At 49.4% G+C, this 112,311-nt stretch carries 127 protein-coding genes (1 of these 127 only partly in view); 26 read left to right on the top strand and 101 right to left on the bottom strand.

The genetic code is table 11. The features are described 5' to 3' along the window. The 7 genes from OKC42_RS13750 to OKC42_RS13720 form a co-directional block, all read left to right on the top strand. Positions 1-684, top strand: partial view of a DNA polymerase III subunit beta gene (locus tag OKC42_RS13750; RefSeq protein WP_270820068.1) — the 3' portion only. 474 nt of this gene lie to the left of the window's left edge; the window shows 684 of its 1,158 coding nt (coding positions 475-1,158); its start codon lies off the left edge, out of view; its stop codon occupies positions 682-684. A 71-nt stretch (positions 685-755) separates the two neighbouring features. Further along, positions 756-1,235 (top strand): hypothetical protein, encoded by a 480-nt coding sequence (locus OKC42_RS13745; protein WP_270820067.1) that lies wholly within the window; start codon positions 756-758, stop codon positions 1,233-1,235. Between the two features lie 14 nt (positions 1,236-1,249). Beyond that, on the top strand, positions 1,250-1,465 hold the full coding sequence (locus tag OKC42_RS13740; RefSeq protein WP_270820066.1) for a hypothetical protein: 216 nt from the start codon (positions 1,250-1,252) through the stop codon (positions 1,463-1,465). A 331-nt stretch (positions 1,466-1,796) separates the two neighbouring features. After that, a complete protein-coding gene (locus OKC42_RS13735; RefSeq protein WP_270820065.1) occupies positions 1,797-2,003 on the top strand; it encodes a hypothetical protein in 207 nt (68 codons plus the stop codon). A gap of 182 nt (positions 2,004-2,185) precedes the next feature. Further along, the gene (locus OKC42_RS13730; RefSeq protein WP_270820063.1) at positions 2,186-3,334 is read left to right on the top strand and encodes a hypothetical protein; all 1,149 of its coding nucleotides are present in this window, start codon (positions 2,186-2,188) and stop codon (positions 3,332-3,334) included. Next, on the top strand, positions 3,325-4,074 hold the full coding sequence (locus OKC42_RS13725; RefSeq protein WP_270820062.1) for a hypothetical protein: 750 nt from the start codon (positions 3,325-3,327) through the stop codon (positions 4,072-4,074). Before OKC42_RS13730 ends, OKC42_RS13725 begins: the two co-directional genes overlap by 10 nt. Positions 4,075-4,116: 42 nt before the next feature. After that, a complete protein-coding gene (locus OKC42_RS13720) occupies positions 4,117-4,863 on the top strand; it encodes a PRTRC system ThiF family protein (protein WP_270820061.1) in 747 nt (248 codons plus the stop codon). 436 nt (positions 4,864-5,299) lie between these two features. Here OKC42_RS13720 and OKC42_RS13715 read toward each other — a convergent pair whose 3' ends face one another. After that, positions 5,300-6,298 (bottom strand): ParB N-terminal domain-containing protein, encoded by a 999-nt coding sequence (locus OKC42_RS13715; protein ID WP_270820059.1) that lies wholly within the window; start codon positions 6,296-6,298, stop codon positions 5,300-5,302. Continuing rightward, positions 6,298-7,530: a ParA family protein gene (locus OKC42_RS13710; protein ID WP_270820093.1), complete on the bottom strand. Its 1,233-nt coding sequence runs from the start codon at positions 7,528-7,530 to the stop codon at positions 6,298-6,300. The genes OKC42_RS13715 and OKC42_RS13710 overlap by 1 nt, the downstream gene beginning before the upstream one ends. Before the next feature lie 441 nt (positions 7,531-7,971). Between OKC42_RS13710 and OKC42_RS13705 the strand changes: the two genes are divergently transcribed. Further along, complete coding sequence (locus OKC42_RS13705) at positions 7,972-8,328, top strand: hypothetical protein (protein ID WP_270820057.1); 357 nt, start codon at positions 7,972-7,974, stop codon at positions 8,326-8,328. A gap of 20 nt (positions 8,329-8,348) precedes the next feature. Further along, the gene (gene stbB / locus OKC42_RS13700; protein WP_270820056.1) at positions 8,349-9,101 is read left to right on the top strand and encodes a StbB family protein; all 753 of its coding nucleotides are present in this window, start codon (positions 8,349-8,351) and stop codon (positions 9,099-9,101) included. Positions 9,102-9,591: 490 nt separating this feature from the next. On the opposite strand, the gene OKC42_RS13695 is transcribed toward stbB, so the two are convergent. Both OKC42_RS13695 and OKC42_RS13690 read right to left on the bottom strand, forming a co-directional pair. Next, a complete protein-coding gene (locus tag OKC42_RS13695) occupies positions 9,592-9,978 on the bottom strand; it encodes a TraR/DksA family transcriptional regulator (protein WP_270820055.1) in 387 nt (128 codons plus the stop codon). A 519-nt stretch (positions 9,979-10,497) separates the two neighbouring features. Next, positions 10,498-10,863, bottom strand: coding sequence for a hypothetical protein (locus OKC42_RS13690; protein WP_270820053.1), 366 nt, complete (start codon positions 10,861-10,863; stop codon positions 10,498-10,500). 258 nt (positions 10,864-11,121) lie between these two features. Here OKC42_RS13690 and OKC42_RS13685 point away from each other — a divergent pair, with 258 nt between their 5' ends. Both OKC42_RS13685 and OKC42_RS13680 read left to right on the top strand, forming a co-directional pair. Further along, positions 11,122-11,355, top strand: a complete 234-nt coding sequence (locus tag OKC42_RS13685; protein WP_270820052.1) for a helix-turn-helix domain-containing protein — start codon at positions 11,122-11,124, stop codon at positions 11,353-11,355. A 143-nt stretch (positions 11,356-11,498) separates the two neighbouring features. Further along, positions 11,499-11,738 (top strand): hypothetical protein, encoded by a 240-nt coding sequence (locus OKC42_RS13680; RefSeq protein ID WP_270820051.1) that lies wholly within the window; start codon positions 11,499-11,501, stop codon positions 11,736-11,738. A 539-nt stretch (positions 11,739-12,277) separates the two neighbouring features. Here OKC42_RS13680 and OKC42_RS13675 read toward each other — a convergent pair. The 4 genes from OKC42_RS13675 to OKC42_RS13660 all read right to left on the bottom strand — a co-directional run bounded on the left by OKC42_RS13675 (position 12,278) and on the right by OKC42_RS13660 (position 14,035). After that, positions 12,278-12,532, bottom strand: a complete 255-nt coding sequence (locus OKC42_RS13675) for a hypothetical protein (protein ID WP_270820050.1) — start codon at positions 12,530-12,532, stop codon at positions 12,278-12,280. 176 nt (positions 12,533-12,708) lie between these two features. Then, positions 12,709-13,113, bottom strand: coding sequence for a hypothetical protein (locus tag OKC42_RS13670; protein WP_270820049.1), 405 nt, complete (start codon positions 13,111-13,113; stop codon positions 12,709-12,711). 200 nt (positions 13,114-13,313) lie between these two features. Beyond that, positions 13,314-13,631, bottom strand: coding sequence for a hypothetical protein (locus tag OKC42_RS13665; RefSeq protein ID WP_270820048.1), 318 nt, complete (start codon positions 13,629-13,631; stop codon positions 13,314-13,316). Between the two features lie 14 nt (positions 13,632-13,645). Continuing rightward, positions 13,646-14,035: a hypothetical protein gene (locus OKC42_RS13660; RefSeq protein ID WP_270820046.1), complete on the bottom strand. Its 390-nt coding sequence runs from the start codon at positions 14,033-14,035 to the stop codon at positions 13,646-13,648. Between the two features lie 99 nt (positions 14,036-14,134). Here OKC42_RS13660 and OKC42_RS13655 point away from each other — a divergent pair, with 99 nt between their 5' ends. After that, positions 14,135-14,347 carry a hypothetical protein gene (locus OKC42_RS13655; protein WP_270820045.1) on the top strand — a complete coding sequence of 71 codons (213 nt, stop codon included), beginning with the start codon at positions 14,135-14,137 and terminating at the stop codon, positions 14,345-14,347. 113 nt (positions 14,348-14,460) lie between these two features. Further along, positions 14,461-14,958 (top strand): PBECR2 nuclease fold domain-containing protein, encoded by a 498-nt coding sequence (locus OKC42_RS13650; protein ID WP_270820044.1) that lies wholly within the window; start codon positions 14,461-14,463, stop codon positions 14,956-14,958. A 265-nt stretch (positions 14,959-15,223) separates the two neighbouring features. Here the strand turns inward: OKC42_RS13650 and OKC42_RS13645 are convergent, their stop codons facing one another. From OKC42_RS13645 to OKC42_RS13615, 8 genes are all read right to left on the bottom strand, one after another. Further along, positions 15,224-16,039 (bottom strand): hypothetical protein, encoded by an 816-nt coding sequence (locus OKC42_RS13645; RefSeq protein WP_270820043.1) that lies wholly within the window; start codon positions 16,037-16,039, stop codon positions 15,224-15,226. Positions 16,040-16,057: 18 nt separating this feature from the next. Next, positions 16,058-18,070 (bottom strand): hypothetical protein, encoded by a 2,013-nt coding sequence (locus OKC42_RS13640; protein ID WP_270820042.1) that lies wholly within the window; start codon positions 18,068-18,070, stop codon positions 16,058-16,060. Positions 18,071-18,731: 661 nt separating this feature from the next. Continuing rightward, positions 18,732-19,136, bottom strand: a complete 405-nt coding sequence (locus OKC42_RS13635) for a hypothetical protein (RefSeq protein WP_270820041.1) — start codon at positions 19,134-19,136, stop codon at positions 18,732-18,734. Positions 19,137-20,582: 1,446 nt separating this feature from the next. After that, on the bottom strand, positions 20,583-20,837 hold the full coding sequence (locus OKC42_RS13630; protein WP_270820040.1) for a hypothetical protein: 255 nt from the start codon (positions 20,835-20,837) through the stop codon (positions 20,583-20,585). A 27-nt stretch (positions 20,838-20,864) separates the two neighbouring features. After that, entirely contained in the window at positions 20,865-21,413 is a 549-nt protein-coding gene (locus tag OKC42_RS22735; protein ID WP_443111666.1) for a zinc-finger-containing protein, read from the bottom strand. Between the two features lie 208 nt (positions 21,414-21,621). Beyond that, the gene (locus tag OKC42_RS13625; RefSeq protein ID WP_270820039.1) at positions 21,622-22,293 is read right to left on the bottom strand and encodes an EAL domain-containing protein; all 672 of its coding nucleotides are present in this window, start codon (positions 22,291-22,293) and stop codon (positions 21,622-21,624) included. 191 nt (positions 22,294-22,484) lie between these two features. Next, entirely contained in the window at positions 22,485-23,216 is a 732-nt protein-coding gene (locus OKC42_RS13620) for a hypothetical protein (RefSeq protein ID WP_270820038.1), read from the bottom strand. Positions 23,217-23,231: 15 nt separating this feature from the next. Then, entirely contained in the window at positions 23,232-23,540 is a 309-nt protein-coding gene (locus tag OKC42_RS13615; RefSeq protein ID WP_270820037.1) for a hypothetical protein, read from the bottom strand. Between the two features lie 218 nt (positions 23,541-23,758). Here OKC42_RS13615 and OKC42_RS13610 point away from each other — a divergent pair, with 218 nt between their 5' ends. Then, positions 23,759-23,905, top strand: coding sequence for a hypothetical protein (locus tag OKC42_RS13610; protein ID WP_270820036.1), 147 nt, complete (start codon positions 23,759-23,761; stop codon positions 23,903-23,905). 46 nt (positions 23,906-23,951) lie between these two features. Here the strand turns inward: OKC42_RS13610 and OKC42_RS13605 are convergent, their stop codons facing one another. From OKC42_RS13605 to OKC42_RS13505, 21 genes are all read right to left on the bottom strand, one after another. Then, positions 23,952-24,185, bottom strand: a complete 234-nt coding sequence (locus OKC42_RS13605) for a hypothetical protein (protein ID WP_270820035.1) — start codon at positions 24,183-24,185, stop codon at positions 23,952-23,954. Between the two features lie 470 nt (positions 24,186-24,655). Further along, positions 24,656-24,955 carry a hypothetical protein gene (locus tag OKC42_RS13600; RefSeq protein WP_270820034.1) on the bottom strand — a complete coding sequence of 100 codons (300 nt, stop codon included), beginning with the start codon at positions 24,953-24,955 and terminating at the stop codon, positions 24,656-24,658. Then, positions 24,939-25,223 (bottom strand): hypothetical protein, encoded by a 285-nt coding sequence (locus tag OKC42_RS13595; protein ID WP_270820033.1) that lies wholly within the window; start codon positions 25,221-25,223, stop codon positions 24,939-24,941. The genes OKC42_RS13600 and OKC42_RS13595 overlap by 17 nt, the downstream gene beginning before the upstream one ends. A 6-nt stretch (positions 25,224-25,229) precedes the next feature. Beyond that, positions 25,230-25,457 (bottom strand): hypothetical protein, encoded by a 228-nt coding sequence (locus tag OKC42_RS13590; RefSeq protein WP_270820031.1) that lies wholly within the window; start codon positions 25,455-25,457, stop codon positions 25,230-25,232. Positions 25,458-25,954: 497 nt separating this feature from the next. Next, positions 25,955-26,848, bottom strand: a complete 894-nt coding sequence (locus OKC42_RS13585; protein WP_270820030.1) for an AbiTii domain-containing protein — start codon at positions 26,846-26,848, stop codon at positions 25,955-25,957. A gap of 451 nt (positions 26,849-27,299) precedes the next feature. Next, positions 27,300-27,935, bottom strand: coding sequence for a hypothetical protein (locus OKC42_RS13580; RefSeq protein ID WP_270820029.1), 636 nt, complete (start codon positions 27,933-27,935; stop codon positions 27,300-27,302). Between the two features lie 26 nt (positions 27,936-27,961). Then, the gene (locus tag OKC42_RS13575) at positions 27,962-28,441 is read right to left on the bottom strand and encodes a hypothetical protein (RefSeq protein ID WP_270820028.1); all 480 of its coding nucleotides are present in this window, start codon (positions 28,439-28,441) and stop codon (positions 27,962-27,964) included. A 69-nt stretch (positions 28,442-28,510) separates the two neighbouring features. Further along, positions 28,511-28,756, bottom strand: coding sequence for a hypothetical protein (locus tag OKC42_RS13570; RefSeq protein WP_270820027.1), 246 nt, complete (start codon positions 28,754-28,756; stop codon positions 28,511-28,513). A gap of 19 nt (positions 28,757-28,775) precedes the next feature. Next, complete coding sequence (locus OKC42_RS13565) at positions 28,776-29,447, bottom strand: DUF4400 domain-containing protein (protein ID WP_270820025.1); 672 nt, start codon at positions 29,445-29,447, stop codon at positions 28,776-28,778. Continuing rightward, on the bottom strand, positions 29,447-31,591 hold the full coding sequence (gene traD, locus OKC42_RS13560) for a type IV conjugative transfer system coupling protein TraD (RefSeq protein ID WP_270820024.1): 2,145 nt from the start codon (positions 31,589-31,591) through the stop codon (positions 29,447-29,449). Before traD ends, OKC42_RS13565 begins: the two co-directional genes overlap by 1 nt. Positions 31,592-31,693: 102 nt before the next feature. Further along, on the bottom strand, positions 31,694-32,248 hold the full coding sequence (locus OKC42_RS13555; protein WP_270820023.1) for a PFL_4695 family integrating conjugative element protein: 555 nt from the start codon (positions 32,246-32,248) through the stop codon (positions 31,694-31,696). Then, positions 32,245-32,853, bottom strand: a complete 609-nt coding sequence (locus OKC42_RS13550; protein ID WP_270820021.1) for a transglycosylase SLT domain-containing protein — start codon at positions 32,851-32,853, stop codon at positions 32,245-32,247. Before OKC42_RS13550 ends, OKC42_RS13555 begins: the two co-directional genes overlap by 4 nt. Then, on the bottom strand, positions 32,850-33,716 hold the full coding sequence (locus OKC42_RS13545; RefSeq protein ID WP_270820020.1) for a hypothetical protein: 867 nt from the start codon (positions 33,714-33,716) through the stop codon (positions 32,850-32,852). The genes OKC42_RS13550 and OKC42_RS13545 overlap by 4 nt, the downstream gene beginning before the upstream one ends. A 271-nt stretch (positions 33,717-33,987) precedes the next feature. Next, entirely contained in the window at positions 33,988-35,346 is a 1,359-nt protein-coding gene (locus OKC42_RS13540; protein WP_270820019.1) for a hypothetical protein, read from the bottom strand. Further along, entirely contained in the window at positions 35,343-35,807 is a 465-nt protein-coding gene (gene pilL2, locus OKC42_RS13535) for a PFGI-1 class ICE element type IV pilus protein PilL2 (RefSeq protein WP_270820018.1), read from the bottom strand. The genes OKC42_RS13540 and pilL2 overlap by 4 nt, the downstream gene beginning before the upstream one ends. Positions 35,808-36,918: 1,111 nt before the next feature. After that, complete coding sequence (locus tag OKC42_RS13530) at positions 36,919-37,239, bottom strand: hypothetical protein (protein WP_270820017.1); 321 nt, start codon at positions 37,237-37,239, stop codon at positions 36,919-36,921. After that, positions 37,239-38,078: a PFL_4669 family integrating conjugative element protein gene (locus tag OKC42_RS13525; protein ID WP_270820016.1), complete on the bottom strand. Its 840-nt coding sequence runs from the start codon at positions 38,076-38,078 to the stop codon at positions 37,239-37,241. Before OKC42_RS13525 ends, OKC42_RS13530 begins: the two co-directional genes overlap by 1 nt. An 18-nt stretch (positions 38,079-38,096) precedes the next feature. Continuing rightward, positions 38,097-39,077, bottom strand: a complete 981-nt coding sequence (locus OKC42_RS13520; protein ID WP_270820015.1) for a hypothetical protein — start codon at positions 39,075-39,077, stop codon at positions 38,097-38,099. After that, entirely contained in the window at positions 39,067-39,909 is an 843-nt protein-coding gene (locus OKC42_RS13515) for a hypothetical protein (protein WP_270820014.1), read from the bottom strand. Before OKC42_RS13515 ends, OKC42_RS13520 begins: the two co-directional genes overlap by 11 nt. 51 nt (positions 39,910-39,960) lie before the next feature. Next, entirely contained in the window at positions 39,961-42,039 is a 2,079-nt protein-coding gene (locus OKC42_RS13510) for a TraI domain-containing protein (protein ID WP_270820013.1), read from the bottom strand. Continuing rightward, positions 41,949-42,488: a hypothetical protein gene (locus tag OKC42_RS13505; RefSeq protein ID WP_270820012.1), complete on the bottom strand. Its 540-nt coding sequence runs from the start codon at positions 42,486-42,488 to the stop codon at positions 41,949-41,951. The genes OKC42_RS13510 and OKC42_RS13505 overlap by 91 nt, the downstream gene beginning before the upstream one ends. Before the next feature lie 82 nt (positions 42,489-42,570). Here OKC42_RS13505 and OKC42_RS13500 point away from each other — a divergent pair, with 82 nt between their 5' ends. Next, a complete protein-coding gene (locus tag OKC42_RS13500) occupies positions 42,571-44,148 on the top strand; it encodes a hypothetical protein (protein ID WP_270820011.1) in 1,578 nt (525 codons plus the stop codon). Between the two features lie 152 nt (positions 44,149-44,300). On the opposite strand, the gene OKC42_RS13495 is transcribed toward OKC42_RS13500, so the two are convergent. The 5 genes from OKC42_RS13495 to OKC42_RS13475 form a co-directional block, all read right to left on the bottom strand. Further along, positions 44,301-44,564 (bottom strand): hypothetical protein, encoded by a 264-nt coding sequence (locus OKC42_RS13495; protein WP_270820010.1) that lies wholly within the window; start codon positions 44,562-44,564, stop codon positions 44,301-44,303. Next, positions 44,545-45,342, bottom strand: a complete 798-nt coding sequence (locus tag OKC42_RS13490) for a hypothetical protein (RefSeq protein ID WP_270820009.1) — start codon at positions 45,340-45,342, stop codon at positions 44,545-44,547. The genes OKC42_RS13495 and OKC42_RS13490 overlap by 20 nt, the downstream gene beginning before the upstream one ends. A gap of 588 nt (positions 45,343-45,930) precedes the next feature. After that, complete coding sequence (locus OKC42_RS13485) at positions 45,931-46,074, bottom strand: hypothetical protein (protein ID WP_270820008.1); 144 nt, start codon at positions 46,072-46,074, stop codon at positions 45,931-45,933. Positions 46,075-46,401: 327 nt separating this feature from the next. Further along, positions 46,402-47,085, bottom strand: coding sequence for a hypothetical protein (locus OKC42_RS13480; protein ID WP_270820007.1), 684 nt, complete (start codon positions 47,083-47,085; stop codon positions 46,402-46,404). Further along, positions 47,082-47,996 (bottom strand): DNA replication terminus site-binding protein, encoded by a 915-nt coding sequence (locus OKC42_RS13475; RefSeq protein WP_270820005.1) that lies wholly within the window; start codon positions 47,994-47,996, stop codon positions 47,082-47,084. Before OKC42_RS13475 ends, OKC42_RS13480 begins: the two co-directional genes overlap by 4 nt. Positions 47,997-48,408: 412 nt before the next feature. On the opposite strand from OKC42_RS13475, the gene OKC42_RS13470 reads away from it, so the two are divergent. From OKC42_RS13470 to OKC42_RS13460, 3 genes are all read left to right on the top strand, one after another. Continuing rightward, entirely contained in the window at positions 48,409-49,713 is a 1,305-nt protein-coding gene (locus tag OKC42_RS13470; RefSeq protein WP_270820004.1) for a hypothetical protein, read from the top strand. A 178-nt stretch (positions 49,714-49,891) separates the two neighbouring features. After that, complete coding sequence (locus OKC42_RS13465) at positions 49,892-50,719, top strand: hypothetical protein (RefSeq protein ID WP_270820003.1); 828 nt, start codon at positions 49,892-49,894, stop codon at positions 50,717-50,719. 171 nt (positions 50,720-50,890) lie between these two features. Beyond that, the gene (locus OKC42_RS13460; protein WP_270820001.1) at positions 50,891-51,280 is read left to right on the top strand and encodes a hypothetical protein; all 390 of its coding nucleotides are present in this window, start codon (positions 50,891-50,893) and stop codon (positions 51,278-51,280) included. A 124-nt stretch (positions 51,281-51,404) separates the two neighbouring features. Here the strand turns inward: OKC42_RS13460 and OKC42_RS13455 are convergent. The 6 genes from OKC42_RS13455 to OKC42_RS13430 all read right to left on the bottom strand — a co-directional run bounded on the left by OKC42_RS13455 (position 51,405) and on the right by OKC42_RS13430 (position 58,514). Continuing rightward, a protein-coding gene (locus tag OKC42_RS13455; RefSeq protein ID WP_088821966.1) for an IS3-like element ISAs22 family transposase occupies positions 51,405-52,492 on the bottom strand; the annotation gives its coding sequence in 2 pieces (ribosomal slippage) (positions 51,405-52,240 and positions 52,240-52,492; 1,089 coding nt in all). Between the two features lie 74 nt (positions 52,493-52,566). Beyond that, complete coding sequence (locus OKC42_RS13450) at positions 52,567-53,733, bottom strand: hypothetical protein (RefSeq protein WP_270820000.1); 1,167 nt, start codon at positions 53,731-53,733, stop codon at positions 52,567-52,569. Positions 53,734-53,745: 12 nt separating this feature from the next. After that, a complete protein-coding gene (locus OKC42_RS13445) occupies positions 53,746-54,294 on the bottom strand; it encodes a hypothetical protein (protein ID WP_270819999.1) in 549 nt (182 codons plus the stop codon). 945 nt (positions 54,295-55,239) lie between these two features. Continuing rightward, on the bottom strand, positions 55,240-55,788 hold the full coding sequence (locus OKC42_RS13440; RefSeq protein ID WP_270819997.1) for a hypothetical protein: 549 nt from the start codon (positions 55,786-55,788) through the stop codon (positions 55,240-55,242). Between the two features lie 361 nt (positions 55,789-56,149). Then, entirely contained in the window at positions 56,150-57,664 is a 1,515-nt protein-coding gene (locus OKC42_RS13435) for a DNA cytosine methyltransferase (RefSeq protein WP_270819996.1), read from the bottom strand. 406 nt (positions 57,665-58,070) lie between these two features. After that, on the bottom strand, positions 58,071-58,514 hold the full coding sequence (locus OKC42_RS13430) for a PH domain-containing protein (RefSeq protein ID WP_270819994.1): 444 nt from the start codon (positions 58,512-58,514) through the stop codon (positions 58,071-58,073). A 71-nt stretch (positions 58,515-58,585) separates the two neighbouring features. On the opposite strand from OKC42_RS13430, the gene OKC42_RS13425 reads away from it, so the two are divergent. Further along, positions 58,586-59,170, top strand: coding sequence for a restriction endonuclease (locus OKC42_RS13425; protein ID WP_270819993.1), 585 nt, complete (start codon positions 58,586-58,588; stop codon positions 59,168-59,170). 948 nt (positions 59,171-60,118) lie between these two features. Continuing rightward, entirely contained in the window at positions 60,119-60,574 is a 456-nt protein-coding gene (locus tag OKC42_RS13420; RefSeq protein ID WP_270819992.1) for a hypothetical protein, read from the top strand. 64 nt (positions 60,575-60,638) lie between these two features. Here OKC42_RS13420 and OKC42_RS13415 read toward each other — a convergent pair whose 3' ends face one another. After that, positions 60,639-61,763 carry a tyrosine-type recombinase/integrase gene (locus tag OKC42_RS13415; protein WP_270819991.1) on the bottom strand — a complete coding sequence of 375 codons (1,125 nt, stop codon included), beginning with the start codon at positions 61,761-61,763 and terminating at the stop codon, positions 60,639-60,641. After that, on the bottom strand, positions 61,760-62,872 hold the full coding sequence (locus OKC42_RS13410) for a DNA-binding protein (RefSeq protein WP_270819990.1): 1,113 nt from the start codon (positions 62,870-62,872) through the stop codon (positions 61,760-61,762). The genes OKC42_RS13415 and OKC42_RS13410 overlap by 4 nt, the downstream gene beginning before the upstream one ends. A gap of 388 nt (positions 62,873-63,260) precedes the next feature. Between OKC42_RS13410 and OKC42_RS13405 the strand changes: the two genes are divergently transcribed. Then, positions 63,261-63,698 carry a hypothetical protein gene (locus tag OKC42_RS13405; RefSeq protein ID WP_270819989.1) on the top strand — a complete coding sequence of 146 codons (438 nt, stop codon included), beginning with the start codon at positions 63,261-63,263 and terminating at the stop codon, positions 63,696-63,698. Between the two features lie 100 nt (positions 63,699-63,798). Here OKC42_RS13405 and OKC42_RS13400 read toward each other — a convergent pair whose 3' ends face one another. The 27 genes from OKC42_RS13400 to OKC42_RS13260 all read right to left on the bottom strand — a co-directional run bounded on the left by OKC42_RS13400 (position 63,799) and on the right by OKC42_RS13260 (position 89,050). Then, positions 63,799-64,488 carry a hypothetical protein gene (locus tag OKC42_RS13400; protein ID WP_270819988.1) on the bottom strand — a complete coding sequence of 230 codons (690 nt, stop codon included), beginning with the start codon at positions 64,486-64,488 and terminating at the stop codon, positions 63,799-63,801. Positions 64,489-64,750: 262 nt separating this feature from the next. Next, positions 64,751-65,170, bottom strand: a complete 420-nt coding sequence (locus OKC42_RS13395) for a hypothetical protein (RefSeq protein ID WP_270819987.1) — start codon at positions 65,168-65,170, stop codon at positions 64,751-64,753. Between the two features lie 245 nt (positions 65,171-65,415). After that, a complete protein-coding gene (locus tag OKC42_RS13390; protein WP_270819986.1) occupies positions 65,416-65,688 on the bottom strand; it encodes a hypothetical protein in 273 nt (90 codons plus the stop codon). A 16-nt stretch (positions 65,689-65,704) separates the two neighbouring features. Then, positions 65,705-67,072 (bottom strand): toprim domain-containing protein, encoded by a 1,368-nt coding sequence (locus OKC42_RS13385; RefSeq protein ID WP_270819984.1) that lies wholly within the window; start codon positions 67,070-67,072, stop codon positions 65,705-65,707. 140 nt (positions 67,073-67,212) lie between these two features. Further along, a complete protein-coding gene (locus tag OKC42_RS13380) occupies positions 67,213-68,976 on the bottom strand; it encodes a vWA domain-containing protein (protein ID WP_270819982.1) in 1,764 nt (587 codons plus the stop codon). Between the two features lie 72 nt (positions 68,977-69,048). Further along, on the bottom strand, positions 69,049-69,996 hold the full coding sequence (locus OKC42_RS13375; protein WP_270819980.1) for a DUF3150 domain-containing protein: 948 nt from the start codon (positions 69,994-69,996) through the stop codon (positions 69,049-69,051). 344 nt (positions 69,997-70,340) lie between these two features. After that, positions 70,341-70,838: a hypothetical protein gene (locus tag OKC42_RS13370; RefSeq protein ID WP_270819978.1), complete on the bottom strand. Its 498-nt coding sequence runs from the start codon at positions 70,836-70,838 to the stop codon at positions 70,341-70,343. A 54-nt stretch (positions 70,839-70,892) separates the two neighbouring features. After that, positions 70,893-71,279 (bottom strand): hypothetical protein, encoded by a 387-nt coding sequence (locus tag OKC42_RS13365; protein ID WP_270819976.1) that lies wholly within the window; start codon positions 71,277-71,279, stop codon positions 70,893-70,895. 4 nt (positions 71,280-71,283) lie between these two features. Continuing rightward, positions 71,284-72,309, bottom strand: a complete 1,026-nt coding sequence (locus OKC42_RS13360; protein WP_270819974.1) for an AAA family ATPase — start codon at positions 72,307-72,309, stop codon at positions 71,284-71,286. Positions 72,310-72,669: 360 nt separating this feature from the next. Beyond that, positions 72,670-73,146: a hypothetical protein gene (locus tag OKC42_RS13355; protein ID WP_270819972.1), complete on the bottom strand. Its 477-nt coding sequence runs from the start codon at positions 73,144-73,146 to the stop codon at positions 72,670-72,672. Positions 73,147-73,363: 217 nt separating this feature from the next. Continuing rightward, positions 73,364-73,849, bottom strand: coding sequence for a hypothetical protein (locus OKC42_RS13350; RefSeq protein ID WP_270819970.1), 486 nt, complete (start codon positions 73,847-73,849; stop codon positions 73,364-73,366). Between the two features lie 66 nt (positions 73,850-73,915). Then, positions 73,916-74,722: a hypothetical protein gene (locus OKC42_RS13345; protein WP_270819969.1), complete on the bottom strand. Its 807-nt coding sequence runs from the start codon at positions 74,720-74,722 to the stop codon at positions 73,916-73,918. Between the two features lie 343 nt (positions 74,723-75,065). Then, the gene (locus OKC42_RS13340; RefSeq protein WP_270819968.1) at positions 75,066-76,070 is read right to left on the bottom strand and encodes a YqaJ viral recombinase family nuclease; all 1,005 of its coding nucleotides are present in this window, start codon (positions 76,068-76,070) and stop codon (positions 75,066-75,068) included. Between the two features lie 68 nt (positions 76,071-76,138). Next, entirely contained in the window at positions 76,139-76,543 is a 405-nt protein-coding gene (locus tag OKC42_RS13335) for a hypothetical protein (RefSeq protein WP_270819966.1), read from the bottom strand. 771 nt (positions 76,544-77,314) lie between these two features. Next, entirely contained in the window at positions 77,315-79,894 is a 2,580-nt protein-coding gene (locus OKC42_RS13330; protein ID WP_270819964.1) for a phosphoadenosine phosphosulfate reductase, read from the bottom strand. 108 nt (positions 79,895-80,002) lie between these two features. Beyond that, positions 80,003-80,536: a hypothetical protein gene (locus tag OKC42_RS13325; protein WP_270819962.1), complete on the bottom strand. Its 534-nt coding sequence runs from the start codon at positions 80,534-80,536 to the stop codon at positions 80,003-80,005. A gap of 388 nt (positions 80,537-80,924) precedes the next feature. Further along, on the bottom strand, positions 80,925-81,293 hold the full coding sequence (locus OKC42_RS13320) for a hypothetical protein (protein ID WP_270819960.1): 369 nt from the start codon (positions 81,291-81,293) through the stop codon (positions 80,925-80,927). A gap of 580 nt (positions 81,294-81,873) precedes the next feature. After that, positions 81,874-82,131: a hypothetical protein gene (locus tag OKC42_RS13305; protein ID WP_270819955.1), complete on the bottom strand. Its 258-nt coding sequence runs from the start codon at positions 82,129-82,131 to the stop codon at positions 81,874-81,876. A gap of 87 nt (positions 82,132-82,218) precedes the next feature. Continuing rightward, on the bottom strand, positions 82,219-82,908 hold the full coding sequence (locus OKC42_RS13300) for a zinc-finger-containing protein (RefSeq protein WP_270819953.1): 690 nt from the start codon (positions 82,906-82,908) through the stop codon (positions 82,219-82,221). Positions 82,909-83,213: 305 nt separating this feature from the next. Then, complete coding sequence (locus OKC42_RS13295) at positions 83,214-83,558, bottom strand: H-NS family histone-like protein (protein WP_270819947.1); 345 nt, start codon at positions 83,556-83,558, stop codon at positions 83,214-83,216. Between the two features lie 108 nt (positions 83,559-83,666). Further along, complete coding sequence (locus tag OKC42_RS13290) at positions 83,667-84,224, bottom strand: hypothetical protein (protein ID WP_270819945.1); 558 nt, start codon at positions 84,222-84,224, stop codon at positions 83,667-83,669. Beyond that, the gene (locus tag OKC42_RS13285) at positions 84,211-84,819 is read right to left on the bottom strand and encodes a hypothetical protein (RefSeq protein ID WP_270819944.1); all 609 of its coding nucleotides are present in this window, start codon (positions 84,817-84,819) and stop codon (positions 84,211-84,213) included. The genes OKC42_RS13290 and OKC42_RS13285 overlap by 14 nt, the downstream gene beginning before the upstream one ends. 220 nt (positions 84,820-85,039) lie before the next feature. Further along, entirely contained in the window at positions 85,040-85,654 is a 615-nt protein-coding gene (locus tag OKC42_RS13280; RefSeq protein WP_270819943.1) for a hypothetical protein, read from the bottom strand. 252 nt (positions 85,655-85,906) lie between these two features. After that, entirely contained in the window at positions 85,907-86,980 is a 1,074-nt protein-coding gene (locus tag OKC42_RS13275; RefSeq protein WP_270819942.1) for a hypothetical protein, read from the bottom strand. A gap of 72 nt (positions 86,981-87,052) precedes the next feature. Further along, positions 87,053-87,601, bottom strand: coding sequence for a hypothetical protein (locus tag OKC42_RS13270; RefSeq protein ID WP_270819941.1), 549 nt, complete (start codon positions 87,599-87,601; stop codon positions 87,053-87,055). A 162-nt stretch (positions 87,602-87,763) separates the two neighbouring features. Further along, positions 87,764-88,276: a hypothetical protein gene (locus OKC42_RS13265; protein ID WP_270819940.1), complete on the bottom strand. Its 513-nt coding sequence runs from the start codon at positions 88,274-88,276 to the stop codon at positions 87,764-87,766. Between the two features lie 627 nt (positions 88,277-88,903). After that, positions 88,904-89,050, bottom strand: a complete 147-nt coding sequence (locus tag OKC42_RS13260) for a hypothetical protein (RefSeq protein WP_270819939.1) — start codon at positions 89,048-89,050, stop codon at positions 88,904-88,906. 111 nt (positions 89,051-89,161) lie between these two features. On the opposite strand from OKC42_RS13260, the gene OKC42_RS13255 reads away from it, so the two are divergent. The 3 genes from OKC42_RS13255 to OKC42_RS13245 are packed head-to-tail and all read left to right on the top strand — an operon-like array spanning position 89,162 to position 90,715. Continuing rightward, a complete protein-coding gene (locus tag OKC42_RS13255) occupies positions 89,162-89,587 on the top strand; it encodes a CFI-box-CTERM domain-containing protein (protein WP_270819938.1) in 426 nt (141 codons plus the stop codon). After that, positions 89,584-90,081 (top strand): Dna2/Cas4 domain-containing protein, encoded by a 498-nt coding sequence (locus OKC42_RS13250; protein ID WP_270819937.1) that lies wholly within the window; start codon positions 89,584-89,586, stop codon positions 90,079-90,081. Before OKC42_RS13255 ends, OKC42_RS13250 begins: the two co-directional genes overlap by 4 nt. A 16-nt stretch (positions 90,082-90,097) precedes the next feature. Then, positions 90,098-90,715 (top strand): hypothetical protein, encoded by a 618-nt coding sequence (locus tag OKC42_RS13245; RefSeq protein WP_270819934.1) that lies wholly within the window; start codon positions 90,098-90,100, stop codon positions 90,713-90,715. Positions 90,716-90,776: 61 nt separating this feature from the next. Here the strand turns inward: OKC42_RS13245 and OKC42_RS13240 are convergent, their stop codons facing one another. From OKC42_RS13240 to OKC42_RS13225, 4 genes are read right to left on the bottom strand one after another with little or no spacing between them, the layout of a single operon-like run. After that, entirely contained in the window at positions 90,777-92,246 is a 1,470-nt protein-coding gene (locus tag OKC42_RS13240; protein WP_270819933.1) for a conjugal transfer protein TraG N-terminal domain-containing protein, read from the bottom strand. Beyond that, positions 92,246-93,766 carry a conjugal transfer protein TraG N-terminal domain-containing protein gene (locus tag OKC42_RS13235; protein ID WP_270819932.1) on the bottom strand — a complete coding sequence of 507 codons (1,521 nt, stop codon included), beginning with the start codon at positions 93,764-93,766 and terminating at the stop codon, positions 92,246-92,248. The genes OKC42_RS13240 and OKC42_RS13235 overlap by 1 nt, the downstream gene beginning before the upstream one ends. Next, positions 93,763-94,053, bottom strand: coding sequence for a hypothetical protein (locus OKC42_RS13230; RefSeq protein WP_270819931.1), 291 nt, complete (start codon positions 94,051-94,053; stop codon positions 93,763-93,765). Before OKC42_RS13230 ends, OKC42_RS13235 begins: the two co-directional genes overlap by 4 nt. A gap of 58 nt (positions 94,054-94,111) precedes the next feature. Next, positions 94,112-95,548: a hypothetical protein gene (locus tag OKC42_RS13225; RefSeq protein WP_270819930.1), complete on the bottom strand. Its 1,437-nt coding sequence runs from the start codon at positions 95,546-95,548 to the stop codon at positions 94,112-94,114. A gap of 50 nt (positions 95,549-95,598) precedes the next feature. Between OKC42_RS13225 and OKC42_RS13220 the strand changes: the two genes are divergently transcribed. Then, complete coding sequence (locus tag OKC42_RS13220) at positions 95,599-95,916, top strand: hypothetical protein (protein WP_270819928.1); 318 nt, start codon at positions 95,599-95,601, stop codon at positions 95,914-95,916. A gap of 32 nt (positions 95,917-95,948) precedes the next feature. Beyond that, complete coding sequence (locus OKC42_RS13215; RefSeq protein WP_270819925.1) at positions 95,949-96,209, top strand: hypothetical protein; 261 nt, start codon at positions 95,949-95,951, stop codon at positions 96,207-96,209. A gap of 1,060 nt (positions 96,210-97,269) precedes the next feature. Here the strand turns inward: OKC42_RS13215 and OKC42_RS13210 are convergent. From OKC42_RS13210 to OKC42_RS13120, 20 genes are all read right to left on the bottom strand, one after another. Then, entirely contained in the window at positions 97,270-97,509 is a 240-nt protein-coding gene (locus OKC42_RS13210) for a hypothetical protein (protein WP_270819924.1), read from the bottom strand. 15 nt (positions 97,510-97,524) lie between these two features. After that, the gene (locus tag OKC42_RS13205; RefSeq protein ID WP_270819923.1) at positions 97,525-98,070 is read right to left on the bottom strand and encodes a hypothetical protein; all 546 of its coding nucleotides are present in this window, start codon (positions 98,068-98,070) and stop codon (positions 97,525-97,527) included. An 11-nt stretch (positions 98,071-98,081) separates the two neighbouring features. Then, complete coding sequence (locus OKC42_RS13200; RefSeq protein WP_270819922.1) at positions 98,082-98,285, bottom strand: hypothetical protein; 204 nt, start codon at positions 98,283-98,285, stop codon at positions 98,082-98,084. 262 nt (positions 98,286-98,547) lie between these two features. Beyond that, on the bottom strand, positions 98,548-99,027 hold the full coding sequence (locus OKC42_RS13195; RefSeq protein ID WP_270819921.1) for a hypothetical protein: 480 nt from the start codon (positions 99,025-99,027) through the stop codon (positions 98,548-98,550). Next, a complete protein-coding gene (locus OKC42_RS13190) occupies positions 99,011-99,301 on the bottom strand; it encodes a hypothetical protein (protein WP_270819920.1) in 291 nt (96 codons plus the stop codon). The genes OKC42_RS13195 and OKC42_RS13190 overlap by 17 nt, the downstream gene beginning before the upstream one ends. A gap of 389 nt (positions 99,302-99,690) precedes the next feature. Then, positions 99,691-99,873 (bottom strand): hypothetical protein, encoded by a 183-nt coding sequence (locus tag OKC42_RS13185; protein WP_270819919.1) that lies wholly within the window; start codon positions 99,871-99,873, stop codon positions 99,691-99,693. A 536-nt stretch (positions 99,874-100,409) separates the two neighbouring features. Beyond that, positions 100,410-101,489 (bottom strand): TIGR03756 family integrating conjugative element protein, encoded by a 1,080-nt coding sequence (locus OKC42_RS13180; protein ID WP_270819918.1) that lies wholly within the window; start codon positions 101,487-101,489, stop codon positions 100,410-100,412. Then, the gene (locus OKC42_RS13175) at positions 101,486-101,947 is read right to left on the bottom strand and encodes a DUF1525 domain-containing protein (protein WP_270819917.1); all 462 of its coding nucleotides are present in this window, start codon (positions 101,945-101,947) and stop codon (positions 101,486-101,488) included. Before OKC42_RS13175 ends, OKC42_RS13180 begins: the two co-directional genes overlap by 4 nt. Continuing rightward, on the bottom strand, positions 101,944-104,910 hold the full coding sequence (locus OKC42_RS13170; protein ID WP_270819916.1) for a conjugative transfer ATPase: 2,967 nt from the start codon (positions 104,908-104,910) through the stop codon (positions 101,944-101,946). The genes OKC42_RS13175 and OKC42_RS13170 overlap by 4 nt, the downstream gene beginning before the upstream one ends. Positions 104,911-104,919: 9 nt before the next feature. Beyond that, positions 104,920-105,366 carry a hypothetical protein gene (locus OKC42_RS13165; protein ID WP_270819915.1) on the bottom strand — a complete coding sequence of 149 codons (447 nt, stop codon included), beginning with the start codon at positions 105,364-105,366 and terminating at the stop codon, positions 104,920-104,922. Further along, positions 105,320-106,837, bottom strand: coding sequence for a TIGR03752 family integrating conjugative element protein (locus OKC42_RS13160; protein WP_270819913.1), 1,518 nt, complete (start codon positions 106,835-106,837; stop codon positions 105,320-105,322). The genes OKC42_RS13165 and OKC42_RS13160 overlap by 47 nt, the downstream gene beginning before the upstream one ends. Beyond that, positions 106,834-107,751: a TIGR03749 family integrating conjugative element protein gene (locus OKC42_RS13155; protein WP_270819911.1), complete on the bottom strand. Its 918-nt coding sequence runs from the start codon at positions 107,749-107,751 to the stop codon at positions 106,834-106,836. Before OKC42_RS13155 ends, OKC42_RS13160 begins: the two co-directional genes overlap by 4 nt. Further along, on the bottom strand, positions 107,751-108,404 hold the full coding sequence (locus OKC42_RS13150) for a DUF2895 family protein (RefSeq protein ID WP_270819910.1): 654 nt from the start codon (positions 108,402-108,404) through the stop codon (positions 107,751-107,753). The genes OKC42_RS13155 and OKC42_RS13150 overlap by 1 nt, the downstream gene beginning before the upstream one ends. Positions 108,405-108,406: 2 nt before the next feature. Then, positions 108,407-108,805: a DUF3487 family protein gene (locus OKC42_RS13145; RefSeq protein WP_270819909.1), complete on the bottom strand. Its 399-nt coding sequence runs from the start codon at positions 108,803-108,805 to the stop codon at positions 108,407-108,409. A gap of 10 nt (positions 108,806-108,815) precedes the next feature. Beyond that, entirely contained in the window at positions 108,816-109,157 is a 342-nt protein-coding gene (locus tag OKC42_RS13140) for a DUF2976 domain-containing protein (RefSeq protein ID WP_270819908.1), read from the bottom strand. A gap of 62 nt (positions 109,158-109,219) precedes the next feature. After that, the gene (locus tag OKC42_RS13135; protein WP_270819907.1) at positions 109,220-109,588 is read right to left on the bottom strand and encodes a DUF2976 domain-containing protein; all 369 of its coding nucleotides are present in this window, start codon (positions 109,586-109,588) and stop codon (positions 109,220-109,222) included. A gap of 26 nt (positions 109,589-109,614) precedes the next feature. Further along, the gene (locus OKC42_RS13130; protein ID WP_270819905.1) at positions 109,615-109,875 is read right to left on the bottom strand and encodes a hypothetical protein; all 261 of its coding nucleotides are present in this window, start codon (positions 109,873-109,875) and stop codon (positions 109,615-109,617) included. Beyond that, complete coding sequence (locus tag OKC42_RS22730) at positions 109,872-110,216, bottom strand: RAQPRD family integrative conjugative element protein (protein ID WP_443111667.1); 345 nt, start codon at positions 110,214-110,216, stop codon at positions 109,872-109,874. Before OKC42_RS22730 ends, OKC42_RS13130 begins: the two co-directional genes overlap by 4 nt. 290 nt (positions 110,217-110,506) lie before the next feature. Continuing rightward, positions 110,507-111,814: a trypsin-like serine protease gene (locus OKC42_RS13125; protein ID WP_270819904.1), complete on the bottom strand. Its 1,308-nt coding sequence runs from the start codon at positions 111,812-111,814 to the stop codon at positions 110,507-110,509. Next, on the bottom strand, positions 111,814-112,083 hold the full coding sequence (locus OKC42_RS13120) for a hypothetical protein (RefSeq protein ID WP_270819903.1): 270 nt from the start codon (positions 112,081-112,083) through the stop codon (positions 111,814-111,816). Before OKC42_RS13120 ends, OKC42_RS13125 begins: the two co-directional genes overlap by 1 nt. Positions 112,084-112,311 lie beyond the last annotated feature (228 nt).

The following is a 112,311-nucleotide window of genomic DNA, read 5'->3' as shown; positions in this document are numbered from 1 at the left end:
CCGACTCTCAATTCCATATGCCTTGACCTTACCAATGAAAAGGCATTGGTAATTGCCACTGACGGCAAACGCTTGGCCAAAGGGGAGTTCCCGATCTCTGGGGTTTCCGGCGCAGAGATAGCTGGTAGGCAGCTATTGATCCCTAAACAACAGGTACAACAAATCATTTCCATGACAAAGCCAGGTTGCGAACTGATGGTCATCGTAGATGATTCCCGTATTGCGATAATCTGCCCTACTCATGGCTGGCGGCTCCAGTTTGCAATGCTCGATGGCAAGTTCCCTAACTGGCAACGGGTTATCCCAAATCCGTCTGGGGATGGTTGGGCTGAATTAGGGGTGGATAGAGAGTTTTTTATCTCTTGCCTGGAGCGAGCCAAAATTTTAGCTGACGACAAAAAACAAACCGTCAGAGTGCAAGCTCAAGCCGGTGAAATCACGATCAGTTCGAACATCGAGGGCAGTGATGAAGGGGCGACTGAGATTGTTCCTTGCAAGATGCAATCGGGTTTTGAGCGCATATCAGCGATCTTCAACGTTGGATTTCTTGTTGATGCGCTACGCGGTCTGTCTGGTTCTCAGGTCAACCTCAGTATCGATACCTCTCAGCTAAACCACGCAGTATTAATGCGCTCGGAACACGATGGTGCTGCATTGCAAGTGCTGGCTCAGGTCAGGGCATGATGGCCTTGCATCCTTGAATTTACAGTTAACCTAGATCCACTGAATTAAGAAACAACCATCGGAGAGTTCACATGTTCCAACCCCTTATTGAGTGTTTAAGTGATCGCTTTGGCGTCACCCAGTTCAATCTTCAAGTTTCTGGCAACGCCGATATGATGACCATTATCATAGCGCCATCCCTCTCTGCACCCGCACCCCGTATCGATTCCAACGGCTACAACCCAAGTGGGCAAACTTACCGAGCATCACTCACTACACCAGTAGTAGTTCGTGCGCCACTTTCGGAGGTAGACACCCGCCTTGCAGAAATTCTTGCAACATATACGGGGGAGTTATCTACCACACTGGGTCACGAAAGTGTGTCAACACAACTACAGGCAGCAGTGCGACAAGCGGGGGAAGTGTCTAAGGGGTCTGCTACTTCAACAAAATCATCGAAACCTGTGAGCAAGCCTAAAGAGGCGTCTCCTACTCCATTAGCGCCCCATGAACAGGCGGATCCGGCTGCAACGGAATTTGATGTTAACGTCTTGAATGCTCTTGGCATGTAGGAAGGAGAATACTTATGACCTCTGTAACTGCACTCCGCCGAACCTTCAAAATTGGCTCCGCAATCATTGATGACCCTGTGCCAGGGTTTCCTCTGGATGTTGCACAGCAGATCCTCTCCGCTACTTACCCACAAGTACGCTGGACAAGGATATTTGACAGTGATGGGCAACTGGTGGGGGACTCTTTGCAATATGAGTTTCTGATCCCCCCAGTAAAAATCAATGGCTAGAAGTGGGCTCAAATCTATAAAAAAAAGACCGCATCATGATGCGGTCTTTTTTTTACAAGCAAGCACACAAACTATTTGTGCAGATTTTATTGTCCCTGCGTCAGTGTGCAGACTTTATTGTTCCTACCAACGGTTGTCCCAATGAAGCGGGGGAGGGGGGCAAGTGGCCAAAATAACACTGTTATTTTGTTAAATAATTGTAACAAAAACCATAAGCCCTGCACTACTCACAGAAAATAACACTGTTATTTGTACTGACCGGCGATGCCACTCTGGCTGGCTTGCATCCTCTATAGCCGCGAGATACTGACGGCACAGGAGGTACTTAAACATGCTGACACCCGAAGAACTCAACACATGGTTGGACAAGGTTGCTGATGAAACACCAGCAGCCTTGTCCAGCGAGAGAAAAGAACCTGAATCGATAGAAGATGCCTTCACCAAGGATAAAACCAAATGGATGCAGTTTGCCCTCAAGATCTCACGAGCGACCAGTCAGCGGGATTCCGCATTCGGCTCGGTTCTCCGGCCTCGTTAACCCACCATGCGGCGCACCACATTCCACCAGCCTTGGCTATTCGTGGTGCAACGATCCCATGCATAGGTGACTCTGGCAGGCTCAAGACCACGATAAAATCGCAAGGTGAGATCCGAGACTTGCTACGACCAACAGTAATGTTGGCTCACAAACATGGTTGGGGTGAGGAACATCTAACTCAGATGATGGCAGCGGCCACTGAAAATGACAGGCTCAGTCACTTTGAAAATCTAGCGGAGGCCGTTTGCCAGGGCATCACGAACACCGCAGTGCAAGCAGGGATAGCTTGCGCCAGAGAGGTCAGAGAGAGACTGGTAGGAGTGGGAGGGGAGGCACTAGGATCAACATTTGACGAATGCTACGCATCAATGTCGAACATGCTGGATTTTTCATTTGGCCTCGTCAATGACTTGGAATCCACCAGCTTTGGAGAGTCTAGTGAGAAGTTCCGGTTTCGCCTGTTCTCAGATCTATCATTTGAGGTTTGCCCATCCCTAGTTACTAACGACTATCTAGCCGCATTCCAAAACCAACTGTTTATGTCACTACCGCTGGTCGGCTTCATCCCAAGCGTCCACTTCCTCGAGTATTCGTTCGGCTGGATGCAGGAGACATATGATTTAGAACTACCAGAAGAAATAGAAGCAGGTGACCTTAACGACATGTTGATGTACTTGGAGTCTGAGGAGACTAGGTTAGCCGACCTTGAGAATGCGGCAGATGTGGAAACTCATGCCCCAGAGCTATTCGCAAGGCTAGTTGGGTTGGTCGGTAGCCAAGAACAAGCAAGGGAGGTGCTATCTCGAGTAGAGACAGCCAATTTTGAACTTGGCGATTGCGTCTATTCCACAATGTGGCGCTGCCTTGAGTTCTCATACTATCAGGCCATCACATCAGAAGTGACCCAATCCGAAAGGGAAATCTCTGGAAATGGGGGCATTGTTGCAGCCTTTAAGCAGTTGCCTTCGATTGAGGACAATACCCACCTGAGTCAACTATTACAAAGCATCCAGCAAATCATTGAACGCGAAATTTCGGCAGGTTCAAGGGCTAAAGCCGTTTTCAACTATATCGAAGAATCAGACATAACCATTGATCTAAAACTGCCCTTTGAGACCTTGGCTATATCACGCCGTAACCTGCTGGAAGATGCCTATGAAAACCACCACGAATTTGCTATGGGGGGGGATGTCTACGCTTCCAGCGTTTGCGTTCATGTGTGTGATGATACCGTTATGGCAATGGAATCGTGGCAACGTTGCATTGTAATCATGGCTGCGATCTACACCGCCGGTAACCACCTTAGAGAAGAAGAATCATCATGCAAGTGACCAGAAATGACCGCTTTCACCAACAAAATGAGAGTGCCCCTGTGATGGCGCTCGTGTTCTCAGCAACCTCCTCAGCGATGAGTGACCTAACAGGGATCACTCGCCACCCAATCACTGGTGGCAGGCTTGGATTTGGTGAGCCTGTATCTATGCAGATGATGTCCGAATTACTGGCCGACTTGACCGAATCAAGTGGTCACACCAAAAAATCCAGTCGTCAGGAAATCCAGTTCATCCCCTCTAATGTCCTTCTGAGCAACGAGGAATCGATCCTGTGGTATCAACCTTCACGCGAGGCGATGCTCTGGTTACAAGCGGGAGGGGAGCGGCGCGGAATCAAGATCCGTTGGCCAGCCTTATTGTTCCGCGCAAACAAGACACCCACAAAGCTATCTGTTGTTGCCCTGGATAGCGATATGCGCCCCACATTGGAGAGTGATGTTTTCGATGTACCTATGCCCAATTGCTATCACGGCGGCGGCTTCTGTCTTGGTTCTGCAACCATGCCTCGCCAGCTCGACCTGTCCTCCCTGCCCAAAATAGAGCTTTGCGTCTATGACGCCCTCAAGACTCACAGTAACAACTCCAAGGCGATAGCTGACGGCACCACGCCGACCGCGTACTGGTTAGCCCAAGAGAATGACCGGCATCATAGCGGCCATATCCCTAGCATCACGTCAAATCAAATGACCAAGCTAGGCACAATAGAACAGTGGCTATCAGGGCTTGCGTCTCGATGACGAGCGGGATAATGACGCAATAAATAGCGCAGGAGCACAACAATGAAGTGGACTACTCCCATTGATTTTCTATCCAGTGAGATCTCTATCATTCTGATTGGCTGTGGTGGCACCGGCAGCTTTGTTATGGGGGAGCTATCCATGCTGCATGATCTATTGACCCGAGTTGGTCATCCAGGGCTCGCAGTGATTGCGTATGACGGCTCGCCAGTACGAGAAGCCAATCTTGGCCGTCAACGATTCCATGCCGCAGATCTTGGCCTTCCAAAGAGCCAGGCTCTCATAGATGCAGAACGGTGCTACAACGGGTTTGACTGGGTATCAAAGGGGGACTACGAAGTAGAGGAGGGGCGACCAGCCCTTCGCGGCCCCACTATTTATGTAACTGCTGTTGATAAGCCCAGCTTTCGGTTTGCATTCGGTAAATTTTTCTCCGGCCTAGCCCACAAAAACACCCTTTGGCTTGATGCCGGAAATGACCACCAAACTGGTCAAGTTGTATTGGGCGGGGAGGGGTTGCCAACTGCCTACGACTTGTTTGCGAGCCAGTATGAGGGCATGGAGGATGACCTCTCCAAGAGCTGTTCGTCTGCTGAAGCGGTGGCAAAACAAGATTTTGGCGTCAACTCAATGGCGGCTCGCATCGTAGGGCAGCTCATTTGGAATTTGCTGCGACACGGCGGCCTTGATTCTCATGGGGCGTTTTTTGATGTGAACCGGCTGTCAGTAGACCCCTTGCCGATAGATGAAAAGGTTTGGGCAACATATGGGTTTTCACCAAAGGCATAATGGGTGACAACCTGGGACTGTTGAAAGCAAATAAGCAGACGAAACGAGGTGCTTATTTGCTTTTAGTCTGAGCTTGGATCAGGCGCTCCCTAGCCAAAATCAGTTCGCACCCAGTAATCCTATCTGCGCCTTGTGGTGCACGTAATGGTGGCCTTATTTCAATCCCGTTATAGAACCCTGTCAGCATCCATTGCCTCAGTTGCCCAACTGTCATTTGGAGCTGTGGGGCAGCGTCCTGCATTCGCCAGGATGCTCTTAGGATCACATCCTCCAACTGAGACACCTCTTCTCCATCCTTCATCTTAGCGAGTGCTCTGGTTGCCAGCAGTTGAGCGGCATACCCGAACCTAGACTCACTATACATGACCCGAACTCCCTGGTAGGAAGCAACCCAGTTTGTTCCAGTTCGAAACACACTACCGTTGCGGCTCATGCCTCACTTCTCCAGCATGGCCAACAGATCAAACAATTCTTGACGAGTAATCCCCTCGGGGAGGGTCAACTCAAATTTATTTGGTTTTTTCTCCAATACCTCCACTCCACCGATAACTGAGATTCTGGCAGTTTTATTTCGCTTTTCACCAGCCAGCTCTATTGCCTGTGCAGTAATGTCTGCAACTGCTTTGGGAGCCGATGCATAGGTCTCTTTAGACTGAGCCCACTCAACCAGCGAGGCAACCTGACCTTGAGTAAGGCTCTTCAGGATTTTACGCAAGCGGATAATAGTTGGGCGGCCTGTAGAAGTGCCACTAGGTAAAAGCTCGTATAGTGGTAGTGGGATTTCTACCGCCATCTGGCTATATCGAACTTCGGTATCAGTGATACCAAGCATCTCCGCAACACCGGCTACATCGAGATCCTGCTCGCTCATCACCTTTGTGTAATACAACCCTTTGTCGTAGAGCGAGTTCGGCATTGTAAGGTTGGCGATGCGGCTCAACTCTCGCAGCTCTGCGCTACTCAACCCCTCACCTTCATCAATGTAGGCAAGCGGTAACCCCTGTTGCGCCAGGACAGCGCAAAAACGCCTGCGCTGGCCATCAAAGATTGCGTAACGACCATCGTCTTGACGAACTGCGAGCACTTCATGGGTGACCCCACCAGCTCTGATCGAGCCAATAATGTCATCTACCGTGCTCTCGTTTACTCCTGATGACCCACGAATATTGGCTTCGTGGATCAGAGTCAGTTCGCTAACATCTTCTGCCGGGATATAGATTGAAGTGAGCTTAACGATCCGTCCACTCTTCAACCTCAATACTCGAAATGCCCCCATAGTTCTGATCGTGTTGGCAAGTTGTTGTTCACTGTTCAGCGTGGCACCAGCAAGATCAGCTGGTACGGTGAATGCACCAGGACCAGTTGGTGGCAAAGAGGATGTTGAAGCTAAGTGAGCAGCTAGACCTTCACTTAATGATTGCCGTTTCTTGGCCATTATTTTGAAACCTCAAGAATATGTGTGAAAAACTCAGAGACAACATCCTCTGCGACACTCTGGGCTCGGCGCAGGGATCGGGAGTCGCCAGAGTAATGCTTGGGTTGCACAGTGAAGACAGTCCGACCATCTTCAGCAACCATTGAAAATGGGCGAAGTTGATCCATTGGCTGCCTGAGCAAGTGAACTTGCTTCAAGCTCTTCAATATCGCGTAGTTATCGAGGTGTTGAGCATTGGTAGAATCGAACTTGCTACCCAGAAGCCATATGGCATCGGGATCCAGTCGTGATGACGGCATGGATGACAGTAGATCATGAAGTGACGACAGGAACTTCACGCTGGAATCCAACTCGAGCGGGTCAAGACCGATCGGAACCAACATGCTATCACTGGCCTGCAGTGTATTAAGTAGTGCGGCGTCAAGGTGCGGACCACAATCTATGAGAATCAGGTCAAACTGGTCACGGATCGGATCGATAACAAATCGAGACAACAGTTCGCTCATGTGCATACCGGTCTCTGTAGCGTACTGATACGCAGACAGGGAGAAAAAAGCATCAGAACTACCGGCTGGCAACAAAAACAAACCCTCGCTGCTGGTGGGTTTGATCCAGGAGCGCACTGTATCAGGAGTGGCCCGGGTGGCGATTGCCTCAATTGCCGAATGCTGCTGATTTGATTTCCCTATCCCAGCAAAACCGAATGCAACTGATGTTGAACCTTGAGGATCCATATCAATTACAGCTACTCGTAGCCGGTGACGGATCAAATTTTTATGGTGTACCAACCCCGTTGCAATGGTGGCGCATGACGTTGTTTTTCCAACCCCGCCCTTCAGATTAAGAAATGCGACCGTCTTACCATCAGGACTTCCACCCAGCTTGGCTTTAAACTCAGTGAATGAAGGTAGCCCGGCTGTTTCATAAATAGCGCGAACATCCCCAAGAGAAAATGTATGAGGCTGCATAGAGTTTTTTTCAGCAGGAATGCGGCTGAAGATACGACCATTATCGCGGAGTATCTTGATGGCATTCTCCACTCTCGCTCGAGTCATCTCTGGCAACCGCTGTACCTGATACAAGGTGTATGAAGCAGCTTGGTAACCATCCTCAATAGCAGTATCCCGACGCTCACTTTGCACGTCTGCCAAGTAGTTCAAAACCAAGTGAGCGGAGTCTCGGATCTTTTCAAAACCCATCAGACGTTGCTGTCTAGCTAAAGCGCTTCCCATCACAATCCCCCATTCCTGTTTTAGTGTGAAAAATATGGTAATACAGGAATTAGCGCGTGTCCATGAGAGGCCCCGGTGGCAGTTGTGATGTGTGGCCATACTTCTACAAGTTCTTACCGCTAGACGGTTGAGAATGCTATGCACGATCATCGCTAAAAATTTTCTGCCAGCCTCCGGCGTGATATGATGCTTGCACAACGACACTGGCGTGTTTAGCCACCAAACCACACTTTCATGTGTGGTTTTTTTTTACCATCAAGTGATACAAAGAAGATACAAGAGGGATTCAAAGGTGCGTCAAAAGGCCTTCAAATAGAGTCAAACACCATTCAAATGCGATACAAAGCATTGACAGCAGAAATCCTATACTTGAAGATGAGCCACCAATAGACACTGCCGGCACACTTGGAAATCGGCCGCAACTCCTGTTAAGGATCACCAATGTCACCAAGCTTACCAAGTAGGAAAGGCGCTTCTAAACTCGAGCCACATGCAGACGAAATCCTCAATCTGAAAAAAAACCACTCACTTGAGGTGATCCGTGAACACCTGCAGGCGACATATGGCATCGAGATAACCAGGTCGTCTATAAATGCCTTCATAAAGCGCAGACAAAAGGCCACCTCACAGGAACCGGTGTCGTCAGCCCAACAGACAGTTCGTGAGGTTACCTCACCAAGCAAAATCGCCACGGAAGAAACACCTGCCGTGGCTGAGCATTCGCTTTCTCCTCACGAGGAGGAGGCGATAAAGTCGGCTCCAGTTGTTGACGTGTGGGCCGGAAAAGTAAAACTCTAATAAAAACAAGGATTTAGCATATGAAAGTTGTCGTTGCATCTAAAACGGGCTTCGTGGGTAAGACAGCCCTGTCAGCTCATTGGTTGAAATCCATGATGCCCTCAGCGGAGCTTTTTTCCATTGAAGATATGAACCAAGCTGCTGATGCTTTGGGGGTAGAAGTTACCGTTATGAATGGCGGTCAATTTCCCGAGCTGATGAACAGGATCATGATTGAAGATGAAGCCATTATTGATGTTGGCATGAGCAACGTGCGCTTCTTCATTGATGGGCTTCGCAAGTTCGAGGGTTCTTGCCACGAATTCGATTACTTCTTAGTGCCAGTTACCCCGGAGAAACGCTCCCAAGAAGAGGCATGCGAGACAATCAATACCCTGCTGGAAATTGGTGTCGACCCGGCTCGGATCCGACCACTCTTCAACAAAATCCCGACCACCTTCTTCAATTACGAACAGTTCCAGGGTTTCATCAGCTATCTGAAGAAGCACACGAAGGTAGAGACCAACATCAAATGGGCTATCGAAGAGAATCAAGCATTTGAGATGCTGTCTCGCCATGGATTGAGCCTCGCGACAGTTGTGGCAGACACCCGGGATTATCGCGGTGAAGCAAGGGCGCTTGTCATGAAGGCTAAAGCAGAGGGGAAAAACCCCAACGCCAAAGAAATCGAGCATCTGACATCAATGAACACATTGCGTATGTGCAGCATTCCCCTGATGGAAAAGCTTACTCATTTGTGGGAATCCTTGAATCTCACTAAGCAGACTGCGTGATGGACGGCCCTCAGTCTGAAACAAATCGTGCTCTGGGGGCCAGCACAATCACGCCACCAGCACTAAACTATCAAGTCCTCTTTGCTACCATGTTGGGTGATGTGTATGAAGCGATACAGTCGGCAAGTAGGTTGCAATCAGAGGTGGCGAGGAACGAAGACCTCATTCATCGCTTGGCAAATATGGCTGAACGCTTGTCCCGCATACAACAAACTTTGCACGAGGGGACTGTTCGCCTAGAGGTTACTCTTGACCGCTTCGATGGGGAAAACGAGCGTTTTATCCGCATCCATAAAGCCACTCTGGATGCAATGAGAAGCGAGCTAGCGCACATAGCTCGCCATCAGCGGGTGGACCGATCCTCCCAAACCTCCTTGTTGCCATGGTTACTGGCCATTGCGTTTGGATGTGTTAGCAGTTTCTTGCTTGGTTGGTTTCTGCATTGAAAAAGGGCCACTCCCGGAGTGGCCCTTTTCATTTATCCCTACGGTCAGGCGACACGTCGATAGACGTGCACTTCATTGAATTCTTTTACACTCTGACATTCGATGCAAAAACGAGACTCCGGGCGAGCATGTAAGCGCTGCAATGAAATCTCTTCACCACAAGATTCACAGAATCCGAAATCACCAGAGCTAATACGCGTCAATGCAGACCTGAGCTTGCTTAACAGCTGTTTATCATGCTCGATCCTGTTCATCTCAATATTTCGAGCCTCTTCAACACTTGCCCTATCGGCTTCATCCGACATTTCGTTACTATCTGTTGTCATAAGCAGACTTGTTTGGCTGCTTTGCCTTGCTTCGATCTCGGCAACTCGTTGTTCTATCTGCTTCTGGAAAAGAGCTAGTTGGTCAAGATCCATAAATTCAGACATTCAGTGTTTTACCTGTGCAGTGCCATACATAACTGAGCTTTTATCAAAAAGATTACACCCCGAGAAGAGTGCCAAACGATAAGTGTCGATCAGCTAACACTTTTATCCTCCCGGCCCCCGACAGGGCATGGCTAGGGGAGGGGGCCAGCCAACAACGCGACAATCGACCCGCTCCCGATGCTGGCTAACCGGCAGGGGGGTTACCCACCACAGCGCCACGGCGGCGACCTGGGCGGGCAGTTACCGATCACCGGCTGTGCCACGGGCACCGGGCAACACCTGCTCCCGATGCTGACCCACCGGCAGGGGGTTACCCGCCACGGCGGCGGCCTGGGCGGGCAGTTACCGATCACCGGCAGCGCGGCGGCACCGGCCGATACCCGATCCCGATACTGACCCACCGGCTGGGGGTTACTCACCACAGCACCACGGCGGCGACCGGGCGGGCAGTTGCAGATCACCGGCAGCGCAGCGGCACCGACCAACATCCGCTCCCGATGTTGGCTAACCGGCTGGGGGTTACCCGCCACGGCGACCGGGCGGGAACCAGCAGATCACCGGCACCGCGGCGGCCACCGGCCAACACCCGTTCCCGATACTGCCCACCGGCTGGGGGTCACCCACTACAGCGACCGGCGTCGCCCAGGCAAGCAGCTGCAGATCACCAGCACCGCGGCGAGCACCGGCAACACCCCGACTCCCGATGCGGCCCACCGGCTGGGGGTTACCCACCACGGCCACGGCGCGGGCAGGCACCAGCAGCTCACCGGCGGGCACCGGGCAACATCCGCTCCCGATGCTGGCCAACCGGCAGGGGGTCACCCGCCACGGCGACCGGGCGGGCAGCTGCAGATCACCGGCGGCGCGGCAGGCGGCGGCCAACATCCGATCCCGATGCCACCGGCTGGGGGGTTACCCACCACGGCGCCACGGCGGCGACCTGGGCGGGCAGTTACCGATCACCGGCAGCGCGGCGGGCACCGGCCAACACCCGATAGCGTGAAGACATTGCAGAAAACAAATACCGGCTTATCGTGGCTATGGATTACCACTCGCCAGTGGCGGTGGTGCAAAGTACGATTTATTGGCACGCACAGTGAGTATGACAAGGTTGACGCTAAGACGATTTGAGAGGATGCCATTATGTATATCAAACCCATTCACACCGACCAAGATTATGAAGAAGCAATGGCTCGGATTGATGCCCTATGGGGGGCTGACATTGGCTCAGTTGAAGGATATGAGCTTGAAGTGCTGGCCATTCTCGTCGAAGCCTATGAAAACAAGTATTACCCTATTGCGCCTCCAGATCCGGTGACCGCCATTAAATTCAGGATGGAACAGCAATGGTTTACACCTGATCGGTCAACGCGGTAGGGTCACTGATATTCTGAACAAGAGACGTAAGTAAGTTAAACTTGCGCATGATCCGCGGCCTGAAAATCCCCCTTGAGACCCTTGCTTACAATTACACGGTACTTACCGCGAGTTGTTCACCGTTACACCACGAGGAAGTAAACATGATCAAGATTAAAAACTTTGGCAACGACCTACCATTCGATACTCTGGAACAATTGAAATGCACTTTGGCTGCCGACTACAGAGGAAAACATATAACTATTGTGTACTCCACAAAACCACACGGGATGAACCGTCCAGTGTTTGTGTCTGTCAGCGATTCAGGAGAAGTATTCCACTCCAATCGAGATGGGGAGCTGGTGGACTTCGGCACAATTCAACAAAACCTGCACGGACAATAATGCCAACAATCAAACCGCCCTTGTGCGGTTTTTGTTTTTGCGGGTTCGCAGGTAAGACCACCAGCACCGTCCCGATACTGGCCCACCGGCAGAGGACAGCGCGGTAGAGTGAGGTTCCGATGAGGATGGGTTTCATCCCACACCAGTAGTAGCTAACTTCTTGCGGGTCTCGTAGCTATATCGGCAATGGCATCATTCCAACATGAAAGTGCAATCGCCAAATTGTTATCATCCAACAACCCTTGGGCATGTTCAAAACGGAAATCCGTATCCTGTTCTGTCGGGTCATAGCTGCACTTACAGGTTACATAAACCTCACTGCAATTCTCAGCTACCCGCAATGAGCAGCCAATGAACACTGTATTATTTTGGCACCTCGGGCAAGGTGTTACTACCGTGTTCGGTGTAAGGGCAAACAATCTGTTCGTGACCATGTTGTCTTACTCCTTGCGTCATCCACTCATAGGCCTGTTCCATCGTGAGCAGTGCGCCAATATTTACGATGTCTTTCCATCGCCCATTTTTTCTTGATATGAGAGTTAATCGTTTAACCAATCAAGTGCTGTATCATAGGTTATAGCTTCAGTAGCGGCTTCGATTCTGACACGGCTATATCCCCCTACAGTTGGGTTAACCGCAATATGTGCAGCACTCTCAGCCTCATCGAAATTGGGGAATATGGCAAATGATTCATGAGAGGAACTGCCTTTAAAAATAACCTTGCAGCAGCCTTTGTACCCTTCGGGTACTGTTGACTCAACATCTGGGATAATGTCTGACAGGTAACACAGCATAATGTCTCCTATATCTTGGCTTGGTCAATATCCGTTCAATATCAGCTGGGGACTCTCTCGTTCTTTGAACTCATAATGTTCCTCGATTAATTGGCTTCATCCTGGACAAGCTTAATTCCATAGCCGTTGCAGATTTGACACTCATAGTCGGGAACATAGATACAAACACCCCTTGATCAACTGCGTGAGGGGATAACCAGTTCCGTAGACTTGCCCCATTCCGTTATGAGTGAGCCATCTTTGCGACGTAAACTCATTCGATCAGATTTATGCTCGACAGTCCACACTTCAACCAAAGGCCCCTTCGGAAAATCAACTATTACGGAAACCTTTTCGGTAAATGGGAAAATAGCAATGCACGAGTTATTTTCATCTTTTTTATAACTTGGTATATATACAACTGAGTTCACTTGGTCTGGGTAATAACATTCATCCGAGCCAGCTACGCTGACCGATTGAGAGTCTACCCACATTTTGTAACCAGGCATGATTACGAGTTCAGGAGATATAATGTGCTCTGCAGTGGCATCACCACTGACCAGAAAGATCGCACATAACGTAAGAGGTAGGAACGATTTCATACAAATTACCCTTATCAACGTTGACCAGTCTGCTGGCCTGCCTTTCTGTCTTCCTGTCCAGCCCATAACCCTTCGTCAAACTCATCCACAAAGCCGAAACCAAAACAGGTATTGACGCCAGATATATCAACGCATCAAAAATTACCTTCCCCTCAGAAGGAGGGATTGGAGGTGGCAAATCAGCCATGCTCTTTCCTCAATCAGCTGCTTGCAGCTGCTATAACATCAGCAGCCATGACGTTAGCAAGTTCAGGAGCCAATACTGTCGTGGCACTGATCAGCCGATATTCGCCAGCCTCATATTCGCTAGGCCAGCCGACCAGTTCGGCATGAACCTTGATCAGGCCTGACTTTGGCAGCCCCTCGCCAAGAGCATCGATAAACTCTTTGTCACCATCCTCGGCAATATCATCAAGTACCATTTTCCGCACATCCGCATCATCCGATGACACTTCAAGAACCGCGCCCGCCGACCAGCTCACACCAAGGGCTATCAGGGCTGTAAAGGTCATTTCCATGTGACATTTTCCTCTTACTTGACTATGGCCGGTACTGGGTATTCTTTGACGCCGCTAACTTGATAAAAATTCGGGGAGACCCCGTGCTTCTGGCACCAGGCGTCAAGCAGAGCGACAAGCAGCCCATCTAGCTCGGCCTTAGCCTCGTCAGACACATCAGGGTAGTATTCCGCATGCTCCCCGCCGTAGTCATAAGCCTGGTTAGCCATGTGGTCAATTACATCTCCAGCATCCGGGAAGAACATGCTATTGCTGGGGTGGTCCACCTTGCCAATATGTACGCAGGTATTCTCCCCGTCGTTCTCGGCGGCTGCATCCGCCAAAGCCGCCTTTATCGTATCAAAAGTGGCACCTTTGAAGTCCTCACCGTTCCAGGAATAGCAATACTCTTTTTGCTTGCTCATAGCGACCTCGACTCTATTTGAGTGGTTATATGTACGTACATCAATTGTGCGCTTTTTGTGCATCTTGTCAAGCATATATGTACGTGCAATAATCTACACATGAATGAAAAAAAGCCTCGGCGCGGAGCGCCCCCTAAACCCGATAATGAAAAGCACTCGGAACGCCTCGGTGAGATCCGAGTGATGGCTGCGCAGTTAGAAAGCTACCTGCTGGCAGCTGAACTGGAGGGTAAATCAAAGTCCGATTGGGTTCGTGATACTCTCGATGCCCAGGCTAAACGCATCCTCAAAAAGTCCAAGCGGATAGGCTGACAGCCAGTGAACAAGGCGGCCCGGCTCACATACTGAGTTATTTCGTTGGCGCTTAGGGGCGTTTTTTTTGTGATAAAATAGCAGCTTAGGCTGAATGAAGGGATCGTAAGGGCGTGTCGAAAATAATCCCCGGGTTAACAAATTGGCAGGATCTGGAGCTGCCGAACTTGAGGTATTTGGAAGCGGAAATGCTAAGACCGGCAATCCAAGAGATTCCCGCTTCGGATACATTCGAGGGCGCAATTTCGACTATGGAGCAGCAACTTGGTTTTTTGGAACCGGGAATGAGGGCAGTGCAAGTCCACACACCTTTGTGGGCAATGAACGTGCTTCGTGACAGCCTGCCACACATTGTTGAGAAGAGGAGGGATGCGAGAGAACGATATGTCACAACGGCCTTGGACACGCTCCATTATCCCTACGAGATCTGGGAGGCTATGTATGATGATGATCTGGTACGTTACACATTCATCGGCGTATATTCTCAAAAATATCAAATGCTTGTTATCGTAGCCCCTTGGGATGGCCGTGTGCTGTGGAACTTCATGCAGACCGAGATCAAGTCCCTCAACAAACATCGATGTGGCAATCTACTTTACAATCGCCCATAAAAAAACCGCCCAGTGGGCGGTTAATTTAACATTCGACCCTGAATGATTTTCCACCCTCAGGTTAAGGTGGGAGGTCGCACCCGACACAGTGAATAGGGTCACTCTGGGGTCCTTCCACTGACTATTGCTCCCTATAGCAGTCAGCTTCTCGCTCACTTTCAGTCTACGGATTTCGACGCAGTGGTCAACTATTTTACTCAAAAATGATGTAGCAAAACGCGGCCTATCGACCCAGGGAGCCTAAGACTCTGCATAAGCCTCCTATTCACCTCAGATCAACCGACTCTTTGACAAGCATCACCAACAGCAGCAGCAAACCTATCTGAGCCAAGATAGGCGCTAAACGCCACCAAATTTGGCGCAAAGCCCAGCGAAAGGGCGCGGCCTCAGCCCGTTTAATAACATCCAACAAATGCTTCACGGCCTGATCCCGGCTAGAGAGCGTCATATTCGTTTGCACTCGGTCATATAAAGCCCATTCAAGAGCATCACGAACCTCTCGTTCGCGGATATTCGAGCTCCAGGTATCAACAGGGATCAATGCCTTCGCAAGCATGGGCTGTGACAAACCTTCCCGTTGCTCCGAGTCTTTGTAGTCGAACACGAGCCCAAATTGTTCATAGAAGCGATTACGACGAACCTTGTTTTCGCTGTATGCCTGACCGGCCAGCAACTCAATTGAACGAACAGTCGCATCTGGCCACTGCTTCGCCCATTTCACTATTTGGTTCATTAAGTAAGTACCAATTCGCATCCCCTCAAGCCCGGGTAGATCTAGATACACGGCCCCCTTGGAAATCGATGAGGAGGTAAGTGATACCAATGGCTTGTCAGCTGTTCGGCGTGAAAAACCACCACAAAACTGGCCTTTTCTTGAGACTCGATTAGGGGCGGCTGTCACTATTTCTTCATAGGTCAGCCTGATAGATGCTTCATAGATGGACCCATCGGTCTCATCGCGGCGATATTTTTCCTGCCGCTCGACAAACAACCATGCAATAGGCTCACTATCTAGCGGCCTACTCCTGGATCTCACTTCGAGCACGTAAGTTCGCGGCTCATTCTGTTCAATTAGCATCATAGCGACAACTTTTTACGATCAGATTTTGATGGTCCGTTTTCTTCGCCCGGCCAGGGTCACCTTGTTCCATTCGTCATGCTTCTCCTGCTCAATACCTTCTCTACCGGCCTCCCACATTCCCTTAAAAAAGTCAGCGTCACTTTGCTTCTCCACTGCGATCAGTGGTGTGACTAAACGAGCAAAGTAGACCCGTTTATTGATGCTGGCAGCCTCCCTTAATGGATCCTTGGAAGATCTAAGTATTTTCTTGAGCTTGTTGATAGTGGCGGCATGATCGGCATACCAATGCCGAACCAGTAAATGCGCAGGTTTAAGCGGTATGCTACGCAGAATTGTTTCAAATTCAGATTGCTTGTCCTTGCGAGGGTCGGTATTGAGGATCTCCTGTATCAGGCTGCCATCATTCTCACGACCGGCTTTTACAAATACCCGGGCTAGCCCTGCAATCTTACTGTCCGATACCCCAGCCAGCTCCTTTCTCGCATTGGCGATAGACTTTTTGGCCGCTTTGCGTAAAGGCACCAAAATGGCTTCAATTGCAGCGGAATTTTGTTCCAACCAAGCAGTAGGATTGGCCCGACCGCGGGGAAAAGCCAATTGCTGGAGATGCCGCCCAGTTTGAGTTGCCGGTTCACGGTTTGGGGACGGCACATCAAGATCCACCCTGGTAGTGGACTCCTGATCGTTCACCGTCGCCAGCGCATCACCAATGCAATGTGATTTGATGGTGATCATCGTCGCCAAAGTCAAACGCTCACTGCTCTCCTTTGACTTTACGTTGCGAAAATCAATATCTGCAGCGACTAGGCCAGAGACCAACAGCTCGTGGAAGGCAGAAGACAGGAGATAGCGATCGTTCTTGGTGTATTTCCCTGAGTCACGAGGGTGGATCTCTTTCAGTATGTCGAGGACAGACATAGGCTTCTGCACAAGATAGACACGACGCCCACTCAACTTCCCTGGTTTGGCGGCAATCCAAAGTGCCAATAAACGAGCCATCGACGAGCTTAACTTAATCACTGCAGTGCGGTTGACTGGCACGAGTTTTTTGGTGTTGAGGTACAACGTTCGCAGTTCTGCTGTCGGCGAAAGCGTCACAGTCCCATTAGTGCTAACAGTCAGCGTCCCAGCAAGGTTTGTAACCATGCCGGTGTGCCTGTACTCGGCCTCCTCTATGTCTCTGAAAAACGTCAACACAACCCCTTTTAGACGGGTGAATGACTTCATCAGATGCGCCGTAGACAAGCTTTTGGTGGGGCGAAGTTCATCGGGTATAGGTGAAAAAAAACGCTCGAGCGGCATTGTTATGGGGTTCAGGAGGGCCTGTTCAAAGCGATCCTTTGAGAGCCTGCCAAACCAGTGTGTGATGCAGATATAGGAGACCAAATCCATCTGTGTGTTCAACACCGGCCCACTCAAAGACATGTACTTATGTCCGGAATCAAGAGGGGTTGAGAGGTGGTAGATCCTGTTCTCATTTAGTGCTGGTGGCTTTTTCCCATTCGCCATAACCCGGAACAACCCTGTCTTTAAGGTCATATCCAGGTGAAGATCAATATTTTCAGGGGGAGGGAAGCGATGGGGGTACAATGCACTGCGCTGTGCCCTGCTTTCCTCTGGCTCACCGTTGTCATGATCGATGACGATTGGCTTTCGTTTTGGAGCTGGAGATGTGACAACAGGCTCAGCCTCTATGTCATCATCTATGTCATCCTGCGGCATCCGAACAATAGGTGGGGCAGCAACGACCGCACTAGCGCCAGCACTCACTGCCCTGGAGCCAATATTACCCTCCACTAACACCGGGATTTTTGATATCGCTGGCCACAGAATATCCACGGCACTTCCAATCGATATGTCTGGAGCTTCGCCGAGGAAATTGGCCACCATAGAAATGGCATCATTGTTAATTTTTGGTAAAAGAAGGGGGACCATTGTGGCGATAATATCGGCAGGAAAGCCTTGATTGGTTAAGAACCGCTCACAAATACCTATTGCACATGCATTTGAATCGACTCTATTGTGCCCCATAGAAACCTGTTCATATCCTGTGAGTAAACTGTGTCAAACGTGTTCATATAATCAAATTAATTCTCTATTGAGTCTAATTGACACACCATATAGAGCATAATGATACACCACATATGAAATAGTTACACACCATATAGAGCATAGAGATACACCACATAGATGATAGTGACACACCATATAGAGCATAGAGATACACCACATAGAGAATAATGACACACCATATAAGGCAAAAAACCACCTTACATATCAATCGGTTACATGACCCTAATCTTTAAAGATCTTAACTGATCCAAGATATTTAAGATCAAAAGATCGAACTGATCCAAAAGAACATAGAGATCAAGATCTATTAATAGTAAATGTGATCTCTATCGAAATTGCGTTCAAAAGGGATCTCTTTGGCCCGATCCAACAAAGGATCCGCTTTGATTGCCCCTCATATAGCGCTCTGAGCAACTTTGAAGGCCTAGGGTATACGTAGGTCTAGGTCTCGATGTGAAGAGGCTTAAATCGCGGGAGGCTTCTTTAAGAAAGGATCTAAACGACTCGGAGCATTTTGGTGTTTTTTCACAAAATCACAGTCAGATCAAACACGATCCAAAAGATCCTTTCTGTAACAAAAAGAAAAGCCCCTCAACCTGGTGAGGTTGAGGGGCTTTCATTATGACATTTCGATACCGGTCAGGGTGTATGCAGCATTCCAATCAAGGTCACAATCAGTGCACCTTTGTTCCTGTGATGCAACGCTACCGATTATTTCAATATGTGAACCATCGATACTGCTTGAACAACACCGAGGGCACAGCGTTCCCCCTGAAGCCAAAAAGGCCTTCTGCAGCTCCTGTTTGTTAAGCTGAGAGTAGCGGATTGACCAATCTCCCCATGACCAGGAAAACTCGCCATGTGTGATTTTGCCAAGATAGGCGGCTTTACCAGCTCGATCCTGGCAATGCCAAAAGGATATCTGTTTGAGCTTTTGAGCCTTCAAAAATGAGAAGGCTATGACGGGATCGCTGTGGTCAAACGAGCGCTGTTCACCGTTTTTGTTATTGATGGCTGTAAGCATGGGTATGCTCCTGGTTTTATGGCCCTTGTGAGGCGGGTTGGTGTTGGGCGGTAGCCCAGGGTGGTGTAGATCACGAGTGGTGAATTGCAGACCGATCACCATAGACAGCCAAGGGCTGTTTCTGGATATACGCTTGACCCAACTTGGTGCTGAGGAGCGAACATTCAGAACCAGCCTGAAGTTCAGTTACCGATCGGGGGATGAGAGGCCACAGAAGGCAATGGCATTAGGGAGGAACCTCAAGGCAGCCCAATGGCTGTCTTGAGGTCTGAGAGGCTATTCAACCGAGTAATGAACCCCTTTCATTCCATACAGACTTTGAAACGAGTCTGCTGTTTCACCTCTGTGACAAAATTCAATGCAGTCATCACATAGTCCATATCCGGTATCACGATTGTGCCACTGGCGGCCGAGTGTAGAGGCTCCACAGCAGCAGCAGCTAAGCCAGACAACAGGTTTTTGTAATTCAGCAGCCTTAACTGACTCAATAATCATATGAACTCCTAGCCCAGTAAGGGCTGATTAGTTGTGGGTTGTATCCGGGTTGATGTTGATCGCAAGTGGCGCTTGCAGATCGGGGCGCCATAGACAGCCAGGGGCTGTTTCTGCATGTGCGCTGGCGCCGGAGACCGGTGAGCAGACATGCAGAATCAGCCATCAAGGGCTTGGGGTAGATCAGGGTAGGGGGGGCGGCATAAGCCGGAGGTTGGATGTTGGTACCAGCCGATAGGCTTGTCCTCTAATAGGCACCGAGGACGGGAAAAGCATATTATTATCCCCGCATCATGTAAACATCTGCGCGGTTTCTCTGGCTTTAAAATGATGTAAAGGAGCCTAGTGTGTTGCGCTTGTTGCGCTTGTTGCACAGTGTTGCAGCATTCAGCGCAACATACACCCACTTGCTTCCGACACTGACGTCGGCGCCCGTTCGGCTGGCGCCGACGTCAGTGTCAGGTCGTTATAGGTATGTGCGGTGGAAATGGGGGCGTTGTGTGCGGGCAAAAAGTGGGGCCCATTGTATTGGCCCCATAGAAAACTACAAACGCGGTAAGTTTATCCAAGAACAGGACAATGACACCTTACCGAAGCAAGCCACTGGATGCAAACATTGGGAGATCCCTCCCAGCGTCCGAACGTTAAAACCTCCAACTTGCTAGTTGGGGTCGATTCAGAATTCGGAAATTAAAGCACGTTAAGGGATTCGATTCCCAGCAATGGCGCGCCTTTGCTCATGCTGCTAACCCCGAGAAGCCTCATTTTCGTGGTTCTCGAAACTCGGCTGTTTCAGCCGTGCAATATGAGAGTGGTTTTCGAGAAAGAGACGCGCTATGCCAGCCTTGGCAAGGAACTTATTCTCACTGAGGCCTCTCAAAAACGGTCGTTTGTGAGATGGGCGGTCACTCCACAGGCTTACCGTGCTTTCATTTCCGAATTCTGAAGCGACCCCTAGTTGCGAGGGTCTTCATCAAAGCTCTTGGCAGTGTATCCGCCGATTATGGCCTGGTACCGTTTTGCTGCTCTATGCATCCAGATCGCACCAGTTACCCCAATTACCACCGCCGCACCGATAATAAGTGGTTCATTTTCACTGCTCGCCAACTTCAATACTTGCATCATCAAGCCGGTTCCTATTAGGTGGCTAGCAAACAGGATGCCATTACGTTGCAACCATGCAGCAAGGTTATTTACTATCACGCCCATTGCCTATACCTCATAAAATGTCAGGAGCTAAGATAACCTAGGTGTAGTAAGCGCTCTATAACGCTCCATAAATCGTTCAGTCTTTGACTCTTTGGGCTGTTCACTCTGTGGTTCCCTTTTTGCGTCGAATAGCGCACGTAGACTGGCAATGCCTCGCATTGACGCTTCGTAGCGAGAGTTACTTAAAATGTCCCTGCAGGCTTTGACCAAGATCTTGCATTCGTGGTCGTCCAGCCATCCAATCCCCCTGCGGTTATATGGTAAGCCAAGAAGGTTTTCTAGCCATGCATACGCCTCGTTCTTGCTCATTCGGCCGGATTCAATAACGGCATTCAGACAGGCGTATGCCTCACGTCGTGCACGTCGAGTTTCTGGATTTGCCAGAGTTCCGATCGCAATGTCTGTGCCGGCACGGCAACCAATATATGCATCGCAGCTAGCTCGGGAGCAACGGTAAACCATAGCCTTTGCTGGGGAAACTTGATACAGGGCCCGCTTGCTCACAAACTCAACGGGTGACGTGCAGTAGGGACACGTCTTCGGATGAAAAGGATCGTGTGCAGATTGACGAGACATGGCTAAGTCCTCTTTTCTGGGCCTATAGCGATTGTCTCGTTGTCTTCAGTAATGCAAGGGGTGGGGGAGGCCTGCTGGGGTGACCAGTAGGATGATCAATATTTTCTGTCAGGCGATTTGGCAAGGCTGACCACCATGAGTGGTACTCGTCTGCTATTCGTTGTGAGACTGATACCCATCGGGCGTAGTCAATATCCGCCCGACTCACTCATCGGCCATCTTCGGTTGCAGGTTGACCCAAATGCCGGGGATTATGACGTTGAGCGTGTCTGACTATTTCAGGTTTTCCCCACAGATAGCCTTGTTGCAGGTACATCCCAAGTTTTTTGGCGGCAGAGGCTTGGCTATGCGTTTCAATGCATTCGGCGATAGTTAGGATCCCCCTGTCTGCACAGGTTTGAATGGCATCATACTGGAGCTCTGAATAATCGCGCTGGCTTGCTTCGAACTTGACCGCATCCCAGTCGAAACCGCATATGCGTTCCAATGTAGAGTTCTGCTTTCCGAAGTCATCCATGATCAGCATCCCCCCCAATGACCTCAGGTGCTCCCAACGTTTATCGAGCGTTCGAGTGCTTACATGTTCGGTCACTTCTATCGATACTGTATGGCACGCAAGCTTGCTTTCGATATGGGACAGCCAGGGTAGGAAATACCTGTCATGCAGCAGGGTTTGCTCACTCACATTCAAGAACAGATGACTATCATGCTTCAGCAGCTGGCCGGCCATCTCTACAACCCCACTGTCAATCTGGGCCCAAGCATGGTCCTGCGGTGCAGGAGGTACGAACACTGAAAGGGACCCATTTCGCGCTAAGAGCTCATAGGCATGTATTTTGTGTGTTCTGGTGTCAAAGATGGGTTGTCGCGCTATAAGCATGGGGTGTCACCGTAGAATGGAATCAACGCAACGGCAGTCTACACGGCTTGATGTGGCTTAATCCTATGCCGAAATATCCGCTAATTTTGTCGACCTAGAGAGTTATCCACAGAATCGCTGGATAAGTGTCCAACATTCTGTGGGCAAATGGCTGCAGCAACAGGGAGAAAAGGTGGCTGCAGCCATGATGCTTAACGCTCGACTGGGTACCCAATAAGGGGCCAAGTCATAACTTCTGCAAGCTGCTCCGCGTAGTCTTCTTCCCGGACTCTTCCTAGTTGAACCTGCATTTTCACTAGGCTGCTTGCAATGGCGGCATAAGCTTCAATTTCCACACAACACATCTTCCCCCCCCTGGCATCGAGTAACACTTTGATCGAGTGGCGGGAGTCTTCTATGCCGGCAGCGTCAAAGACTCCATCATGGATCAATGCTAAGCGCGAGATTGATTCCATGGCCAGTTCTGGCATGGCCTCTTGCGTGTGTTCCTCGGGGTAACCGAAAAGCTCTCCCAAGATCTCATTTGGTTGGCATGACAGCTCAAATGCGATCTTCTCAAGTGCTTCAATAGTCAACATGAGGGATTCTGTCGATAGGCCAGCGCCGTCGGCCCCAAGCCGCTGCATTAAATGCTCTTTGAGGCGAGCCTCCAGTGACATCAGGATGAGTTGATAGGACGTGTGAGCGGCCCGCGTTTTGGTAGCTAATGGGTCATAGCGACAAGCGACCTGATACCAGGTCTCTAGTGGGTGAGTTAACAGTTCGTCGCTGTTCTTTGACAGCGAATAAACAACCAATAGCTTTGTCTCGATAGTGGCTGTGTAGCGAACGATTGCTAGCTGTTGGCTACTTAAAAATAACCACAGTGAGCTGGCTTCTGGTTGTGGGAGCTCCCGGGGGGGCGCCGTCAGTTTATTAGTCATGAGTGCCTCTAAGTATTAGTGAATAGTAAGGCTGCGATGATGCAAATCACTGGTGTTGATCAAGTGTTGGCACCGGTACCGCTCGCTGGCCTGCTTGGTCAGCGGTATCAACTCCCAGTCATCTGGCGTGTAGCAGATGATCGTGAAGCAGTGATCGTTTATGAGGAAAATGTCGGCCGGGAAATGTCCGCATTTTGAATAGAAATCGTCCTTCTCTGCCGCCGTCAGCTTGGTGCCCATGTTGATGTCGAGAATGGTGTTTCTGGCTTCAGCCTGCATTGGTGGCAGTTCAATATTGGTGGCTATCGCTTTGCTAAAGTCCATTACCCCTCCAGGGTTGTTCAATGTTGGAGATAGAGTAATGGCTCTTTAGCTAATGCAAATTGACCAGTCTGGTGAGCTGGTGGATAAATTAGCGCTGCCAGCTTGTAGGTTGGGTTCTGGTCGATAAAACTACGCCGTCATTCCGCCGCCTTTCGCCATGGGCAAGTGCCGGGGCGCCTCGATCACCGGCCGCCAGCTAGTCCGTGATGTGAAATGAGATGATCTCCGTCCTCTGGCGGGCGGACAATGCTGGCAACATCGAGGTGGTGCAGATGTTGCTTGGGTACGCCGAGCCGGATCACGTCTGGCCATGCCTTGACGTGAGGAAGGAGGAGATCAGGAGGGGGTTTACTCTGGCGCTGTAAGGCCGAAGAATTCAGCCATCAGCCATCAGCCATCAGCCATCAGCCATCAGCCATCAGCCATCAGCCGCTGCTGCAGGGGGGGGGCATTTTTGAGACGCATAACAGGGTTGCCACGGTTCAGGCGGTTGCGCAGCGTTTGAACCTCTGAGCCGATAGGCTCACGCTCATAGAGCAGCACAAACAGGCCTCCTACCTGGAGGCCCATTTCATCCATAGCGGCCTTGATGGCCGATCTTGCCTGCCCGGCAAAGCCGGTTTCGTCGTCGTTCTTTCTTGGCACGGTTCGTACTGCCGTTGGTTTCAACTTATTGACTTGATTTTGTGTTTGGAAGTGGCGGCATGGTATATTTTCGCTGACCTCATGTTTTCACCAAATGTGTCGGTCATGAACGTGTCAAGAAGTGGTGGAAACTTGCCGCCAATAGGTGTGAAATTTAGGGTAGTTCCCCCGTGTGCGGGGTTGTCGGACTGATAGATATCAATCATTGGATTGAAATTGGTAGTTCCCCCGTGTGCGGGGGTTGTCGGACTGATAGATATCAATCATTGGATTGAAATTGGTAGTTCCCCCGTGTGCGGGGGTTGTCGGCCGCAGAGCTCAATCATCGGATCGGAATAGCCGTGGTTCCCCGTTGGGGGTTAACGATCAATCAGATGCCTAGAATGTGATTAAATTCAAATTATGTCCCCATTGGGGTTGGCACAACTCTGTTCTGGCAAAGAAAAGGGCCGCCGTAGGGCAGCCCTTTTTCATTCCTTGCTGGTAGCCCATAGTTTTTCGGCCTCATGTATAATTTTTTTGCCTATTCGCAGTTGCTGGCAATTAGGGGAGGCTTCAGCAAGCTGATGGAGCTGGACCCGTATTTGGTCTGCTGCTACGGCCGCTAATGCAGATGCTCCTCCTTCAATGATCGATTCCGAGAATGCACATTCAGCCTCAGCCCACGCCATTAGCCCACCACTTTCAGCAACAGTATCAATGTCTGCCGGCACAGATGAAAGATATTGTTCGGCGTTCCATACGATCTCCACATCATCTTGCGATTCCATCTAATACCTTCTCAAAGTGAATTACGTTAACCGCTTTCCCACGCAATTTTTGTGCGGCCTTAGCTGCTTCTTTAGGATCCATTCCTTCAATTAGATAGTGGCCCCCACCTCTGCTTGGGGTTGTTTCCCCGAGCTGCTGGGTTGAATCAGCAAGTTCCAGCTGTACTCGCTCTGAGGCCCAACCATAGATTTTTGGGTAGACAGCAATTCGACATGCAGCCGCTTCAATGACAGCCTTGTCAACCTGTTCTGAAAACACATTTGCCATGATTTATCACTCCCCAGCCGGACGTTTTGCTGGGTCTACCCAAGTGAGCGCATATTTTTCAGTCGCCAATCGGCTTTCACTGAACCCTGCCTGTTGCATAACTTTTCCATATTCGGCCGCAAGGTACTCATAGGCATCGGCCAAGTCTTTTAGGGATTGGGCTGCCTCAGTATTTCCGGCGTGGTATAGGCCCTTTGCCTGCATTCTGATTTTAGGGATTCCAATAATGCTCACAATTATCTCCTTTAGGGGTTACCTGCTGGTGTACCATTCTCTGTTGCAAACTCCACCATCAGGTTCAAAGCACCCCATATGACCCGCTAGCCACGCCCTATGGAGCGGCGTGCCGGCAATTAGGCTTCTCCACCAGCGGGGCCATAAGTGCTGTTGGTACCCATCAAGATACGCCCACATCAGAAGTCGTTTGGTCATTATGATGTCCTGTTTCGCGGTATTGCATCGTAGAGATCTCTCAGTTCATCACAAGATATCCCAAATTTTTGGGATGCCTTCCATTCTGCATCCGGGTATTCATAGCCAGATTGGATCAGCGTGATTAGGTAGTCTAAAGCCTGTTCTTGCATGGTGTCCTCTATGCTTCTGTTTTGGTTCCCGGTCGCATTATCAACCGTTATCTGAGGATGCAAGTGCCTGGTGCCGGAGCTAGCCCTTCACATGGTGAACTACTGGCGCTTACTGACCTGGTGGAAGAGGATGATGAGCAGTGGACGTTAGCCGCCCAATGTGGTCAGCCAGCCCAACACCTGTGCTGTCAGCACCCCGCCGCCGGCCCCTTCCAGAATCGCCCGCACACTGCTAGCCAATGCCCCTATTACATGCCAGCCCGGCTTGGGTGACGTGGCCAGCGCCTGCAGCGCGGCATGCTGGCTCTGCAGCTGATCACGTTCTTCCCGCGGTAGTTGTCCCGCTTCGACCTGTTGCTGCAACCAAGGTAGCAGAGCATCCAGTGCCGCTACCTTCTGGTCACCGGTGACTGTTTGCTGTTGCTGGCCGGCCGGGGAGTTCAGCATCAGTTGGCCACCGGTGAAATCCCGGATGTGAATGTGCGTCTCCGGTGCCAGCTGCTGGGCCTGTTGCTGCTCCTGAGGCGTGAAACTCATTCCTTCCCCGAGGATCCCCGCATCGCCCAAGTCGAGCGCCCAACGAAGTACCTTGTTACGCACAGTGTCGAGTAAGACTTGGACCTGGTTTGCACCAAACCTGGTTTCTGATGGGGTCTCTGTTCTATACAATTTCGATATCAATGCCTGTTTATGGGCATCCATGGGTAGCCTGATTTGCTCGCCGCCAGTGGCTAACGCCTCCACCGCCCCGATGGGATAGTAGAAGAGGCAGGAAGACATCAGTTCGTGTAGCTCAACATTTACGATTGGAAGTGCTGATAAGCCCCGCCCTGGGGTAGTGAAATACAACTCTCCCCTCAACTGACGGTAGGAGGGGGGGTCAATCCCTTCTGGGTATCCATCAAGTTCGTAATCTATCCAGGTGGCCCACTCTGGCTGTTTGAGCAGGCGGGCCGCTACCAACGCTTTGCGCAGCAGGTCGGTTGTCTTGACGGTCGGATCGCTGGCCAGCGCGATCAGTTCGGGGATAAGGGCGGGCATCGAGGTTCTCCAGGGCAAAATGGTACCCCATTGTACCCGGGTTGTGCTGTTCTGGTTGCAGTCATCCACCAGCAACAGTGGCTGCCTCCTTTATGTCGCATTGGTGAGGGATTCAGAAGGGCATAAAGGGCAGCTGTTGGATGAAACTTTGCTGCCATCTTGCCGGGCTGTCTATTATGCTATGCCGCCACCTGATGGGTACCAAGCTGATGCGGCGCCTTCCCTGGCCATTAGCCTTACCTGTCAGGTGGCTTACTTCAGGTGCTCTCTGATAGGCCCTAAGTCAGTAGATGTCTCTTAAACCTTGAAGTCTGGATCTATTATCCAGACCTTTCCCTTGCTTGAAACGGCTACAGGCTTAATGCGCAGCGCATAGAGGGTGTGTTGGAGAGTAAGATGTCCAGATCGGAAGTGTTGGATAACGCTGAGTGTGTATCGCATTGCCTACCCCTTATGAATTTGTTGTGTCGCATATATCGCTTTCATTTTTTGTATTATGGGGGAGTGGTATGTATCCAATTGATGGTTTATTTCTGCGCTTGCAGTATTCAATAACAAAAATTAAGCCAAGGAACGACATGAATATCGAATAAATAATTATTCCCAATACCCATCGATGGTAGTTGAATCTATTATTATCCCTCAATAAGGATAAAATTGCCTTGTTGGTTTCTTTAATCAATTCATCTGCCCCATCAATGCTTTCTGACATTCTTGCAAGCTGAATTGTATGGGATACGACATCGGTATCCCTCATTAACCAACCAATAACTCCATGAAATAAATCAATAGACAGAAATATAAATGCAATCGGTATAAAAACAATGAGCGCCAATGCGATGATGTCACACATTTCTTTTTTAATAAATGCTCTTTTTTTGCTGGAGTTCTTTATGACAAAAAAAATCAGAGCGGCTACAGCAATACTAAACTCAAGTGTTATCAGCTTTAAAAACTCAACCACAGCTTCTAGTCTGCCATAGGTAATGTCGGTATCACTTGTCCCAACTTCAGGGTAAAAGAATTTAGTGATAGCCATCGCAAAGCTCAGCGCTACGATAATAATTAAAGGTGTTTTTGAAAACATGGCTTTTCCCTGCTAAACGGTTTTGATTAGGTACGTGGCTTTGTCGGCATCCATAGTTTCACGTCTTCGGCCAGCTCTTCGAGCTTGCAAGCGGGTACGCGCCACAAGATCTTTCCGTTTGTCAGCTCTATATTCACGCTGGCGGCATCAACCGGTTGTCCAAAATATGGCCCCCATGGGTTGTTTTGCTGTTTTTCTAAACGCTCGGCCGCACATCGGGCATCATATTCTTCATCTTGCTCCATATGCTTTGCTGTTTGCATAAATGTAATTACAAAAAGCACGACAAAAAACAAGCCGACATACGGCCATGTATTTTCATTTTGGATCCAGCCAATATCATCAATATAGCGAAAAAACATGATGTTGGTCATCAGACCTAAGAGGTAATGAATCAGTTCCGCGCCCACAGGGATGGCTGCCCGCATCATCGATGGCGTGTGCCAAAACAACACGACAAACGGGAAGGTAATTAATGATTTAAATAAAACCTTTAAAAATTTCATTTTTTACTCCTCGCATTGCAAAAAATAAGGATATTTTCTGTGTTTGGTGAATTCTTGAATGGTGATCAACTATTCGCTGACATCGAGAACGCGGAAAGTACCTTTCGCTGCCAGCTCATTTTCAAGACGCCGTAATTCTCCTGAGCGGTCGTCAGTCTCGTGATGATCCAGGCATGTTGAAACTCGATCCCAGATCGCGAGCACCTCTTGCATGCAGAGAGCCTCGTCTTGGCTGTCAGCAAGCATTTCCAGAGCTTGAGATGTCTCCAGAAAGGGATAGCGACTCAGGATTGCTACGATCTGTGATCTGGTCACGTTCACCTCCAATACCGGTTTACAGGTGCTTTTTGAAGAACCGAACAGCAAGCCAACATGACAGCGAGCACAACAAGGCGCTAGGCACCAATATCCAGTTGGGATGGATGGTTACCGGGATGGCCAAGTACAGACCCCAGCCACACCAGATGCTTGGCAAAACCATCCGCTTGGCATAGTGGTGCCGTAACCCTGACTCTCTGGCACCGCCGTACTTACGAAGGTCTCGCAGCACAAGGCCGTCAAAAAACGCGATAAAAAGAAACAGTCCGTACAATGGCAGCGTAAACAGCACGATCACTGTGCGGATAAGGCACACAATGGTGATGTAAACCGCGGCTAGTAGGTAGTCTTGAAACACCGCCATGGGGGCCGACCATGATGTAAGCCAGCGGTACCTCGCGGGGTCCAGCACGTCAGGCCCCATTGGGGATCCGGTTATAGCCTCGGTCACGAAGTGGACAGCTTGAATCGGGGTCCAGCCAAACAACACCGCATCAAGGAAGTCTTTATTCAGATAGTTTGCTTCATCGATCACCATTTGGAGCGCGTGTTTAGCCCCTTGCTCCGGCCAGAACCAATACATCCCAATCCACTCCATAATCACGCCGGTAACAGTGGCGCCCATTACCATCCCTATCGAGATGACCACGAAGGAGATTAAATCAATGCGTTCATTCGGTGTGGCCATCAGGCAACCCTCGCTGCCAGTTCATCAGGTAGATTCGCCGCGGTCTGGCCAAATGGATTGTTAGCCGCAGTTGGTCGTTCAATGCTCTTCCAAGAGCTCAGGTTGTTGTACCAGCTGTCAGATGTCTGATAATTCGCCTCCATCAACGTGCAGATCTCCTCTACGTCTTTGGGGATCGTGATGTTGTCTTTCTTGTCATCCATCAGCGGGAACCTCAATTTGTAGAGTTTTGCTCCATCGAGGAGTGCAAAAGCCTGGCCTTTAGGGAGCCGGATTATGTCTGATGGCTGTAAGAGGGGGACCTGGCGTGTGCCAATTGTGTCAGCGTTATTCGATTCAAAATGAATCGTGCTCGTCACATCTGAGTTGTCTCGTGCGGAACTCATTGCGCCCAACTCACTGATTGTAACTTCCGGCAGTTGGTTGGTGAGGAGTTCAGCGGTTTCCATCGTCTTGACACGCAGCATGATGATGGCGTTGAAGTTCGATAGCATTTGTTGAGCCTTGGCGGCATCACCCAGCTTGGCCTCCAAGTCGAACACAGATTGGGTATAGGCCGTAAATCGAACCCCGGAGCCACCGGATTTATTCAAAATGGGTATGGCGAAGTCGGTGGCCAGCTCGTTGAATTCATCGCAGTGCAAGTAAACCTTCGGTAACACTCCGTTCTTGGCGTCCACCAGCCCTTTTTCCATCCCATATTTATAGAGATAGCCACAGGTCGAGAGCAGGTCGGAAAGCATTGAGCCGCCAATGGCCTCCGCCACGGTTTTATCCGTCATGGCATCTAGGCCAATGTAGACCACGGCCTTTTGCCGCATGATGGTCATCCAGTCGATGATTGGGCGAGAGTCTTTGGCATCATATGTGGGGGCCACCAGCTCGACCAGCCGGCCAGAGGTGACCTTTTCTACAAATGGCAGTAAGGATGCAGTTAGCTTGTCGAAATAGGTTTTGTCGTATTGGATGGCCGATAACAAGGCCAGCAATACTGGGTCGAAAATTCGTTTCCCCTTGATGTATGCCTCAAGGGCAGCAGTACGCTTGGAGCGGCTTTGCATGTGCCGAGGGGGGGCCTTCATGTGTGACTCAATAGTTGAGACGTCCTCGCGCCAGCGGGGGATCCGGTGCTTCTCAAAGTAATATTCGGAGTAGTCGTTGAACAATGGCTCCATGTCTGCAATATCGCCCTGGATCTGCACATAGCTAGGGCGACTCCCCATGGCCACCCGGGCTTGAGCAACGATGTTCACGAACCGCCACGAAAATTCGGCAAACGCCGCGCTATTTCCCTCGCTGGCCAACTGGCTGGTGGCCCGGGTTGCAACTTCGGAAATTCGGGCAAATGAGCCTACCGCGTTGTAACGGCAGCTAATGTCTGGGAACCCTAAGTGGAAGATGAAGAATGGTCGATTGTGACGCTTGGCCTCAGTGTAAAGGCGCTTGAGTATGCCGGCATCGGATTTCGGGTCCATAAACACAGTACAGCCGTCTCCGCGGGCGATATCCGACGCAACGTAGATTTCTGCAGCTCTCGTCTTACCCACCCGAGTGGTACCAATTACGATTTTATGGGCTACTCGCTCCCCAAGATCCTCGTAGACGTCCATCTCATATGGTTCAACGGCATGCATGATAGGTGAACCTCCCACGGGGGGGAGGGGGCGGACAGGGTTCAATGGACTGTCCTTGCGGAGAGCTCTGGAAATAGCCTCGGCCAGTTTTCCTTTGCCCTCGAGCTTGATCTCTGCCCTGCGTGCCAATTTGCTTAGCTGGCTGGGTTCGAGGTACTTCATCGCCTTGATTGACTGGGCCTCTATCATCCGCTGGGTGTGGATCGGCTTCCACTCAAACCCTCTGCCGATCCAGTTAAGGCGCTGGGAGCATGGGACATCCTGGGGCCTCATCTCGTAGTAACTAAGACGAGTCAAACTCTTGTGGTAATTGTGGACTATCCAACCGTCATGGAAGCGACTCAGCGCCCCGGCCGCAAGAATGCTGCCACATGCATAGCTTACCGATGGAACCATCATGAGATGTTGCGGTGCAAGCCAGCATAGCGCAGACCCACCAGCCATAATTGCTGAGCTATACAGTTCCACTGGTGGACGAAGAAGTGACTCTATCTCAAATTTTGCTGTCATGGATTTTGGCCATATTCAATGTTTGGAGAAAACTGGATCAGTCCTCAGATGGATTGCGTCATTTTCCTGCAGGCGTAATGCCGGCCCAGATGGAAAACCTGTCTACTGAAAGAATCCGGACCTGGTGATCATGATGGGGTAGCCCGGGGCCCCTAGCTGGTCTGTCAACGCATCTGCATTCATTGGCCACAGTTGCAGGGGGGCCACCAGCTTTTGCATGTATTCCCATTCCGTTTGATTCTTCGCCTTGGTCAACACTCCGGCTGCCCCATACTGAGTGAGCACCTCCTTGTTGCTCTCAAACCACCGAATGCTGTACTCATCTGTGCCAAGTATGAAAAGGGGCTGGGGTAGCTCAGGCAAATCCTTGAGCATTTGAGTGCCAGGCAGGACGACAGGCTTAATCAGCGTGGGCTCAATTGGGAAAATTTTGGGCAGCATCTCTGATGTCGGACGTAAGTTATCCACGGCCATTTTTAAGTTGGCTTGCAGCTGGTCGAGGGACTCTGGCTTCTTCAGATCACTGTAGAAGTCATCATCAACCCAGTTCCGAATCGGATATGCGTTATCTGTCTGATAGATGACAACACCTTGAGCTGGGACATCACCTCTTGCAGGCAGCCCTGCACCGGAGAGCATGATTGCTACTGCGATCACTGCAGAGTTTCTTTCACAAATTGCCATTGTTTGTATACCGACTGTCTGTAAGTGGCTGCGCGAGCCTGATCTGTAGGGTGGTGGTACTGGCCAGCAGCCACCCACCAGTTTTTCGAGGTCTTGTAGTGCTCAGATAGATAATCCGCTGCAGCATTGAGATTGGTCCACGGATCGGTTGCGGCCCATAGATCGCCGCTGAACCGATCGGAATGCCATAGCCAGTTCACCTGTGCTATTCCAATGTCAAAGCTTCGATACCCCTTTTTGAGGAGGCCCTCGCAAAATTGATACAGTTCAACCCGAGTCTTGAAGCGGTATCCTTTCCCCTTAAAGTTTGCTGTCCATGGCCATGGAACCACTCGTCCTTTGTTCGTGGGGAGCTTACTTTCCTGTAGGGAGATGGAATAGAGCAGATCAGCTGGCACTCGTTTTATTCGAGCGACCTCATAGAAGGCTGGTGGAATGGGCGCCACTTTAACCTTGCCTCGCTTGACTTGATGGGTTGCACCATTCCGTGCCGTTCCTGTTGATTCACTCCCGGTCGTTGGGCCCGAGAGCATGAGGAGTAACAGGGTGCATGCGGCGCTGACCGCTCTCATTTTCATGGCTTGAGCTCAACCGTATCATTCAGTTGAACTCGATACGCAACGGGTAGGCCTGGTGCCGGCTTCAATCTAGCGTAGTAACCACTGTCATAATTCACTGTTGCTCGCGCATCAGAAAGTAACCGGCTCGATATTCCCGCTTTGCGGGCAAAGCTCAGCAAGTCATCGTCAGTACCAGCGTTTAGAACAAAGAGGTCCAGTCGATTCAGTTTCGTACTGCGGCCGGCCAATCCCTTTATGAAGCCTACGCACTTCGAGTCACAGTTTGCGGCATCCACATAGGCAACCGTTCTGGTGTCTTTTATTGGTACGGCAAGAGTGTTCTCTTTCCCGGATGCTTTGGTGCTGTTGATACCAGCCACTGCATTCCTTTTGGCCCATGCTCTCCGCTCATCATCTCTCATCCAGACTGGGTGAGTCGGGATCAGGGTTTTAATGTACTGGTTGACAGCCTCGTCAAACTTGATCTCTTTGGTAAGCCGTTCACGTTCCATATCAACGGAAAGCTTGGCAAAGCGTGTTCTTTCATAATCGGTCTTGGCATTGATGCCCATAACCATCAATGGTGTGAGCTCGGGTTTATTGGCGTAGTAGGCTGCATTCTGTCCTGTTGACATCAGCCGCTTGTATTCCATCCACTCCGTCTGAGACATACCCCAGGCTTGCGATTGACGGATATCCTCTCCGGTCCACTGGAGATAGTTTGGTGTAACTCGGCTCTCACTCGCCTCTACCTGGCCACCAGATGATGAGTTGAAGGGAGTTCTGGATGTTTCAGTCCCAGCTTGTTGCGCATATGCTGATGCCGAAAGACCAAGTATTCCTGCCACAATGGTAGCGAGAAGTGTGCTGCCAAATTTCATTTTAGGTACCTCATGGATAAGCGGCAGCGAGAACCATCTCTGCCATAAATGATTACGGACCCTCCCGAAAAGTAGGGTCTTGAGGAGTCTATGTAGAGTGAATGCAGACCAAGTAACTCATCCTGTGAACAGGCTCTTACTGTCGGCACAGATTGCGACTGGATTGCGTCGGTGTCAGTGTCCATTGCGAGAGATTGGGCGAAATTACTGATCGTGCTACATCCGCTTAGTAACACTGCAATAATGGATGAAAGGAGAACGCGGTTAGGCATCATTTTCCTCCACTAGCAACGACAGTTATTCTCCTATTCGCCTGTGCAAACATAGCTCGTCTTTCCTGTCTGTCTGCTCCTTCTAGGCGCCATGTCCCGAGCTCGTCTCCGATTTGCATTCGCTTCACATCATTTCCGTTGATCAATGTGATAAGCAGTACGCCACCCCAATCATCAATGCTAAAGAGTGAGTACCCTTCGATGACAGTTGCCTGCTGCATAGTTGGAGTCACGCCTGTCTTGAACGCAGCATTTGTGACGCGTTGAGGTGATGTTGTGGTATGTGACTTCTTTAGCTTGGCAAGTTCTGTGATGGTCTTATCCTGCTCATTGCGAAGTGCATCAATGGCCTCTTGAAGGTTGTCTGTCATCTGACGAGTCTGCCTCGCCCAGGTAAGGCCGAGTTCGGTGTCTGATGACATCTTTTCAGTGACCGACTTAATATCTCTGAGTTGAGTTGCCAATGAAGAGAGATCGGCATCATGCGCTTGAATATTTTTAGTTATATCCTCCATAGTTTTGGCGCTCTCACCTGCTCTAACTGCAATGTTGCTTTCAATCTTATCCATTCTGGCCACAATCTCTGATCTAATCTCAGCCAGATAGCTGGCCTCAACTTGAGTGCGAGGGATCGCCATTATTGCGTAGCAAGATATGCCAAAACTAAAAACACCCAAGGCCATTCCGACAAATGCGGCCGCTATGGTCGTCTTGCTAATCCGGTTTGAACTATAGGGTTGGGTCGGCTCTGTTTCAGCCTCATCAACTTGCTGAGGTTGTGCAGAGGCAAATGTATTGATCGGCCCATCATGGAGTGGTTGTTCTACGTCATCCTGGATCATTGTCTCAGTTTCTTTCTCCTTCACATGCACTTCACGCTTCTTTTTGAAGCGTGAAAACCATCCACCATTGTTCGCTGATGAGGTGGAGGAACTATCTGTCTCAGTGGGAGTTGTCTCCTGCTTAGCATGGAAGTCATCATCGAGGCTGTTGAACGCCGGTAGCTCTTGTTCGATAGGTGCGCCGGGTATGAAGCCATCAGTTTGCGGGGGAGGGATCTGTTCCTCTTTTGTGTCACTATCGGGAGTGTAAGGATCGTCTTTGCCAACACCCTCCGTTACATATTGTGGGTGGGATTCTACTTCCCCCTCCACAATCCACATGTTTTCTACATCGTCACCAACGATCGACATGGCGACCGACATTGGATCAACAGACTCTTCATCTTCATATGTCCTCTGCTCGACACTGGTGGGAATAGGTTTAGATGTTTCACCCTGAGATACTGGCTTTTCGCTACCACCGAGCGAAGCGAATAGTGCACCTACCTGCTTATCTTTTTCATCTTTCTCTATCATTTTTTTGTACCGCTATCTGCTGATAATTCTTCGTCATCATCGTGCAGGAATGGCACAAAGGTAATGACTCGGTGAATTGGATCCACAAGCAAGATGAACGCATCACCAGCCAAGGTCTTCAACGCTGACTGCACGGTGACATAAGAAAATTTTCTCTGAACACTAGGCAGGGGGAGGGTGAGCATTACCTTTGTGGATTCTGGTAGATTTGTCATTGATGCTAGCGTGTAGCCGGTCTGTTCAATCGTGTAGTTGATCGCCTGCCCAACGGTCACGACTGTTGGAGGAAATGAGTAACTCACGACCGTGAGTAGAGGATTTGATTGTCGAAGTTCTGGGGTCGTATCAATCGTGGTGTAGCGCGATATGGTATATCGGTCTGCCGACGCAGCTGCAACAACGCCATGTGCCATCCCCACCATGATGGCTACCGCTGTCAGTGTTCGTTTAACTGTCATCATCACGAGGCATCCATTGTTGATTTAAGACGCCGATTTTACCACGCAGAGGCACTGGAAAATGGACGCGTTTTTCTTGGTGGATTTATTGGCTCGATAGAATAGGTGGTGTTGCATTGTCTGAGAGATTTGGCTGGGGATTTTGGCGAATAATATTTCTTGGTAAGCGCGTTCATCCGATGGCCATGTTCTTAATATTGGGTGTTTTTGTTTGTGACGGTGAGAAGGTGTTTTTTATTTTGGCGATACAAAAAGTTAAGGCACCGTGAGGTGCCTTAAGAGAATTCTAGTGTTTCTTGAAATTTAAATGCCGGTTCATTTTCCTAGCAATTAGATTTGTTGTTGGGGAAGGATTTAATATCCTGGCCTCTGCTATCCCCTGGGCCTCTCGTCTGGCCAGATTTCCTCTGACTAACTGGCCGATCGTTTTTGCCGACGATCTGCGCGGCGCTGTTTGTGTCACGTTCACCATGACGTTTTAGATGTTATCTGATCGCGAATGCCTGTTCAAGCTAAGGGGGACTACCCTCAAGGGCCAATGGAACGGGAAGGGAGGGGGCAGGCTGTCGCTGCCCTTAACCATTAAAGGGGGTGTGGGGGAAAACCTGGTCTGCAGCCCTCATGGCCTTGATGGGGTTGGGCTAGCGGCCTACACGGCATCTGAGCAACATGCCGCCTTGCGTTTACACGGCAAGATACTCTGATGCCGTGTAAACATATGCTATTGATATTATTTGTAAAAATCGGTATTTCTCATTTTCATACGGTCAGGTTCAGGGGCGCTAATTTTGCCCATTTTTGGTGCCTTATGGGTCTTGGCGTATTGGCGCGATTATGCCGTGTGGATTCGTTGGGGTCTTTTTTTGTATCCCTAGGTGTATTGAGCTCTGCGTGCCGCCTCGATTTTTGGCTTAAAAGGTTGTCATTTGGGGTTGATTGATAGACCGAGAGTAAGTATCACAGACTGATTATTAAGTGTTTTTTTGATCTTGATCAAATGTAAAAGTGTGCATCCTTGTGTGGTTCGCGGTTGTGAATGGGCCTGCTACTGGTTAGGCGGCAGCATGGAAATGTGCCGTGTAAGAAATAGGTCCGCTCTTGCGGACCTATTCTATTATCGAGAGTGTTTTGCGATTAGACCAACCTGGGCATTTATATAGTCCACACGTAACTGTATTTCATGTGCGATCAGTCGCGTATCACTATCATGAGCTAATGCAAACCGTGTATAGGATGATAACCGTTTTCCACTTCCATCTGTCGCCTTCCAACGTAGATAAAATCTTCCATAGCTGCGATGTATAATAATGACCAATGGTAACTTTCCTCGTAGTCGATTATTAAGCTCTTCAACTGCATCTGAGAGGATTTTCTTGATCTGGTCATCATCCATTAACACGAGTAAGTTTAAGGTATTATCGTTACCTTCAAGCATCACACTACTTCTGTAGCTTTTGCCTCCGTGATTTCCGTTTCAACATAGGCGTCAGAAGGGTTGTTATTTCTGTCTGAAACACTATGGATTTCTGGAGCGAACTCATGACGAACCTCCCCTTTGAAGTGGCCTTCCGTTGGTACAATGCCAATGGCGGTGTAGCGCTCTTCTGCAATGCGGGCACGTTCATTATTGGCTGCGACATCATCACGGGTGACTGGTGTGTGTCGATAAGAAGCGGCGCGTGAGATCAATGCGCGGCAGCTACGCATTACATCTCTTACATAGGCCGCTTTGGCATTCGGAGTAATCAATGCAATGTGACTTGCAAGCATCACCAATCTGACAAATGCATCGATTTCAAGAACAGCATAGAGGAACTGATAGTATAGTTGGCTTCCACTTCTAACCTGATACACCATCGGCTGCACGGAAAATGATTCCGATGAGCTGAAATTTTCAGGTACTCTGCCTTTCATGTGATTGATGAGCGCGTCGCGCTTAATTTTGATCTCATTCCGCAGTTCGGACACCGCAGTCCACACTACATCAAACCAGTAATCGGCATATGGATTGTCGAGCTTGATGTCCCCTTCGAGCAGCATCATGCTCTGTGCCAACATGGTGAGGTTGTGTGGGGTGAATTTTTTACGTTGAGCCGGGTCTTCAATTCCGTCGTTGTCCGACTCACGTTTTTTTCCTGTGAAAAGAGCAGCACCCTCGTAGGTGTGAATCTCGATCTTGATTTGAGATCTGAGTCGACCCAGTTCGTTCAGCATGTTACTGGAGTTGCTCTCATCACTGAGAGCGCCAAGTAAAAGTTTGCTATTCATATTCATATATATCTCCATTTCACGTTAGATTATGACATCTACTGCTGCACAAATTTGGCTGGCCATCGTCTTGATGGCCGGATTAATTGCGATGTTTAGGTTCATCCCCTGACACTCATTCTCACAACGCCTCACATCTGATTGTGTCCATCTTGCAAGCTGGCCCATGAATGGTCCAATGTGCTGGCCGGCCTGCTTTAGAAGCATTTCTTGATCCTCATCGTCTTCGTAAAACTCAACAATGAACCTCACTATTTGCGTGAATAGATCAACTGGCGCCAGTGAGTTGAAGTTGGACTGATACAAATTCATTGCATGTACGATGAGGCCCTCAAGCTTAGGGTTCATTTTCACTAGAGGTCTGCCTGGCGAGTTATGGGTGCCCATCCATGCAATCGCGGTTGCTGGTGTCTTGGTGATGAGTTTGATTTTTTTTCTGTTCATTTTGAGCAGAGTGAGCAACTGCTGTGTTCTGATGTCTTCGTTCAGCTGTTCTGCAGACTCACCAATTATCATGGCGATATCTGGTGACAATGATATGTGATGTGGTTCAATCTGTGTCGCTAGATAACCTAGTCTTGCGGGGTTGGTTCGACAGAATTTTACCACCTCAATTAGTTCATCCTTCGTGATTTGGCAGACATCAGCGAGCATGAAACAGTTGGTGAATTCGCTAGTAATGATGTGCAGAAGGAGCGCACTAGGATATCTCGCATCCGTGAACTCATGTTTGGCTGGTATGCCGTTCCTGATCGCAGCCAGAACGCCGCTAAGATCGATAGTGCCAAAACATCCACTCGGGTCATTATAAATGTCATCGAGCACGCGTCGTCGATTTTGCAAAGCCCTTATCCAAAATTTGGGGTTGCAATAATGCTCGAGACCATAACCATTCAGGTTGTGGGTGAATGGTGCGGCATACGATCTGTTGAGGATAGAGTGTTTGATGATCTCTGTTAGGAGCTCCCCACAACAGAATGCCATTTCATCGTATTTATATGACATTGGAATGACCTTCCTCTCCCTGAAGTCCCTGCAAAGAAAAACGTCTAATCAGACGAAAAAGAACACTATATCTAGCATGGACATGGTTGTTATTCGAGTGGTCTATCAGACAAATCATGGCTGCGTTAGCCCATGCTGCTCGGGAAATTCCAAAGCGACACTGAATGGCCTCTGCTAGTTCATCCTCGTCACGATAGCTATTGCGAAGAGCGATCTTGTCAAGGCCAAATGCCAGAGACTCACTGCGTGTAGATTGAGCTCCACATAGTAGGAGTGGTATAGCTCTTATCATCTGCTCCTTGCTTTCAATGCTGCGCATATCAACTGCAAAACCACCATGTGTTATGGCAGACACTTTGAATTTAAAGATGTCACCAATGGCAGTCGCTGTTTGAAATATCGCATCATTGAGGAAGGACTGGTCTTGTATAGACTCAAGAATTTCCTGTGGAGCTGATGTGAGAGTGATAGATGGTGAGCGGCGAAGAAGATGTGCAATAGCCATGGGCTCTGTATATCCCTCAATTGGGCTCTGAGGATTGTTATCCCATTCACTTTCACCATTACACACTTGCGAAAGAAGTCCAGCCACTTGCTTTATGTCCATGGCTAAGGCGTTGCGGAGGCGGTCTGCACCGAAGGAGACAACACTGTTCCAGCTCACTCGGTAGTCACGAATAAATCGCTTTGATGACGCCAAAACATCTGCTAACCGCTCTGGGATTTCAACCGGGATTTCCATGCTGGTTGAACCATATAGTGCAGAGATTGCCAGTAAGCGTTCGCCACCATCCAGCCGTTTAAGGTCTATTTCTGTTTCATTTTCCGCCATGTTTATTCCTCGCCAATCACCACAAAATTTGTGCTTTTTTTTTTACAACACCTATCCGATGTCGCTCAGAGTTATGAATCTATTTGCATTGCTATAGTCAAGGTCAAGTTGCAGTGCACGCGTACTCTCGCTGCTAAAAACCATGACATGGAAGTTCCCAGAGCGCCTCATCCCTACGATATCTGCTTGGATCATTGTCCCGCCAATGATTGAACGCTCAAACGTGAAATGTGTGGCTAATGAGTGCTGTAGTTTCGATACCATGGCTCGTCGTGATGAGGCATCCTGGTCTCTGATGCCTCGAGATTGATCAAGGTATTTGAAGAATACCGCGGGACTTACAATGGCAAGTCGGTTGCCACTCACAATGTGAACTTCCCCCCCTTTGGCATTCACAGGCATGGTTGCTGTGATGATCTGAGCTCTAAACCACTCAATGAAATTACTGGCAACATCGGATCTTGTCTCTCCAGTGCCAGAAGGTTTTTCTTTGGTGATTTGGGGTCTATTTGTCATGTATTCCTTGTAACTATCCCCTTCGACTTGCATGGTCAATGGGTACACAAAACTGTTGTGCTCCTCGATGTCGATTGTATGTTCATCAGGAGAATCACTTCCTTTACCTTCCTCCCGAATTTGAACATTAGCACTTGCGCCGGAGACTCTGTTTCGGTCACTTGTTGAATTCTCTATCTGGGTGGTTTGAACCACTTCAGAGGTGGTTGATCGCGTTTTTTGATGTGCAGCAAGTGTAGAGCTAGGTCCCATTGAGGAACCTGATAAGGATTTTTCACTCACATTTTTTGATGAACCATTCTGCTGAATGGGAGTGTGCTGTTCCTGTCTGTTCGGGACGGAAATACTTTTGGAAGATGATTGCTCACTGGTTGTGGCGTTAGGAGGTGTTTGCGCTTCGCCAGTAGAAATTTGGTGATGATACTGTTCTGCTACGGACGGACAAAGAAGTCTACCTGGATAAACTGGAAGTGACAGTTCCGGGTCAATCACCTTGCGTTTGATGAGAATCACGGCGAGCGGTTTTTGATTTTGACTAAACATAAGAGAGTGCATCGCTTTCCCTGCTGAGTTAGGGATTAGCATGCCGTTGTCACCCATGGTGTCATAAATTAGGCTAGTGTTTTCTGGTAGAAACTGACTTTCTGAACCAAGGGAGGATCGGATACATTCGGTGAAGCGGGGTGATACGCAAGCTACAAATTGCTGAGAAACCCAATACGGCGAACCTTTTTTATTCGGCTCGAAGTCGCGCATAGATAGCAGAATGCCCTTAAGCGCTAGTGCATGTATTTGTGGTTTCTTAGCAAGGGAGTTGTCTGCAGATGCCTGAGCAGAAGTAGTCACAGGGGCATCGAGCATCGCATCACTGGTCGATTGGGAATCGCACTCTATGACGCATCTACCGATATTCCCCCCCAGATCCATGGCCTTTCCACCGATGGTGGCTAACCACTCATTACGGATGACCGGTTTTTTCCAAATCCAGCCCAATGCAGCTTCCGGCATGATCTGGAATACCAGGGGTAGGCCTGCGGCCTCATGAATGCCATGTTGCCGGCGGTCATTATGCCTGTAGATATATTTGGTACCTATAGGCATAGGTCCTTTGTGCGGCAGCCAAGGGATTTTTTCCTCGCCGTTCACCATGACAATATCGACATCCGTCATGAGCTTGCCTATGTCATGCAGAGCACCGGCTGAGGTCATTGCGTAGATATATAGTGCTTGCCATTGGGAGATCTGTTCTTCTCCATCAGCGATATAGAGAAAGCGTCCCGCAATTCGGGCAGAGTAAACGGCAACCTCAATACTGTGCTCAAGTAGACCACCAAGATGGGAATGGTGATGGCGTTCACTGGCTGGGATGTGCTGGCACCACCGAGCAAGATTACGAAAAAGCTCCATATATAAGAGGTTGAATCTTGCCTCATCCAGTTGTGTGAATGCGATCAAGCTTTGCAGCATTGGCAAATGAGGTTCGAGTAGAGCGTCGGGGCTTTCTACCTTGAGCGCGGAACGGTTTAGTGCAGTCGCTCGTGTTGTTGGTTCTGCACTTGCGGCCTGTTCTCTGGCTGCTTTTTGTCTGGATGACGATTTGAACCAGCTGAGCACGCGTGCTTCTCCTTGCTTGCGATTAAAATGGTTTTCCAGACCTCAATAACTCTCGGGTCTGGTTCTTTCATCACCTTCTTTAACACTGGCGATGGGTGTATCCTGCCTGCGAATTTGTAGAGCGGCTCTGCGTTGGGATTCCAGCTATCGTCATTGCTATAGAAGCTCAGCCGGCCAACAGAGCAACGTTCGATTGCTCTTTCAACCTCATGTTCTGGTGTTTCAGCTGCGTCGAGGCAGTGGTTTGCGACAAGCAGCATTGGTAATTCATTTTGTGGGGCCATCGTAGTTGGTGTTGTCGAATCGAAGATCGCAAAGTGCGCTGAAAAATCGCGGATTGCCATGTAGAGAATCTTGATGTTTGGCTCCAGAGCGAGGTTCAATAACTCTCTTCCTCCAAGGAACTCGTACAGCTGTCCCCAAGGGTTTACTGCTTTTTCTTTGACCAACTCAACGTCCCCCCAGAATTTTTGTGGCATTATCTACTAGGTGGTGTCGATAAAATGGCAATAAAAAAGGAGGGGGGTTTTTATGGCGGGAACGTGGATTGTGCGAGGGGGGTCATTGCAGCCAATTAGGAGGCTAGAAAACCCAACCATCCTGCACCCTGATCATCGTGACTCTCATGAGACGCAAGAGCTACTGGCTAATCTCCATCACAATAAATTTTGGTTATTGTGTGGGTGCAAGAAGCCTGATGCCAGAATGTTTGTGCGGCAAATATCTGAAGAACGCTATGTGTTGGTCAATCATCACGAGCACGGTAAGCATGATCAATATTGCCCGCTAATGACCGTCCTTAGTGGCGAATCATCTGATGTCTGTGGGCCCAATGCCAGTGATAACTCTTCTACCCTGAAGCAGGCAGAATACCGCTTACTAAGTCCATATCGACAGATTGATCTCTTGGCGTTAGATGGTGATGTCATTGATGAAGAAAGTGCGCTGAAGGCTGCCGCGCTTGAAGAATTAGGCGTTGTGCCTGCAGAGGTAGAGAAATCTAAGCGGCCACCGTCAGTAAGCCCTGCGCAAAAGGTAGACATGTTGTTCAAGCTACTTTGGCAACTGATGGATGACTCATTTTGCACATATAGGCATCATCGCCAAAAATTATCCATTCCCTCACTTCAGATGAAAATGAGGGCTGCAGCATTCCCCCTGAATCTCAAAAGCTTCGGTAGCTTGCAGCAGTTCACGTTTGTCGGTGAGCAGGGTTTAGATATGCTGTTAGGGCAGTTGAATAGAGCACATAAGCGAGATCCAAAGAAACGCCACCAGTTTTTATTTCTGTGCGTTATCTCTGATTACACCCTGGCATCTGGTGCGGCTTCATGCATGCTGCTTGATGGCTCTGCACTTATGCTGGGGCAAGCCAAAAAACCTCCTCTCTTGTTGAATGGAATGCAGTCCGGAGATGGTCCATTCATGCTTGCTGCAATTTACGGTTATGAGAAGCCGACCGATGAGGGGCCCAGTGTGCTGCGGTGGGCGTTACAACCACTTGCAAGTAAGGATACCTTGTTGCCTGTGGCAAGTTGGCCGGAACGGCTGATTGCTATCGAAATGTCGAGGAGTCTAGATGAGCTGGATCCAAACCTGACCACTCGCTGTCAGTTCTGGTTGCATAAGCCAGTGTTGCCAATGGTTGATCGTATGACCGGGGTTTGGCTACAACCAGTCATGTCATTGATGGCGAAAGACTCGCGAGGGGAGCGTTGTCGAGTCGCATATCGGCTGCAGGGGGAGGGGGATAACATTGAAGCATATCGTCGGACCTTCGAGCATGTCCACACGTTGGATTTGGATTCCCCTAGCACGTTGGCGAAATCGTGCAGAGATATGTTTGTGATTGGAAAGGGGGTTGTTGACCAGCACTACCAAAAGCTGGATAAGGAGCTCGCCGAGCATGAAGCGATGGAGGTGCAAAAAAAAATTGGTTACCGCATGCAGAATAGGGAGTTGGAAGTGCGTCAAGAGCTTGAGCTCTCAGCAAACAATAATGATGCTAATTTTCCCCAACAGCCGTTGCTTGAGATCGTGCCAGACTATGATGAGGTCCCGCGGCAAGAGGATTGGGAGCCAGACCCATTGGGACGGCTGCATGAGTGACGCCATTTCATTTCAGGCCAACCATTAAGTCCGGGCCAACACCAAAACATCAAGACCTTTGGCCTTGATGTTTTGTATTTAGAGCCTCGGACTTATGTGTGATGCGTCACACCTTGTGAGTTGAAAGCCCGTAATCCATTTCACAGGCTGAGTTACTGCTCGCTGGTGCTCTTGTCGAGGAGTCGCCCGGATAGGTACAGCACAGCGAGAAAGGCATGGAAGGCAACGAACGGTATCCATTGCAGCCGAGACAGATACAACACCTGTTCAAACTCTGCCTGAGTCAGGTCGGCACTGGGTAGGGATAGGCCATATGTAACGGTCAAGGCGCCGCATAGGTAGGCATAGCCGAAAGCCGCTTCAACACCAACTACGGCTAGAAATATGATGATCCTCTTAACGGTTTTTCGGTTCATACATCCCCCCAAGCGACCCACCAAAAGTGCCGCCAGCATAGCCGGTAGAGCTGCCTGCGTGGCCTGCTGTTCCGGCCGAACTCTCCATCGCCTGCTCTTCTAGGCTCTCCTGGCCTGGCGCCCATCCCTTGGCGTTTGGCACCCATCCTTTCATCTGTTCGGTGACCTCTATCGCCCTCATGTCAGCAACATCGCCGCTGACTTTCTGCATATACCTCATCAGCGAGCCCGGGATCGTGAAGTCTTCGCTATAGGTGAACCCGATAAGGTTGCGGTCAAAGATCCTCGAGCCACCAAATCGGATGGCCTTTACTGAGTGCGTGGTGCAGTTGTTGCCGGTCAGGTCGTACTGGTCGATCACCTTCCCGAACTGGCGGGTCATTGTCCCTCTTGGGTTGATGCTGGTTTTGCCGCTGTCCGTGTAGATGCCGGATAGGTAGCCGTCTATCAGGATCTTGTCTGCGTCCAGCACCTTGAATACCCTGGCTTGCATCCTATACAGCTGCTCTCCCAAGTAGTCGCGTGATGCCCAGTTGTCGGACATGCGCAGCAAGACGCCCTCGCCAACCATGGGGTTGCCTTGACCTATATCTCCATATCGGCCGTATGTGTAAACAGTAGCCTTGCCGTTGCTATGGATGGATAAGAAGGAGTGGCCAGCGGCGATACTCTCCACCCATAGAAACACGCCATCAGCAACAGTGATCGCCTCGGGCTTGCACTGTTGCGCTGGAGATGTGGTCAGCTGGTCAATGAGGTGTTGCGGTAACTCTGGCAACCTGGAGCTCTTGGCACTGGCGTCAGTCCATCCAGCTGGGGTTGTGTCCCACTTTGCGAGCCTCCCACGGCAGGCGGGGCAATTACATCCTGTCATCTGCATTTCCCTAGCATTTAGTTTATGGGGTTATTCTGTCATGCGGGGTCAAGCGAAACAAACCTACTGACTTTCTCGGCGACTCAACATGGGTCACCTCTGAATTCGGAAATTAAAGCACGTTTGGGCTTACACCCCAACTGGGTCGATCCCCGGCTGGGGCTCAGGCTGGAGGGCCATGATCGCCTCCCGTCCGCATGGCCGGTGTGGAAAAAAAGGGTGACCCTGGTGGATGTGGCCATGACGTAGCGGCGTCATCACGCATGAAAAGAGCCTATGTGTGCAACTGAGCCCGACTACCCCAGGACAACTACCGCGGGAAGAACGTGCTCAGCTGCAGAACTGGCCTGTGATCGGGGCGTTGGCCAGCAGTGTGCGGCTGACAGTGCAGGAGCTGGGGATGACCGCTTGGGTCTCCGAGAATGGCCCTGTTTTTGGAACAAAAAAAACCACCGTCATCACAATAGGTGAATGACGGTGGTTTTTTATGCTTTAACTGCGGGCTTTGATCCGTAACGTTTGGGCGCGTTTTGCTGCAGCCACATTTTCTTGGCAGATATACCAGAAGCGACCAGCGCCGATTAGGCCGATTACTTCCAAGCCTAAGATGATGTCAATAAAGTTGATGTCGAACATATGTTTTTTCCTTGGCCAAGTGGCCGGGTTGGTGTTGCCCGAATGGGCGGGTTGGATGTTGGCAGCCGCATGAAGCGGAACAGGCTGGTTATGCCAAGGCCTGTCAACGCTCTCTCAAAGAGAGAACGGTTTGGTTTGTGAGCAGTTTGGGGTAACGGAAGCACACAAACCAAACGTGGCATCTTGAAACGAAAAACGCAGCCAATGGCTGCGCTTTTTGAGGTTACTCCGCTGCATTTATGCATGGTGCTTTGCGGGGATGCCGAAGGAGAATAAGCACTCGAATGTAAATTATCGCATCTTAGGATCTGAAGCAATCACTGGTGTTCAGTTGCCCTTGATCGTTGACACAATTCTTTTCATAAACCCTGGTTCTTCTTGTGCTTCCTGCACGGGAGCTGCTGGAATGTGTCGATCACGGTCGCGTTCTGCTCGCTCTAAGGCGGCTCGGTAGCTGATACTGCCGCGCATAAATCCAATTAAGCCGTTGTAGCTCAGGCAGAAGGCCTGACACAACCTGCGGCTGGTTTCATGCTTGTCTTTGGGTGAGCGGTTGTGGGTTAAGAGTCCCATGAACTGCAGGTCTTTCTCGCTGGGTTCTTCCGGAATGACAATGCCTGTTGGTGGTGTGATCTCGAAGACTTCAAGGATGGCCTTCTCTGGTGAATAGCCCATGTCGAGAACCAGTTGGCGTAAACGGCTAATGTTTTGCCGAGCTCGTTCGGCTCGACGGTCTGCTTCGAGCATTTCGCGGCGAGTAGCATCCATTCCAGGTGTGCAGAGGGTTGTGGCGGTAATCGGTTTGATGTTGACCGCAAGATAGCCTTTTGCAACGGAACGTGCACTGAACTCGACGATCATGCCAACGGCGGGAGAATCCTCGCCTAGCCAGTTTGGGGGGGTGATGAAGTATTCATTACCGGTCATGTCGGCAATGGTACCGATAGGTCCTGCCTCAGCTATCGATGTGCCAACGATGAAACCACGGAGAGGGCCGAATGCGATGCTCATTGTTTGTTTTCCTCATAAAGCCAGATCCGCGAGATAAGCGGCTCGTTGGCGGTTGATTTTGTTTGCCGTGGGGCGCGTTTTTGGGTGATATCGTAATCCTTCAAGTTGCCAATCTTCACTTTCTGGCCACCAAGGATTAGGACCGGGGTTGATGCAACCTGCATGCGGCGGCTGTTCCCTTCCACCAGCCAGGCTTGTGGATGCACCGGTTGAGGGCGGCGGATCACAAGTCGAGCGTCTTCATGCAGGGGAGTTAAGAGTCTGAGCTCATCATTGAGTTTATCGACCCAAGATGCCTGGTCGATCACATGGCGAGGTGGTGACTCTTGTGATGCTCTGAGCATTCCAATGATCTGCTGTTTTGTGACCCGCTGCATGACGGTTTTGTGGGCCCAGCAAAATGAAATTGAACGGAGAGTTTCGTTCGCTGTTGTAATTTGCCGGTAGAGCTGCAGAGTGATCAGCATGGGAAACATGTTGGGACCCCGCAAAAACTCATAGCGAGCGCTGTGGCTACCAATGATCGATTCGGAATTCGTCACCAAATTCCTAAAGGTCTGTCGATCGGAGTTGATAGCAGTAATGATACCGGCGAGCTCTTCGTTATGTCTCGAATTAATCTGGACTGCGCCAGGGAGCCGGTATACTAGGCGAGTGTTCTCTTCTGCCCCGGCAAACAGGTGGCCCCATGCATGCTGAGCCGCGTGTAAGGCTTCAGCTCCATGTGAAGGTGCTACGCCAATGAACTGTGTATCTTGGCGGGTATCGATATCAGGATCGTCGGGGGGGAGGGCATAGGCACTTGCCTGGATAAGATCTTTTTTGTCCAGGTAGTCGCGCAGCATGGACAGCAATTGATGTTGTCGTTGCATCAGGGTGCGTAACTGCGCAGCCAGTTCATATTTGTCCATGGGCGTTCCATAACGGTGGTCAGGTGTTGCTATTATGACCAATGCAATGTCATTTCTCAACCAACATGCCTATGGGGTATTGTTTAGCCGCCATCCCGAAGGGATGGCGGCAAGTAACTGGTGACTTGGTTTATTCTTACCGGCAGCTCCTTTACCTCTGAAAACCCGCTTATCTAACTCCTGCTGTGCCGCGCCACGCGCAAAGAGAAAGGGGAAGAAAAAGAAGAGAGAGAGAGAAAAAAGAGATCCTTACAGAGACCCCGGGGTTTCCGGAAGTAACACCAGTTTTGCAGGTTGGTGGTGTTTTGGGGTTAGGGAATATAAGCATGTTGGTTGAGGTTTGTGATTTGGAGTGCAAGCATAGATGTTTCATAATCCTCTGAACTACCGACCATAACCATGGAATACCGGCATGACTGAATCCTCCTCACCATCAGTCCAATATCTCAGTATCCAACGATGCAAGCGGGTGTTCTGGCACCAAGATCGCCACCTTCTACGTTGTGCCGATATGCTTAGTGCATCCACGATCGAGTTGTTCGGCCTCGAGCCATTGCTAGTTATTGGGCTTATTTCATCAGGCCAGCCTAAGTCGATCATTCGTTATTGCCGGGCTAGCAGTCCAATCCACCTTGGCCAATTCATCATAGAGTCATGGGCCCTTGATGGTACTCCTGAGCGACTATTGATTGATAAGAGGTTACGGGAAGTCTTAGAACCTAGCTTTCTAACGTGGTTATCTGAATCAATCATCTGGCAGTGGTCAGATGGCAACAGACAATTTTCAGCAAAGTGCAGAGTCCTTCAAGAGTTTCCTGATGTCTCAATTCCCCTTTCAGATGCCGAGCATGGGCCTAGCTTGAAGGTCAGCGATCTAGACTCATGGCAACATTTGCAGTCGATGAGCACACCAGGGAAACCAATTACTACTATTTTCCCTGAGTCTTTCGGCTGGGATCCGTTACACCGCCAACTTTTCTGCCACACAAGTAATGACGTGGATGCAAGTAAGCTTGAGTGGGTTGAGAATGAGCCAAACCCATATTTTTGGTCATTTGGTTTTGCACAAGTTGGCCTGGAGACTTCCAACCATCAGGAATGGAATGGTATGGATTGGTCAAGTGTGCAGCGATCGCTGAAATTACTTGTGGAGGGCCACCCATTTGGCGATATCGCCATAGCATCAGAATTCGGGCTATCAAGAACCGCACTCTACAAAAAAATTAGCAAGTGCGAACCATGTGAGCCATTCATTGAATCAATATGCCACATGTTGGGAATTCGTCTGATTTACGATATTCAGATGCTGGTCTTCTTTCAGCCGATAATTTTCCACAAGCCTCCTACAGCAACAACAGCATCACTTGAAGAACTTGTCGACTTTCTTTGTATCAATGATCTTATTTGGTTGAATTCAGCAACGAACATGGAATTCAAACATCCCGCAATAGCAGTAAGCCTTGATGAACTTTGCCCAATTATTCTACATTTTGATCCCCACAAACTGAGTGCAGCTAAAGGGCCACTGGTAAGTCCATTAGGTGAGTTAGTGAAACAGAAGCCTGTAATTGTTAGTGATGGGCTCTATCAAGCTTTACTTGAATGCAGTGGATACCAATCAGGCTCTATCCAAAAAGAATGCATTTTATATGCGTCATCGTTATTGCTAACTACATTACGCACGGACCTTAATAAACGATTAACTCAGACGAACTAACCGTTAGGCTTGAATTTAATCGAGCAATCCTATTGCAGTTCACATAAATATTGCGGTAATGTTTATACCGCTGCCTAACACTCTAAATCCACAGTTCTCACAGGGCTTAACACAGCATCGAGGGTCAGGCAGCAACCCCCCTTTCTTGAGAACCTCATCTCAATCATAGGCCAATGTAATGACTCAACATTTAGTCCAAGATCTCGATCTTACATATCTATCTCCCCCCGTACTGGCTGCGGCTAGAAATTTCGCTGATTTAAAGTATGAAGTCGATGTCGCAGGTCGGCGCTGTCCATCCGATCTCCCTAATGATTTGCATGGAAGATTGAGTGGTGGGGAGTATGATGGGCCTTATGGCGGCGAAACATTTATAAATAACATTTTACCATTCATGCCTTTCGCTCCTAACATTAACTATGAAGAATTAGGTGTTAAATACGCCCCAATATCGAATACATTAGGGTGTAGCTGGCGGTGGTGGCCAGATAACTGCAAAGGCGATGAAGAACATATAATATCTCAAATTACATCTGCTGAATATGGCAAGGATGCCTATTATTATTTCATCAGAGAATTAGGAATCATTTATGCTAGTGAAGGAAAAAATAGAGTTAACTTTTGCAGGCACCATAAAATTGAAAAGATCCCCGTAAGTGTCAAGCTGTTTCACTATCCTGCAGCAAATTCAATTGCAGTATATTACGTTAACAGTCCTATTGGTACTGAGGTGATCGCTGTACTAAATGGTCAATACCTACAAAGAATCAATCATATTGATTATGCGCTTCCATTGCTGAATGCCTATGGCGTGAAGGTCTATACAGAATGGCCAACGCGATTTCCATCATTTGAAATGATCTATCAACATGCATATTATGCTAAAGTAAACGAAATTTTTAGTGCTCACACTATCGATTTAGCTAAAGTTCACACTAGAGAATCATCTCACTCATCTAAACAAAAGGGGTTTCTCCATATATTACTGGGTGCATTATTAAAATAGGTTCCGCAATGTAATTTACATACAGCGCCAGCTCACATTGCCCCCTCAAGGTATCGAGCCATCGGGCCACCAACAATAATAATGGGAAGGATGACAAGGAATAGGCCTGACTCTGGTGACAACCATCCTACCGCCTGCAATGATGAGCTATCAGCCAACAAGGAGGCGCCAATGCCCTTCACTGCTATCAGCCTTGCGACGGCCTTAACCATGGAGCCGGCCGAAATATCTGGAGTCATCGACGGGATCCCGGTTAACCCCTCTGAGCCGCCAGCTATAGACATCCCTAACGAGTGCCGTTCATCGGAAGAGCTGATGCTCTGGTGGCGGCAGCCTTATCTTGTATGGAACAAGAGTGGCCACTGGGAAGTAAGATGCCTCGATGGAGGAGCTTGGGATCGCCCCTCGTATCTGGGGCAGAACCAGGCGCTCGCCACGGCCATAGCTCTGGCCACGAAGCCCACTCGTGCTTATGCCATAGGTGAGCTCCAAGCCAAGGAAAACGGACATGCTCTAATGAAGGCCCTTGGGGTAGTGGTATCAACACCAACACCCAGGTGAAGCCTAACAATGAGCCAACGTCTAAAATAAAAAACCCCGCAAACTGCGGGGTTTTTCCTTGCATACAGCCTTATAGGCTTGCATTGGTAATCCCCCCATTTTTTGGAGCACTCAAAAGTAGAGGTCATGCGGCCTGTGCCAAGCGCTGTTTCGGCGTGTAGCCGCCCAGCGCCATATTGGGCCGCTCATGGTTATAAACCCACAGCCAGTTCGTGGCAAATTCCTGTAACTCATTCAGTGACTCAAACAGGTAATGGCCCAACCAGTCGTAACGCACAGTGCGGTTAAATCGCTCTATGTAGGCATTCTGCTGCGGGTTGCCTGGCTGGATATACCTCAGCGCAATCCTCTTCTGCTGCGCCCATTGCTTGAGCTCTTCGCTGATGTATTCCGGACCATTATCACAGCGGATTGCGGCTGGTTTGCCCCGCCACTCGATGACCTGCTCCAGCACCCGTTTGACTCGCGAGGCAGGCAAGGAAAAATCCACCTCGATGCACAGTGCTTCGCGATTGAAGTCATCGATCACATTAAACAACCGCACCGAACGACCATCGCTGAGCTGGTCATGCATAAAGTCCATCGACCAACAGTGATTCGGTTGGTCAGGGACTGCCAACGGCTCCGGCTTGGCCCGCACTAGCCGCTTCTTGGGTTTTATCCGCAGATTGAGCTCTAGCGCCCGATAGATCCGGTAGACCCGCTTGTGGTTCCAGCCAAAGCCTTTGACGTTACGCAGGTACAGGAAGCACAGTCCGAAACCCCAGTTGCGCTGGTTGGCGGTGAGGCGCAGCAGCCAGTCGGCAATTTCCTGGTTTTCATCAGCCAGCACGGGCTGATAACGGTAGCAACCCTCGCTCACCTTGAACACCTGGCAAGCCAGACGGATAGAAATGGCGTAATGAGCCACAGCCTTGGTCGCCATCTCCCTGCGGGCAGATGGCGTCACCACTTTTTTGCCATCGCCTCGGAGATGATCTCAGCCTTTAGGCGCTCCTCGGCATACATCTTCTTAAGGCGACGATTTTCCTCTTCCAGCTCTTTGAGGCGCGCCATGAGAGAGGCATCCATGCCACCGAATTTGGAGCGCCACTTGTAGAAGGTGGCGGAGCTGATGCCATGCTCACGGCAGAGCTCAGGGACGGGTGAACCAGACTCGGCCTGCTTGAGGATGGCGATGATCTGTGCATCGCTAAAGCGTGATGTTTTCATGTAGAACCTCCTGCGTTCAAGATACGAGAAAATTCTACTTATGAGCACCTCAGTTTTTCGGGGGGATTACCCATTCACTGTTGATCAGGCCTCATTAAAGGTAGGCCCTGCTCTCTGAGCCAATGTAATACCGACTCACACATTGACAGATCTGACTCCTTGTTCAAGACCGACCGGAGAATAACCTGAGCCAGGCAGACCCCATCGCTCTTGTCCGCATGATCGTAATCGAAAATGCCGACGAGTAGTGCGTAATCCACCAGCTCTGCAATCCACCCAGAGGCTTTTCCGCAAGCATTGACAAGGCAATCCATGAGGTTGCTTTCCCCACCATCATCACGAATTGGAGAGACCTTATATTGCTCAGGATCTTTCTGGTGTATTTCCCAAGCGTTCGCCAACAAATACCCCATCGTACTATCAAACAGCGGCTTAGTTCGCACTAGGCTCGCTGCAGAAAGTTGCAATGGCGCACCGGGGCCAACGAGTCGCAGGGTCACCACATGATGCCATTCTTCAGCGGCGCTAACCCTGTCTGGCCAGCCAATTTGAACACTGTAGTTACCAGCTGGAATAGCCACTGTAACTCGATGCTCTGTTGGTGTGCTGGGGTCAAATACCACAACCCCACCTGAGTCCGAAGAAACAGTGAACTGCTCATCAAGCAGCTCATAATATGCCTCATCATCATCAAAGTTCTCTGGGGAGGGACCGGTATATACGCTGAAGCCCTGTCCGTCTGAGTGCATCCAGACAGGGAAAGAACCTTCCCCGTACTGTGATATGGTTGCAATCCCTTCTTTGTCCCCCAAAAAGCCTATGCGTTTAGGGCTATAGACTGTCACGTCGCACGCCCCTTGGTAGGTCATATCTGTGGTTAATGGGTAATGCTGAATATCTAGCTCGTTTGCGCGGCTCAGCTGGGACAGCGATTTCCCTAACTCCGGGATCTCCTTATCCCAATCTCTCGCGAATTCACGGTCGATGATGCTACCGTCGACACGGTAGACAAACTTTCTCTTGTCAACATAGCTACCTCCCAATGTGAAGTTGCTGATTGCGGTAGAGATCATGTACTGGCTTGATTCGATTCGAATGTAGCCTGCAAAGGTATGCTGGTTCTTCACTTTTCCATCCAGAAGCCCGAAGGGCTGGTTATGCCATCGACTTGAAAGCCGAGGCGGTAAGCCAAAGGCCGGGTTGATTTTGATAGGACCTGAATAGTCAGCATCGCTGACCATTCAGGTAAGCCACTACTCATTGAAAAAGAGCACATACCCAGCGCCAACTCTGCTGGCCTCTTTAAAGACCGACCATAGTTTTTCTGGGATAGCCCCTTCATCCAAGGGATCGTAATTGGCCATGTTAATAAGAAACTCATAAGTTGGGTTGTCGGGATGATCGTTGCCAATGTGTGCCAATGACGCGTTTTCGCTCACCCATTTCCACTCCTGCACGTCATATGCGGAGTCATAGTCACCTATGACCCCAGGCATGCTGACATCCAACATCTGCTGAAGGTAAATGGGACCGACCTTACCTTCTTCAACCGGTTGTTTGAGAGCCATTACCTCCACAACTGCCGTGCCCATGTTCGATGCCAGGCTATCGACAATATTGAGGAGCTTCGGCAGATCGAAATTTTCATAGGTTTCGCAGGGCACATAGCTACATAAGGACTCACCTGATTCGACACATGTCACAAGGTCCTTGTATGCAATGAGCGCTTGGTTTCTATCGAGGTTTGCAAATACTTGTGCCATCGAGTGAGCAATTAACACATCGTTGATTTCTTGGTTCATGATTAAAGCCTCATTGAGTTTGGGCAAGAGCCCGAGTTTGTATTGGTCACGAGTGGCGTTTACAGACCAGTGCGCCATAGACAGCCAGGGGCTGTTTCTGTATGTGCGCTGACGCCGGAATATTGCCGGTGAACGAACATGCAGAATCAGCCATTGAGGGCTTGGGTGAGGAATGCTTCACAGGTAGGAGGGATCATAAGATCGTGAGTCGGAGGCTCACACCAGGCAGTGTGTCCGCCCCTCTTCAGGGTTAGGGGTTGTAAAGGTAGCCATGCATGAAACGCCCCATGACGGGGCGTTTCATTAGAGATAGCCGTAATACCGAGTGCCGGCTTGAAGGTAAAGCAGAGAAGCCCCGCTTGAAGCTATACTCTCCACCGCCCCCCTTATCCAACAATCGCCAGGTGGCCGCACCCCGGTGGCATACTCCACATTGGTGCATGCTGTATCAAGGTTAAAAGTGATGTTTATCCAGATAGGCATAATGATTCGTCCTGTCGAAGCCTCCTGCAGTAAGTGAGGTAGGCAAGTTGATATTGCTAAGCGCAGGGTTGGTGTTGATCACAAGTGGCGTTTGCAGACCAGATCGCCATAGACAGCTAGGGGCTGTTTCTGCATGTGCGCTGACGCCGGAGTATTACCGGTGAACGAACATGCAGAATCAGCCATTGAGGACTTGGAGTGGGGGTAGAGCAGGGGTAGGTGTACGGCGTATGCAGAGGTTGGAAATTGGCACCAGCCTATTGGCTTGCCCCCTGAAGGAGCCGAGGACAATTTCAGGTTACCTAGAATTCAGATGAAGGGCAATAAAAACGCGATAGAGGGCATGCCCCGCATATTCCCAAGCAACAAGCGTGGGTAAAGCGCGGGGTTTCCCCCGGCGCTTGTTGCCGACCCTTTTTGCTGGGTAAGGTATGCCGATTACTCGGCATTTGTTTCTTACGCCTACAAGCTTAAAAACCACCGTTTCATTGGGAATGAAATGGTTATCATCCCGTTCCCACAAGGCGTTTGGCCCCAAAACCTGTAGCTCGTTTCATAAAAATCAAACTCAGACAATGACGCAATATGAACTTCCGAAACGGGTTCGAACGGGCCACCACAACCGATATGCATGTCAAGCCCGAACTCTCGAAGTTCAAGGTCACCGAGGGTTTTCCCCCCCACGCAAGCGATTAAGTTTTGCCTTCTGATCTCGCCTTCTCGCAATAGCAGCGCAGATTCATCATAGCTCCCATATTGATTAGTAAACTTCACAATATGCCCGTGCTTTGGCGTAATTTGCTCCGATAACTCTTTAAGTAATCGTTTCACGCTTTGGAAGCGAGCATACAGAGCTGGATTAAATTGACCTGCGTAATTTAGATTCGGGTAGATCAGCTCAAGCATCTCTTCGGGAACCGATCCGAGCCCCATTTGCTTTGCCAAAGGCTCAGCTTTTTTGAGGGCTTCCTCTAAGACCATTTTGTTAACAAATTGCTGCAATGTTTTCACTCTACTCTCCATTAATGAAACGCCCTGATGGATAGATTGATGTTGGGCAATGGCCCGGGTTGGTGTTGGTCACAAGTGGCGTTTGCAGACCAGATCGCCATAGACAGCCAGGGGCTGTTTCTGCATGTGCGCTGACGCCGGAGTATTACCGGTGAACGAACATGCAGAATCAGCCATCGAGGGCTTGGAATGGGGGTAGTGCAGGGGGTGAGTGTACGGCATGCGCCGGAGGTTGAAGGTTGGTGCCGAGCCTACAGGCTTGTCCCCCAAGGGCACCGAGGACTACTTCAGGTTACATACAATTCAAATCGCGGGCAATAAAAACGCCCACTATCAGAAAGATAGTGGGCGCAGGGTCCAGTTAAAAAAGTCGTGATTGGACCATGTTATGGCTTCCTTCGACTAAAGCTGATGCATAGTCGAAGGACAGGTTAGAGCTGTGGATTGAGGTGTCAATTGTTACCTCAACGGAATTTGCGGCCTCCTCAACAACGCTGGAGAGCTGCGCCACCGCTCTGGTAGCCAGACCACACATGCTACGCAAGCTATTGCCTAACGCGAGGGCTACGGCAACAAATGCCGGGTAGACTACTGATTGGCCCAATATTTCATGGGCAGTTGTGTCAGAGACCCCAGAGATCAACTCAACTGGCACACCCTTAACACGGCAATGCTCGGTCGGTGTGAAGATCCGTGACAATGTTGGATCTTCAGGATGAGTGATAAATGGCTCCGTGGATCTGCACTTGGCATATCCCTTCGCAACAACCCCACAACCATCCTCATTACCATCGAGCAGTTGGCGCGAAAATCCTTTGCCAGCCGCTAGGTCTCTTATTTCTTTTGAGGCTAAGTAATCAAACGACTTCCATTTTTCAGAGTCCAGAGGAACTGATTCAAGTATGTCATTGATGGCTCGCTCTTTTGTGCGAATAGGCTCAATGGATTGAATATCAAACCCGTCTATTCCATGAGAAAGAGCAACCCCGCAGAGACGCTTACGCCGCTCGAGGACACCAAACTCATTGCCTTCCAATATGCGCTCTTGCAAGGTATACCCTAGCGAGGCAAGCATTGATCGGATAACCACCATCGAGGCGGTTGATGCATATTCAGTTACATTTTCAAACAGAATCATTGATGGATTTAGGACCGTCACGAACTGAAGAAAATAAAAGAACATAGCACCCGCATCCTCATGTGACTCAGCGTACTCCAACTTGTTTTTGCTACGGCCACTTTTTGACGCGCCAGTACATGGCAAGCCCGCGACAAGAATGTCAACTTGAGGTGGCCTCTTGCTCATATCGATGGTCTGTATGGGAGCTTCAATCACGATGGATCCTTCATTCCACAACTCAGGGTTGTTTGTGAGAGATGAATCAAGATATTTTCCTTCCAGCTCTACAGCAATCGAAATAGCGCTGCTAAGACCAGACTGTGAGAGTCCAGTATGAATTGCCTTATCCAACACTCCACCACCATGAAAAAGGCTGCACACAGATAGATGTTCACCACTTTCAAGCTTCTTAATGAGCCGACTCACACGCTCTGTAACGCGAGTCTGTTGATGGTGAGCTGAAACCACAATGGCTCCTCGTTGAATAGATACCCTGAGCAGTTCTATACCGTCAAAGATGGTGGCTAACTCACTTACTGTAAGATCGATAATGGGGGTAATACGCCCATATCTCTCTCTCTTGCTGACAGTAAATCGACCATCTTCTTTGACCCGTAATATGACTTGGGTGTCTTTCAGTTCCAGATCATATCTCAGGCCAGGCACGTACCCTTCTCTGGCAAGCTTCTGGCCTTCGAGCCAAATACGTTTGTTGCCACGATTTTCACCCAACTTGGTGTTGATGATAGTAGTCATAGTTACTCCGTCGTCCCGAGGGACAAGTAGATATTGAGCAGATGCCCGGGTTGGTGTAGATCACGAGTGGCGCTTGCAGATCGGGGCGCCATAGACAGCCAGGGGCTGTTTCTGCATGTACGCTGACGCCGGAATATCACCGGTGAACAGACATGCAGAATCAGCCATTAAGAAGGGCTTGGGGTAGAAGTAGGTCAGGGAGGGGGCGGATAAACCGAGGTTGGAGGTTGGTGCCGAGCCTAGAGGCCTGTCCCCCTCAGGACACCGAGGACAGACCCAGGATACCTAATCATCAGATGGGCTGCAAGATGCTAACAGCCGAGCGATATTCTGCATGAGCACTGAATCACATTGCATGACAGGCTCTGTGAATCCGAACTTAGTAGCATTAAAAACAGCGTCATCACTACATTCGCGAGCCTGTTAGTGCTGCGCTTCGGAACTTTAAAGGGGCGGATATGAAGGGGATTGGTGCTGATGTTCCCCCTGAGCCAGTGATTGATATCGAACCATAGTTAAGGCACCGACCCAAAATGCTTTGCTTAACCTGCAAGCTCTCCACCCTTTCGTGCTTTAGCTCAATCGTGTGCCGGCTGATGAGCCCAAATTTTGCAATCACTCGCTTGTTTGTGACGGCCAACTCCGTGCTGTATGAATAGATCCAAGCATGGAAAAAACTCAACCCGCCCCAAACCAATGGTATCAAACCAATGTAATACGGCAGTTTAGTCAGCATCAACACAACGCCAAGTGAAACGATCATCACCGGCCCCATGAAAATCCACCAGTGAGTCTTCCCAATAACCAAGATCTCCTCGCCAGGTGTGACTACTTCATCGACATAACTCATCGTCAAAACTTCCTTCAGTTGATGATTACCAATATGATCCTGTAAATCACTCTTCTACGCGGGAAGGCCGTTTGATTGACCAACTCACACCTGTCTACTCCTGGTTAAGTAGTCATCCCCCAGTTGCCCTAACGGCAGCTGTTGGGATTTTGTTTATGCTCTTCGGCGGAAAGCGCCGGAGTAAATCAAAGCGTGCAAGCCTTCACCGGCACCACATAAAACAGTCAAAAGCTGCGCTTCAGCACATAAACTCACAAAATAGTTGGCCTGAGACTCTCGGCTATCTCCGGCGAATTCACCACACAACATTCGAGGAATTGATCCTCACAGCCCTTAGCGAGGCTGGCATCCAGATTCAACGCAACAAACGTTACACCGGTGATGGGGGGATTGACGGTGTGGCCTATCTGCCAAATGGGAAAAAACTAATCATTCAGGCAAAACGTTACACCAGCCATGTGAGCACCCAGCACGTACAACAATTCGTTGAGCTATGCCGTTTACGTAACTCCATGGGAATTTTCGTTCATACAGGCAAAACGCCAAAAAACGCATGGACGCATACTTCGCCCAAAGGAGTGGCAATTATCAGTGGGCCCAGGCTTGTTGCCTTCCTGAAAAACCCTCAGACCGAATTACGCAATCTCTTTGTGTGAGTAGTCTAACCAGAGAGTGATAGCTTCTTTGTGGTTCTTAGCGAGACAGACACCTCTGCGGTAACAGAGCCAAATCCACTCACGCACGGATGCACTGTCAGTGTCTATAGCAAGCAGATCTGAGTTGATAGAGATCTCGCATCCAGGTGGCAAGATACTCTGATACATGATGACAATCTCATTCAGGGTCGGAGCTGTCGATTTTTGTGCGATCATTTGTCAATTTATCAATTTGTCATACACCGAGTCAGCATATCCCAACGCATCTCTGTAAATCGTATACAAAAAAATTAGATGATTTATTTCCCAGACAATGAACATAAAGACGCTTCATTAGTGTCAGTAATGGCTGTAGCACCATGCAGTTCACCGGCAGCGCAGCGGGCACCGGCCAACTCCCGCTCCCGATGCTGGCTTAACCGGCATGGGATCACCCCCACGGCAACCGGCGGCGACCGGGCGGGCAGCTGCAGATCACAGGCGGGCGGCGGCCACCGGCCAACACCTGATCCCGATGCTGGCTAACCGGCAGGGGGTCACCCGCCACGGCGATCGGCGAGGCCCGGGCAGCTGCAGATCACCGGCGGCGCCCAGGCAGGCACCAGCAGATCACCGGCAGCGCAGCGGCACCAGCCAACATCTGATCCCGATGCAGGCCAACCGGCAGGGGGCCGGCGACCGGGCGGGTAGTTGCAGTTCACCGGCAACGCGGCGGGCATCAGCCAGCACATTATCTCGATGCTAAACCCAATGGATAAGGTGACTTTTTTAAGAGCTTATTTCACTTGATCAGAGTGATGGATTAAAGCAACAACATTCATAAATATCGGAGTCAAGCCAATTAAAAAACATGTATAATAACCCACTACCTGAAAGCCGTTAGCTTGCACCATATAACAATGGTGTAATATTAATGCGGCGCCAGCAATCAAATATTAGAGGGTGGATATGAACACAGAATTTGGGCCAACATATAAGGTTTTTCAGAATAGAGAAAAAGTGGCAGCGTGCTTTCAACTTGTCACTGCGGAGGCTGGGTATGAAACCATACGGATCGAGCTAACCACGATGAAAGATAATAACGCACAATGGGATGAAAAATGGAGAGTTGATATTGCCATGAAAGAACAGCATTCAGTCGCTTCTGTTTTATCTGGGTTCAGACAATGCTGTGAGTTTAAGTATCATGGCACCAAAAAAAATAATAGTTATTCTCTTTCGAGAGGGGCGAGTGGGGTAACGCTGACACTTCACCATGCAGGGCCAAAACGTTCAATTTTGCTCGATGGAAATGATACATTTTGGGTGGCGGCAATGGTTATTGATGTGATATCAAAAAATGCACCAAAAGGTTTCCCATACAACCAAATATTACCATTATTACAACGCACTCAATTCACGTGAGGTAAATTCAAGGTGCCGATAAGCTGTCTCTCGGCACCTTGAACTATAAATGTAACGCCCTTGTTTAGCTGTTGTCCTCTTGTGAGGAAAACGGAGTGAAAACGGTCTCTTTTGAAGTTACAAATGCCATCTTCTCCTTACTGGTTTCAGTATAAATTGATGTTGTAGATATATTCGAATGCCCCATCAAGTCCGCGACAGTTTGCATGTCGCTTCGTTCTAAATTTTTCTGTGCAAACGTATAGCGCAGATCGTGTGGTGTCGCTTTATCTATCCCAGCGGAAATTAGTCTTTTTGACATCATACGATTAACGCTAGAACGGTCTAGTGGTCGATAACAATCAAGTAGACTTTTATCTACCTTCATTTTATTAACATCCTTTTCTCCATATTTTACGAGTCTACCACCTCGATTAATTGCGCAAAATAGTGGCCCAAGTTCATCGCCACGCACCTCCACCCAACGACCCAAGATGTCACGAAGCCCTGGCGGCATTGGCGCCATCCTTGTCTTCCCCCCCTTTCCTTTTAATATCAATAGCTCACCATCAACACCAGCGGCCCAACGAATCTGGTCAATCAACAAATCAACCACTTCCATTCGGCGTAAACCGCATCCTCTCATTATCGATAATATGGCCATGTCTCTGAGCCCACCTGGGCTTTCATCCTCAGCAAGCTTACCGAATAGAGTTGAAATTTCATCATCCGTAAGACTTCTATGAGGTCTTATTTCTCCACGACCTCCAGCTCCCTTGATGTTTTTTGATGCCATTATGGCATTGTAGCCCCCCCTATTTTCGGGTGGTATCATATTAAGGATGTCCGCACTCTTTAACACTGATCGAACCATACTTATATATCTATGAATAGTCTTAGGTGCTAATCCTTGCTCCTCCAAATATCGAATAAGCATGTTGTAGTGGTAAATTGTCATTTGGTGCCACGGTGCCGCACTAGGCTCGAGGTGATAGAGATATCGACTGACCCGTCCTAGGGAAGACTTTGCAATCGGTGTGCTCCCCTTAGCCAGGGAACTAATGTAGGCATAGTATGCCGTCTTTGGAACTTGATCGAGCTTACCTGCTGGCGTATCAGTGCCGTACAAAGCAACCGATGTTGAGCGAGGAATATCAGGCTCTTCGCTTTTACTTAAAATCAGTTCACCTTTATCTTGGTGCGTATTCACTTAGTATTTCCTCCTAAACTCTGCATCATCTCCTTCATTGTCTCCAGCTTAGCATCCAACTGAATATTAGTGACTTCAGTGGCTCTCCTCTCTCTGTTTGACTCGTCAAGTAGAGTAGACAGTTCTTGATGCTGCTTCTGAAGGTTTTTAATTTCAAGCAATTGCAAGCCAATCACTTTATCTTGTTTTTTTACGTTATCTCCCATTTCATCTAGCTTTATTTTCAAGCCGTTCAGCTCCGCAATCCGCCCTTGCAAATCAGATATACAATCAGCTTGTTCTATATTCTTTTGTTCTAGTCCTATATTCTCACGCTGACACGACAGAAGAGCTTCCTGTGTTGACCCAAGCGTATTAGATAGTTCGACTATCTGACGGTTAACACCGATTAGCTCAGCTTGCGCCCCCTGAATTTCAGCTCTAAGTTGCCCTATCAGAAAATTAGCCTCTGCTAATTTTTGCTGTTGTTCAGAGCTCAACTTAGTTACGACATCTAGTTGGGATTCTAACTTTGTGGATTCAATTTTTAGGATTTCTGCTGCACTATTTGCATTATGAGTATCGGCTACTGCTTCGCTGATTTTCACCCTGGCAGCTTCGAGCTCAGAGTCTCGAGAAGTAAGTGATGTGGTCAAGCGTTCCCTGTCAACCAACGCGACTTGAAGTTGCTGTGTTAAGTCGTTGAGCTGGCTCTGTAGAGTGGATTTTTGCACCTGAAGCTGAGAATTCGATTCCTGTTGCAACACCAGCTGTTCGGTTAGGAGCACATTTTCTGCTTCGATCGCCTCAACAGCAGTCTCATTCATTAGTGCTTGTTCTTGCAGGTACCGGCGCTCAGCGGCAACATCCATTTGCTGTGTTTCCGAAGCTATCCGCCAGAGTTGATCTAATAGCTCGTTTCCAGCCTGAATGACCGCTACCGGGACCGAAGATGATTGAGGTATTGGTCGATTCTGGTGTTGCCACTCTCTCAGGACAGGGCCTATCTGTGAATTAGAGCCACGCCCAAGACGCTGGCGGATTGACTTATAAGTCGGCGTCAGACCTGATCCCGCGATTTCTTCAATGGCATTCATTATGTCTTCTGGTTGTAATGCAGCCTTGGCCATCACTAATCCTCCTGGAGCTAATGGTGCTTACTTATCGCGTAGTGTGTAGCGCCACATTACACGTTACAGAGTTAACGAGCACGGATGTGAGACCCCCAATGCGGCCCAATCGCGCAAAGCAACAATCGAGCCAATCTGACTCAATTTCGCGTCTTTTTTCAATGATGCCTCTCCTTTTAAGATAGCGCAATAAAATCTGTATTCTATTGCGTTAATGGTAGGTGCTCGGTAATATCACAAATGTAGATGTAGCGGTTGCTACACTGCTACATCTACACGACAAAGACCTTGCCAGTTTTGTGAATAGTGATTTACGGCGTACAAGTGATTACGCTCGTGTGGTCAACGTACAGAAGTGGTTTACGTGAATAGAGCTGTGGGGGTGAAAATGAAACGACTGTTTTTAGGGAATGATTATCGTTTTGGGGCACTGGCCTTTTTGTGTGGCACGGTTGCTTCCGGGCTCATGCTTCGCTTCAGTAATTCTGGTGCTCACGACACCAGCTACTACGCACTGTCATGCTTCGTGATGGCCGTCGGGGTCGGGTGTCTATACGGTGGATTGCACACAAACTACATGGCGTTGAGCTGGCAGTTATTTCACTATCCGACAGATCACGGCCTTAGAAAACGTCTGATGTCACTGATAGGTATGCGACGGAGTGCAATGCTAGGTCTTGGCTTCACTCTAGCCCTTGCCAACAATCTCACCATGCTGGCCATCTATAGTCGCGATATTTTTTCACCAGGGTCACTCGGTGCGATCGGATGTCTAGCTGCAGTATTAGCCTACAGCTGGTTCCTAAAAAGGAAGCGGGGGCGTTAAGAAGATAAAAAACCGCATCTCTTAATAGCAGTCTTTTATCTGGGTAAACACACTACCATCATAGGTAAAAACCACTATCGTTATCTCTCACTTTTATGGTTTATGAGAACAAGTTCTCACCACTGAGCTCTTGCTGACTATCTTCTGGTAAAGCCATGATCCAGGGCTGGGATGATGGTTCGTAATACTGAATACCCAACGCCTTAGCCGCAAGCTTCAAATCCTGAAGGATGGCCTTTGTGGAATTGGTAACAGCGAAACGATGTGAAGGCAAAACTGCATCAATACCCTCCTGCAGTAATGACGGGTAAAAGTGATTCGACTGAATATCACCAATGCCAATTTGAATGCCTACAGCCTGGTAAATATCTGCAAGCCCTCGGGTGTCCAAGCGTTCAGGGAATTGGCCGACAGAATCAGGAGTACCCATCAAAACAAAGTACCTGCCATGAGCACGCAGCCTGTCATGTTTTGTTACAGCCTCAACAAAACGGTAGTCTGCCAGCACTTGCATGCTAATAGGAATAAACATCCTCGGCGCCGCGCCAACCGCATTTATATGTATATTTTTCCAAACATCTAGCGCTTTCCCCAAAAGGTATGAGCCCAGAAGAAACTCGATCTCATAGCTATATGTCGCAAAGCGCATCGATAGTGGTAATCGCAGCACAAGTGCGTTGGCAAGCGACCCATCAGCCGGAAACACAGGATCGAGTGTCAGCTTGATGCTATCAATCGCTATGGCCTGACGAGCCTGCTGAGCGGGCGTTAACTTATTTGATATTTTCATAAATAGTTCTTTGATCTCCGCTTGTCTCTAGGCATTGTGTCACACCTTTAGCTGCGAAAATGATAGTCAAAAACGAAGGGGTTTTATTGGGCATCCAATTTAAAGCACCTCGTTTGAGGCTCTCCCCCATATTTTCGCACATATCATGGCAGCCTAAAACCATTTTAGCCCACACAAACGGCCCAAATAGTACGTTTTTACCATGTGTTAGCAAGATCCTATGATGAAGCCGCGCCCTAAATACCTTGGTATTAAGTGCCGATTAGATGTGAATTCTCGGCGGCTCGGACAGGCAGCTACAGCGCACCAACACCCGCTCCCAATGCTGGCCAACCGGCTGGGGATCACCCCGGCGACGACCGGCGGCGCGGCGGGCACCGGCCAACACCTGATCCCGATACTGGCCAACCGGCAAGGGGTGACCCACAACGGCGCCGCAGGCGGGCACCGGCCGATACCTGATCCCGATGCTGGCCAACCGGCAGGGGGTCCACCACCACCGCGCCCGGGCGGGCAGATCACTGGCAGCGCAGCGGCACCGGCCAACACCCGCTCCCGATGCTGGCCAACCGGCAGGGGGTCCACCACCACCGCGCCCGGGCGGGCAGATCACTGGCAGCGCGGCGGCACTGGCCAACACCCGCTCCCGATGCTGGCCAATCGGCTGGGGGTTACTCACCACGGCGGCGACCAGGCGGGCAGCTGCAGATCACCGGCAACGCGGCGGGCACCGGCCAACACCTGATCCCGATGCTGGCCAACCGGCAGGGGGTTACCCGCCACGGGGCCCGGGCGGGCAGATCACTGGCAGCGCAGCGGCACCGGCCAACATCCGATCCCGATACTAGGGGATCACCCGCCACGGCGATCGGTTCCCGCGACGCAAAAAAAAACCGCCAGCTGAATGCTGGCGGCTTTATTTCTCAACTAAAAAACCATTTGAGCCTGAATATCAAGCAGTCCCAGAACTCGAACACTAGGCCGGGCACAGTGTTTCAATAGAACTGGAAGTGTTACCTCGGTCATCTCTATGGCCGGATAGCGATAGTGGTCACCCGCTTCACTCTCCAACCATTGGTGCAATGACTCAAGATTTTCAAACTTCGCTGGCCAATACCCCAGTTCAGGGGTTAGGCGAACATCAGTAACAGCAGCTCTAACCATCGGGGGAATGCTGTTGACCAGGTTTTTTAAGTCCATTGGCATCCTCCTTCGATTAAATCTGTTGTAGCCAATCAGCATGTGGGAAAACTTCAGGTCCAAAATTCACCAGAATATCGTTCCAGTCCATATCCCCCTCAGGCCGTATTGTCTTCGGGTTGCACCGGGTTACCTTCACACCGACTGAAGTAAGATGCTTCTCTAACTTTTTAGCATTTGTTTCCCCAGCGAGATCAGGATCTTCCCAGATATAGGCGTGCTTCACTCCTTGTGGAACAATCCAGCTGCCCATTAACGTAGCATTTAGAAGTCCCCATCCAGGCATACCTATCGCTGACTCCACACTCAACAGCGTCTCAAGGCCTTCAGCTAGTGAGAGCGCTGGTGTTGGGGGGCACAGCTGTACTGCTCCTCCAGAAATTGGGGCCGTCGTTACCGATGGTCTCAATTTTTTTACTTTCGGAACATCAGCTTTACCACCCTCTGCAGTTATGAAGGTTTGATGCAAGCTTACTGGTTGTCCTGATGGATCTCTTATTCGACTCAAGATGCAAATTTGATCTCCAAGGTCAAGCTTGAACTCTACTCCCCTATGGAAGACTGCATTACGTTTTGCGATCAAGGCGCGGGTGTATTCAGACATTTGTGACATTGCTTGCTGAGCAAGCTTTGCCTTCGGGTTATCTAATGTCACCGCACTATCGAGTATCTGCTTTAGCGACGGAACTCGTTGACCAGCGGGTCGCTCTGTACGCTCTCCGCTTGCATTTAGCCAGAAGAACCGTACTCCTTGGGGCTCCAATGCAATAATGCATGGCGCATAGTTTATGTCGATGTAGCGCACCTTAGGATGGAGGCGCACCTCACCACCAAGAGAAGCTATTTTTGATAGTATTTGGCGATTCCGAAGATACCGTATCGCCGGTTCGGCTTGGGGTTTATTCAGTTCAAATGCCTCATTCCACAGCTTGTTGGTTTTAGCCATGACAGATGCATTTCGTTTAGCTTCCTGCTCTAACCTCTCCTTTTCCCATGCGAGTTGTTCGGCAGACTTAGGCGGGGGAGAAAAAACCCCTGATGATATCCCGTCCATGTACCCGCTTACGATCGCGAGTTCACGGAGTGTTTTCGGGAAACTCCATTTAGTAGCCTCTGTGACAATGGTAAACCCATTCATCACCCCACAGGAGTTGCATACGCCAACACCGGTTCTTTCACTGTCTAAATCTCCACGAGCGATAAGGCCGAACGCCTCTCCACTTCTCCCGCCATGACGCGGGCATGAGACTTTTGGTGCTTTTTTCCCAGGTATGAACCCATGGGAAGCCTCACCAAATAGGTTGAGGCTTCTATACGCCTCGACCCATAGCCTGTTGTCACTGAGGTATGCCGCTAAATCATCGGCATCGATGTCATAGTTCATGTTTATTCTCCATGTGGTTGGTGTTCCCCATTTCGCCCGGTTGCAGGGGGAGCGGGCTGGCGTTTGCATATTGCAAACACTCAGCAATGGCGTGCATTGCTCAGTGTTCTAAATGCCCCCTTCCGGAGAAGGGGGGCGTCCTATGAAGCCAATATAGTGTTTTTGGCAAGATTGAAAAGTTCACGTTTTAAACCGATCACATCCACTACTGCAATCCAGTTTCCTGGCTTGAAATAGCGGTCCATGGCTTTTTTCCCATTAGCATATTGACCAATGTATATGCCGAACACGTCCATCCCGTAGTGACGCAGCAAGTTGAAAGTATCCGAGCAATCGTTGTCTGGTTCACCATCCGTGATGACGATGACACTCTTACGCTCCGCAGCCTCAGGCAGAAGAGCCAAGAATGCATTGCTAAGACCTTCTCTCATGGGGGTTCCCCCATCAGCATAAGCCTCATCAAAGCGACAACTAACTGCAGCAGGATCTTCACCAAACCGAAGCAGGTCTAAATTCCGCCCTCCAAAGGATTGAACTCCAACAACTGCGCCATCGATGTCAGTTATGGCCAAGGCCAAGGCCAAGCAGGCATTCTTAGCGATTGTCTGAGGAAGAATCATTGACCCAGACAAATCGAGCGATACCAATATGGCACTGTCAATACCAATGTTCCGGGCTTTGCTACGGTACACCCGCAGATCACCTTGCTTGAACCGGTTGAATCGTGAAGTGACAAACCGTTTCCCTCGACGACTTAAGCCAGGAGCACAGTTCGTTTCTGTTTCAACAAGCTCCATAAGCGCTTGAGTTAGTGGGCGTGATGCCGCGGTCACCTTGGGGAGTTGTGAGCTTTTCCCAATGCGATCACAGAACCCATCCAAACGTGGGCGCAGTGGAGTGGCCATTTGATATTGCTCATCGGCTTCAATCAGTGACGAAAGTAGTCGACCTTTATCAGATGTCTCAACTCCAGATGCCTCATCTTGAAGCGCATCCAAACATTGCTGCAGCTCTTTGATTTGGCTTGACACATTCTTTGTACCACTGGTTTTTTGCTTACCGCTTGCATCCGTACCGAGTTGGTCGTCTGCATTCGCTCTAGGTTGGCCATCTGCATTCGCTCCAGGTTGGTCGTCTGCATCAGCTCCAGGTTGGTCGTCTGCATCAGCTCCAGATTGGCCATCTGCATCAGCTCCAGATTGGCCATCTGCATCCGCTCCAGATTGGTCGTCTGCACCAGAATCTGATTGATTCTGTAACTCCTCTAGGGAATCTTTGATGGCCTCCAGAAACAGGTCCGCACTTGTCCAGCAGTCATCAAAATCAGCTGTCAGCACACCCATTTCAGAGATGATCTCCAACCTTGTCAGTAGCCCAGCCGGAAAGCGCTGCGCAGCTACATCTTTTACTTGATGCCAAAACGGCTTCAAAGCTGCGTAATTCAGGAGTTCGCTACCAACGTAGTACATCAGGTACGTCTGTAAAACCATGATTGCAGGAGTATCCTCCGTAACCTCCTTTCGGATGCCCTTGAGAATGAATAACTGCTCAATGGCTTCATAGTCACCTCTAAGCCCGGGGTACTCCAGCATGGCCATCCGATCTATGCGGCCATCATCGAATAAGTTCAGGGCAAAACGATGATGCCCACCTTTAGTTGATTGTGACTCCACATACTTATCGTATTGGGATTTGTAGCGGTGATGGGCCCCTTCATGCATCCCGAATCCCAGTGATGCAGCGTACTGCACTGGGTCATCAGCATTGAAATACGGCATACAGACAACACCCGGCGAGGTACTCGCCGTGGAGTAATTACCCCAGATTGTTCTGAGGCCAAAATCATTGGCCATCATCGCTAACCTGATCTGCACTGTTAGCATCTTGCTTTGAGCTGATTTCATGAATTTTCTCCAAAAGAAACCCCAGGGCGATCCTGGGGTGAGTTGGTGTTGCCCCTGAGGGCGGGTTGGTTGTTAGTAAAAAGTTAGGTCTTCAGCGATTTGCTGCGTCGAGTTAATCGCAGCAAGCATTTCATCCAAGAAATCATCAGAAGATTCCCCCTGGGGCTCATCCACTTCCTCTTCGATTTCAAGTTTGGCCGTTCTGAGTGACTCCAGATACAGGGGATCACTCAACAACGTGAGCAGCCCCATCATCTTACTGAGTTGGTTCACATCAAGTTGTTCACCACGCCGTTTAGGGATTGCAGCTTCAAATGCCTCAATACTGTCAATTGCAGGCTGGATAAAACTATCCAACACAACCATTTGCAGAAGCTTATCTTTGATGCTCGTCATATAGCGCAATGACTTCCGGGTGAATTTATGCCCTTTACTCATTGAATATTGAAAATCCCGCAAAGAATTACGGGCCATCTCAGAGATGGTGTCGATTGCCGCATCCCCCAGCGGGTTATTGATAACGTCATCGTTAACTCTGAAGGAAAACGATACTTGCTTTCGGACATAATCTACGTCGTAAAGCGAAGCGCGAATTCTGTCTGCAAAGTCGGGTAGCGACACAGTAGCCGCAGCTTGCTTGATCCAAGCATCGCATTCTGCGTCGTAGTTCAGAAGTAACTGATCCAAATTGGCATAGAAGCCACTCTTCATCAGTTCTAGCCCCTCAACAACTTCATCAACAAAATGACGTGGAACAGCCCATGCACCGAGACACTGGAAACCCACTTTGCTAAGCAAAGCAATTCCTTCTTGCCGGGCACGGTTTTGGAAGTCGATCTTCTTTTTGTCGAACACCGACTTAGAACCAAGGCGGACTACATCAGCCGCTAGGGCTTCATTCTCCAAGCCAAGATCCAGAGGTTTATTATTCCTGGTCGCCGACCAAGTTGTGACTTTGAAATCCACCAGAGCATAGCGCTGGAAAAATTCCATGAAGTTCATTGCAGTGAATGATGACATAAGGGGATCCTCGAATTGGACAAGGAGCCCCAAACGGGAGCTCCCGTCAGGGTGGTGTTGGTCTTGTTGACCTGGTTAAAGTTGCGATCTGCAATAGCAGTGCGCCATAAATCGCTAGGCGCCTGATGCTACAAAGTAGCATTCCCGTGAATGCTCGAGGAGCACTCACGGCAATACACTTATTGGGTTTTAGTTACTGCAATAGTGCAACAGCTGAGTCGCGGAGGCGGGTGTTTGGAAGCTACGGCCCGAGAAAGGTGCTCGATAAGCCGTTCGAGCATATTCATACTATCTCAGTTAGAAGCGCAAAAATCAACGCTGCCACTGTGGCAGCGTTGATCGTATTAACTCTCTCGGAGTCTTTTTATTGCCATATCAAGCCATGCACCTAAAGTCGGGTGCTTGCCCTGGCGACAATACCTAGACCAATGAGGCCAAAAATCGGGATCATCTTTTGGCCACGGAGGTTCGTGAGCCTCCAGCGTTCGGGCAACCATCACCCTAGTGACAGCCTTGATGATCGCCGGCGCTCCTGCACTAGCACCAGGCAGCTTGGGGAGACGGGACAAGATATCTTTCAGCCCATCAACGGTTGTGTACTCTGCTTCTCTGCCTTTTACGCAAAGAGCGTAGAGAGGTCGGTGAGCTGCCCATGGGATCTCGGATAGTTCGTACCCCATGCGCAAGGGGATGATATTCACGATCTCCCCAGTCACGCCGATAAGGAACTCATTTGATCCACCAGCTTGTTGTTGTCTCATTACAATCTCCGCCACCAAATCCACATGATGACAGAGACTGGCATTGAGAATTTCACGCAAACACGCCTTGGTTGTTTTCATCTCAATACCTCTGAAAAAAACCCGGCGCGTGGCCGGGTTGGTTGGGGTTAAAGGTCAAAAAAAATCGATCTCAAACAAACCTTTACGTTTGCTTAGGATTTTCTTAATTGCCTCCTGTATTTTTTGGTGCTCACCATGTAAGTCAAGTGACATCAAGATATCCACTTGTTCTGCAAGCGACAGATCAGGGAAATAACGATTCTCGCCATCAATCAAGCCATACCCCCCATACAATGACAGGAGCAATACCAGGACAGCCTCTTCTGGCGTTACCCTATCGAAAGTCCCCCGATAGGGAAGTGAGCCGCAGATCAAGTTGCAAGAGTAAGGAGCATCTCCCTGCACAGTAGAGGGCATAATATTCACCCCCTCTGCACCCAATGCTGCCAGTACCTCATTCCACACGGCATCCACTCCGCCAGGGTTAACACGAAAGAACATGGTTTCAGTCCTCCACCCATGTGCCACCGAATACTGCTTTGCAAAGGTGCATCGCAGCATCGTAAGTAGCAGCATCGCCCACCAGCCGATGGGCATACGCCTCGTGAAATGTCTTCTTCACTCGGTTGCGGGTAACCGCCGGGCTGGTTCTGAGCATCTCTCGTACCCAGCGAAGCAAGCTACGAATGGATAGCGGCTTGTCCATTGCCACGCCGTTAGTCAGGGCGTAATCGTTCATTTGCGAGCGTTCTACAGCATTATTAATATCCCGCATTACGCGGATCATATTCGGCAACTGAGCCTCGATTGAAGAAATATGCCCAGCAGGCATGTTGGTATTGAGCTCCGCGGCCCATTGAGCGGCCTTGCTGGCCATCTTGTTTTTGCAGATGGTCAGCAGATCATCGTCAGTCAATTCGCTTGGTGCCAATGGCACGAAGCGGTCGATCAACGCGTCGCTCAAGCCAGTTGTCCCACGGTAGCCGGAGAGTCCGGTGATCCCGCCGTTGTTGAAGGTAAACACACAACGAAACAGCTTGTGAGGTTCCAACCACTCACCGGTCTCCGCAAGCTCAACGCCGTGAGTTATCAGCTCATAGAAAGCAACCAGTTCAGCCGGCTGCATGGCATCAGCCTCATTCAGCAAGAAAATCCCGCCGTGAAGCAATGCCTCCCGGAGTGGTCCGGAAACAAACTCCCCTGTTGCCGGGTTTACTCGACCCAACAGATCCAGCTGAAAGCTCGTCTCCTGGGTCCCCTCCACTTCATAGAGTGGCCACAGTGTCCGCGCTGCGAACTGGATGATCCCGGTGGTTTTACCCGAACCATAACCACCATAGGAAACAATGATGTCTCCGTCAGGATCAGCCATGATTCGACGTACATCTTCGAGGAACGTCGAAGTAAATACGTGCGCTTTGCTTCGTGGCACCCGTGGATTCATCGCATGAGCATTCCCGTGAGGGCAACGCACCTTGATTGAATCAGAGAGGCCGAATTCAGTTCCAGAAATGAAAGTTTGCTGAGACATAATATGTAACTCCTGAAAACCTGCTTCGCAGGCTTGGTTGGGGTTGGGCAGATGCCCGGGTTGGTGTTGATCGCGAGTGGCGCTTGCAGATCGGGGCGCCATAGACAGCCAGGGGCTGTTTCTGCATGTGCGCTGACGCCGGAGTATTACCGGTGAACAGACATGCAGAATCAGCCATTAAGGCTTTTGTTGTTGGGCACAGAAACTGTGAGATACGGCGAATGCCGGGGGATTGGAAGTTGGTGCTGGCTCACGTGGCCGGTCCCACAAAGCACCGAGGACAAAACCAGAATATCGCTATACTGGTTAGATGTAAAGAAGGCCGCCCATTGGGCGGCCTTGGTTTTGGCATATGGTCTATTACCAGCCGGAGACATGATCTCTTGCAGAGTGGCTAGGCCGTTTTCCTTTGAGTTCATTGATAAAAACTAAAATCTTGGTAAATCCTTCGATATGAGACTGACAGAGCCCCATTCTTTTACCTATATCATTTGCCGCCTCAGGCGCCCGGTTGGGATCTGCTTGAAGAGCACCATGAAGTGCTCGACCATTACTGTAAAAGCTACCCCATCCACCTCTGTTACAGGGTGGCATTTCATGTTCCCACCCAAGGAAACCTTCCATCTGCAACTGACGGTAAATATCATCCGGCCATGTTGACTCCAGATGATAAAGTTCAACGTATTCAGGTCGATACCGACGGGATAATTTAGCTTGAGCCGGATCTGAAATGGAAATAGAACCACACAATTCCCAGTCAGCATCAGCCTCCCATCCAATATTTGCTGTGATAATCTTTCCATCCAGTTCAAATGAGATTTGTTCGTCATGGTTCATAAAAAATCCTTTGCCCTATAAAGGCTGATTGTTAGTAGTGGGTTGTACCCGGGTTGAGGTTGATCACGAGTGGCGCTTGCAGATCGGGACGCCATAGACAGCCAGGGGCTGTTTCTGCATGTACGCTGACGCCGGAGGCCGGTGAACAGACATGCAGAATCAGCCTTGGTGTGCGACATAGGGTTCTGAAGCCCCCCTCAATCAGAGGGGGGGGCATTCAATTGTTATCAATCAGCCAGTTCAACCGATCGTTTTTTTCTCTGTTGAATTGCATCTGATCTGAGGCAGTCAACGTGACCACATCACCTTCGGTGTAATTACAAACCTGTAATGTGGTCTGTTTTTCCCATAGACACTGATACGCATTGCCCCACAATTTGGTCCAACCCGCACGTTCCATTCTTGATTGAAAGGCATATATTCCCGCCAGTTCGTTATGGCGCTGAATAATCAAACCATTAGCCGATCTTTCTGGCGGGAAAACGCCCGTATTAAGACGCCTTGCGAGTAATCTTCCGACTCTACGCAATGCAGCGAAGTGTTTACGTGGAATCCCAGAAAACCACTGGGGGTTACGCTTCAACCAGTAAAGCTCAGCCATAATTTCACCTTTAAGAGCTATGGCTTCGTTACTGTTCAAGGTTCTCAGAAAACTACGCATTTGCGTGTCATTGGATAGTGTTTTTTTTACGGAGTTAATCATTTGGATCCACCATTATAAAAATGCCCCATCATTTAGATGAGGCATGATTGGTAAGACGCAGTGCAATTAAGCAGCTGTCGAGATTGGGGTTAGAGAGCGAAGCAAGCGCCCTGCGTATTGCCTAGCCTCTTTGATTGCTTGGCTACATAACGGCCGAAACATGCCACCGTATGTTTTATCTGTTGTCAGATAGCCAACCCCAGAGATAGCTTCCCCCGCGAGCTGAGTGCCATCCTCCGTTTTTACAACCGCCAACAAATTCACTAGGCGCGAGTTTCCATCAACCAACGCCTTGATCTCTTCAGGCGTCCAGTCACGAAAATCGCAAAGGTCGACAGGCGTCTCCCGGAATTGAACAACCCAGTCACGAGTACGAAACTCTCGAATGACGTTATCCTCCCGTGAGGAGTTCTCGATGATTGCGTAGCCATGATCACGCAGCTGTTTAGAGACTCGAACTATGTCAGCGCTTAGCCTGGTCACAAAGGTCATCCAGAGACTATCCCAACGAGCCAGCACCTCGGGGGTAACACCCGCACCGGCCTGGTCATCCATATCGTCTATCAGTCCAGAAAACTCCACTGAATTTGATAAAAACATGGTGTACTCATGGCTATAACGATGGTCATTTCGCTCGATACACAAAACCTCGTATCGTCGGTAATCCATGAGGGTTGCTGCCATCTGCTCGAGTTCATTGGTGGTAGCCAACTCTCCGATCAGTCTCGGAAGCAATTTGTTCAGACTTACTCTGTTGAGTAAGTTACCACTGAACGCTACTCCATCCCCTTGGCAGTATGACAGTGAGTATTGAATGTCCATATCTACAAAGCCTTGCTCCTTCAGCTCAGCCTTGAAATAGGTGGTCAGCATAGTGTGATCCTTGCCCATAGTGGGTAGATTGGTGTTGGGTTGGTACCCGGGTTTGTGTTGATCGCGAGTGGCGCTTGCAGATCGGGGCGCCATAGACAGCCAGGGGCTGTTTCTGCATGTGCGCTGACGCCGGAGTATTACCGGTGAACGAACATGCAGAATCAGCCATTGAGAGCTTGGAGTGAGGGGGTAGATCAGGGGTAGGTGTACGGCATCGGCCTATGATTGGAGGTTGGCACCAGCCTATTGGCTTGTCCCCCCCCGAAGGTGCCGAGGACGAAGAAAGGTTATTACTTCAACAATGGAATGTAAAGAAGCCCCCGCAATGCGAGGGCTTCAAGGGTTAAAAAAACTCGAGAGATAAGGATGCAGCAGCACCATCCCCATTGTATTGGATCGGTGTGACCCGAATACTCTCCGACGATGGTTTTCTGAACAGCTCGATATCTGGCAAACGGATGTGGGGGTTTTGTTTTTTCACCTCTGCGATCCATTGACCGTAATCAATTGCTCCTTGCCTCAAAGATGAGGTCAGTCTCACCCCGGCATACTCTGCCTTGATGTGACTCCCCATCATTTCCCTCAAGGTTTTTTTGAGTAAAGCCTCTTGAGCTTTAGCCTCATCTACCTTCGGTTTTATCGAGGATACGTCTCGCCACACTTGCTGCAGCTCTGCTGCCGTCTGTGTCCATACCTCTTGGCTTTCTGGTGTTTCGGGTTCAAAGTAGTCGAGCTCAGTAATCGGCGGAGCTTGATCTCGTTCGACCAAATCCCACCACCACTTTTGTCGCTCCACCAACAACTCAATCATCTCTTCATCACGATTGATGCTGAAAACAATGAGCTTTCGGTCATAGGCGCGATAAAACGCCAAGTAGCCCATCTTGGCCCCGGTAACCAACAATTGATCCTGAACTTGCGGCAAGTAGCGCAGATAAGCTTCTGACTTACGCCTATCTTTCAGCACAAGTTCGAATGTCTCCCATGCTGGCACTTTTAGTTCAACCGGTGTGCCATCACTCATCAGCCCATCAAAGGAAACCCGCATGAATGGATAACTATCATGCTGTCCACACACAGGGATGACCAGATCAGAGTTACCATTTGACGCAAGCCAGCGTTCAAACGCTAACCGAGCTAGTGGCTCTTGGTTATGGCCTCTTTTGACAAAGAAGTTGTTGTCCAAGTTGGGGGGCGGCTTACGACCTGTTTTCATCATCCAGAGGGCACGAGCGCTTTCATGTGCGTATGGCCACTGAATGACCGATGCGACATTGGAAGCACCTATGCCACCAGCTCTCCACTGGTGCCATGCGGGTGTTCCCTGCTCCAGATCAACAATGATCATATTGATCTCCATATGAAAAACCCCAGTAATTCGGGGCTTGGTTGGTGTTGCCCGTTAGGGCTGATTTTTCACTGCATATCGACCGGCATCTCAGTTTCGGAATTGATCCCCATCTGACAAACTCGGCCTTTGATTCCACATTGCCCGCCACCGCAAACTTGCTGGCAGTAGCTGGTAATCCCATCTCGTTGCAGCTGCAAAAGGAAGGGGGAGTGTTTAGAAGAGCACACCCACACGCCGTCATTCGGCAGACTGATTGCGCCATCCATTACTGGATATCGAGTGGCACATTGTGGGTCAAGCTCCCACTGTTTCTTCTGAGCATTCCAATAACCAGGATGTTCAAAACTGAACAGCATCCAGTAGTTCTGGGTAAATTCAGTGGGCTTTGTCATAAGCAGATACTCAAAACCACTCCCACGAATAAATGCGCCCTCGATCAGGGCAACACTATGGGATGCATAACGCTCCATAACTTGTTCATGGGTTCCATAGGTAATGGTGCCAGTGGATTGATATCCCTGCTCCCACGCTCTTTGGATAGAACATATAGTGGCCATGTTTTTAGGTCCCTTTAAAGTTGGGCTATGCCCGGGTTGGTGTTGATCGCGAGTGGCGCTTGCAGATCGGGGCGCCATAGACAGCCAGGGGCTGTTTCTGCATGTGCGCTGACGCCGGAATATTGCCGGTGAACAGACATGCAGAATCAGCCATTCAGGCTTTTGTGGTTGAGCACAGGAACTGTGAGATACGGCGAATGCCGTGATATTGGAAGTTGGTGCCACGCCACAGGGGCAGCCCCCTAACAAAGAGGCACCGGGGACGAAGCCAGTTTATCGAGTCACCTATAAGAGCGCAATAGCTCAGATTCGCATCGACTCCCCTTGCATACCTCAATGATGGCCAATAATGAACTCGCATAAGCTTTCAGCTGAAGAGGTCTAAATGAACATTCATACGATCGGCTCTCGCCAAGCCCCCTTCGTCTGGTGGACGCATCTTCCAGGCATAACGGTCCATTGGAGTAACACAAAGCGCAAAGGGGTATTTCTAATGCATGTGCGTTCGAATGGTGGCCATGATTTGGTCATAAAGCAGAGTACATCTTGTTGGACGCTAACACGGCTGACGAACCTGACGTTGGGTCAAGAATCGATCTTGCGGACCCTCATCAACATAGGTGTTGTATCGTTAAATCCTAAAAAATAAAAAGCCACCGTGAAAAACGGTGGCTTTGGATTGAGTCACATTGCGAGCATTAGTTGTTCTTCACAACTAACACCAGGCCGTCGTGAGCGGCCGGATAAGTAGACTATGTTGTCATGTGTAGTCGGGGCAGCCCCTACTAATCTCCTGGCAACTTTTACCATCTGAACAACTCGAGAATGAAGTGGGTTTGGGAACGCAACTTCACCAATAGCTGAGGATGTAGGAAATCCCCTCCCCGTCTCTAACTGCTTCTGGACTCTGCACAGCTCAGTATCAAGATGCAATCGAACCAGAGTCCCGAGCTTACCTGTCAGTAAGGATAGCTCTGCAGATAGCTGCCTTTTCCATCGCCTCTCTAGTTGCAACGATGATGAGTTAACACCATCAGATGTCAGTCGACCAACCCTTGTCGCTATCACAGATGAAAGTAGACACTCAAGATGAAAGCCGGTTCTCTTGGCCTTTTTGTGTGTATCAAGCTCTTCCTCGATAAGCAAGGCATGTTCCACATCAGCCCAAAATGGCGTCTTGTGGTACCGATGGTAAGCCAGTGTAAAACCGATCCATAACAACCTACGCATTTGCCGTATTTTGGCTAGATGCTTAAGTTCATGGCGCCGGCATTCATCCTGAACTACCAATCGGTATTGTGGGGTAGTAAGGATCTCCAAGTCACTACGGCAAAAAATGCTAAATAGTGATTGGTCACCCGATAACCCCATCTCCCGCATTCTTTGGCCCCTCTGAGCCATAGAATGCATATCAGCTATTTTGCTAGGTGTGATTTGGACCACACCAAGCCTAAGCAGATAGAGAACGGCTGCTGTGTTGGTCATCTCCCCGGATTGAGCTGACCCCCTCATTCGGTCATATTCCTCCCAGATGATCCAGCTGGCAACTTCGCTATCTACGCTCAGCTGCTTTGCCGTTTCAACAGGCCCGATTGTTCGATAACCATCATGAGTTTGAACAGCAGTAGCTGCACGCCCATCACCTTGGCCATCGAAATAGACCGACTGTAACATTGGGTCAGATAGCCCATCAGTGAGTTCCGATGTCCCCCACTTCAAATTGGGCACCTTAAGCCAAAACTCAGGCGGGATTTTGCTTGCTGGCACCGGATGAGCAAGCTCCTCCTCTGTCAGTAGCTCAATCTCACCATCCTCCCAGACGCTACGATAAATCTCGATCGCCTGAAAGGGAGTTTCGTGGAAGCAGTGAAAATCCCACAACCAGCTCACATGTAGCAACTGCTCTGGCGACACAATGCGAAATTGTGGCGATGACATGCGGCGATTGAACTCACTGTCTTCTACCTCACCTAAGAGCAGTTTCAACTCCAGCTCCTCTGCTCTCTGCTGCTCCAAATAATCAGCAGAGCAGCATAGGCGCAGCAGTCTCGCCAGAAAACGCGGCGAAAACACGTCGGGCTGGATCTTAATGAAACCTCCGGCATAGATTGTCCTACCTACAGGATGTCTGTCCTCCCAAGACCATTGCTTTACGGCCAATAGACGTTGGATGCGGTTGAGTTGAAGCATGTATGCATAACGAGGCACAATGACTCGCTCACCGTTTACTTCCTCGTAGAGCATGTTCTCCATGCTTTTATCGCTTCCGCCGCCACGAAGGCAACACCAACAACCGGTGCGTGCTCCGCAAGCGTCAGAAGCCTTCTTTTCGCTAGCACTCCAGATACATTCCCCTGTCGCGTCACGATAAAGCTCAGCCAGCTCCTTGTTATTGGCCTGATAACTCGGTAATGGCAGATGCACAGACGCATCATTTCCGGTGGACATCAACAGCTCCCACACATCACCTTGCGCCCAATGCTTAATGGGATAAAGCTCCCAACCTCCCGTTGTTTTCACTGGGGCGGTTGCCAGTCCCCCTCTACGAGCAATGTTGCCGGCCCGAGCGGTACTTTCTGCATCTCGAGAGCCCAATACCAAACAGACTTTTTCACGCATATCTTTAGGTATGCGCTTCAGCATCATCGACTTCACTCTGTTCCCGGTTGACACCTTTAGGTCAATCGAGCACTGAGCGGCGTTTGAGGTGATGTAAGATGGTAATCCCCGACCTGTAAGAACCCTTCCTGTCCAAGATGATGCAAGATTAGGTTTTCCAACCACGATCGTCAGGGGGAGTGACTCTTGATTAATGAGTTCCTGAATGGCCGCAAGTTGCCGATCGGCAAGGTAGCGAACTTCAGGATTTTCAACCTGGGTGTCTGTGTGGCTGATCCAATGGTAGGCCGAAATATCGTTACGCCGGCCCTCCCGGATCAATCCAACCAAGGCAAACAACATCAGGTGAAGAGTTGCTGTCGAATCCTTGCCTCCGCTTAGTGCTAGAGCAAAGGTATAACCATCAAGCAATGCTTGGCGAAATGCCTGCACAGACTCGGCGATCATATCGGATAAGGGTAGGCCTGTTGTTTCACTAAGTGCTGCTTGAAGGTCGTCATTCAGGGTCAACGTTTCCCTGATACGGTCCCACTTGTCACCTTTGTAAATGCTCAACACCGGAGCTGTGTCGAGAACTGGGTTTCTGACGGTATATTCGTGGTTGTCAAAATCATCAAGACCAGTAAAGAGGTCAAAGTTGTCCATATAATTTCCTTAATGGGGTGGCCCGAGATGGGCGGATTGGTAGGGGGTCACTGGTGATGCATTACAGACCAAGCACCATTAGCCCCCAGTGTGAAGGGGGCAATATCATTAGCTATCGAGATAGCCGGGGTTGTCTTTCAAGAACTGGGTTGGATTACCGCGAGTCCTGTATAGCAAGGTGGTCCACAACACACCTCGGCGCCAAGAGGGTAAATCGGTCAACCGATCAAGAGCACCAGGATGCCGAGACCGATATCCAGACTGAATTGCCGCTAGTATTGCACCTTCAACGGTGTCAAAAACTTCGTGGTAGAGGGGGCCGTTAATGCTGTAGTAGGATACTCGCACCCCACCTCGAGCCGATGGCTCAGGCAGAATTACGGCAAGTTCTTTCCCCTTTTTCTGGAGCTCCAGCCCTAGGCCATTACCAGAATTTTCCTGGATCAGCTGTCGCATGACCTCCATCCTAAGTGACAGGATGTACCCCTCCATCACATCCATGAGGTGATGAAAGTCTATCTCTGTCTGCTCATCCTCCTTGAACATTGCAAGGAATTGTTCCATTGAGGCATTAGGCTCTCGACCGAGCAGATCCTCACGAAAGTGTGGGCATTGCCGCACATGGGATTTATTTAACAGCATGTTGAATATCCTGTGGCCCTGAACGGGCGAGTTAGAGTTCGGGCAGATGCCCGGGTTGATGTTGATCGCGAGTGGCGCTTGCAGATCGGGGCGCCATAGACAGCCAGGGGCTGTTTCTGCATGTGCGCTGACGCCAGCTATTGCCGGTGAACAGACATGCAGAATCAGCCATCACGGGCTTGGGGTAGATCGGGTAGAGGTAGATCGGGTAGGGGGGCGCCATAAGCCGGAGGTTGGAGGTTGGAGGTTGGTGCCGAGCCTACTGGCCTGTCCCCCTCTGGGCACCGAGGACAATGACAGAATATAGAAAGGTCTTATGGTTGGCAATGAGAGTGCTTGCATCCGTTACAGACATGAAGCTCTCTCATATCAATCAGTATTGGAATACTTACCCCCGAGGTTTCATCATCGCCATTATGGGGAAAATAGCGACACAATAAAGTGCCATCAACAGACCGGGGAAAAAGAACAGCCTCCATGGAGGCGACTTTGATGCTTCTGACTTTGGAACACTCATCGAACGGAATGTATTAAAATGCAGCTGTCCATTATCAGTAATAAGAACGTAATCACCACTCCAATCAACAAAAAAATCACCTGACACTTCACGTCCATCGTCTAGCACTACAGACGTATTTTTTGTCGGATTGGTTCGACTCTCCCATCGGGAGCTCATCTTGACGGCATAAGGTAATAGGTAAAATAACGAAAAAACCAGCGCGACAGCTATAACGTATGCAGTAAAGTTTTTTTTCATAACAAAACCCCAAAAGCAAGTGCACAGACTTATAAATAAAACCCCCCGGGAGCACTAAGCTCCAGGAGGGTTTATTGTGAGCAAATCACCCACACTATTCAAAAGACATTTTATCTGTCTTTTTTCACCTTATTGCCGTCTTCTACTGGCGGTGGTGCTTTTTTCCCTTATGTTTCTCTTGATACAGATACAAGCTACCAAAAGTCACTATGGTAAAAAAAGCAAGCAACCCCAACATACCGATAACGAGTGTCATATCAGCTCCTATGAGTTGCTGAACTTGGTTAAAATTATACCATATATCCATAACACTAGGCCAATGACAACCAAGACACTGGCTTCAGTCACAGTTATCGTGTCCCCTGACACCGCCCATCCAACTAGGCCGACACCAATAGACGTGATCGCAACTTTGCGTAGGTCTTCTCCGATGGCAAGGATTGTTTTCTTATCATCTGGGCTAATCAGTTGAACAACCCATCTTAAAAAGTGCAAAAAAATGTCCATGACATCCCCACTGACAAATGGGTTCACGGCCCCGAGAGGGCCGGAACCCTCTCGGTTTTTAGTTAGACCTTACTCACCGGTCTTCTGCAGCGAGTGCAATACGCTCGCGTATTTCGTCAGAAAATTGGAGTGGTTCCATTAGTCCGTAGCGAGCCAATTGAAGCGGAATATCCTCAGCTAACAGATAACCATCTTCTATTTGTTGCTTGAAGAACCGAGCTAGCTCGGCTTCAACCTGCTCCTCCGCAATGCCCTGGGAGTCTTTGGCAGACCCACCATTCTGAGCATGACGCACCTCAGTAAGGCACAGACTACGTGTTTCATTATTCATAAATGCTCCTTGAAACGGAGCCATCCCCATGCGGGATGGCTCCCGCTTGGGTTTATGGGTTACGTGCTTGGTTTTATATGGCAGGTATCACAACTGACTTGGTAAGACCATAGGTAACTGCCGGGATGTGACCTGGCCTTCACGTTGCAGGCGTTCAATTTCCTCCAGCATGAGTTTACGGATTTCTTGTGCCCTCGGCACATCAACAACCAAGCTGAAATGGCATTGATGTAGGGGAACTCCTAGTAATTTGGCTAATTTCTCATAGCCCCGCTTATTGTCTATGCGCCAATATTTACATAGAACATCGTAAACTTGGTGCAAGATCCCTCGCCAACGCCGTGCATCAGCATCGGCCATTAATCCCAGTGGCCACCCGTCCCCCTTGTGATAACCGCAACTGCGGCCACAGGAACACCGGTACATCGGGTAGCGGTGTGACTCTTGTCCTTTACGGCTTACCTGCCGTCCACAATCACAAGTGATCGTGAAAATCGGACATGCTATTGATTTTCGGCCGGCGTGATAATCGCAAATGAGGTTTGCGACATAAGTCGCCTTCACTCGCTGATCTTCTTTAAAGCCCGATTCGGCCGCAAGCCAAGTAACTGCCTCATCTGGCAGACTCCAATTGTCTATATCGCCATAACGGCGACACAACCACTCTCCGATGACTGCATAAAGCAGCACATCAACAGAGTCGATCCCACTGAGCTGGCACTGCTTTGTCAGCAGTTGCCGAAGTGGGCGCGGTGGAAGGTAGTTCACATTGGACATAGAAAAATCCTCATTAATACATACCTGTTAAGGCGGTTGTTGTTGAGCATTAGCTCACGTTGGGGTTGGTCACGAGTGGCGTTTGCAGACCTGAGCGCCATAGACAGCCAGAGGGCTGTTTCTGCATGTGCGCTGACGCCGGAATATTGGCGGCGAACAGACATGCAGAATCAGCCATCACGGGCTTATGAGGAAAATAGATCGCAGGTTTTTTGTTGCGGCAGAAAGCCGAAAGATTGGAAGCTGGGGATGAATACGCCCTGTAATCGAATTAACGATCCATCCCCCAGGGCGTCTAAACGATATCAGTTTTTCTGTACGTCTGGCAAGGTTGAGTCAGCGGATCCTTTTTGTTGTCTCGGTTTGCGCGCCCCTCTTCGCCCAGTGTTTTTGGCTTTCTGATTAGCCGCACTCGCAAGTTCGGTGATATCAATTCCGGCCTCTTCCATGCTCTGCAAGAGAGCATTCATTTTTGCCTCCTTAGCTAATCGACTTTCCTCCTCCTGCAAAATGATCAGCTCTTCCTCTTCGATATAACTCTGGAGCAATGACAGTAGCTCTTTGCGCAAAGTTAGGCTACTAAGCCTCTTAGCCAAGGTCATAATTGTTCTAGGGGTGTATTCACGTTTTTTTTCTTTTTCCACTTGCATCTGGCTCCCCTTTGAGCTGTTGATTGTAACAAGCTGGCGCCCCCCTATCTCGAGGATACAAGCCAGCTTGCAGCACATCATAAAGGGAGTGCATCTAGTACACCAGAATCACAGCCTCTTCTTAAGGCCTAGGTTCACCTCAATCATCTCCAGATGACGATTATTCCGGAATAGCAGCTCCCTCTCGAATGAGTATCGGTGCTTTAACGTATTGAGAATGGACTGCTCACTCCCGCCAAACACTTGGCCAGTTCTATCCACGACAATAACTGTCTGCCGTTGATGATCAACCAGGCATGCCCAAGGTGCCGGGGGGGGAGCCACAAGCGTCGATACGCTGAAAAACAAATCATCCACAAAGGTGAGCTTTTGAATTGCCCTAAGCCTTGCCTCCGACGCCATGATCTTCAGCCAGGCATGATTGAATGTAGCCTCATCGTTCGCACGGAAAAATGGGTAATCCAGCGAAAGAATTGAACCATACTGACGGTAGTTCGGTACCCAATCTGGGGCCGCAATTGTTCCCAGTAATGTATTTGCATAAGATGCATGTATCTCGGATGAAAATAGTGAAACACCATTCTGAAGCCACGTGTCTACATCTTCAGGCTGCACTTCCTGAACTGTAAAAAAGTCCGTATTGAAGGTTTTTTTAAGTAGGTACATATTCATGTCCTTCATCACACTTTAATCGCGTCACTGATAAGCCGGTAAGCAATGCCATTTCTATTAGCCGCTTATCCCTATCGTCGAGTTCGCCAACCAATACAACACTGCTAAACAGCCCCAGAATGCACATATCCAAGCGCCCGTAAGGAAGTCCCCCAAAGTTACGGTATCCCTGCATTTCCAAATCATGTAGGCCATACAACAGCTCTCGCTGCTGTGCCCCACGTAGCAAGTCAACTTCCCGGGCAACACTGTTACCGTCACCAAGAAGCAGCTTGCGAAACAGAGGAGGCATCAGCCTCCGATTCTTGGCATACAAATCGGAATAAATGACCGCTGGCGGCAGCTCGTTTGGGCCAAATAAGTGATGACTTAACGCTGCTCTTAATCGCCCTAACGCCTTAATTTCTGTTGGCAGGATCACGTAAGTCCGCCTCCAGTCCCGCCTTGCCATAGCTGAAAACTCATCCAATCTTTTAACCAGCACATGCCATTCGGGGGCCTCTCCCACAGCGAATTCACAAACCCCGCTAGCGAAGTGGAAAGCGCCAGAGGAAACATCAAAAAATACAAAAGCTTCATCAAAACACATGATTTATCTCCTTTGCTGGTAGCTTACGGCGATTGAAAATGATGCAACTGGGCCTACCTGAGCCATTGGTTATGGCTCAGGTAGAACGGGTCTGTATTCTGGCTGAAGAAAAATAACGGCTATCTGCTCGGGCGTTTTGTACGAGAATAATAATCGGTGAACGGGTGTGGAAATGAGGCTGAAGGAAGGGGGCCGAAGCCCCCTATTTATTACGAAGTGTCTAGTATAGATAGTTGGATGAGTTTTCGAATTGCCTCTCATAGTGAGCGATGATAGCTGTAGGATTAAACTCCCAACCATCATCTGCAATTGTCATGGCCATTGACGCCACCTCATCAATCCAACCTTGACATTCCAACCACTGAAGAAGCACATGCTCCTTGTAGCTGAGTTTCTGGCTACGCCGCAGCTCTCTGCGCCGTTGAATTACTTGCCGAAATACCCCAGCAAGCATGCGCTCCGGGTTTACACCCAACGCAATACAGCAATGCTGGAAGCTAAACGGTACCAAAGCTTGTCTGAATAGCCACTCGGTGGCCATATCTCTTAACTCTGTGCCGCATTTCGGTGAGCTAAGTGCATAAATCGCATCATTTAGCACCGCGCTACATAATTTCACTATGTCCTCTTCTGTCCATGTGAACATCGATGCTGCGATAGCATCCTGTAGCTCGGGGTAGTCTTCAGGAAAAAGCCATGGAAGCAGGCTTTCACTCAGATGGGTGGCATCGACCTCCTTGGTTTTCCTTTTCCTTTCTCGCTTAGTTTTTTGATGGTCCTGGAACGAAATCACGTCCCGATCCACATCAAACAAATCTCGTTGCCAAAATAACATGTTGCCTCCATCCACATGGAGCATGAGAAGGCCAAAACTCCTCAGTTTCCTGTAGCTGTTGGTTTGGGCTGCTTGCCCGTATTGGTGTTGGCCTCTGGCGCGATTTGCAGGCCTGATCGCGTGCTCGCTGGAAAGCGATTCTTCGATTGTTGTTGGACTAACCGTAAAGCTCTCTCAACAAAAGACAGGGGACCATTAGGCCCCCTCTCTTGTAGTTATAAAGCTCGTAGTCCACGACGGACCAATAGATCTTCACTTACGTCCATTGATTACATTCTCCATCTGATCCAAAGCTTTTAGTGTCCATTCGCGATCTTCATCACTCATGGATAGGCTATTTGCGAAGTAACCACGAATGGCCACCCAAGCGTTTTGTTCAGCTGCCCGGGTAAAGCCAACTCGAACATCACCGCGCATCTTTGCTGAAGGAAGATGACCACCCCATGGGTATTGAATGATCTCCTCTAAAGTGACCGGTAGATGGTTCTGCATCATTGGTTCCGACACATTTTCCTCAGCTATCTCAGCTACTGTCGGTGTTTCCTCTTTGACAACTGCCGTTGATACGCTGGCGGAGTCCTCAATGATCGGTTCGACTGACGCAGGAACTGTCTCCTGAGTCTCCACTACCAACTCTGGTTTTTCTGGAGCTGTAGTTTCGATTTCAACGACTGCCTCAACCTCAAGTGTCGCTGCAGTAGTTTCTGTTTTAACAGCTGGTGCAACTGCTGCTGTTTCCAGCTCAGTATCAGCCGCACCATTGTCAACTAAGACTGTCAGCCCTCCTTCAGTTGGGCTCACGGTTTTTTGCCATTCATCGGCGGCATAAACACCAGTAAACAGCCGGATGGTTTGACACGTTGACTTATGCCCTAGCGAGCGGTTTGGCATCTCCATCCATACTTTGGTTGTATAGAAGTTTTCAGCGAGATACTCACGGTGTACGTAACGGCCACCTTCTGTTGTCACTAGAATTGTTTCAATCCACTCGTGACCACGAACGTCATTTCTAAACTCAGGGTATTTGATAAAGTTATCAGAGTAGCTCTGCACTATCTCTTTCACCCCTCCCTGCTTTGCAAGCTGAAGCCACCCATCAACTCGTAGGCCTGGCTCAACCTCCCCAAACTCATTCCAACGGACGAACATTGTCCCATCAAATGGGTTTAACTGGGTTCGCTCAATGAATCGGATGACTCTTTTCAGATCAATCTCAGAAGGAACCCGTCCTTCAACAATCGATGCTTTAAAAAGTACGTCAATGATGGTGTTTTCTACTTCGGTTTTGTCAACGCCGAGGATTTCCGCTGCAGAACGAGTGGTCATGGTTATCTCCAAATATAAAAAAACCCCGGCAAGGCGGGGTTGGTTGGTGTTGCCCAAAGGGCTGGTTAGGTATTAGCTGCGTCGGCCGCCATATGGTTGCTGTTGCGGTTGCTGAGTAGAGCGCCCATTCATCTTGCCACCATGTGGTGCTTGTGGCTGAGGCTGAGTGGGGTACCCATTCTGCTGGCTCTCATGTGGCGGATAGTCGCCTCTGGGTTGGGGCTGCTGCGGTTGGGATCGCGATTGCTGTTGTTGAGGATGTCCTGCATGTCCCGATTGCTTCAAGAAGGCAAGTTCTTCCTTCGTGAAGTGAATGTTGATCTTATTAACCCTCACTTTGATTCCTGAGTATTGGTTTTCACCCGTGCCCTGTTCAAAAGTGAGCTTTGCGGATACGTCTAAAAAATCGCCGACAGATAACTGCGGATCCTTCTTCTCCGATATCTCAAGTTTAATGAACTGAGTCCGATCAACCCAAGCATTGTTGTTTTTAACGTCTCGGTAGCCATCGTCAATTGCGATGACCACTGCTCCGTAGTAGCCATATTGGCTTAATTTGATGCCCACCCAGCTGACATAACCGCTGAGAGACACCTCATTCTTCCTATTGTTTGTTTTCATAGACTAACGTCCTATGTGGTTGATGTTGGGTGGCTATAAGCCTGCGACTTGAAACCCCTATCGCTCTTTGCCGGTAGGCAAATCAACTCAGGAAAAACATGTTTACCTGACAGGACTCGCTTTATTGATAGTGAGAAGAGGCTGCTTGCGCAGCCTCCTTCATCACAGTGGATGGTGTTGAGGGAAATCTTGATCTCTGTTGTAAGCGGCGGCAGTGTAACCTTGCTCTGTATCCAGCTCGGACTGTGCATATTGTTCGTACTGCTCATGTTGATCGGATTGTGAAACTTGTTCGGCTTGCTCTGCTTGCATAGTCGGCTCTGGTGTCACACCTCGAGCTGTTTGAGCAGCATGAGCTCTCCAGTGTTGCTTTGGTGGTTGGGGTTTAACTCCTTGAGGGCGCGGTGTAGTGCCGGCCACTCCTGCTTCACGAAGGTGACTTTCAACAGCCGCATTTACTGCGGCGTTAAATCTCACATTATCAAGCTGTTCCTTTAACTCACCTTTGATCACTTCGGCTGCTAACTTGGCGGCCTCAGTCATCATTGCGGTTTTTCTATGCTTCTCAAGTTCACGTCTGTCATCTTCGGTATTCTTGAGCAACTGCTCTTTCATACCTCTGATAAACGCAAAAACCATGATGCCGAAGAAGCCAAGAATGATGAGAGATTCCATCTGTCTATCCTTAAAAGCTGGCCGTAGCCTAGTTAAATGAACGTAACCGGGTGGTTTGGTTTAACCTCGTGCGCCAAATGGCCGCTAGCTGGTTACACGTGCTAGCAATCCAGGCGGATCGCCTGAAATTCTTCATGCCAATAACGGTTGGATATTGGCGTGAAGAATCGAAGAGGTTGGCGTGCGGTTTAGTAAAGCCCCCAGAGTACAGGAGCTTGAACTTATACGTTCAGGTTGGGAGTTTTGATGGTTATAGCTTGAGATCTGTCACCTGCTAATGTGTAGCAGGTCAGAATGGCGGGAATTCACCAAGATGGGTTAAGTCCAAAATGCTTCCTCTAAGCATTGTGGGCACACAAAACCACTAAAAAAGCAGTTTGGTGTACCCACAATCAGGAAATTGGACGTTGGGATCTGTCAAAAGACAGGGTGACTTGGTTAACCCCTTGGCCACCTATGCTACTAAGCAGTAGTTAGATACCAATTTCGCACGTTAATCGACATTTTTCAACCCCCTGGGGACATGACGGTGTACCACTAGCAGAAAACAATAGCCGCGATAGAGCAACAATTCCCCTGCACCGTCCAACACCTGATCCCGATGCTGGCCAACCGGCAGGGGGTTACTCACCACGGCGGCGACCAAGCGGGCAGCTGCAGATCACCGGCAGCGCGGCGGGCACCGGCCAACACACGCTCCCGATGCTGGCCAACTGGCAGGGGGTCACCCGCCACGGCGACCGGGCAAGCACCGGCCAGCTCCAGCTCAAACAATGGTTGGCTAGTCCACCAGCGGCGAATCAGCAGATTCTCTCGTAACTTGCATTCATTGTTCCTAAGTTAGAATGGTTTTTATGGGATAGCTTTTGGAAGTGAGGTATCTAGGTGAGTACAAAAACAAAAATTATAAGCGCCAGCAAAATTGGGAAAATGGCTTGGTGTCCGCATGGAGGAAGCCTGCAAGAAAATGGCGTTCAACCAAATGCCTACGGAAAAATGAAGGCAAAATCTGGAACAGCTAGCCATGACAACCTGACTACAGCGGTTTGTGAGCACCAAGAACAAGATCGCCGTTGCTTTGTAGCCAGCTACGCACTGGGACCTGACCACCTGGTAACACAGCAGTTGAGGGATTGGCGAGACAGCCAACTCAAACCACGTAGAGCCGGGAGATTTGTTATCGCTGTTTACTATGCATTATCCCCACTTGCAATCAGGATAGTCTCACCCATCCCCTTTGCTCGTTCTGGAATTCGCTCATTTGTCCTGTTGTTTGCCCGTATGGTTCTGATACGGAAGGAGTCGAAGTGACTACTCTTGTGCTTGTCCTGATCGTCATCACAGTTATCTATGTGTTACGGCGCCAATCTGTCAAGAAACCATCTCCGCTAGGCATTGATGGAGAGGTGATTTATGCCGATAAGGGACGAAATTCGCATCGTTTTGTAAACCACAAGTATGGGATCTCAGCCAAGCCAGACTTCATAATTCGCACAGCCAATGCTGAGAATGTTATGGTCGAATACAAAAGCAGAATGAACCGGATTTACCTCTCAGATATTGTGCAACTCAAGGCATCTGTTCTCGCCGCCAGAGCTCATATGCCTATCCATAGAGCCGTTATTGTCACTAAAGGCGACCGTCAAAATATCACTTTAGGATCGGACGCTCAGTTGTACTCTGAAATTGCTCAATACGTGGAACTGGCTCGGCGAGCGCAGGGAGGTGAAATCATAAAAATTTTTGCTGCCCACAAAGGTATCTGTCGGTCATGCAGCGTTGCGCACAGTTGCCAACGGAGATAAAAAACAGGAGGGAATTATGTTGAATGTGCTCTGCAAAAAACTGCTGGTATTTGTTGATAGCAAATCCCGTAATCTATGGCCTGCGAATGGAATGTTAGCAACTGCATATGTGGTTTTTGAACTCATCCATGGTGCATTGCAGGTACCAGTCTCCCCATTCTCGACTGCCGGGATGAAGCAAGTTCACTTGTTCTTCGGGTTGTTCGCGGTCACAGACCAGATGCCTGATATTGAAATATGGCTGTTCATCGGTTGTGTGATGCTGCTTAGCTTGGCGGCAATTGCCTCACTATGCAGTTTTTTAAACTGGCCGCTACTCAATGGAAAATTCCCATTGGCCACGATCTTGGTACTAGGCCTCATTGTATGGTGGGTGTACGACCTTCTTTATTGGTCCTCTGTTGTCCAAGGCGGGGCGTTCATGTTCTACCCTGCAATATTTGGCGTTGGCTTCACTATGTTTTTTTTGATTTTCCGAGTCCCCGTTTTGGCAATTGTGATTGGTGCTGTTACTGCATTCTCGATGCTGTACGGCGGACGAGCTAGCAAGGAAGAGGCGGATGCAAAAGCAGCGCAAAATCGAGAAGACGCATTTCTTGGCGCAGTAAATGATGATGACTCAACATTCTATTGAACTGAATAGCCAAATAAAAAGGGCCTCTGCAGAGGCCCTTTTTGTATCTCAATTATCAGTTTTACTTACCCATCGTAGATGCACCTACTTTTGCTACAGCGCCAGCTCCCCCTTTAGCAAGGGCTGCGAGCTTAACAACATTTCCAGCGACACCACCAAAATTATTTGCATGGCCATCTAATCCTGGCATTACTTTGATACCGAGCAAGGTAAGGAAGAAGAACCATGCTATTGGTAGCACTGTGTAAAGTTGCAAAGAGGCTGATTTAGCATACGTTCCTGAGGTCGATACAGAGGCAAAAATCACATCCACGAGACTGCCAACCCAAGTCGCTAACGACACAATGGCGGACAAAAATTCAACCCCAAAATACAGTCCAGCGAGGGTGAGGGTGGTCTTGATGTCAAACCCTGTGAACACGAGGATAATGGGGATCACCATGAGCATTATCATCTGCACCACTGATGCTTGAATTGGAAGTGATTGGCGAAAGACGATCGCATCGGGGGCATTCATGACGTTTGCTGCCGATGTCATGAATAGAGCAGCAAGCTGAGTGGACTCATAATCCTCATTGTTGTCTTTACTGCCAACACTGTCACTGACTACCACTTTCCCTCCTGGCAACTGGTATGCAGATCCCATCGCTCGTTCGGTGCTACCAATCATTTCACCGGCGAGTCGATTGGCGATGTCCTGCTCCGCCATTTTGTGCTTCTCTGCCATTTGTTTTAGCATGACTGGGAACCCTTCTGTCTGGTTCAGTCGCTGTAAGCTACTGTTCATTAGGTGTTCAAAAGCTTGATTGCATCCAAGGACAGTTTGTCCGCCAGACTCACTACCAGTCAATCCAAGACCGGTAGCGACCTCGGAGTTAACATGCACCACGCTTCCATCCTTCTTGTACTGAGCGACGAAATCAGGATGCCCTATCCACCAAGTCCCATCAAACTTTGCCCCTTGTGATACTCGCCCTGAAGCTGGGGCCAGGCAGCTTTTCCCCCATTGCTCTGCAAGTAACCGATCTTGCGGATTGGTAAAGTTAGCGGTATTCACGTTTGTGTTGATGGCTGCAATATCTTCCGCGCACGGCATCGAGGCGATGACCACATTCGTGGCAACGCTCGACACATCGTGCACACCGGCCCAAAATGCTGGAGCCTTAGTATTTGCACCCTGAAAATTACCAACCATATTGATGACGTGACTGGGAGGGGATGGAGTGCCAGGGTCAACACAGGCCCCGGTAGGCTGCGTTGATATGTTGCTAGTCACATCAATTGAGGGAATGAAGCCTAAAAGGAATACGGGGAAAATGCACAGGAGTCGCTTGCGAAGAAACTTTACCGCGAGTTCCCCTGCATTACCTTCATCTTGCCCTTGAGTCATAGCCTCAACCATAGACTGTATAACGGCCACAGCAAATGGGGCATACACCAGCCCGCTAACGCATAGGGCTTCAATGACAACATCCATCATGTGCACCCCCATGACGAGGGTGTACGGATCGATCCAGTGGTTTGCGATCATTATGCTTTCCCCCCGGGTCCCATGAATGCACGTCCAGCAGACTTCATTGTTGAGTCAGCAATATTCGCACCACGAACTCCACTGCTAACGCCACTGGTCACACTGCTTTCTACTCCTTGTGATGCAGCACCTATCATCTGACCACCACCCTTGATTCCCACATATGCCATGAGCCCCATCCACAGCTTGGGCAATAGATCATAAGATGTATAACCAACACGGGTAAGAATGCTGTCCTGAAGTCCGGTGATAAAAGTGGTCGATCCACCAGCCAGCTCACCTGAGATTGATGAGTAGAAGAAGAGGTTAAGCGTGTTATCCATCCAGGTGGCAAGGTTCACGAAGACCAGTGTGAATTCTAAGCCAAAATACATTGCGCTCAACGCGAGGGCTGTTTTCATGCTGAACCCAGAGAACACAAGGAGAATTGGTATAACCATCAGTAGAGTCATTTGCATTACGCAGACGATGATCGGCGTAGTGTTTTTCAAGACCACCGTTCCGGGTGCTTTCATTAGGTTCCCAACCGCGGTACCCAACCACCCGACCAACTCCTTCACATACGACGAGACACTATCCGGCCCTTTTTGCTGCTCGGGCGCACCAGAAAGCAAAGCCTTAATTTGCGCTTCGGCCTGGGGTTGAACCTTGGCTACCTTCGCCATGGCCATTTTCTTTTCAGCCTCCGCATCGGAAGAGGCGCTGACTAACAAATTCAGTGAATCCTTTGACTGATTCTTCGCCGCGGTGACAGCGGCCTGCTCAATGTGCTGATATGCCACATCACAATTCAGCCTTACCTGGCTGCCATCCATTTCACCGATCGGGAGCCCGGCAGCTAATGCTGATTCACGGCTAATCAAAACTGTGTTCTGTTCCTGCTGATAGTATTTCCGGAGTGATTGAGAACCGGCCCATGTTTTATCATCAAGGGTCCCCTTTCGTGTTGCATCTCCAACGGCGGGGCCCAAACATGCACGTTGCCAACTATCTGCGATAGCTTGATCAAAACTGTTTTCGAGGTTCGCTGACTGAATATTTACAGATGCCATCTGCAGGTCTGCAGCACAGGGAGTGCTTGCAATCACGGTATTCGTGAACGTAGATGCGTAGTCATGGACAATCAACCACCATACAGGGATCTTCGTATACCCCCCTTGGAAATTGCCCATCATCATTTGCTGGTTTGGAGTTGGCTTTTCTTGGGCTCGTTGTGCCCCGTCGCAAGCATAGTTACTGATTTGAACATCAAATCTCATGTCACTATTTGTCATAGGAACGAAGGCTATGATGAAAACGGGGAAAATCATCAGGAGTTCTTTGCGGAGAAATTTCACTGCCAGCTCACCCGCGTTCCCCTCATCCTCCCCTTGGGTCATTGCCTCTACGATTGACTTGGCTATTGCCACAAAGAATGGGGCGTAGACTAACCCGCTAGTGCATAGCACCTCGGTAATCACCCCCATCGAATGCACCCCCATCATGAGCGTGTAGGGCTCGATCCACTCATTCACGATCATTGGAATACCCCATGGCTGACTTCTATGGCGACGAACAACGCCCCCATCAAAACCTGACTATGCACAAGCAACTTACGGCTACTAGGCGCGAGCGCCTTCTTCGTTGTGCGTTCGATGATTCTTGGCAAAGCCAGAATTGCAGCAGGCACGATCAGCCATTTTACGATCGTGGCCCAACGGGAAAACTCCCGCCAACTATTACTTCCGGTGTCTACGAACAGGAGCAATAACAGCGCACAGAGTATTACCCCGAACAGACATAACAAAAAAATGAGGACGTTCTTCATTTTCTACTCCAGGGAGCTCGAGAAAGTAACGGCCAGACGGGCCGTTACTTGTATGAAATTAATTGGCCGTTCCGACAGGCACCTCTTCCGTCGGAGTCCGGAAAGAGCCGGCTTTGTTCTCCATATTTGCGCGTCTCAAGATGTCGATAGCGGAACTACCTGCCAAATCTTTCTTGAAGCGAATTTCCCGCTCAAGGAGGTCCATCTCCTGGACTAGCAATGCTCGCTTATGCATCGCTTCAGTTCGCACGGCCTCATTGTTTGTCACACTTTCATCGCGTATACCGGCGTCCATGATCCTGACGGAATGCAGCAGCTTGTCGTAGGTATTTGCAATTGCAAGGTCAGTGGCAAGGGCCGATACATAAGCTCCTTGCTCCTTAGGGTGAATTTGCTTGATAGCCAGCAGCAGATCCTGCGTGACCTTAATGCTGGACGTAGAGGCGCTTTCAAGTTCCTTCGCGGTGATGCTTGAAACAGGCTTGTTTGCTAGCTCAAGCAACTGTTTGTTCTTAGCCTCAAACTCTTTGGCATAGGCCGCTTTAGCGCCAATACCTCTATCCTCTTCACGTGGAGAGGCATCCTTATCCGTATACATCCTTGTCTCACCAACCACATCTGAAATGAAGGTATTGGCCTCCTTGGGTGACTTGAAGACGGCCCCCATTCCCATGGATTGAGCCGCAGATGGTGAAAGGGGGGAACTATCAGTGGCGCGACGGCCCGCTAACGCATTGAACCCGGCAAATGAGGCATGTTCGGTAACCTTGATCGGTTTACCAACCATCCCCCGTTTTTCTGTACCGAATTGGACCCCCTTCTTGCCATCGTCGTAGCTTCTCCCGGCAGCCCCATCCTTAAACACCAAGTCTTTTAGCTGATAGTTTGAGTTCGCGTGCTTTTTTATCGCCTCAGAATACTCTTCGCTTATTGCCAATTTATTGAGTGCACCAGCGGGCATTTTGTCCAGGATCCCCTGCTGCATTTCTTGGCATGACATTGCATTCATATTGAATGCATCCGTAGCAGAAAGGCTGCCACTCATCATAGAGTCATAGAGATCCGGATTCGCACGCTGCAGCGCCATCCCGATCAAACTGGTTGGGTTCAGCGCGGCCATCAGATTGCCGGCCAACGTTGTGTGTAACTGCTTGAACGAGCCCGAGTTGAAGCTACCCAGGATCTCACTGCTTAGGCTCATTTCTGAACATGTGAGATCCACATCCCAACCAGCGGCTGCTTTGCTGAAGGGATTGTTAGCTGTCGGCGCTTCAAGGGGGCGCCCTCCCCCAATACGCTGATTGATAACGGCTCGTTCGTCGAATTGAGCAGCTATTGCGGGTAACCCGACCATGGCCAGCAGGCATGCCACAGGCAAAATTTTCATTTTCATCACTATCCCCGATTTCATGAAACGGCTCATCTTAGCGCGGGATGGCAAAATAAATTGGGCGGCCAAAAGCAGGTCAATTAGCAGTCCACTAACCGGTTGCATTGCTGAGTTACCGTGATAACGTGGCACCCATTAACTGAAGGGAGGTGTTTATGGGCGGAATTTTGCTTCCTAAGGCTATTTATTATGCCGATATGGAACTGGCGGAGACCCATCATGAAGCATTTAGCTACCTAGTTATGGCAGCTGATCATTATGCTTATGTGATGGATTGGAACCTGAGTTATCCCGAAATGGGAATGGCAATTCAGATGCAACTGCAGGCCACACAACTCGACTCCGTTGGGGCCTCAAGCAACGTGGCAACGCTATATTGCATGATGGAACTTGTGGCCCTGATCCATTTAAAGTTTCCAGGAGACCACCAGGCAAAACAGCGCTACATGCAGGAACGTGAATTAAAGCCATGATAAGCCACACACTAATGACTCGGGACGCCTTAATGGATTTATGCCGACTCTACATTGGGGCTCGTCATGATGAGGCGTCAGTCAAACTTGTTGATGACTCCTTGGTACGCATGGTGAGCCAAGCTAAAGAAAAAATTCATAACCATGATGCCGCAAATCTGCTTGACCGCTTTATGTCTGCGCGTAAAACAGCATCAAATAGATTGCTGCTGGATATTATCGAGCAGCTTGACCGGACAGCTTGGGATGTCTATCCATGCACCAATGTGATTGGTTGTAGCATTTCAGACTAAAGGCCATTGGGGCGATTTGAACGGAATGTGGACCGGAACCTGTAAACTTGTTAGGGGGTATGCTAGTAGCAGCCGGCCCTCATTCTACCAACCAATACAAAATTACCTTAAGGCCAGCTCGAACGCTCAGCCTTAAGGTGTTCATAGGGACGAATCTCATATTATATATGCTGATCTTTGACAGACTCTGCTGGCATAATATATGGCATTGCTTACCATTATTTATATGGCATTATTTTCCATAGTTGCGACTGGTAATCCTGAAAGCACTTAGTAACATCTCTCACTTCTGTGCTTTCCAGAAACAATCCAATCTGTCCATCCATTCGTTCAAAATGACCAATTGGCTCACTACCATCAAGTGAATTTAACTCAAGGGGTACCAATTCCCCGTTTCTCTCAACGATTTTAAAATTACAAACAGAATCGAATTTGTTTTTATATAACCACAAGGAGGTTATGCAGATCGCCGTTATTGCTATAACAGACAAAATTATTAAGTAATACAATGCATTCTTTTCATTAAGGAATCGGTACATTAGACATCCTAACAGCTGCAAGTTACAGTCCAGAATTATATCACTGCTGGGTCATCTTTATAACCATTTACAGCAAAATGAGAGGCATTGAAACCACTATCGCACACTGCCGTTACTCCTTACATTCTTCCGCAGTTTGCGATATGGGACAACTACAGCCGCTGTCAGGAGCAGCGCCACGAACAGAACCCAGTTCCAGGGGAACCACCACACATACCCGTGTGGGGTGATCTCCATGCAGCCAACAAACTCGCCCGTCTTTCGATGTGGTAGGTCTTGGCCATCGCCCGTGATTCCTTAGTCTTCTATTCAACTCATTTCCCAACCCAATAACTAGCTATAAATATAATCGGCAAGGATATTCCGGCTGCTGTTCGGCTTATTTCAATAATCCCCGCGACATCTGCGATTACTGTGCATCCCAGTAGAAAAATTATAAAAATTCCAACCCTATTGGAGAGGGAGAGCCCCTTCGATTTCATGATTTTTTCCTCTCTCAGTTTCACTTCCTGAACCCCATATTAATCGGTTGACGAGGTACGCTTGAAGGCGGCACCAATATCGGCATCCATCACCTTACTCAGCTCTGGCGAAAGCATTTCGATAACCAAACCAGTAACGCCTTGGGCCTTGTGCCAGTTGCCGAAGTAGTGGAGAGACACCAGCTCATGCAGAGCGCGGCGCAGCGTCTCATCATCCTGCGGCTGAATGGTCGCCTGGGGCACATACTTGATGCCATCGATCATCACTTCGTGAAGCACAAACTACTCCTTTAACTAGGCCCTTTGGCCCGTAATGTAATCCCATACCCGCCAACCTTGCTGCCGGAGGCAGTTATAGCGAAACGAGTCATCCGCTTTTTGCTTGTGGAGCAATGGGGCCTGCTTTGTGGTACGCAGAGATCCGGTCTTTGTCACCTCGATAAGTCCAGCGTGCACTGGTATGTCTGACTCGGTTAACAGTCCAAGAGGCGTCATAAACCAGAAACGGTTTACTGGCGACCGACCAGACGCAAGCAGGTCATGTTTTTTGGCTTGCCAGAATGTAATGTGGCCCTCATGAACCAATTCAGCCCCCGGTTGCCCCTCTTTCATTGGGACGACCTTTGCAAAGTCGGCCTTGAAATCCGAACGACTTACCTTGATCTCGACCTCATCAACATGGCCATTGAGCCGAACGCCGATCAGATCGCACTCCAGCCAGCCCTTGATGAACACGTTCGCTACCAACAGCTCGTATCGGTGCTTCTCAGAACGGTAGAAAGCCTGCTGCAAATTGCTGGCAGTCATCTCTATCTCCGGTCTTCTCTGGATGAAGGCCATACAAACTACTCCTAATTGGCCGGTTTGGTATGGCCACACACGGAGCACTCCCACCACTGCGAGTGATAATCCTCGCCGTCGCCATGCTCTAACCCCATCGGGAGAAAATGGCAGCGAGGGGCCTTTGCGGCAATCTGGCGCTCCATTTCCTCATAACTCTCATTGAGACCGTTCCAGGCTTCGGCAACGGCTTCATCACTCCACTCGTCAGGCATTCCGTTACTCCTATAAATCCAATGCCTCGACAATCGCCCGCTTTGCGTCAGTCCTCGTCAAGGCTTTAATAGTTCGGGGGCTAGAGCTCTGTCGTGGAGCTAGAGTGACACGACAAAACGGAATAGTACCAGCCAGATCACTGGTCACAACGTTGGCACCGTCAGTCCAATAGAAGCTGTCGTCTCCAAACGACCACGAATGCCGACCATCGAGCTTGCCCTGGTATTCCAGATCGGATTGCTTCATCCCGTTTCTCCTCGATCACTTGTACGTCTGTTGCCCGTTTGCCAAACGGCGGGCTATGGAGAACAACGCTGCCCGCTCCGCTTCATGGTCAGTCTCATGAGCAAACGGCCTCCAATTTTCGTCTTGCCTGCCTGGCGCTGGCCACATGTTCCCACTCGGGGTATGTATCGAAACGATGCTCCGGCCCTTCGCGTACAACAGGCCCCAGCCTGCAGGTAGTTCAGATGGAGAGATCAGCCCTTCTGGGCAGAGGTAAAACCGGTAGGTGCCGAGCCCACCGCTATGACGCTCCGGCTTCTTACTGTCCGCCAGGAAATCAGCCCTGCTAACCTTGATTTCAGCAACAGCCGAGCAGGTTTGACGGCAGGCATAAACATCTGGCTGCTCACGATTCCCGTAGCTTGCCAGTTCAGTAGCGATGATGGCGAACCCTTGGCGCTTGAACCAGCGGGCGCACATCGCAACCAATCGGTGATGTTCATAACTCGTGGCCATGGTCCGTTTTTCCACAACTCAAGCCCAGCGATGCGCGGCTCTCATGAGCCTTAGCTTCTGCCCCGTAAACCTTACCGAGTCGGTAAGATTGGTTAGCGAAAGCCACGGCAACTTTTATCTGCTCATCTGTGAATGAGTCGGGGAAATTAAACAGATTGCCCCCTTCCTCATCAGTCAGTCTGACCATTGGGACAAATTTCTTTTCGCTGTCAAAGGTCGGCACTTTGACCCGTTCTATCACGCAACTTTCAAAATCCACATATTGGTTTTCCATTCCGTTTTTTTCCTCTGACTTATATGGAAGTGTTCAACTGATGCTCAAAAACATAGGCATCCAGAACCTCAATGGATATACCCCAAGACGGTGGTTCGCCATGTGTTTCGTGATAATGGATATATGCCAAGAAAGGCATCAATCGTTCTCGATTCAGGGTATGCAAATCTTCGTCTAACCAGCTAAGCAACCAGACATCTTGGCTGTAACCTCCCCATGCAACACCAATGGGAAAATCACCCCACGCAGCCAATTCTGGCAGCACGATGCGGATATGATGGATTAATGCTCGGTCATCATCACTCCACTCGCCGAGGTCATTTTCATGACCATTTGCAGCAAAATGAGAGGCATTGAAACCACTTTTGTCTACACAAACTACCCTCTAACTATGGTGCCAGTTTCGCTAGCTCTGCTTTCGCTGCTGATAGCTCGCTTTCCCAGTTGTTCAATAACTCTGATGAAGCTGCCGATGAACCCGCCAGATGTTTCCGTTTTAGGCTATCTACCTTGAGCTGGGCAGCCTCTACACGGTGCTCAGCCATATGTAATTTCGATTTCAAAATAGTCATCCCGTTACTCCTTACATTCTGATCTGGCAATCCAGCGGCAGCGTCGAGATCCCTCAGCTTTCCACTGTTTGCAATTCGGCTCATTTGCCGTTCAGTCACCCCCCATCGGATTCCGACCTCGGCCAGTGTCCAGCCTTTGCTACGGATGATTTGATGGAAGGCTCCATTCGCGTTTCTAGTCATATGTGTCTAGTATGCCTCCAGCCTGCTGACCCGTCAAATATGTCTAGTTGTTTGGGGTGAGACTTTATTTGCAAGGATGAAACTCTATTTTCAGGGATGAAACCTTTTCATCCAACAGAGGCAACCCGGATCACATGGCGAAGTTGTCCAAGGCGAAGGGATGCGGCATGACTGGCGGCGGGCTTTGGATGGTAGTACATGGGGGCTCTCTCTGTTTAGTACCGGAATCCGGCAGGGTATCGAGAGAGTGAAGGGCGGGCCTCCTGGTGATCATACCAGCAGGGCCGCCCTGGTAGTTGGGCGGGGCTGGGGGAAGATATCGGCAATCTTGGAGATTGTGAGGATGCCAATTACTACATCCGATAAAGGAACTTCCCTTTTCGTGCACAGCATTCATACCGTCGCCACAAGGTGTAAAGGTAGTTATGGGTCGGCGAAAAATCACTCTCACTGTACTTGAAGTCAACGCTGCCATCCGCGGGGAATTCCTTGCACTCCTTACGCCCTCGAGGATAGTTTCGCTGCCATTTTGCAGTATCAGCCTCCCCCTCGCGTGGGGCTACTGGTGCCCAAACTTTGGCAGAACCGGATGTAACAGGAAGCTTCTGGCTGATATGGCCATTCACGCTTGTCGTCACAACATCAGCGGCCCGTTGTGCAATAACCATCGAGCCAGTATATCGGTTCGGGTTTATTACCGACCCTATTCGTGGAAACACGTGGCCATACCGCTCTCCAGACTGTATGTAGTCACCGTATTCACCCATAACACTACCGATCATTCCTGACGTGTCATTGGGGTTACGTGCAATGAGTTTTCGACTGAAATTTGAAGGTATTGCTAATAGTGGCATCTCCAGCAATCCAAGACGCCATTCGGGGTCAATCGTAGACACAAAATAGGGGTTCATCGGAACAATATCACTGTCACAGAAACCAGACAGTTTCATCATGCTACCCACAATATTGCGGTAAGCCAATAATGCTGGATTCCCATAAACGTTAACATCGTAAAAGTTTTTCTGCATCGGGGAGCCTGCACTACCACGAACACCGGTACCGACATCAATGCCATGGTTCAAAGCTTTGGCGGCAGGGTCAGTAACTTTCGACATGGGTTTGGTCAGCCAGGTCAGAGGATAATTCTCACGATTCGAGACAGTTTCAACGATGACATCCGGATTGTAATGACTGACTACCGTTGATGTGCGGATACTACAGAATGGGCCCTTGCAGACCAGCCAGAAGCACATGCCCTTGATTTTGTAGTCAATGCACGACAGATCCATAGTGTCTGTAATTAGATCGAAGATCTCTATCTTCTTACTGCCACTCGGCGTCGCGCCATCGATATCGGATGCCATAGCGGAACTGGGGAAAAGCCAGCACATGCCTATAGTGCTCAAGAACACATACGTTGCAAACTGCTTCACTTTTGCCCCCTGCTCATACCGGCGAGCTCCCCACGATTATTCATCCCTTCGAAGATGGTGTATGCCTGCAATGGATCTACACCATAAACAATCCATTTTTCGTTAAACACCACTGCTGGCACTTTATCCACTCCGATCGTTCTAGCCAGCGTCAAAGACTCTGCAGCGGTGGAGTATGTTCTGAGCACCATTTGCTTGCTGAGTTTTGAGATGCGGTCCGCAGCTATCGGAGCAGCATCGGCCTCATTCCCAGGAAGACCAGCACTTAGATTCATTTCTAACTTGTAGATTGTGTCAATCTGCCGCACGTTGACTGGCACATTCAATTGCTTAGATAAGCGAGCGCTTTCCATTTCATAAAGCAACCCGTCAACAGTAAAAACATCCACTTTATCCAAGGTAACCGCGGCTGAAGACACACCAGGAAGTAGTAGAAAAAGAAGCATCAGCCGATTCATTGGTATGCCCCCTGAATGCGCTGCCCACGCTTCATATCACTAGGTTGGCGAGAGACAGTCTTCAGCCCACGCTTACGATTCAAATCGTTAGCCATCATCTCAGCGGCCTCATATTGTGATGCAAGCCCATGCTTCTCCATCATCGCTCTCCGCTCACTTTTTTCATTCGGGTCAGTCATGGCCAAAGCAAGGAAGATTGATGGCGGCACCTGGCGAACCAGCATTTCGCCAACAGTCTTAGGGTTCCCCATCACAACACCCTCCGTATAACATTTCTGCTGCTTCGAGCAGCTCAAAATCATGGCCTTTTGTTCAGGTGTTAAATTGCGATACTTGCTAAGGTCTTCTACCTCTTTGTACTCCATGTTCAGCAACATCCACCATTCGAATAGACCAAGCACTTTCTTGATGTCATCGCCCTTGGAGAAATCTTCAACGTTTTGGGTAGCTAACAGCATCCACAAACCAATCTTACGAGCGACTTTGACTGCGAATGCGATCTGATATCCAAGCAGGGGATTTCCGGTATAGAGGTGAGCCTCATCCACGATATTGACGACATCTCGGCGATGATTTTGAGTTTCCTCCGCCTTATTGATCACTCGCTGCATATAACCGATATAGGCAAGAGCTAACTGAGCGGGGTAGCGATCTGAGCCATACACCCCCACATCAAGCACTGTCACATCGGCATCAGGCCACTCGACGCCAACCGAATTGAACATCCGGGCATCAAGTTCACCGGTGCAAAACAAATCGAGTGAGGCGGCCAGCTCCTTGAGCCGTAAGCGTTGCGAGTCTTCAAGTTTGATATCCGTTGCCGCGATATCTAACATGGCATCTCTCACGTCTTGAGTGAGGGTTTTTTTGTTGGCTCGGAGACTTTTGATACCAGCAGCCATGATCGCCCCACGCATTAGCGATTTATCCAGTTGCGTGAGCTTTTCATAGGCCTCCATGTTGCCACCTGTAACCATGATGTAGAGGGACTGCTCCATTTCCCCAAGAGGGTCCCGTGTCGCATCATCCTCATCCTCATCCTCCTGACTTTCACCAGCCAAGGACTGTTTCACTGCGTTTTCTTTAGCCTTAGCCTTGGCCTCTTGCATTTGCTTGACGACCTCCCCGGCATCCAGGAATGGGCATAAGGAGAAATTTGCGAACTTATTAATTCGCATGTAATTCACAGTCAAACCATATTGGGCAAAGTATTCACTCAACAACTCAAAAGACCCGCCTTTATCCAGAATGAATAACCGAGGGCGATGCACGGCCATAACCGATGCGGCCATATAGTTGAGTGAGGCTGATTTACCTGACCCCTGGGGCCCAATGACTACACCATGGGCGGCGCGTACTCGGTCTTTACCAAACATGTCAAATGTGAGCGGTTCACCTCCCCGGTTCCACACCACTAAGCCTGGGTTTCCAGTCCCCTGTTCGCGGCCGAAAATGGGGCACATATTTGCGAGGTGCTGGGAATAGTAAAGCTGCATGTATTGGCGTTTTTGGTCTAATTCCGGTTGAAAGCACGCCGGGAGGTGTAATGGATATGCTTCCGTTATCAGGGGGTCGGTTGTGGCATCTAGGGCCATCACACCATTTGAGAGCAGGTTATTTTTTAGGGCCTTACAGCGCTCTTGGAGATCCATCAGATCCGAGCCACGAACGTACACACCCTGGGATGCATAAAACACATCTTGATCATCGGTGCGCTGTTTATCGACTTCCTCAAGAGCTTGCTTTGCACGCCTAGCCTCTTGAGTCTCCCCTTTATGAGCAGAGCTCAAGCTCATCAAATGAGTGTCGATCTTCGTTGGGCTGACAAAAACAATCGTCTGGACAAGCATTGCACCGGCCGGGACCGAATCCATCAAACAGCTCGAACGTTGATTTTTCCCTGTCCCCCTTGAAACTTCGCCAGTCAACTGACCCATCTCGGGGGCATGAGTTAATCCCTTAAAGCGCATAAAGGTATGAGGCTTATCGTCAAACCACCAACATCCATTATCAGGATCAGATATCGGCTCAGAGAACAGGACACTCTCTGCCAAGTTAAAACCAAACGGTTTATCTTTTTTACGCTTCGGGTAACCAACCTGGCGATATAGAGCCTCCCGATCACCATTGGTGATTGCGGGATTTGGGTTAAACCAATCTGTCAACCAACGGAAAACCGCCTCACCTTCCAAGCGACGAATTTTCACCCCGGAAGACGAGAGTAAGTGTGCGAAGCGATCGGCGACTTCATTGATGTCGCTGATCGGATCGAACGTGGGGGATTCCTTCTCAAGATTGGTGCATCGCCGGTAAATCACACAGTATGTACGGCGCATCTGCCCCCGCCATTGTTTACCGGTGACCTGCACGTCTTTGAAGATCCCTTCAGGTTGGTTCACACCACGGAAATGATCTTCGAGGACATTCAAAAATTGCTCTGTGAACTCAGTGTCCCGTACTTCTTCATGAATAGACGAGTAGATATCATCCACATACCGATAAAGGTCATCATCTTTCCAAGAATAGGTCTGAAGAACCCAATCTGAACCACCAGTAGCCAAGCCGAACGCTTGCTTAAATGCGGATTGGAGACTGTTTCTAAGATCTGCAATTTGCTCTTTAGAGCGGCCTTCTGTCGCCATAGGAGAGGCAGCAAACACCACCGCCTGGGAGTAACAATCCTCAAGCATGAACGTCTTGCTCTCATCGAGATATTCTGTGAGAGATAGCTTGTCAGCAAAGCTATGTGGATTGCGTCGATAATGCGCCTGAACCATCTTCTTGGTGACCGGCCCGAGCCGGCGGGCATTGGATAACTGACGTGAGCTCTCAACAAAGTTCGCCTCTTCAGCCTCTGCTCTCTCGGTAGCTGACAGCGAGGTACCGCTAGCCTTTCCGCTCGCTTGTTTCGCTGCATTCTGGGGCGGCACGAAGATCTCGATGATTTCCTGAAATATGCTCACATGCCCTCCTTAATCTCGATACTTCTGATTGTCTGCGATCGCCTGGCTTTGACCATACCTGGCATCCTGGAGCGGATACAGCTCGCCCGGCAACGCATACTCTTCCCTATCAAACATCTTTGTTTCAGTGATGTAGGCGGGAACTGGTGAACGACCTTTTCCGGTCAAGTGAGCAGGAACAAAGATAAATAACGTAGGATTAGGCAATAACTGGTAACGAGGTTTAGGTGCATCATGCAACTGGTAAACGTCTATATCAGGCTGTACTCCAGCCATCTGCGGGGTTGTCATGATCCGATAGTCACGAGCACCGGTCCCTCCCCCCATAGTTTGATCAAAAACCATTTCGGCGGTGATATCAGATTGCGGGATAATATCATCTTTACTTGAGCATCCCGCCATGGATAGGCTAATCAAGACTGCGATTGCTGCTGTAACGGTTGGTTGTTTGAACATGGGATACCTTGCGTCCTTTTTTGTCGTAATCGATGTCAATTTGGCTAGTCAAATGGATTTCAACTTTCGTCCCTGGGGGTACATACACTGCGTCATAAGCCCCCTGTTGCCGCTCTGCTAAAGCATTTGCACCGGACTGAACACCAGCGCCAATCCCCTTACCAGCCATGTACTTCATGCTATCGCTGCCACCATTGACAATTGATGAAGAACTGCCGTCGGTATTCTTAGTAATCTCAGCCTGACCATTAGCAAACGCCTCAGCCATACCAGCAACAGCATTAATCCCCATTGTCTGGCCGAGGTAAGATGGTAGGTTCGTGATGTACTTACCGGTAATACACGGCACACCTTGTGAGTCGGTCAAATAACCTAACCCACCATTTCCTCCTTTCTTGTCTGATACTGTCCGTATCGTCCCATCCACAAAGGTGTATGTGATGCTGTTAATTTGACCTGATAGGCATTTAAGGGTGTAGTCACCCCGGGCAAGACCAGAAACGACCATACCTTGTAGGTTTGGGATATTGATGCCGTTGGTCGCTAAGTTTTTCTGGCCAACTACAACTTTGAATGGAAATGGGTCGGTAACCTGATTGTTTAAGGGGACTCGACCAATAAGTGCGGTAGCGCCAACAGATCCCAAAAAACTCGCGTTCTCTGGAATGGTATAGATCGGTACCAAACTATCTCGCTTGTCCCTAACGTTGGGTAAACCCGTTGATACGTTAGCGCTATTCCTAACCTGGGGATTTTGAAAACGCTCCCCCTTAAACTTGGGAAATGTGACATTCTCCTTTCCCGTGCGTTCATCAAGAACTTTTTGGCCATCTGACGGCATAATCCATTCAATGCCATCATCGCCGATCTCTGAAGATGATGGCATTGAGCTGCTGGTATTTCGTTTTCCTCGATTCGGATCAAAAAGGTTTGGCACTGTAGGTAAGTCTATCGTTGCTTTGCTATTGCCTGTCGGCCTCTCATCACTTGCTAAACCGAAATCACGCTCGTTCGCCGCGGGCCGGTCAGGATACGCATCGACCAGAGGTTCTGAAGGGGCGGCCGACTCGATAGGGGGAGATTTACTCTTTTCAGATAACTCCTGCCTCAGTTTTTCAATCTCACTCTGCAGTTCCAAAACCTGCTGATTTTCCTGCTTGTTAGGCGGTTTGATCCCCCCCTTTCCGCTGTTGTTTGCTTCCAGTTGAGTCAACTTGTTTTTCACGTCTGAGACTGCCTTGGCCAACGCCTCGACAGAGGTCTCTGGCGTATCAGCTTCTGCACCTAAACGAGTTTGCTGGCGAGGAATCGTGACGGTCTTGTCCCCTTCGCCCTGCTCGGCTTGGAGTGTGCTCTCAGCCTGCTGTTTTGAACCAGTAAATTTGCTGATGCCAACAACTACCACGGCGCCGATCATGATGCCGGCCCCAATTTTAATCAGCGGATTTGCACCGACCATAACACCGCTCATCTCGACCCCCCAGGACGTTCAAACTTCGTATCTGCCGATTTTTTTGACTGTATTGGGGCCCATGGTGCAGGCGTTTCATAGCGTGACTCACTAAACGGGCGATCAGATATTACATACAGCATCGTGGTATCCCCGGGCATGTTGCTACGCTCTAACTGGATATGCTGAGCAGCGGCATAGGCGTACTGCATGTTCAGATGAAAGGGGTTTACCTTAACTGGCTGCAACTGACGGTTTACCAATCGAACTGCCGTCAGATACTGACCTGAATTACTCCGCCAGGCCGCTATGGCCGTCGCATCGAAAAGGCCATAGGAGGTATCGATAAAAAGATCTCTCATATCCTCCGCATTATTCACTGCAGTACGATTCAAACGTGGATCGTTAACTCTTAAGCGCGGAGGAGCATAAAATTCTTTAGCCGCAAATTGGATCATTTCTTCCGGTGAGATCGCTTGATCACCGAACATGTCAAAGGGCGTTCCTGCAAGTGGACTCTCTTCTGTGGCTGCCGCCTTTGCAGGGGCGCTTGTAGTGGACGTGTCTGTGGTTCCAGCTTCGGAGCCGGGGACTGAAATGAGCACCTCATCAAGCTGTGCACCGGATCTGGGCAATGCGACCAGTTCAAGTAGCACTATGTCTCCTGAGTCATTCAGCTTTACCTTCACCTGTGTTGGTGAAAACTCCTCCTGCGCGGTCAGATACAAAGTACCTTGCATACTGTCAGCGTCGAGCTTACTGGCCAAGGACTCTGGACGACCGAATAACACATGGTCAGGAAAATGAATTAAACGCTGTTCACCGACATGCAATGCAATCTTGATTGGTCGGCTTCGCCATTCGATCGGCTCTACCGCAAAAGCTGACAGTGAAAATGCGAGCGCAAGGCCTGCAGCGATCAGATTTTTTTTCATCACCCCTTAACCCCTTCGAACTCGATGCGTAACGGCTGACTAATTGAAATAATTCTCATGTTGAATGGATTGCATGTAGAACCCGAATTATCTGCAGCAACGCGCACGCGGTAGCGTAACGGATGGTCTTTGACTGGGGTGCCTTGAAGGGATTCAACCAGACGCAGATCCAAGTCCACATCCCACGTACCGGCCCCCAAGGAAGATACGGACCCCTCGACATCCTTAAGGTTTGTAATTTCACTCATTCGACGAGTTCGGTTTGCTGACTGCCCCCCTTTGACCCTGGCTTCATGTAACGCAAGTTGGTCACGAATGACATCTTCTGAGATATAGCAAGAATAGCGATACAAATTATCTCGCATGTCCTTGTCTCCATTTTCCTGCCAAAAATTGACAGAGCGCCAAACCTCGCTTGCAAAAAGATATACATTCGGCTTTGGAATACTCCCAGCCGAAAAAGTGGCACCACCCGACAAGTCGGGAGGAACGTGAACAGTTATATCATTTTGCCTAACTGCACTGACTGCCATTTGCACCATTAGCAGCGTAAACAAGCACCCAGAAACAAGCTGCCAATCTTTTACCCTGGCATCACTTTTATCCAAAGCGTTGCGAGCCTTACTTTTATTCCGCCCGAGCAAGTTGAGCATAATTATTTCCTCTCTGGACCGAGATATCGAATGGTCTTATGCTTTGACAGTCTTGTATCCCAACGAATTTTATCTGTCATCATTCCACTAAAACTCATCCAGCCACGCTTTTGCATATATCTCTGCAACTTTAGCCACATGAGCGGCCCATGCTGTTTTTTTGCGCGCTCAATCCTGCCAGCTACAAACGGTATCACTCCAAGACTAACTATCATTCCAAATACACCGCCCATAAGCCCCAAACTGAACAATGCCCAAAATGTAATTGATGAAATCGTACAGCAAGTTATTACAGATGCTGCGGTAACAACCATCAACTCATCTATTGTTAACCCTTTCCAGAGCGATGGCTTTTTATCGAGACGCTCTAACGTTGTTTGGATTGTGTGCTCTTTTCCCATCACTCTGGCCTCAGAATATATTGAGTGCGTAGACACCCATAAAAATGCCAACAGTCACCACAATCAGCCCTGCCACCATGTGGCTTGCAAGATCACGCCAAGTTACCTTGCTGCCCGCCTCTCCGAGTTGGTGATACTTTTGCCATCCGTTTTTCACAATCGTTAAAAACGTAAATGCAACGAGAAGCATGGCAAAAACGTTCACTGCCATTTCGAAGGTTGCCGATGTCAGCTCAAACGGATCGCTTGCCCCGCCATTGCCACCGGGTGGAGTTATTGAAGGAATTCCCGCATTGACCCTCACAGGCACAATGAGTGATACCAAAAACATTCCATCAATAAAGATCTTCATCAAACCTCTCGGTATAAACAATAGGTAGGACAAGCCTACCCATCGTCTGTTGAACATGAAAATTAAACCTTACTTTCACCAAATACATCTATGGCATAATTTGCCATGGCAACACCAAGACAAATCAATAGCGCACCTGCGACCAAGTTGCTTGCCAAATCACGCCACGTGGTCTTGCTACCCTCCTCGCCCAACTGATGGTATTTTTGCCAACCATTCTTCACCACTGTGAGGAAGGTAAATGCCACCAAACCAAATGCGATAATCGTTATCCCCCATTTAATCAAGTCAATAATCAATACGAATGGGTCACTCTGAGAAGAACCGCTAGGTCCATTGATTGTTGGCAATCCCCCAGCACCTACTGCATATATCTTGCTCACTAAAAATGCAGGCAACAATGCTGCTCGTTGCAAAAGTTTATTTCTCATGGGTATATAAATCTCCTTTTTTAAAATCACTTTATAATCGCTTGCACTACCAACAAAATCATAAAACTCATAATCACAGCGAATATGACATTTTTAAACATCCCGTAATATGTAACCTTGTCACTGCCCAATCCTTGATAACAAGCATTAATTACAAATATTATAAAAATGAATGCACTTCCATACATCAAACCCTGAAGAATTACTGTCGTATCCCCAAAAGTAGAACCCGCACCAACAGCGGCCATGCACTGGCTTACATTGGCGCCTGAACAAGTGGCACTCATTTTCTGAACTCCTCAGGTAACTTGCGTGAACGAGGCAGATCAGCATCTGGTCGTGGTTGCGTCGGAACTCTTTGGTAATCGGTATACCCACCATCCAAGGGGAAGATCGCAGCAGGGTCCATTGGCGCAGACAGATACTGCAGAATGCCTTGTTCAACGGTTCCCAGGTCAGCTCTGATGCTCACATACTCCATCCGCAGTCGGCTATGATTGTTTAGGCCAGCGTGCTCCGCTTCATCCAGTAGCTTGTTCACCCGGATCAACTGCTCACGGACGCGACTCAAAATCTCACGCTCTTGCCATGCATCAGCTACCGCGGCTGAAGAACAAAGCGCCAGCACACCCGCGCAAAACACCGCCTTACACAATCTCACGCAACACTCTCCATTTGTCTGGATCTGTGAAACCACAAGAGGCCAGTCATATCGAGTGGAGCCTTGCAGTAACGGTCCGTTGACACTCAACTTTCCATTGATGGCATTGTAACTCGGGGGGGGCAATAAAATGGGCACTGAAAAAGAGGGGGGTTTTCTGCAGAGTGTTCAAATGACAACATGGGCACTATCTGTGACAAACAGCCCTAATAGATAAGGGGGCATCGCCCCCTTATTGGTCTTAAACATGCATGTATTTAAACCGTGCTTCTTGATTTGAAACGGCGAGCGAACGCAGCGAGAGCAAGCATGACCAGTGCAACTGGACCGGTTGAGCCACCGCCACCGCCGCCGCCGTTTCCATCAGGCTTGGGGGGTTCTGGTGGTACAACAATAGGCTCGTTGACCTTGATTTCGTCTGTCACTGATAACTTCACCTTACCAGACCCACTAAGAGTCAGCTGACAAACGCCCCAGGGCTGCACAGCACCAGCACACGAGTTAGAGTCAATCACGACACTACCTTCAACAGTCGGGTTCAAAAACTCCGCACCTTGATGGAGATTCTGAATTTGGACAACAAGTGAGCCATCACCCTTCACAACTCGCGGATATGACCACGCGTTTATAGTCTCCAAGAGCCACTGTTTCGTATTTGAATTAGCAAGGTTTTGACATGATTGAATATAAGTTCCATCGCCTTGGCCTGCAGACCCTTGAACCACCCCCCAAACTCGTGCGTCACCGCCCACACAAGCCCCCCCAGAATCACCGGGAATACTGTGCCCAGTGGTAGCCGTGTCAGAGGGTGAGTAGAGACCTTCAAAACCATCAGGGCTAAAGCGCGGATCAGCAGGTCCAGTTGCCCGAACTCGGTAGGAACGAAACTCGCCCCCCTTCATCGATAACCCATCAAATAGACTACCGATAGCCGGTTCATGATCTGCTAAGTATTTAGTTTGGTCCGCCACCCCATTTAACTTCCAAATGGCAACGTCATAAACTCGGGGAAATGTATCGTCATACAAAGGATGAAGCAGGGTGTCGGTAATGGTGAGAATCTTGATGGTTCCATCGGCGGACTTAATGCTCACCGACTTACCAGTCTGATTTCCACAGTGACCAGCAGAAATCACATACTGTGATGAAACGACACTACCAACACAGTTATCTGCATATGCCAGAGCCCCGTCATATTGGGGGGCAGCCATTGATGAATGTTCAGGGAAATTTGTCTTCTGGACTATACCGGAGCGGGCAGAGGCCGCACTTTCTGCCGAAATTGTTTCATCGTGATCAGCCTGCTGCACTGCAGAGCTAATAACAGCACTATAAATAGGGCTTGGGTTGAGCTGTTGATCGAACGCAACCGAGTCAGCAGCTGTTGATTGGCTACTTACAGTCTGTTCTTGCTGAGCAGCCAAAATAATCTTGTCCTGCTCTGCATCTAAACGAGCCCTATATGCAAGATACTCCTGCAGATGATCTTCATCAGAGCTAGGTACGGCCCATAATCCGCTAGAAAATACGGATGCCACCGCACAAACGATTATAGTTTTTTTCATTACGTAATCCTTACATTTCTGATTTCAAGAGCCTCAACCACAAACCCATCAAGTTGTATCAATTTATTGACTCGAATTGATATCTTACCCTGTTTCACTCCAAATTTTATGGCTAATTTTCTTTGGCTACAGTCTGTTGATAAATATTCAACTACAGCCTCTAAGAGAGGCCCCTCCTCCATCTTTGTGAATTTTGCCAGATGTCGAGCGTACTGTTCCGAGAAGTAAATCCTCCCACCACCACCATCCGTCACGCTCTTTCCTGCCACTGCGCATTCTCCTAACAAAATCAATGATACCCTTTAGCGGGTATCAGTCAACATGTAATCGCCGACCATGATAGTTTTTTTTGGTATTTAATTCGCCTCATTTTCGGTTCCTAGATAGCGTCAACTAACCCTGCATGTTGCCGAGTATCGTGATAAGTGCCATTCTCGATACCTTGCGGCTGTTGTTACAACAGTTCTTCTTTTTTGTTGCAGTCAGACTGCTTGGGC

This window comes from Aeromonas sp. Y311-2 (assembly GCF_027706025.1).
In the GTDB taxonomy this organism is placed as follows: Bacteria; Pseudomonadota; Gammaproteobacteria; order Enterobacterales; family Aeromonadaceae; genus Aeromonas; species Aeromonas veronii.
Note: the sequence above shows the minus strand (reverse complement) of the source record. Positions and strands in the feature narration are given on the sequence as shown.

What these genes read in the sequence shown, in the direction of transcription:
- OKC42_RS13345 (WP_270819969.1), bottom strand. Translation starts at nt 74,722, where the DNA reads ATGCTGACCACCTATTTCAAGGCTGAGCTGAAGGAGCAAGGCTTTGTA.
- OKC42_RS13630 (WP_270820040.1), bottom strand. Translation starts at nt 20,837, where the DNA reads ATGGGCGTGATAGTAAATAACCTTGCTGCATGGTTGCAACGTAATGGC.
- OKC42_RS13740 (WP_270820066.1), top strand. Translation starts at nt 1,250, where the DNA reads ATGACCTCTGTAACTGCACTCCGCCGAACCTTCAAAATTGGCTCCGCA.
- OKC42_RS13680 (WP_270820051.1), top strand. Translation starts at nt 11,499, where the DNA reads ATGATCAAGATTAAAAACTTTGGCAACGACCTACCATTCGATACTCTG.
- OKC42_RS13655 (WP_270820045.1), top strand. Translation starts at nt 14,135, where the DNA reads ATGAATGAAAAAAAGCCTCGGCGCGGAGCGCCCCCTAAACCCGATAAT.
- OKC42_RS13675 (WP_270820050.1), bottom strand. Translation starts at nt 12,532, where the DNA reads ATGCTGTGTTACCTGTCAGACATTATCCCAGATGTTGAGTCAACAGTA.
- OKC42_RS13355 (WP_270819972.1), bottom strand. Translation starts at nt 73,146, where the DNA reads ATGAACCATGACGAACAAATCTCATTTGAACTGGATGGAAAGATTATC.
- OKC42_RS13130 (WP_270819905.1), bottom strand. Translation starts at nt 109,875, where the DNA reads ATGAGTGCCACTTGTTCAGGCGCCAATGTAAGCCAGTGCATGGCCGCT.
- OKC42_RS13330 (WP_270819964.1), bottom strand. Translation starts at nt 79,894, where the DNA reads ATGGACAACTTTGACCTCTTTACTGGTCTTGATGATTTTGACAACCAC.
- OKC42_RS13730 (WP_270820063.1), top strand. Translation starts at nt 2,186, where the DNA reads ATGATGGCAGCGGCCACTGAAAATGACAGGCTCAGTCACTTTGAAAAT.
- OKC42_RS13465 (WP_270820003.1), top strand. Translation starts at nt 49,892, where the DNA reads ATGACTCAACATTTAGTCCAAGATCTCGATCTTACATATCTATCTCCC.
- OKC42_RS13380 (WP_270819982.1), bottom strand. Translation starts at nt 68,976, where the DNA reads ATGAAATCAGCTCAAAGCAAGATGCTAACAGTGCAGATCAGGTTAGCG.
- OKC42_RS13485 (WP_270820008.1), bottom strand. Translation starts at nt 46,074, where the DNA reads ATGTTCGACATCAACTTTATTGACATCATCTTAGGCTTGGAAGTAATC.
- OKC42_RS13370 (WP_270819978.1), bottom strand. Translation starts at nt 70,838, where the DNA reads ATGAAAACAACCAAGGCGTGTTTGCGTGAAATTCTCAATGCCAGTCTC.
- OKC42_RS13405 (WP_270819989.1), top strand. Translation starts at nt 63,261, where the DNA reads ATGAAACGACTGTTTTTAGGGAATGATTATCGTTTTGGGGCACTGGCC.
- OKC42_RS13540 (WP_270820019.1), bottom strand. Translation starts at nt 35,346, where the DNA reads ATGATAGAGAAAGATGAAAAAGATAAGCAGGTAGGTGCACTATTCGCT.
- OKC42_RS13575 (WP_270820028.1), bottom strand. Translation starts at nt 28,441, where the DNA reads ATGAAATTTTTAAAGGTTTTATTTAAATCATTAATTACCTTCCCGTTT.
- OKC42_RS13580 (WP_270820029.1), bottom strand. Translation starts at nt 27,935, where the DNA reads ATGTTTTCAAAAACACCTTTAATTATTATCGTAGCGCTGAGCTTTGCG.
- OKC42_RS13460 (WP_270820001.1), top strand. Translation starts at nt 50,891, where the DNA reads ATGCCCTTCACTGCTATCAGCCTTGCGACGGCCTTAACCATGGAGCCG.
- OKC42_RS13340 (WP_270819968.1), bottom strand. Translation starts at nt 76,070, where the DNA reads ATGATCATTGTTGATCTGGAGCAGGGAACACCCGCATGGCACCAGTGG.
- OKC42_RS13245 (WP_270819934.1), top strand. Translation starts at nt 90,098, where the DNA reads ATGTTGAATGTGCTCTGCAAAAAACTGCTGGTATTTGTTGATAGCAAA.
- stbB (WP_270820056.1), top strand. Translation starts at nt 8,349, where the DNA reads ATGAAAGTTGTCGTTGCATCTAAAACGGGCTTCGTGGGTAAGACAGCC.
- OKC42_RS13385 (WP_270819984.1), bottom strand. Translation starts at nt 67,072, where the DNA reads ATGAACTATGACATCGATGCCGATGATTTAGCGGCATACCTCAGTGAC.
- OKC42_RS13155 (WP_270819911.1), bottom strand. Translation starts at nt 107,751, where the DNA reads ATGAAAAAAAATCTGATCGCTGCAGGCCTTGCGCTCGCATTTTCACTG.
- OKC42_RS13320 (WP_270819960.1), bottom strand. Translation starts at nt 81,293, where the DNA reads ATGAAAAAAAACTTTACTGCATACGTTATAGCTGTCGCGCTGGTTTTT.
- OKC42_RS22735 (WP_443111666.1), bottom strand. Translation starts at nt 21,413, where the DNA reads ATGTCTCGTCAATCTGCACACGATCCTTTTCATCCGAAGACGTGTCCC.
- OKC42_RS13400 (WP_270819988.1), bottom strand. Translation starts at nt 64,488, where the DNA reads ATGAAAATATCAAATAAGTTAACGCCCGCTCAGCAGGCTCGTCAGGCC.
- OKC42_RS13265 (WP_270819940.1), bottom strand. Translation starts at nt 88,276, where the DNA reads ATGGAATCTCTCATCATTCTTGGCTTCTTCGGCATCATGGTTTTTGCG.
- OKC42_RS13725 (WP_270820062.1), top strand. Translation starts at nt 3,325, where the DNA reads ATGCAAGTGACCAGAAATGACCGCTTTCACCAACAAAATGAGAGTGCC.
- OKC42_RS13735 (WP_270820065.1), top strand. Translation starts at nt 1,797, where the DNA reads ATGCTGACACCCGAAGAACTCAACACATGGTTGGACAAGGTTGCTGAT.
- OKC42_RS13475 (WP_270820005.1), bottom strand. Translation starts at nt 47,996, where the DNA reads ATGGACAAATATGAACTGGCTGCGCAGTTACGCACCCTGATGCAACGA.
- OKC42_RS13200 (WP_270819922.1), bottom strand. Translation starts at nt 98,285, where the DNA reads ATGCCTGACGAGTGGAGTGATGAAGCCGTTGCCGAAGCCTGGAACGGT.
- OKC42_RS13615 (WP_270820037.1), bottom strand. Translation starts at nt 23,540, where the DNA reads ATGGACTTTAGCAAAGCGATAGCCACCAATATTGAACTGCCACCAATG.
- OKC42_RS13670 (WP_270820049.1), bottom strand. Translation starts at nt 13,113, where the DNA reads ATGAAATCGTTCCTACCTCTTACGTTATGTGCGATCTTTCTGGTCAGT.
- OKC42_RS13410 (WP_270819990.1), bottom strand. Translation starts at nt 62,872, where the DNA reads ATGGCCAAGGCTGCATTACAACCAGAAGACATAATGAATGCCATTGAA.
- OKC42_RS13445 (WP_270819999.1), bottom strand. Translation starts at nt 54,294, where the DNA reads ATGAACCAAGAAATCAACGATGTGTTAATTGCTCACTCGATGGCACAA.
- OKC42_RS13360 (WP_270819974.1), bottom strand. Translation starts at nt 72,309, where the DNA reads ATGTCTCAGCAAACTTTCATTTCTGGAACTGAATTCGGCCTCTCTGAT.
- OKC42_RS13305 (WP_270819955.1), bottom strand. Translation starts at nt 82,131, where the DNA reads ATGAATAATGAAACACGTAGTCTGTGCCTTACTGAGGTGCGTCATGCT.
- OKC42_RS13185 (WP_270819919.1), bottom strand. Translation starts at nt 99,873, where the DNA reads ATGACTATTTTGAAATCGAAATTACATATGGCTGAGCACCGTGTAGAG.
- OKC42_RS13220 (WP_270819928.1), top strand. Translation starts at nt 95,599, where the DNA reads ATGGGCGGAATTTTGCTTCCTAAGGCTATTTATTATGCCGATATGGAA.
- OKC42_RS13270 (WP_270819941.1), bottom strand. Translation starts at nt 87,601, where the DNA reads ATGAAAACAAACAATAGGAAGAATGAGGTGTCTCTCAGCGGTTATGTC.
- OKC42_RS13515 (WP_270820014.1), bottom strand. Translation starts at nt 39,909, where the DNA reads ATGGCGGAAAATGAAACAGAAATAGACCTTAAACGGCTGGATGGTGGC.
- OKC42_RS13135 (WP_270819907.1), bottom strand. Translation starts at nt 109,588, where the DNA reads ATGAGAAATAAACTTTTGCAACGAGCAGCATTGTTGCCTGCATTTTTA.
- OKC42_RS13125 (WP_270819904.1), bottom strand. Translation starts at nt 111,814, where the DNA reads ATGAAAAAAACTATAATCGTTTGTGCGGTGGCATCCGTATTTTCTAGC.
- OKC42_RS13275 (WP_270819942.1), bottom strand. Translation starts at nt 86,980, where the DNA reads ATGACCACTCGTTCTGCAGCGGAAATCCTCGGCGTTGACAAAACCGAA.
- OKC42_RS13375 (WP_270819980.1), bottom strand. Translation starts at nt 69,996, where the DNA reads ATGTCATCATTCACTGCAATGAACTTCATGGAATTTTTCCAGCGCTAT.
- OKC42_RS13665 (WP_270820048.1), bottom strand. Translation starts at nt 13,631, where the DNA reads ATGGAAATGACCTTTACAGCCCTGATAGCCCTTGGTGTGAGCTGGTCG.
- OKC42_RS13660 (WP_270820046.1), bottom strand. Translation starts at nt 14,035, where the DNA reads ATGAGCAAGCAAAAAGAGTATTGCTATTCCTGGAACGGTGAGGACTTC.
- OKC42_RS13585 (WP_270820030.1), bottom strand. Translation starts at nt 26,848, where the DNA reads ATGCCCGCCCTTATCCCCGAACTGATCGCGCTGGCCAGCGATCCGACC.
- OKC42_RS13450 (WP_270820000.1), bottom strand. Translation starts at nt 53,733, where the DNA reads ATGGTCAGCGATGCTGACTATTCAGGTCCTATCAAAATCAACCCGGCC.
- OKC42_RS13430 (WP_270819994.1), bottom strand. Translation starts at nt 58,514, where the DNA reads ATGAGTTATGTCGATGAAGTAGTCACACCTGGCGAGGAGATCTTGGTT.
- OKC42_RS13625 (WP_270820039.1), bottom strand. Translation starts at nt 22,293, where the DNA reads ATGCTTATAGCGCGACAACCCATCTTTGACACCAGAACACACAAAATA.
- OKC42_RS13705 (WP_270820057.1), top strand. Translation starts at nt 7,972, where the DNA reads ATGTCACCAAGCTTACCAAGTAGGAAAGGCGCTTCTAAACTCGAGCCA.
- OKC42_RS13640 (WP_270820042.1), bottom strand. Translation starts at nt 18,070, where the DNA reads ATGGGGCACAATAGAGTCGATTCAAATGCATGTGCAATAGGTATTTGT.
- OKC42_RS13190 (WP_270819920.1), bottom strand. Translation starts at nt 99,301, where the DNA reads ATGGAAAACCAATATGTGGATTTTGAAAGTTGCGTGATAGAACGGGTC.
- pilL2 (WP_270820018.1), bottom strand. Translation starts at nt 35,807, where the DNA reads ATGATGACAGTTAAACGAACACTGACAGCGGTAGCCATCATGGTGGGG.
- OKC42_RS13235 (WP_270819932.1), bottom strand. Translation starts at nt 93,766, where the DNA reads ATGATCGTGAATGAGTGGATCGAGCCCTACACGCTCATGATGGGGGTG.
- OKC42_RS13470 (WP_270820004.1), top strand. Translation starts at nt 48,409, where the DNA reads ATGACTGAATCCTCCTCACCATCAGTCCAATATCTCAGTATCCAACGA.
- OKC42_RS13565 (WP_270820025.1), bottom strand. Translation starts at nt 29,447, where the DNA reads ATGGCCACACCGAATGAACGCATTGATTTAATCTCCTTCGTGGTCATC.
- OKC42_RS13710 (WP_270820093.1), bottom strand. Translation starts at nt 7,530, where the DNA reads ATGGGAAGCGCTTTAGCTAGACAGCAACGTCTGATGGGTTTTGAAAAG.
- OKC42_RS13530 (WP_270820017.1), bottom strand. Translation starts at nt 37,239, where the DNA reads ATGCTTGAAGGTAACGATAATACCTTAAACTTACTCGTGTTAATGGAT.
- OKC42_RS13325 (WP_270819962.1), bottom strand. Translation starts at nt 80,536, where the DNA reads ATGCTGTTAAATAAATCCCATGTGCGGCAATGCCCACACTTTCGTGAG.
- OKC42_RS13745 (WP_270820067.1), top strand. Translation starts at nt 756, where the DNA reads ATGTTCCAACCCCTTATTGAGTGTTTAAGTGATCGCTTTGGCGTCACC.
- OKC42_RS13175 (WP_270819917.1), bottom strand. Translation starts at nt 101,947, where the DNA reads ATGAATCGGCTGATGCTTCTTTTTCTACTACTTCCTGGTGTGTCTTCA.
- OKC42_RS13500 (WP_270820011.1), top strand. Translation starts at nt 42,571, where the DNA reads ATGGCGGGAACGTGGATTGTGCGAGGGGGGTCATTGCAGCCAATTAGG.
- OKC42_RS13335 (WP_270819966.1), bottom strand. Translation starts at nt 76,543, where the DNA reads ATGGAGCGTTATGCATCCCATAGTGTTGCCCTGATCGAGGGCGCATTT.
- OKC42_RS13420 (WP_270819992.1), top strand. Translation starts at nt 60,119, where the DNA reads ATGAACACAGAATTTGGGCCAACATATAAGGTTTTTCAGAATAGAGAA.
- OKC42_RS13205 (WP_270819923.1), bottom strand. Translation starts at nt 98,070, where the DNA reads ATGGCCTTCATCCAGAGAAGACCGGAGATAGAGATGACTGCCAGCAAT.
- OKC42_RS13610 (WP_270820036.1), top strand. Translation starts at nt 23,759, where the DNA reads ATGATCTCCGTCCTCTGGCGGGCGGACAATGCTGGCAACATCGAGGTG.
- OKC42_RS13390 (WP_270819986.1), bottom strand. Translation starts at nt 65,688, where the DNA reads ATGGACTTAAAAAACCTGGTCAACAGCATTCCCCCGATGGTTAGAGCT.
- OKC42_RS13215 (WP_270819925.1), top strand. Translation starts at nt 95,949, where the DNA reads ATGGATTTATGCCGACTCTACATTGGGGCTCGTCATGATGAGGCGTCA.
- OKC42_RS13685 (WP_270820052.1), top strand. Translation starts at nt 11,122, where the DNA reads ATGTATATCAAACCCATTCACACCGACCAAGATTATGAAGAAGCAATG.
- OKC42_RS13695 (WP_270820055.1), bottom strand. Translation starts at nt 9,978, where the DNA reads ATGTCTGAATTTATGGATCTTGACCAACTAGCTCTTTTCCAGAAGCAG.
- OKC42_RS13715 (WP_270820059.1), bottom strand. Translation starts at nt 6,298, where the DNA reads ATGGCCAAGAAACGGCAATCATTAAGTGAAGGTCTAGCTGCTCACTTA.
- OKC42_RS13300 (WP_270819953.1), bottom strand. Translation starts at nt 82,908, where the DNA reads ATGTCCAATGTGAACTACCTTCCACCGCGCCCACTTCGGCAACTGCTG.
- OKC42_RS13225 (WP_270819930.1), bottom strand. Translation starts at nt 95,548, where the DNA reads ATGCAACCGGTTAGTGGACTGCTAATTGACCTGCTTTTGGCCGCCCAA.
- OKC42_RS13595 (WP_270820033.1), bottom strand. Translation starts at nt 25,223, where the DNA reads ATGGCAAATGTGTTTTCAGAACAGGTTGACAAGGCTGTCATTGAAGCG.
- OKC42_RS13230 (WP_270819931.1), bottom strand. Translation starts at nt 94,053, where the DNA reads ATGAAGAACGTCCTCATTTTTTTGTTATGTCTGTTCGGGGTAATACTC.
- OKC42_RS13195 (WP_270819921.1), bottom strand. Translation starts at nt 99,027, where the DNA reads ATGGCCACGAGTTATGAACATCACCGATTGGTTGCGATGTGCGCCCGC.
- OKC42_RS13525 (WP_270820016.1), bottom strand. Translation starts at nt 38,078, where the DNA reads ATGAATATGAATAGCAAACTTTTACTTGGCGCTCTCAGTGATGAGAGC.
- OKC42_RS13150 (WP_270819910.1), bottom strand. Translation starts at nt 108,404, where the DNA reads ATGCTCAACTTGCTCGGGCGGAATAAAAGTAAGGCTCGCAACGCTTTG.
- OKC42_RS13620 (WP_270820038.1), bottom strand. Translation starts at nt 23,216, where the DNA reads ATGACTAATAAACTGACGGCGCCCCCCCGGGAGCTCCCACAACCAGAA.
- OKC42_RS13365 (WP_270819976.1), bottom strand. Translation starts at nt 71,279, where the DNA reads ATGTTCTTTCGTGTTAACCCTGGCGGAGTGGATGCCGTGTGGAATGAG.
- OKC42_RS13140 (WP_270819908.1), bottom strand. Translation starts at nt 109,157, where the DNA reads ATGAAGATCTTTATTGATGGAATGTTTTTGGTATCACTCATTGTGCCT.
- OKC42_RS13720 (WP_270820061.1), top strand. Translation starts at nt 4,117, where the DNA reads ATGAAGTGGACTACTCCCATTGATTTTCTATCCAGTGAGATCTCTATC.
- OKC42_RS13145 (WP_270819909.1), bottom strand. Translation starts at nt 108,805, where the DNA reads ATGGGAAAAGAGCACACAATCCAAACAACGTTAGAGCGTCTCGATAAA.
- OKC42_RS13280 (WP_270819943.1), bottom strand. Translation starts at nt 85,654, where the DNA reads ATGTTATTTTGGCAACGAGATTTGTTTGATGTGGATCGGGACGTGATT.
- OKC42_RS13435 (WP_270819996.1), bottom strand. Translation starts at nt 57,664, where the DNA reads ATGACTACTATCATCAACACCAAGTTGGGTGAAAATCGTGGCAACAAA.
- OKC42_RS13240 (WP_270819933.1), bottom strand. Translation starts at nt 92,246, where the DNA reads ATGATCGCAAACCACTGGATCGATCCGTACACCCTCGTCATGGGGGTG.
- OKC42_RS13550 (WP_270820021.1), bottom strand. Translation starts at nt 32,853, where the DNA reads ATGAAAATGAGAGCGGTCAGCGCCGCATGCACCCTGTTACTCCTCATG.
- OKC42_RS13285 (WP_270819944.1), bottom strand. Translation starts at nt 84,819, where the DNA reads ATGTGTTTTGATGAAGCTTTTGTATTTTTTGATGTTTCCTCTGGCGCT.
- OKC42_RS13600 (WP_270820034.1), bottom strand. Translation starts at nt 24,955, where the DNA reads ATGGAATCGCAAGATGATGTGGAGATCGTATGGAACGCCGAACAATAT.
- OKC42_RS13495 (WP_270820010.1), bottom strand. Translation starts at nt 44,564, where the DNA reads ATGAACCGAAAAACCGTTAAGAGGATCATCATATTTCTAGCCGTAGTT.
- OKC42_RS13545 (WP_270820020.1), bottom strand. Translation starts at nt 33,716, where the DNA reads ATGAAATTTGGCAGCACACTTCTCGCTACCATTGTGGCAGGAATACTT.
- traD (WP_270820024.1), bottom strand. Translation starts at nt 31,591, where the DNA reads ATGACAGCAAAATTTGAGATAGAGTCACTTCTTCGTCCACCAGTGGAA.
- OKC42_RS13635 (WP_270820041.1), bottom strand. Translation starts at nt 19,136, where the DNA reads ATGCTTACAGCCATCAATAACAAAAACGGTGAACAGCGCTCGTTTGAC.
- OKC42_RS13160 (WP_270819913.1), bottom strand. Translation starts at nt 106,837, where the DNA reads ATGAGCGGTGTTATGGTCGGTGCAAATCCGCTGATTAAAATTGGGGCC.
- OKC42_RS13350 (WP_270819970.1), bottom strand. Translation starts at nt 73,849, where the DNA reads ATGATTAACTCCGTAAAAAAAACACTATCCAATGACACGCAAATGCGT.
- OKC42_RS13645 (WP_270820043.1), bottom strand. Translation starts at nt 16,039, where the DNA reads ATGATGCTAATTGAACAGAATGAGCCGCGAACTTACGTGCTCGAAGTG.
- OKC42_RS13520 (WP_270820015.1), bottom strand. Translation starts at nt 39,077, where the DNA reads ATGTCATATAAATACGATGAAATGGCATTCTGTTGTGGGGAGCTCCTA.
- OKC42_RS13165 (WP_270819915.1), bottom strand. Translation starts at nt 105,366, where the DNA reads ATGTTCAAACAACCAACCGTTACAGCAGCAATCGCAGTCTTGATTAGC.
- OKC42_RS13290 (WP_270819945.1), bottom strand. Translation starts at nt 84,224, where the DNA reads ATGTACCTACTTAAAAAAACCTTCAATACGGACTTTTTTACAGTTCAG.
- OKC42_RS13295 (WP_270819947.1), bottom strand. Translation starts at nt 83,558, where the DNA reads ATGCAAGTGGAAAAAGAAAAAAAACGTGAATACACCCCTAGAACAATT.
- OKC42_RS13480 (WP_270820007.1), bottom strand. Translation starts at nt 47,085, where the DNA reads ATGAGCATCGCATTCGGCCCTCTCCGTGGTTTCATCGTTGGCACATCG.
- OKC42_RS13690 (WP_270820053.1), bottom strand. Translation starts at nt 10,863, where the DNA reads ATGTTGGCCGCCGCCTGCCGCGCCGCCGGTGATCTGCAGCTGCCCGCC.